The organism is uncultured Arcticibacterium sp., from assembly GCF_964021845.1.
GTDB lineage: Bacteria > Bacteroidota > Bacteroidia > Cytophagales > Spirosomataceae > Arcticibacterium.
The window spans coordinates 403,701-519,043 of record NZ_CAXHZC010000003.1; the positions used below are offsets into that span (position 1 = coordinate 403,701).

Annotated in this window: 96 protein-coding genes and 1 riboswitch (2 of these 97 cut by a window edge); of the genes, 42 read left to right on the forward strand and 54 right to left on the reverse strand. The window is 37.9% G+C overall.

Annotated features, from left to right (window positions below; translation table 11 throughout):
* Window positions 1–156 carry the end of a 30S ribosomal protein S6--L-glutamate ligase gene (rimK, locus tag AADJ06_RS11285; RefSeq protein WP_341226552.1) on the forward strand. 723 nt of this gene lie to the left of the window's left edge, so the window shows 156 of its 879 coding nt (coding positions 724–879); the start codon falls outside the window, past its left edge; it ends in the stop codon at window positions 154–156.
* Here rimK and AADJ06_RS11290 read toward each other — a convergent pair.
* The gene (locus AADJ06_RS11290; protein WP_341226553.1) at window positions 153–971 is read right to left on the reverse strand and encodes a ZIP family metal transporter; all 819 of its coding nucleotides are present in this window, start codon (window positions 969–971) and stop codon (window positions 153–155) included. The genes rimK and AADJ06_RS11290 overlap by 4 nt on opposite strands.
* Window positions 972–1,085: 114 nt before the next feature.
* Here AADJ06_RS11290 and AADJ06_RS11295 point away from each other — a divergent pair, with 114 nt between their 5' ends.
* A complete protein-coding gene (locus tag AADJ06_RS11295; protein ID WP_341226554.1) occupies window positions 1,086–1,844 on the forward strand; it encodes a hypothetical protein in 759 nt (252 codons plus the stop codon).
* A 171-nt stretch (window positions 1,845–2,015) separates the two neighbouring features.
* Window positions 2,016–2,963: an N-acetylornithine carbamoyltransferase gene (locus AADJ06_RS11300; RefSeq protein WP_341226555.1), complete on the forward strand. Its 948-nt coding sequence runs from the start codon at window positions 2,016–2,018 to the stop codon at window positions 2,961–2,963.
* A gap of 87 nt (window positions 2,964–3,050) precedes the next feature.
* On the opposite strand, the gene AADJ06_RS11305 is transcribed toward AADJ06_RS11300, so the two are convergent.
* From AADJ06_RS11305 to AADJ06_RS11325, 5 genes are all read right to left on the reverse strand, one after another.
* Window positions 3,051–4,589: a SulP family inorganic anion transporter gene (locus AADJ06_RS11305; RefSeq protein WP_341226556.1), complete on the reverse strand. Its 1,539-nt coding sequence runs from the start codon at window positions 4,587–4,589 to the stop codon at window positions 3,051–3,053.
* Window positions 4,590–4,718: 129 nt separating this feature from the next.
* Window positions 4,719–8,171, reverse strand: coding sequence for a pyruvate carboxylase (locus AADJ06_RS11310; RefSeq protein ID WP_341226557.1), 3,453 nt, complete (start codon window positions 8,169–8,171; stop codon window positions 4,719–4,721).
* A gap of 165 nt (window positions 8,172–8,336) precedes the next feature.
* Entirely contained in the window at window positions 8,337–8,972 is a 636-nt protein-coding gene (locus tag AADJ06_RS11315) for a NeuD/PglB/VioB family sugar acetyltransferase (RefSeq protein ID WP_341226558.1), read from the reverse strand.
* Window positions 8,973–8,979: 7 nt separating this feature from the next.
* Window positions 8,980–9,894: a hypothetical protein gene (locus tag AADJ06_RS11320; RefSeq protein WP_341226559.1), complete on the reverse strand. Its 915-nt coding sequence runs from the start codon at window positions 9,892–9,894 to the stop codon at window positions 8,980–8,982.
* On the reverse strand, window positions 9,891–10,751 hold the full coding sequence (locus tag AADJ06_RS11325) for a DUF58 domain-containing protein (protein WP_341226560.1): 861 nt from the start codon (window positions 10,749–10,751) through the stop codon (window positions 9,891–9,893). The genes AADJ06_RS11320 and AADJ06_RS11325 overlap by 4 nt, the downstream gene beginning before the upstream one ends.
* A 169-nt stretch (window positions 10,752–10,920) precedes the next feature.
* Here AADJ06_RS11325 and AADJ06_RS11330 point away from each other — a divergent pair, with 169 nt between their 5' ends.
* Together AADJ06_RS11330 and AADJ06_RS11335 are read left to right on the forward strand one after the other, a co-directional pair.
* Entirely contained in the window at window positions 10,921–11,298 is a 378-nt protein-coding gene (locus AADJ06_RS11330; protein WP_341226561.1) for a DUF4296 domain-containing protein, read from the forward strand.
* Between the two features lie 6 nt (window positions 11,299–11,304).
* Window positions 11,305–12,036 carry a polyprenol monophosphomannose synthase gene (locus AADJ06_RS11335; RefSeq protein WP_341226562.1) on the forward strand — a complete coding sequence of 244 codons (732 nt, stop codon included), beginning with the start codon at window positions 11,305–11,307 and terminating at the stop codon, window positions 12,034–12,036.
* On the opposite strand, the gene AADJ06_RS11340 is transcribed toward AADJ06_RS11335, so the two are convergent.
* From AADJ06_RS11340 to AADJ06_RS11360, 5 genes are all read right to left on the reverse strand, one after another.
* Window positions 12,033–13,025 (reverse strand): Gfo/Idh/MocA family oxidoreductase, encoded by a 993-nt coding sequence (locus AADJ06_RS11340; RefSeq protein WP_341226563.1) that lies wholly within the window; start codon window positions 13,023–13,025, stop codon window positions 12,033–12,035. The two genes, AADJ06_RS11335 and AADJ06_RS11340, sit on opposite strands and share 4 nt — an antisense overlap.
* A gap of 45 nt (window positions 13,026–13,070) precedes the next feature.
* Window positions 13,071–14,954 (reverse strand): T9SS type A sorting domain-containing protein, encoded by a 1,884-nt coding sequence (locus tag AADJ06_RS11345; protein ID WP_341226564.1) that lies wholly within the window; start codon window positions 14,952–14,954, stop codon window positions 13,071–13,073.
* A gap of 102 nt (window positions 14,955–15,056) precedes the next feature.
* Entirely contained in the window at window positions 15,057–17,273 is a 2,217-nt protein-coding gene (locus AADJ06_RS11350) for an NADP-dependent isocitrate dehydrogenase (RefSeq protein ID WP_341226565.1), read from the reverse strand.
* Between the two features lie 174 nt (window positions 17,274–17,447).
* Entirely contained in the window at window positions 17,448–20,573 is a 3,126-nt protein-coding gene (locus AADJ06_RS11355) for a carboxypeptidase-like regulatory domain-containing protein (protein WP_341226566.1), read from the reverse strand.
* Window positions 20,574–20,836: 263 nt separating this feature from the next.
* Window positions 20,837–21,700 carry an AraC family transcriptional regulator gene (locus tag AADJ06_RS11360; RefSeq protein ID WP_341226567.1) on the reverse strand — a complete coding sequence of 288 codons (864 nt, stop codon included), beginning with the start codon at window positions 21,698–21,700 and terminating at the stop codon, window positions 20,837–20,839.
* A gap of 104 nt (window positions 21,701–21,804) precedes the next feature.
* On the opposite strand from AADJ06_RS11360, the gene AADJ06_RS11365 reads away from it, so the two are divergent.
* Both AADJ06_RS11365 and AADJ06_RS11370 read left to right on the forward strand, forming a co-directional pair.
* Entirely contained in the window at window positions 21,805–23,172 is a 1,368-nt protein-coding gene (locus AADJ06_RS11365) for a DUF1080 domain-containing protein (protein ID WP_341226568.1), read from the forward strand.
* Window positions 23,173–23,194: 22 nt separating this feature from the next.
* On the forward strand, window positions 23,195–24,532 hold the full coding sequence (locus AADJ06_RS11370; RefSeq protein WP_341226569.1) for a Gfo/Idh/MocA family oxidoreductase: 1,338 nt from the start codon (window positions 23,195–23,197) through the stop codon (window positions 24,530–24,532).
* Here the strand turns inward: AADJ06_RS11370 and dinB are convergent.
* Both dinB and AADJ06_RS11380 read right to left on the reverse strand, forming a co-directional pair.
* On the reverse strand, window positions 24,522–25,604 hold the full coding sequence (dinB, locus tag AADJ06_RS11375) for a DNA polymerase IV (RefSeq protein ID WP_341226570.1): 1,083 nt from the start codon (window positions 25,602–25,604) through the stop codon (window positions 24,522–24,524). The genes AADJ06_RS11370 and dinB overlap by 11 nt on opposite strands.
* A gap of 5 nt (window positions 25,605–25,609) precedes the next feature.
* Complete coding sequence (locus AADJ06_RS11380; protein WP_341226571.1) at window positions 25,610–26,086, reverse strand: DinB family protein; 477 nt, start codon at window positions 26,084–26,086, stop codon at window positions 25,610–25,612.
* Window positions 26,087–26,220: 134 nt separating this feature from the next.
* On the opposite strand from AADJ06_RS11380, the gene AADJ06_RS11385 reads away from it, so the two are divergent.
* From AADJ06_RS11385 to AADJ06_RS11395, 3 genes are all read left to right on the forward strand, one after another.
* Entirely contained in the window at window positions 26,221–27,003 is a 783-nt protein-coding gene (locus AADJ06_RS11385; protein ID WP_341226572.1) for a 1-acyl-sn-glycerol-3-phosphate acyltransferase, read from the forward strand.
* A 17-nt stretch (window positions 27,004–27,020) separates the two neighbouring features.
* A complete protein-coding gene (aroB, locus tag AADJ06_RS11390) occupies window positions 27,021–28,049 on the forward strand; it encodes a 3-dehydroquinate synthase (RefSeq protein WP_341226573.1) in 1,029 nt (342 codons plus the stop codon).
* Window positions 28,050–28,164: 115 nt separating this feature from the next.
* Entirely contained in the window at window positions 28,165–28,722 is a 558-nt protein-coding gene (locus AADJ06_RS11395; protein WP_341226574.1) for a DUF4136 domain-containing protein, read from the forward strand.
* Window positions 28,723–28,747: 25 nt separating this feature from the next.
* Here the strand turns inward: AADJ06_RS11395 and AADJ06_RS11400 are convergent, their stop codons facing one another.
* The 5 genes from AADJ06_RS11400 to AADJ06_RS11420 form a co-directional block, all read right to left on the reverse strand.
* The gene (locus AADJ06_RS11400; RefSeq protein WP_341226575.1) at window positions 28,748–29,131 is read right to left on the reverse strand and encodes a DUF3037 domain-containing protein; all 384 of its coding nucleotides are present in this window, start codon (window positions 29,129–29,131) and stop codon (window positions 28,748–28,750) included.
* Window positions 29,121–29,879 carry a HipA family kinase gene (locus tag AADJ06_RS11405; RefSeq protein WP_341226576.1) on the reverse strand — a complete coding sequence of 253 codons (759 nt, stop codon included), beginning with the start codon at window positions 29,877–29,879 and terminating at the stop codon, window positions 29,121–29,123. Before AADJ06_RS11405 ends, AADJ06_RS11400 begins: the two co-directional genes overlap by 11 nt.
* A 2-nt stretch (window positions 29,880–29,881) precedes the next feature.
* The gene (locus AADJ06_RS11410; RefSeq protein WP_341226577.1) at window positions 29,882–30,592 is read right to left on the reverse strand and encodes an ATP-binding cassette domain-containing protein; all 711 of its coding nucleotides are present in this window, start codon (window positions 30,590–30,592) and stop codon (window positions 29,882–29,884) included.
* A gap of 235 nt (window positions 30,593–30,827) precedes the next feature.
* A complete protein-coding gene (locus tag AADJ06_RS11415; RefSeq protein ID WP_341226578.1) occupies window positions 30,828–32,624 on the reverse strand; it encodes an acyl-CoA dehydrogenase family protein in 1,797 nt (598 codons plus the stop codon).
* A 128-nt stretch (window positions 32,625–32,752) separates the two neighbouring features.
* Complete coding sequence (locus AADJ06_RS11420; protein ID WP_341226579.1) at window positions 32,753–34,645, reverse strand: 3-coathanger stack domain-containing protein; 1,893 nt, start codon at window positions 34,643–34,645, stop codon at window positions 32,753–32,755.
* A gap of 132 nt (window positions 34,646–34,777) precedes the next feature.
* Here AADJ06_RS11420 and AADJ06_RS11425 point away from each other — a divergent pair, with 132 nt between their 5' ends.
* Genes AADJ06_RS11425 through AADJ06_RS11435 form a run of 3 tightly spaced genes read left to right on the forward strand, consistent with a single transcriptional unit; the run spans window position 34,778 to window position 38,533 of the window.
* Window positions 34,778–35,647 carry a DMT family transporter gene (locus tag AADJ06_RS11425; RefSeq protein ID WP_341226580.1) on the forward strand — a complete coding sequence of 290 codons (870 nt, stop codon included), beginning with the start codon at window positions 34,778–34,780 and terminating at the stop codon, window positions 35,645–35,647.
* An 18-nt stretch (window positions 35,648–35,665) separates the two neighbouring features.
* Window positions 35,666–38,152, forward strand: a complete 2,487-nt coding sequence (gene priA / locus AADJ06_RS11430) for a primosomal protein N' (RefSeq protein ID WP_341226581.1) — start codon at window positions 35,666–35,668, stop codon at window positions 38,150–38,152.
* A 21-nt stretch (window positions 38,153–38,173) separates the two neighbouring features.
* Window positions 38,174–38,533, forward strand: coding sequence for a phage holin family protein (locus tag AADJ06_RS11435; protein ID WP_341226582.1), 360 nt, complete (start codon window positions 38,174–38,176; stop codon window positions 38,531–38,533).
* Between the two features lie 90 nt (window positions 38,534–38,623).
* On the opposite strand, the gene AADJ06_RS11440 is transcribed toward AADJ06_RS11435, so the two are convergent.
* The 5 genes from AADJ06_RS11440 to AADJ06_RS11460 all read right to left on the reverse strand — a co-directional run bounded on the left by AADJ06_RS11440 (window position 38,624) and on the right by AADJ06_RS11460 (window position 46,950).
* Window positions 38,624–39,553 (reverse strand): bile acid:sodium symporter family protein, encoded by a 930-nt coding sequence (locus AADJ06_RS11440; RefSeq protein ID WP_341226583.1) that lies wholly within the window; start codon window positions 39,551–39,553, stop codon window positions 38,624–38,626.
* A gap of 43 nt (window positions 39,554–39,596) precedes the next feature.
* Complete coding sequence (locus tag AADJ06_RS11445) at window positions 39,597–41,114, reverse strand: mandelate racemase/muconate lactonizing enzyme family protein (protein WP_341226584.1); 1,518 nt, start codon at window positions 41,112–41,114, stop codon at window positions 39,597–39,599.
* 51 nt (window positions 41,115–41,165) lie between these two features.
* A complete protein-coding gene (locus AADJ06_RS11450; RefSeq protein ID WP_341226585.1) occupies window positions 41,166–42,092 on the reverse strand; it encodes an RraA family protein in 927 nt (308 codons plus the stop codon).
* A gap of 187 nt (window positions 42,093–42,279) precedes the next feature.
* On the reverse strand, window positions 42,280–43,797 hold the full coding sequence (locus AADJ06_RS11455) for a SusD/RagB family nutrient-binding outer membrane lipoprotein (RefSeq protein ID WP_341226586.1): 1,518 nt from the start codon (window positions 43,795–43,797) through the stop codon (window positions 42,280–42,282).
* Window positions 43,798–43,809: 12 nt separating this feature from the next.
* The gene (locus AADJ06_RS11460) at window positions 43,810–46,950 is read right to left on the reverse strand and encodes a SusC/RagA family TonB-linked outer membrane protein (RefSeq protein ID WP_341226587.1); all 3,141 of its coding nucleotides are present in this window, start codon (window positions 46,948–46,950) and stop codon (window positions 43,810–43,812) included.
* Window positions 46,951–47,090: 140 nt separating this feature from the next.
* On the opposite strand from AADJ06_RS11460, the gene AADJ06_RS11465 reads away from it, so the two are divergent.
* Genes AADJ06_RS11465 through AADJ06_RS11475 form a run of 3 tightly spaced genes read left to right on the forward strand, consistent with a single transcriptional unit; the run spans window position 47,091 to window position 50,727 of the window.
* Complete coding sequence (locus AADJ06_RS11465; protein WP_341226588.1) at window positions 47,091–47,960, forward strand: AraC family transcriptional regulator; 870 nt, start codon at window positions 47,091–47,093, stop codon at window positions 47,958–47,960.
* Complete coding sequence (locus AADJ06_RS11470) at window positions 47,950–49,446, forward strand: gluconokinase (RefSeq protein WP_341226589.1); 1,497 nt, start codon at window positions 47,950–47,952, stop codon at window positions 49,444–49,446. The genes AADJ06_RS11465 and AADJ06_RS11470 overlap by 11 nt, the downstream gene beginning before the upstream one ends.
* 36 nt (window positions 49,447–49,482) lie before the next feature.
* The gene (locus AADJ06_RS11475; protein WP_341226590.1) at window positions 49,483–50,727 is read left to right on the forward strand and encodes a DUF5009 domain-containing protein; all 1,245 of its coding nucleotides are present in this window, start codon (window positions 49,483–49,485) and stop codon (window positions 50,725–50,727) included.
* Here the strand turns inward: AADJ06_RS11475 and AADJ06_RS11480 are convergent.
* The 3 genes from AADJ06_RS11480 to AADJ06_RS11490 form a co-directional block, all read right to left on the reverse strand.
* Window positions 50,724–50,924 (reverse strand): helix-turn-helix transcriptional regulator, encoded by a 201-nt coding sequence (locus AADJ06_RS11480; RefSeq protein WP_341226591.1) that lies wholly within the window; start codon window positions 50,922–50,924, stop codon window positions 50,724–50,726. The genes AADJ06_RS11475 and AADJ06_RS11480 overlap by 4 nt on opposite strands.
* 1 nt (window position 50,925) lies before the next feature.
* Window positions 50,926–51,321, reverse strand: a complete 396-nt coding sequence (locus tag AADJ06_RS11485; RefSeq protein ID WP_341226592.1) for a hypothetical protein — start codon at window positions 51,319–51,321, stop codon at window positions 50,926–50,928.
* A gap of 556 nt (window positions 51,322–51,877) precedes the next feature.
* Window positions 51,878–52,762, reverse strand: coding sequence for a sulfite exporter TauE/SafE family protein (locus AADJ06_RS11490; RefSeq protein ID WP_341226593.1), 885 nt, complete (start codon window positions 52,760–52,762; stop codon window positions 51,878–51,880).
* A 177-nt stretch (window positions 52,763–52,939) separates the two neighbouring features.
* Between AADJ06_RS11490 and AADJ06_RS11495 the strand changes: the two genes are divergently transcribed.
* Complete coding sequence (locus tag AADJ06_RS11495) at window positions 52,940–53,398, forward strand: GyrI-like domain-containing protein (protein ID WP_341226594.1); 459 nt, start codon at window positions 52,940–52,942, stop codon at window positions 53,396–53,398.
* Here the strand turns inward: AADJ06_RS11495 and AADJ06_RS11500 are convergent.
* From AADJ06_RS11500 to AADJ06_RS11520, 5 genes are all read right to left on the reverse strand, one after another.
* Window positions 53,395–55,029 (reverse strand): ribulokinase, encoded by a 1,635-nt coding sequence (locus tag AADJ06_RS11500; RefSeq protein WP_341226595.1) that lies wholly within the window; start codon window positions 55,027–55,029, stop codon window positions 53,395–53,397. The two genes, AADJ06_RS11495 and AADJ06_RS11500, sit on opposite strands and share 4 nt — an antisense overlap.
* 376 nt (window positions 55,030–55,405) lie before the next feature.
* Entirely contained in the window at window positions 55,406–55,984 is a 579-nt protein-coding gene (locus AADJ06_RS11505; RefSeq protein ID WP_341226596.1) for an LUD domain-containing protein, read from the reverse strand.
* Entirely contained in the window at window positions 55,981–57,345 is a 1,365-nt protein-coding gene (locus tag AADJ06_RS11510; RefSeq protein WP_341226597.1) for a lactate utilization protein B, read from the reverse strand. The genes AADJ06_RS11505 and AADJ06_RS11510 overlap by 4 nt, the downstream gene beginning before the upstream one ends.
* On the reverse strand, window positions 57,342–58,055 hold the full coding sequence (locus tag AADJ06_RS11515; protein WP_341226598.1) for a (Fe-S)-binding protein: 714 nt from the start codon (window positions 58,053–58,055) through the stop codon (window positions 57,342–57,344). Before AADJ06_RS11515 ends, AADJ06_RS11510 begins: the two co-directional genes overlap by 4 nt.
* A 66-nt stretch (window positions 58,056–58,121) precedes the next feature.
* Window positions 58,122–58,952, reverse strand: a complete 831-nt coding sequence (locus tag AADJ06_RS11520) for a winged helix-turn-helix domain-containing protein (RefSeq protein WP_341226599.1) — start codon at window positions 58,950–58,952, stop codon at window positions 58,122–58,124.
* Between the two features lie 130 nt (window positions 58,953–59,082).
* Between AADJ06_RS11520 and AADJ06_RS11525 the strand changes: the two genes are divergently transcribed.
* Window positions 59,083–59,559: a hypothetical protein gene (locus tag AADJ06_RS11525; protein ID WP_341226600.1), complete on the forward strand. Its 477-nt coding sequence runs from the start codon at window positions 59,083–59,085 to the stop codon at window positions 59,557–59,559.
* Between the two features lies 1 nt (window position 59,560).
* On the opposite strand, the gene AADJ06_RS11530 is transcribed toward AADJ06_RS11525, so the two are convergent.
* The 4 genes from AADJ06_RS11530 to AADJ06_RS11545 all read right to left on the reverse strand — a co-directional run bounded on the left by AADJ06_RS11530 (window position 59,561) and on the right by AADJ06_RS11545 (window position 65,273).
* Window positions 59,561–61,960 carry an FtsX-like permease family protein gene (locus tag AADJ06_RS11530; protein ID WP_341226601.1) on the reverse strand — a complete coding sequence of 800 codons (2,400 nt, stop codon included), beginning with the start codon at window positions 61,958–61,960 and terminating at the stop codon, window positions 59,561–59,563.
* A 58-nt stretch (window positions 61,961–62,018) separates the two neighbouring features.
* A complete protein-coding gene (locus AADJ06_RS11535; RefSeq protein WP_341226602.1) occupies window positions 62,019–63,194 on the reverse strand; it encodes a serine hydrolase domain-containing protein in 1,176 nt (391 codons plus the stop codon).
* A gap of 94 nt (window positions 63,195–63,288) precedes the next feature.
* Window positions 63,289–64,587: a TolC family protein gene (locus AADJ06_RS11540; protein WP_341226603.1), complete on the reverse strand. Its 1,299-nt coding sequence runs from the start codon at window positions 64,585–64,587 to the stop codon at window positions 63,289–63,291.
* Window positions 64,588–64,610: 23 nt separating this feature from the next.
* Window positions 64,611–65,273, reverse strand: coding sequence for an ABC transporter ATP-binding protein (locus AADJ06_RS11545; protein ID WP_341226604.1), 663 nt, complete (start codon window positions 65,271–65,273; stop codon window positions 64,611–64,613).
* 307 nt (window positions 65,274–65,580) lie between these two features.
* Here AADJ06_RS11545 and AADJ06_RS11550 point away from each other — a divergent pair, with 307 nt between their 5' ends.
* Window positions 65,581–66,543, forward strand: a complete 963-nt coding sequence (locus tag AADJ06_RS11550) for a nucleoside hydrolase (protein WP_341226605.1) — start codon at window positions 65,581–65,583, stop codon at window positions 66,541–66,543.
* A gap of 8 nt (window positions 66,544–66,551) precedes the next feature.
* Here AADJ06_RS11550 and AADJ06_RS11555 read toward each other — a convergent pair whose 3' ends face one another.
* The 5 genes from AADJ06_RS11555 to AADJ06_RS11575 form a co-directional block, all read right to left on the reverse strand.
* Complete coding sequence (locus tag AADJ06_RS11555; protein ID WP_341226606.1) at window positions 66,552–70,781, reverse strand: 3-coathanger stack domain-containing protein; 4,230 nt, start codon at window positions 70,779–70,781, stop codon at window positions 66,552–66,554.
* Between the two features lie 43 nt (window positions 70,782–70,824).
* Complete coding sequence (locus AADJ06_RS11560; RefSeq protein WP_341226607.1) at window positions 70,825–71,136, reverse strand: LytTR family DNA-binding domain-containing protein; 312 nt, start codon at window positions 71,134–71,136, stop codon at window positions 70,825–70,827.
* Between the two features lie 145 nt (window positions 71,137–71,281).
* Window positions 71,282–72,010: a response regulator gene (locus AADJ06_RS11565; RefSeq protein ID WP_341226608.1), complete on the reverse strand. Its 729-nt coding sequence runs from the start codon at window positions 72,008–72,010 to the stop codon at window positions 71,282–71,284.
* Window positions 72,011–72,016: 6 nt separating this feature from the next.
* Complete coding sequence (locus tag AADJ06_RS11570; protein WP_341226609.1) at window positions 72,017–73,945, reverse strand: histidine kinase dimerization/phosphoacceptor domain -containing protein; 1,929 nt, start codon at window positions 73,943–73,945, stop codon at window positions 72,017–72,019.
* Between the two features lie 252 nt (window positions 73,946–74,197).
* Entirely contained in the window at window positions 74,198–74,698 is a 501-nt protein-coding gene (locus AADJ06_RS11575; RefSeq protein ID WP_341226610.1) for a hypothetical protein, read from the reverse strand.
* A gap of 244 nt (window positions 74,699–74,942) precedes the next feature.
* On the opposite strand from AADJ06_RS11575, the gene AADJ06_RS11580 reads away from it, so the two are divergent.
* The gene (locus AADJ06_RS11580; protein WP_341226611.1) at window positions 74,943–76,010 is read left to right on the forward strand and encodes a mannose-1-phosphate guanylyltransferase; all 1,068 of its coding nucleotides are present in this window, start codon (window positions 74,943–74,945) and stop codon (window positions 76,008–76,010) included.
* Here the strand turns inward: AADJ06_RS11580 and AADJ06_RS11585 are convergent.
* Window positions 76,003–77,136, reverse strand: coding sequence for a serine hydrolase (locus tag AADJ06_RS11585; protein ID WP_341226612.1), 1,134 nt, complete (start codon window positions 77,134–77,136; stop codon window positions 76,003–76,005). The two genes, AADJ06_RS11580 and AADJ06_RS11585, sit on opposite strands and share 8 nt — an antisense overlap.
* Between AADJ06_RS11585 and AADJ06_RS11590 the strand changes: the two genes are divergently transcribed.
* The 4 genes from AADJ06_RS11590 (at window position 77,135) to AADJ06_RS11605 (ending at window position 81,626) form a co-directional block, all read left to right on the forward strand.
* The gene (locus tag AADJ06_RS11590; protein ID WP_341226613.1) at window positions 77,135–77,626 is read left to right on the forward strand and encodes a hypothetical protein; all 492 of its coding nucleotides are present in this window, start codon (window positions 77,135–77,137) and stop codon (window positions 77,624–77,626) included. The two genes, AADJ06_RS11585 and AADJ06_RS11590, sit on opposite strands and share 2 nt — an antisense overlap.
* Window positions 77,627–77,700: 74 nt before the next feature.
* Window positions 77,701–78,057: a hypothetical protein gene (locus AADJ06_RS11595; protein ID WP_341226614.1), complete on the forward strand. Its 357-nt coding sequence runs from the start codon at window positions 77,701–77,703 to the stop codon at window positions 78,055–78,057.
* Between the two features lie 132 nt (window positions 78,058–78,189).
* A complete protein-coding gene (gene secDF / locus AADJ06_RS11600; protein ID WP_341226615.1) occupies window positions 78,190–81,156 on the forward strand; it encodes a protein translocase subunit SecDF in 2,967 nt (988 codons plus the stop codon).
* A 131-nt stretch (window positions 81,157–81,287) separates the two neighbouring features.
* Window positions 81,288–81,626 (forward strand): zinc ribbon domain-containing protein YjdM, encoded by a 339-nt coding sequence (locus AADJ06_RS11605; RefSeq protein ID WP_341226616.1) that lies wholly within the window; start codon window positions 81,288–81,290, stop codon window positions 81,624–81,626.
* A gap of 69 nt (window positions 81,627–81,695) precedes the next feature.
* Here AADJ06_RS11605 and AADJ06_RS11610 read toward each other — a convergent pair whose 3' ends face one another.
* Window positions 81,696–83,288: a fibronectin type III domain-containing protein gene (locus AADJ06_RS11610; RefSeq protein ID WP_341226617.1), complete on the reverse strand. Its 1,593-nt coding sequence runs from the start codon at window positions 83,286–83,288 to the stop codon at window positions 81,696–81,698.
* 162 nt (window positions 83,289–83,450) lie between these two features.
* Window positions 83,451–84,053 (reverse strand): porin family protein, encoded by a 603-nt coding sequence (locus AADJ06_RS11615; protein WP_341226618.1) that lies wholly within the window; start codon window positions 84,051–84,053, stop codon window positions 83,451–83,453.
* 215 nt (window positions 84,054–84,268) lie between these two features.
* Here AADJ06_RS11615 and AADJ06_RS11620 point away from each other — a divergent pair, with 215 nt between their 5' ends.
* Complete coding sequence (locus AADJ06_RS11620; RefSeq protein WP_341226619.1) at window positions 84,269–85,498, forward strand: MFS transporter; 1,230 nt, start codon at window positions 84,269–84,271, stop codon at window positions 85,496–85,498.
* A gap of 75 nt (window positions 85,499–85,573) precedes the next feature.
* On the opposite strand, the gene AADJ06_RS11625 is transcribed toward AADJ06_RS11620, so the two are convergent.
* Window positions 85,574–86,863 carry an aminotransferase class V-fold PLP-dependent enzyme gene (locus tag AADJ06_RS11625; RefSeq protein WP_341226620.1) on the reverse strand — a complete coding sequence of 430 codons (1,290 nt, stop codon included), beginning with the start codon at window positions 86,861–86,863 and terminating at the stop codon, window positions 85,574–85,576.
* Between the two features lie 157 nt (window positions 86,864–87,020).
* The gene (locus AADJ06_RS11630) at window positions 87,021–88,085 is read right to left on the reverse strand and encodes a LacI family DNA-binding transcriptional regulator (RefSeq protein WP_341226621.1); all 1,065 of its coding nucleotides are present in this window, start codon (window positions 88,083–88,085) and stop codon (window positions 87,021–87,023) included.
* A gap of 156 nt (window positions 88,086–88,241) precedes the next feature.
* Here AADJ06_RS11630 and AADJ06_RS11635 point away from each other — a divergent pair, with 156 nt between their 5' ends.
* The 9 genes from AADJ06_RS11635 (at window position 88,242) to AADJ06_RS11675 (ending at window position 96,866) form a co-directional block, all read left to right on the forward strand.
* Window positions 88,242–89,102 carry a sugar phosphate isomerase/epimerase family protein gene (locus tag AADJ06_RS11635; RefSeq protein ID WP_341226622.1) on the forward strand — a complete coding sequence of 287 codons (861 nt, stop codon included), beginning with the start codon at window positions 88,242–88,244 and terminating at the stop codon, window positions 89,100–89,102.
* 6 nt (window positions 89,103–89,108) lie between these two features.
* A complete protein-coding gene (locus AADJ06_RS11640) occupies window positions 89,109–90,272 on the forward strand; it encodes a Gfo/Idh/MocA family oxidoreductase (RefSeq protein ID WP_341226623.1) in 1,164 nt (387 codons plus the stop codon).
* Window positions 90,273–90,291: 19 nt separating this feature from the next.
* Entirely contained in the window at window positions 90,292–91,182 is an 891-nt protein-coding gene (locus tag AADJ06_RS11645) for a phytanoyl-CoA dioxygenase family protein (protein ID WP_341226624.1), read from the forward strand.
* A gap of 195 nt (window positions 91,183–91,377) precedes the next feature.
* A complete protein-coding gene (locus AADJ06_RS11650) occupies window positions 91,378–91,728 on the forward strand; it encodes a hypothetical protein (protein ID WP_341226625.1) in 351 nt (116 codons plus the stop codon).
* Window positions 91,729–92,239: 511 nt separating this feature from the next.
* Window positions 92,240–93,031 carry a hypothetical protein gene (locus tag AADJ06_RS11655; RefSeq protein WP_341226626.1) on the forward strand — a complete coding sequence of 264 codons (792 nt, stop codon included), beginning with the start codon at window positions 92,240–92,242 and terminating at the stop codon, window positions 93,029–93,031.
* The gene (locus tag AADJ06_RS11660; protein WP_341226627.1) at window positions 93,031–94,668 is read left to right on the forward strand and encodes a hypothetical protein; all 1,638 of its coding nucleotides are present in this window, start codon (window positions 93,031–93,033) and stop codon (window positions 94,666–94,668) included. The genes AADJ06_RS11655 and AADJ06_RS11660 overlap by 1 nt, the downstream gene beginning before the upstream one ends.
* A gap of 4 nt (window positions 94,669–94,672) precedes the next feature.
* Window positions 94,673–95,149, forward strand: a complete 477-nt coding sequence (locus AADJ06_RS11665; protein WP_341226628.1) for a hypothetical protein — start codon at window positions 94,673–94,675, stop codon at window positions 95,147–95,149.
* Entirely contained in the window at window positions 95,146–96,018 is an 873-nt protein-coding gene (locus AADJ06_RS11670; RefSeq protein WP_341226629.1) for a DUF6175 family protein, read from the forward strand. Before AADJ06_RS11665 ends, AADJ06_RS11670 begins: the two co-directional genes overlap by 4 nt.
* Before the next feature lie 2 nt (window positions 96,019–96,020).
* Complete coding sequence (locus tag AADJ06_RS11675; RefSeq protein WP_341226630.1) at window positions 96,021–96,866, forward strand: hypothetical protein; 846 nt, start codon at window positions 96,021–96,023, stop codon at window positions 96,864–96,866.
* Window positions 96,867–96,868: 2 nt separating this feature from the next.
* On the opposite strand, the gene AADJ06_RS11680 is transcribed toward AADJ06_RS11675, so the two are convergent.
* The 5 genes from AADJ06_RS11680 to mutL all read right to left on the reverse strand — a co-directional run bounded on the left by AADJ06_RS11680 (window position 96,869) and on the right by mutL (window position 103,168).
* Window positions 96,869–97,663: an AAA family ATPase gene (locus AADJ06_RS11680; RefSeq protein ID WP_341226631.1), complete on the reverse strand. Its 795-nt coding sequence runs from the start codon at window positions 97,661–97,663 to the stop codon at window positions 96,869–96,871.
* A 6-nt stretch (window positions 97,664–97,669) separates the two neighbouring features.
* A complete protein-coding gene (gene dxs / locus AADJ06_RS11685; protein WP_341226632.1) occupies window positions 97,670–99,601 on the reverse strand; it encodes a 1-deoxy-D-xylulose-5-phosphate synthase in 1,932 nt (643 codons plus the stop codon).
* A 99-nt stretch (window positions 99,602–99,700) separates the two neighbouring features.
* Window positions 99,701–100,618 (reverse strand): rhomboid family intramembrane serine protease, encoded by a 918-nt coding sequence (locus AADJ06_RS11690; RefSeq protein ID WP_341226633.1) that lies wholly within the window; start codon window positions 100,616–100,618, stop codon window positions 99,701–99,703.
* 25 nt (window positions 100,619–100,643) lie between these two features.
* A complete protein-coding gene (locus AADJ06_RS11695) occupies window positions 100,644–101,315 on the reverse strand; it encodes a rhomboid family intramembrane serine protease (protein ID WP_341226634.1) in 672 nt (223 codons plus the stop codon).
* Window positions 101,316–101,329: 14 nt separating this feature from the next.
* The gene (gene mutL, locus AADJ06_RS11700; protein WP_341226635.1) at window positions 101,330–103,168 is read right to left on the reverse strand and encodes a DNA mismatch repair endonuclease MutL; all 1,839 of its coding nucleotides are present in this window, start codon (window positions 103,166–103,168) and stop codon (window positions 101,330–101,332) included.
* Between the two features lie 133 nt (window positions 103,169–103,301).
* Here mutL and AADJ06_RS11705 point away from each other — a divergent pair, with 133 nt between their 5' ends.
* The gene (locus AADJ06_RS11705; protein ID WP_341226636.1) at window positions 103,302–103,826 is read left to right on the forward strand and encodes a DUF2911 domain-containing protein; all 525 of its coding nucleotides are present in this window, start codon (window positions 103,302–103,304) and stop codon (window positions 103,824–103,826) included.
* A 57-nt stretch (window positions 103,827–103,883) separates the two neighbouring features.
* Here the strand turns inward: AADJ06_RS11705 and AADJ06_RS11710 are convergent, their stop codons facing one another.
* Genes AADJ06_RS11710 through AADJ06_RS11720 form a run of 3 tightly spaced genes read right to left on the reverse strand, consistent with a single transcriptional unit; the run spans window position 103,884 to window position 105,048 of the window.
* Entirely contained in the window at window positions 103,884–104,336 is a 453-nt protein-coding gene (locus tag AADJ06_RS11710) for a barstar family protein (protein WP_341226637.1), read from the reverse strand.
* A gap of 51 nt (window positions 104,337–104,387) precedes the next feature.
* Complete coding sequence (locus AADJ06_RS11715) at window positions 104,388–104,750, reverse strand: ribonuclease domain-containing protein (protein ID WP_341226638.1); 363 nt, start codon at window positions 104,748–104,750, stop codon at window positions 104,388–104,390.
* Window position 104,751: 1 nt separating this feature from the next.
* The gene (locus tag AADJ06_RS11720; RefSeq protein ID WP_341226639.1) at window positions 104,752–105,048 is read right to left on the reverse strand and encodes a hypothetical protein; all 297 of its coding nucleotides are present in this window, start codon (window positions 105,046–105,048) and stop codon (window positions 104,752–104,754) included.
* 116 nt (window positions 105,049–105,164) lie between these two features.
* Window positions 105,165–105,257, forward strand: a riboswitch (TPP riboswitch).
* A 100-nt stretch (window positions 105,258–105,357) separates the two neighbouring features.
* Here AADJ06_RS11720 and AADJ06_RS11725 point away from each other — a divergent pair.
* On the forward strand, window positions 105,358–107,586 hold the full coding sequence (locus AADJ06_RS11725) for a TonB-dependent receptor (protein ID WP_341226640.1): 2,229 nt from the start codon (window positions 105,358–105,360) through the stop codon (window positions 107,584–107,586).
* Between the two features lie 127 nt (window positions 107,587–107,713).
* Here the strand turns inward: AADJ06_RS11725 and AADJ06_RS11730 are convergent, their stop codons facing one another.
* Entirely contained in the window at window positions 107,714–108,076 is a 363-nt protein-coding gene (locus AADJ06_RS11730) for a CrcB family protein (RefSeq protein WP_341226641.1), read from the reverse strand.
* A gap of 45 nt (window positions 108,077–108,121) precedes the next feature.
* Here AADJ06_RS11730 and AADJ06_RS11735 point away from each other — a divergent pair, with 45 nt between their 5' ends.
* From AADJ06_RS11735 to AADJ06_RS11760, 6 genes are all read left to right on the forward strand, one after another.
* A complete protein-coding gene (locus AADJ06_RS11735; RefSeq protein ID WP_341226642.1) occupies window positions 108,122–109,459 on the forward strand; it encodes an amino acid permease in 1,338 nt (445 codons plus the stop codon).
* Window positions 109,460–110,431: a polyprenyl synthetase family protein gene (locus tag AADJ06_RS11740; RefSeq protein WP_341226643.1), complete on the forward strand. Its 972-nt coding sequence runs from the start codon at window positions 109,460–109,462 to the stop codon at window positions 110,429–110,431.
* Between the two features lie 5 nt (window positions 110,432–110,436).
* Window positions 110,437–111,075: a bifunctional 4-hydroxy-2-oxoglutarate aldolase/2-dehydro-3-deoxy-phosphogluconate aldolase gene (eda, locus tag AADJ06_RS11745; RefSeq protein ID WP_341226644.1), complete on the forward strand. Its 639-nt coding sequence runs from the start codon at window positions 110,437–110,439 to the stop codon at window positions 111,073–111,075.
* On the forward strand, window positions 111,068–111,997 hold the full coding sequence (locus AADJ06_RS11750; protein WP_341226645.1) for a 2-dehydro-3-deoxygalactonokinase: 930 nt from the start codon (window positions 111,068–111,070) through the stop codon (window positions 111,995–111,997). Before eda ends, AADJ06_RS11750 begins: the two co-directional genes overlap by 8 nt.
* 131 nt (window positions 111,998–112,128) lie before the next feature.
* Complete coding sequence (locus AADJ06_RS11755; RefSeq protein WP_341226646.1) at window positions 112,129–113,133, forward strand: LacI family DNA-binding transcriptional regulator; 1,005 nt, start codon at window positions 112,129–112,131, stop codon at window positions 113,131–113,133.
* 166 nt (window positions 113,134–113,299) lie between these two features.
* Window positions 113,300–115,343, forward strand: partial view of a TonB-dependent receptor gene (locus tag AADJ06_RS11760; protein ID WP_341226647.1) — the 5' portion only. 1,088 nt of this gene lie beyond the right edge of the window; 2,044 of the gene's 3,132 nt are visible here — the first part of the coding sequence; it begins with the start codon at window positions 113,300–113,302; its stop codon lies off the right edge, out of view.

The following is a 115,343-nucleotide window of genomic DNA, read 5'->3' on the forward strand; positions in this document are numbered from 1 at the left end:
TTGGGTGTAGCCGGAGTTGATATGCTTCGGTCAAACAGTGGACCAAAAATTATGGAAGTTAACTCTTCTCCTGGTTTAGAGGGAATAGAAAGGGCAACAGGGCAAGATATTGCCAAATCTATTATCAGATACATTGAAAGACACGCTGATAGCTAGCCTAAGGCCACATCTAAAAACATCATGACCGCAAAACCTATCATCGCACCGATGGTAGAAAGGTCTGTTTTGTCACCGCTTTGGGAAGTAGGAATTAGTTCTTCTACCACCACAAAAATCATGGCACCAGCGGCAAAAGCTAGGGCATAGGGTAATATAGGAGTTACGTATAATACTAAAAGTGCTCCTAAAACACCTGCTACGGGTTCTACCATTCCTGACATTTGACCATAATTAAAGGCTTTAAGCCTTGAAAAACCTTCACGTCTTAATGGGACAGAAACGGCTGCTCCTTCAGGGAAGTTTTGAATTCCAATACCTATGGCAAGAGCTATAGCTCCTGTGAGGATTCCCATGTCTGGATTGTTTGCCAATGCTCCAAAAGCCACACCTACTGCCAGGCCTTCTGGGATATTGTGAAGGGTTATTGCCAGTACTAGGAGAACACTTCTTTGCCATGAAGTTTTTATTCCTTCTGCTTTATCCATAGAGCGATTAAGATGAAGGTGAGGAAGGGTTTTGTCTATGCCATATAAAAAAGCTCCGCCAAGTAAAAAACCTACCACTGCAGGTACCCACCCTGTGGTACCATTTTCTTCGGCCATGTCAATAGCGGGAGCTAATAATGACCAAAAACTGGCCGCAATCATGACGCCAGCGGCAAAACCAAGCATTAAATTTAGTACCCTTTGATCAATTTTTTTAAAGAAAAAGACAAGGCCTGCCCCGAGTGCCGTAAGCCCCCAAGTGAAAAGTGTGGCGACGAGTGCTAAAAGAACGGGGTTATAATCTAGTAGGAAGGATAATTTCTCCATAATGTTTAGGCAAATCTAAAAAATTTGTTTTGAGGCTCGAATATACAAATTATTTGAATAATTTTCTTAAAAACAGCTTTATAACGATATTTGAGCAATATTTTAAAAGACATAATGACAAAAACAATAACACTAGTATCCCTCATCTTTTTAAGTTTTCAGCTTTCTGCTCAGCGTATTTTTCCGCACAACTGGTTCAATGCCAAGAATTTTTATTCTGACATTGAAGTTGGAACAGGGGGAAATGAAAAACTCCTGAGCATGACTGATATTAAGTCAAATGTAAAAGGCGACTATTTCTGGGAAGAAGGCTTTCAAAAAGGGAAGGTATATTTCTATCAGCAAAATATGACTACTGCTACTGGAGAAACCGTGGGTCTTGATAGTTTAGTAGGGGTAGAAACGAGGTTTGACCTTTGGAATAATAACGTAGAGTTTAAATATGGTGAGCAAATCAAGATTATAGAGACGTCAAAGGTTTCAAACATTTTGTGCTTGAATGAAGATAATTCAGTTTCACAGTTTATTAACCCTAAAGAGTTTGAAAGTAAAAACGTTAAAGGCTTTTTCGAATTATTAGGAGCTAGAGATGGTATTGCCTTCTTGCAATCAAAAGAAATAAGCGTTCAAAGGGGAGATTATAATGCCGTGTTAGACGTGGGAAGCAAGGAGCCAATAATTAACAAGAAAAACCATTACCATTTCTGGGATGGAGAAGAACTTGTTTCTATAGACTCCAAGAAAGAAGTTATGAACTTGGTAAACTCACTGGGTATAGATGCTAAGTATTACCTGAAAAGCTCTAAAAACAAATTAAGGCAAACAGAAGATTATAAGAAGCTAGCTCACTTCGTTTTTGAAACTGGGCGTTAATCGTAGTACAGTTTTATATTGAAGCCGTTTTCTATCAATTAAGAATAGAAAACGGCTTTTTTGGTATTATTAGCTTCGTTTTTCTAAGAAAATGAAAATTTGATTAGGAGTTCGTTCTGTCAAAAGTCGATTCTGTTAACTTTGTCGAACCATATTTATTAAAAGCATTCAATGAAACATTTTATTACCCCTTCTGATGTACCTAATATTCAAGATTTAATAGAAGAAGGATTGGCCCAAAAGGCTAACCCTTTGGCACATAAATCTTTAGGGAAAGACAAAACACTCGTTCTTTTGTTCTTTAACTCAAGCCTTAGAACTCGTCTGAGTACTCAGAAAGCGGGTTTAAATCTAGGAATGAACGTAATAGTGATGAATGTGGGCTCAGATAGCTGGCAATTGGAGTTTGGTGATGGTGTAAAAATGAATGGCAATAAAGCAGAGCATATTAAAGAAGCGGCAGCTGTTATTGGTCAATATGCAGATATTATAGGTGTAAGAGCTTTTGCAGGACTGACAGATGCGGAAGAAGATTATAAAGAGTTGGTTTTAGAAAGCTTTAGGTCCTTAGCTGGTGTGCCTATTGTTAATTTGGAGTCGGCCACACGTCACCCTTGTCAGTCATTGGCAGATTTAATAACTATTGAAGAATTAAAAACTAAAACAAGGCCTAAAGTAGTTTTGACTTGGGCTCCACATATTAAGCCTTTGCCTCAGGCGGTAGGAAACTCTTTTGCCGAATGGCTTAACCTTACGGACTATGATTTTGTGATAACAAATCCTGAAGGGTATGACTTACCAGAAGCGTACAGAGGAAATGCCACGGTAACTCATAATCAAGCAGAGGCTTTTGAAGGAGCAGACTTTATTTATGCTAAAAACTGGTCATCTTATACCGACTATGGAAAGGTGCTTCCAGGAAATGAAGATTGGATTATTTCGGAAGATAAAATGGCACTTACAGACAATGCCAAGTTTATGCACTGTTTGCCCGTCAGAAGAGGTTTGATAGTGGAAGATGAGGTTATTGACTCAGATAATTCTGTAGTTATTCAGCAAGCTGGAAACAGGGTTTGGTCTGTTCAAGCTGCCATGAAGAAAATTTTGGAGGGTTTGTAAAAGAGATTGTTTTCGGGTTCTCAAACAAAGAAAATCCCCTTTCTAATTATTTTAGAAAGGGGATTCTTTTATAAAAATAAATCTGTCTTAAAGGTCTACTGCTACTTTATAAGTAGGGTCTTCTATGATGTTTACATCAATGATTTTTTCCGCATTAGCTAACAGTTTTCGGCAATCTTCACTTAGGTGTTTCAGGTGTACCTCTTTACCCGCTTTTTGATAACGTTCCGTTATTTTATTCAAGGCTTCTATTCCAGACATATCATTGACACGACTTTCTTTAAAGTCAATAATTACTTTGTCGGGGTCTGTTTGTACCTCAAATTTATCGGCAAATGTTTGAGTAGATGCAAAGAAAAGAGGCCCGTAAATCTCATAATGCTTAACCCCTTCTTCATCTGTATATTTTCTTGCTCGAATTCTTTTAGCATTTTCCCAAGAGAAAACTAAAGCAGAAATTACAACTCCAATAAGTACGGCAAGAGCTAAATTATGGAGCAGCACGGTAATAGCGGCAACCAACATTCCTACTAATATATCGTGGTTTGGCATCTTGCCAATTACCTTAAAACTAGCCCACTCAAAAGTACCAATAGACACCATAAACATAAGTCCAACCAATGCCGCCATAGGCATTTGCTCAATGTACTGAGCACCAAACATCACAAAAACTAGGAGCATAACCGAGGCGACTATTCCCGATAGTCTTGCTCTGGCTCCAGATGAAATATTGATAAGGCTTTGCCCTATCATAGCACAGCCACCCATTCCCGAGAAAAAACCTGTTACCACATTGGCAAGACCTTGAGCTACTGCTTCTTTATTACTGCTACCTCTTGTCTCTGTAATCTCGTCAATAAGGTTAAGTGTCAATAAGCTCTCAATAAGTCCTACACCCGCCACTATCAAGGCAAAAGGAAAGATGATAGTCAAAGTTTCCAAAGTAAAAGGAACTTCTGGAATATGAAAAGGAGGAAAACCTCCATTGATAGAACTAATATCTCCTACGGTTTTAGTTTGTAAACCAAAGCCAATAACTATAGCCGTAATTACAAGAATAGCCGCCAAGCCTGAAGGAATCAACTTAGTCAACTTAGGAAGCCCCCAAATTATAAGCATGGTTAAAAGAACCAGACCTATCATAATGTAAAGCTGACTTCCCTGCATCCACTCCATGGAGCCATCTAAAGCAGGCACTTTAAATGAACTCAACTGAGCCATGAAAATCACAATGGCTAAACCATTTACAAAACCAAACATTACCGGATGAGGCACCAGTCTGATGAATTTACCTAACTTAAAGAAGCCAGCGGCCATCTGAATTAAACCAGCTAATACCACGGTGGCAAAGATATACTCCACTCCATGCATTTTAGCCAACCCTACTATAACCACAGCTATAGCTCCAGTGGCACCAGAAATCATTCCAGGCCTTCCTCCAAAGATGGAAGTTATAAGACCAATAGAAAAGGCCGCATACAGGCCCGTAAGTGGGTGCAAGCCAGCAATTAACGCAAAGGCAATAGCCTCTGGAATTAAGGCCAAAGCAACAGTCAAACCAGATAAAATCTCGTTCTTATAGTCTACTTTTTGTTTTAGGTCAAAAAGAGTAAAAATTTGACTCATAAATTATTATTATAAATTTTCAATATTGAACTTACTACAAACAGAAGGCAGTTTTTATGCCACAATCTTTAATCCACAAAGGACTAAAAATTGATTTATAAAAACTGCCAGAAAAATATTAATTTACTATTAGGCTTTTTCTATCTCCACCACCCAGTCGTCTTGTTCTACCACAGAACCTTGCTCTAACTGTACAGAGGCTACTATACCTTCAAAAGGAGATGCTACAATAGATTCCATTTTCATAGCTTCTATTACAAACAATGGCGTGTTTTTAGCCACTTCGTCACCTTTCTTAACTAGTACTCTAGAAATACGACCTTGAAGCGGAGCTCCTATATCGCCTTCCTTGCTTATTTTCTTATTAGTAGGTTTAGTCACTTTTAAAGCCGTGTCACGAACTTTGATTTTTCGTGTTTGACCATTCAGTTCAAAACTCACAGTTCTCTTACCTTCATCGTCAGATTCAGAAGTGTACAGGTACCTAACTAAGATAGTTTTACCAGCTTCTATCTGGATCATTATTTCTTGATTCTGATGTAGACCATACCAGAAAGCATGCGAAGGTATAAGGCTTACGTCACCATATTTCTCACGGTTGGCGTGGAAGTCTTCATAAACCTTGTCGTAAAGTTTATAGGCTAAGAAATCCAAGTAACCATCTGAGTTTGGGAAGTCTATTTGGAACTGGGCAAATTCCTTTTCAAGGTCAATTGGCTCCATATGAGCATTTGGCCTATCAGTAAAAGGCTTCACATCTTTTAAGATGATTTTTTGAAGCTCTTTAGGGAATCCTCCTGGAGGCTGACCTAGGTCGCCTCTAAAGAACCCTTTAACAGACTCAGGGAAAGAGAGCGTATCTCCTTTCTTGAAAATATCGTCAGCGTCTATGCTGTTTGATGTCATAAACAGAGCCATATCACCTACTACTTTAGAAGATGGCGTCACTTTGACAATATCTCCTAAAAGATTATTAACTATCGCATAGTTCTCTTTTAATAAATCAAATTTGTCTCCAAGTCCTAAAGAAATTGACTGAGACTTCAAGTTTGAATATTGACCGCCAGGCATTTGGTGCTCATAAACCTCAGCACTTCCAGACTTAAGCCCAGATTCAAATGGAGCGTACATAGCTCTTACGTCTTCCCAGTAGTTTGAGTACTGATTTAATTTATGTAAGTCCATTTCGCACTCTCTCTCGGTACCTTGTAGCATAGCTACCACCGAGTTAAAGTTTGGCTGCGATGTCAAACCTGACAAACCACCTAAAGCACAGTCAATAACATCAACCCCAGATTCAGTTGCTTTTAAATAGGTAGCTGGCTGAATAGATGATGTATCATGTGTATGCAAGTGAATTGGAAGGTCAATTGCCTTCTTCATTTCTCTTACTAAAACCTCTGCTGTATATGGTTTAAGCAAACCAGCCATATCTTTTATGGCAATAATGTGAGCACCTTCGTCTTCTAGCTGACGAGCCATGTCTAAGTAATACTGTAACGTATATTTCTTTTGATTTGGGTCAAGCATTTCGCCGGTATAGCAAATAGCAGCTTCTGCCAAAGAGTTGGTACGCTCTCTAACAGTTCTGATGCTTAACTTCATGGACTCAATCCAGTTAAGTGAATCAAAGATTCTGAAAACATCAATACCGTTTTCGGCAGACTTCTCAATAAAGCTTTCTACAAGGTTATCAGGATATGCTGTATAACCTACTGCATTTGAACCTCTAAGAAGCATCTGAAGAAGCATGTTTGGCATAGCCTCTCTAAACTCTTGTAGACGTCTCCAAGGGCTTTCATAAAGAAAACGCATGGCTACATCAAAAGTAGCACCACCCCACACTTCCATAGAAAACAGCTGAGGGAAGTTTTTGGCAAAGCCTTCAGCTACCTGCAGCATGTCTGTAGTTCTTACTCGAGTAGCAAGCAATGATTGGTGTCCGTCTCTAAAAGTAGTATCTGTATAAAGAATTGATTTTTGATCTTTTACCCACTGAGCAAACTTATCAGCTCCCATGCTGTCAAGCCTTTGCTTATTCCCGTCTGGGTAAGAGCTATATGGGTCAATGATTGGAACTTTAGGAAGCTCAAAATCAATTTTTTCTACTTTACCTAGGGTTGGATTTCCGTTAACTATAACGTCGGCTAAAAGTTTCATCGCTCTGGTAGAACGGTCTTTTGGTTTACGAAGTACCAATAGATCTGGACGGCTCTCAATGAATGAAACCCTAGCTTTTCCTTTTTGAAACTCTTTATCGTTAATTACATTACTTAGAAAAGGGATGTTCGTTTTTACCCCTCTAATTCTGAACTCAACCAATGCTCTTGATAATCGCTGAGCAGCACCTTTTAGGGTACGGCCTCTTGCGGTTACTTTAACAATCATTGAGTCAAAGTAAGGCGAAATTTTCATGCCGGGATAGGCACTTCCTTCGTCTAATCTTATACCAAAACCTGCCGCATTTCTGTAGGCAATGATAGTTCCAAAGTCGGGTTTGAAGCCGTTGGCAGGGTCTTCCGTAGTTATTCTACACTGAATCGCGAAGCCTTTTAAAGGCACTTCATCTTGATTATGAATATAAATTCCGTTGTCAGAAAGTTTATGACCCATTGCTATCAAAAGCTGGGTTCTAACTATATCAACACCGGTTATTTCTTCCGTTATAGTGTGCTCTACCTGAATACGTGGATTAACCTCAATGAAGTAAACGTTTTCTTCTTTATCAACTAAAAACTCTACCGTACCAGCATTTGAGTAATTTACAGCTTTACCCATTTTAATGGCGTAATCGTAAAGTTTTTGTCTGGTCTCCTGCTTTAAACCTACAGAAGGAGCTACCTCAACTACCTTTTGAAACCTACGCTGTACAGAGCAGTCTCTTTCATAAAGGTGAATAAGGTTACCGTGTTTATCTCCTAAAAGCTGTACCTCTAGGTGTTTTGGTTCCAAAACGAATTTTTCAAGAAAAACTACATCATTTCCAAAGGCAGTTTTGGCTTCGTTCTTTGCTTCAGAATACGCTTTAGGGAAATCTTCTGCATTATGCACCACTCGCATACCTCTACCACCGCCACCAGCTACAGCTTTCACCATCATCGGGAAACCTATTTCTTTGGCTCTTTCTAGGGCAAATTCCGGATTCGGAATATCTTCTCTAAAGTCAGGAATCAAAGGTACACCTGCTTTTTTAGCCATGTTTTTGGCGGCTACTTTATCGCCTAAAGCATCCATAGCTTCAGGCTCAGGACCTACAAAAATGATTCCTTCTGCTTGGCATCTTCTAACTAGCGTTACGTTTTCAGAAAGTAGACCATATCCAGGATGAATTCCATCAATTTTTTTGTCTTTGGCTAATTGAATGATGCCTTCAATATCTAAGTAAGGTTGAAGGGCCTCGTCATTTGTCCCTATTTGATAAGCTTCGTCTGCTTTGTATCTGTGAAGTGAGTATCTATCTTCAAAAGTATATAGAGCTACGGTAGTAATTCCCAGTTCAGATGCTGCTCGCATTATTCTGATGGCAATTTCTCCACGGTTAGCTATAAGTAATCTTTTTATTGGTTTTATGTAATCTTTCATCTAATCGGATTGGGGGTAAATGTCAGGTTCTCAATAGAGAATATAGCATAAGTAAACTCTAAAAACTAACGAATTTAGTGGTCGAGGCTAAGTAGATCAATTTTTGAGACTAGAATCTCAATCTAATCTTGGAATAGTTCAATTTAGGGGGTATTTTGTGTAAAACTATCCTATAGCCTTGGCTGGATTACCAAAAACGGTGGTGTTTTCCGCTACATTTTCAATAACTACAGAACCAGCTCCAACGCGAGCATTTTTACCAATAGTTATTCCTGAAACTACGGTAACGTTAGCTCCCAAAAATGCACCTTCTTCTATTTTGGCTTCACTTGAAATAACGGAACCACTTCCTATTTCTACATAGTCTCCAACCTCCGCCTCTGCGTCTATCACAACTGATGTGCCTAAAATATTCAGGTTACCAATTTTGGCAAAAGGACCTACAATTGTACTAGCTGCTATCAAATTTCCATGTCCAATTATAGCTTCTTCCGACAGTACTGCAGATTTATGAATGGCATTGATTGGCATGGTCTTGCGTTTTTTATTTAGCATTTCGGCAAGGCTCTTTCTGTCGGCTTGGTTTTTAACAGCTACAAAAGCTTCTGTTTTTTTACCAATGATTTTTAGAATTCTGGCGTCGTCCGTAGCTCCCATAATCATAACTGTTCCTATTTCAGTGTTATGAAGTTCCGCTTTATCATCTAATATGCCATAAATGAGTACACTGTTCTCGTTAAATATATCGAGAGCTATTTTTCCTAAGGTGCCAGCACCAAAAATTATAACGGGATTATCCATTTTGATTTTAATATAAATTTTTAAGCTGGTTTTTATATGCCAGTCTTCTTTCTCTAAAACGTTCTTTACTGTATGAATAAAGAATTTGCAAAGCTAGTGGGATTCTCTCAGAGTTTTGACCTCCAAAAAGACTAGTTTCAATTTCTCTAATAGCTAAACCTACTTTTTGTCCAGAAACCTTTTCAATTTCTACGGAAGATAGGGAGTCAAATGGTTTTTTTTCTATCCATTTCATTTGGTTTCGCCATAAGCCCAAAACCTGTTCTAGGTTTTCAGGGTTTAGCTCAGATTTCATTAGGTTCAGAAAATTCTTATTGTAAACATTTTGCTTTTCTTGAAACCGATAAAGAAGTATTTGTTTTTTGATTTGATTTTGAAAAATTAAAGCCAAAAGAGCAAGAAGGCTTAGTATGCCGAAAAAGATAAGTAGTCCAATGGAGAGCATCCTATTATCATTCTTCTTTATGAAATCTGCAGAAGAAACAAGTAGCCTTTCTTTTAGCAAGCTGTCTGAAACTAACTCTTGAAAGAATAGGCTGTCCGTGTTTGACCAGAAGGCAGTACTATCGTTTTCAGTAAATGTCCAAACGGGAAGTTTGAGGGTTTGAATTTTGTCAACATTAAATGTCCTAAGGGTATAAATAACACTATCTACACTTGTGGAGTCTTTAGTATATGTAGGAAAAAAAACGTAGGTTTTTAATTCGAATGGCTTAAAGTAGGCGGCTTTATTTGGGAAAAAGACATCGTTTTTAGCATTGTGCTTATAGGTTAATGAAACCTTTATGTCTTGACCTACATTGGCATTTTTTGAGATAAAGTTTAAGCTTGGATTTTGACCAAAAGCAGTGATGGAAAAAGCACTTATCAAAGTCCAAATTCTTAAAAAAGTAAGGGGGTATTTTAAGTTTGCTACTATCACTTTCTTACTCTAAATAATTCAACAAGCCTTGGTATAAAGTCTTCGGTAGACGAAATAGATAGGTACGAAGCGTTATACTGCCTACAAAGTTTTTCTAAAGTATTCTTACTGTCGCTAAATGACTGTTTCATTCCTTTTTGAAACTTTCTAGAAGAAGTATTTATCCATTTCAAGGTATTGTTTTCTGTGTCTTGAATCGGAATTAAACCCAATTGGGGTAAATTCACTTCTCTGTCGTCATATAAATGTAAAACCACAAGGTCATGTTTTTTTGCAAGTGCCTTGAGATTGTCTTGGTAGCCTTCATCCTGAAAATCGGAAATCATTATGATAACGCTTTTCCTTTTAAGAATATTTAAAGTAAAACGAATGGCTTCTGTAATATCTGTTTTGAATGATTTTGGAACAACTTGAAAGAGTTTCAAAATGAAGTTGTAGGCGTGTTTCATGCCGTTATCAGGCTTTAGGTAAAGCTCCTTTTGGTCTGAGAAACAGTATAAACCTACGTGACTAGACTCTTTGATGGCAGACAGTGCCATCACGCCACAAATCTCTTTCGCTCGGTCAATTTTTGCTTTTCCGTGTTCGCCTACCTGTTGCGAAGCACTCATATCAAGCAGAAAAAAGACAGTTTGTTCTTTCTCTTCCTTAAAAATTTTAACGTAAGCTCCGTGGCCTTTTGCGGTGGTAATCCAATCAATAGTTCTTACATCATCGCCATATTGATAGGTTCTTAAGTCGGCAAATTCCAAACCAGTTCCCTTAAAAATAGAGCTAAAATTACCGTGCATTTGCGAGTTGACGGCTTTTCTAATTCTAATTTCATATTTGTCCAGTCTGGAAAATATCTTTTTCACGGGGTATTAAGCTTTTTTATAATCTGCTTTATTATTAAGAATGCAGGCATTGATTACTTTTGTTGAGCAAAGTTAGTGGGTTTATCTGAAATTCGCTTTTAAGATAGGAGTGCTTAAATCTTAAATTCTTTGGAATCTTTAATATTTTGACTATCAATTAGTTATAATTATGGTGGGTTTGAAAACTATCAAGGTACTAGTTTTGGCATTATTTTTCATGAGTTGTGGTAATGAGGATGCTCCAGAAAACCTGATTTCGGAGGAGGTCATGGTTGATTTGATTTGCGAAACGCATATTTTAGAGTCAAAGGTGGGTAGGATGAACCTAAACAGTTATGATTCGTCTCATGTGGCATTTCAGTACCTTCAGAAGAAGCTTTGGGAAGAGAAAGGAGTGGATTCTCTACAGTATAATGAGAGTTATGAGTATTATGCCAAGTACCCAAAGCTTTTTACCGAGATTTATCAGAAGGTAGAAGACAACCTGGAGGCAATGGAAAATAAAGCTAAAGGAATAGAAACGGCAGAACCAATTTCGATAGAATAAAGTGTAATGAAAGAGAACTTAGTTATCATACCTACATATAATGAAAAGGAGAACATTGAAGCCATAATACTTAAGGTTTTCAGTCTACCTGTGTCTTTTCATGTGCTAATAGTGGATGATGGCTCTCCTGACGGAACTGCTGATATTGTAAAAAACTTGCAACAAAGGTATTCTGAAGAACTTCACTTAGAAGAGCGTGCAGGTAAGTTAGGTTTAGGTACGGCCTACATTCATGGATTTAAATGGGCTTTAGCGAGAAGCTATCAGTTTGTTTTTGAAATGGATGCCGACTTTTCTCATAATCCAGATGACTTAGTTCGACTTTATAATTCTTGTAAAATAGATGGGAATGATATGTCTATTGGCTCTAGATATATCTCCGGGGTAAATGTGGTAAACTGGCCTATAGGACGAGTTTTGATGTCTTATTTTGCTGGAGTATATGTTCGTTTTTTAACACGAATGCCTTTTATGGATCCTACTGGGGGTTTTGTTTGTTATACCAGAAAGGTTTTAGAAACTATTCCGTTAGATAAAATTACGTTTGTGGGTTACGCATTTCAGATAGAAATGAAGTTTAACGCCTACCTCTATAAGTTTAAAGTGCACGAAGTACCTATTATTTTTACAGACCGTACCAAAGGCACCTCAAAAATGTCATCAGGCATTTTTAAGGAAGCCATCTTTGGTGTGGTAATAATGAAAATATGGAGCTGGTTTAAAAAGTTCGAGCGTTAAACGGTTGTGTCTGTTTTATACTGAATACCTGCTTCTTTTCTGGTTTTATCTAATAACCTTATTAGTTTTAAGCTCTGAGAAAGAGGCCATAAGTCTGACTCTGTTTTTCTTTTTCTAAGGCAGTCGTTCACTTCTTCTATCTCATAATCGTAGCCCAAAGTTTCCCTTGGAAACTTGAAAACCTGTGATTCTCCTTCATTCGGAATAAACTCTATTTCCTTTGATTCATGAAACTTAGTTTTCATGACAATGCGTCCCTCCGTGCCGAAAATAGTCGCTTCGGTATTAGTGGGTGCACCAAAAGTACAACTCAATTTGGCAATGGCGTTACTATCATATTTATACAAAAATGCGGTAGTTTCATCTACACCTGTTGGGCCCTTAGTAGAAGTGGCTAAAATGGTAGAAGGATAATCCAGAATTAAAAGCGATAAAAAAGCAGGATAGAGACCAATGTCTAAGAATGCACCACCGCCATATTCAGGATTTAAAACCCTTCTTTCTGGCAAAAATGGTGGAATAAAACCAAAGTCTGCTTGAAGCAGTTTTATGTCACCCAGAGCCTTTGATGCTATAATTTCAAGGACTTTTTTAGTGCTAGGCATAAAACGAGTCCAAAGAGCTTCCATTAAGAAGGTTTCTTTCTCTTTTGCCAAATCAATCATCTCTTGCACCTCTTGCTCATTCATGGCAAACGGCTTTTCACAAAGAACCGCTATGCCTTTATTTAAGCAAAGTTTTGTGCATTCGGCATGACTGGTGTGAGGTGTTGCTATGTAAATAGCATCTAACTCTGGTGTATTAAATATTTCCTCATAAGAGCCATAGGCATATGTGGCGTCATATCTTCTGCCAAAATCTGTTGCTCTTTCGATAGAGCGTGAAGCTACGGCTATTAGTTTTGTGTCTTTGACGGTAGCTAAATCTGACGCAAATTTCTCTGCTATTCTACCTATTCCAATAATTCCCCAGTGAATTGTCTTGCTCATTAAATGTTCTTTTTTGAACATCTAATTTATAAGAAAAAGGTGAGATTATTTTTTTATGAATCGCTTTGTTAAGCTTTGCTCTTTGGTGATGACCTTAATAATGTAGGTCCCAGGGTTTAAGTTCTGAATGTTTAATTTCCAACCCTCTTCGTTTGAGTAGCTGTTTTCTGTTTTTTGTGAAATACCAGCAATATTAAAAACAGTAATAGAGGCCTGAGGATCAAAAACGGAAAGGATTGCCTTTTGAGTGGAAGGGTTAGGGTATAACGAAACAACTGTTTTTTCTGGAGCTAGTGCTAATGGGGTGTTTTGAATTAATAAACTAGGCCCTAAATATGTTTTACCGTTTGTGCCATAATACTTAAGGCGATAATAGTTTGCTCCCAATCTTAACTGAGGGTCTAAATAATTATAGTTTTTTCGGCTACTGCTATTTCCAGAAATGGAAAAGGTTTGAAGCGGGATAAATGAGGTGTTGTCCGCACTTTTTTCTACTACAATTGATTTGGCAGAAAACTCATAATTAGTTCTCCATGAAAGCTCTCCTTGATTATCTAGGTTTCTGAAGCCTCTAAAATCTGTAATTTCAATAGGAGTGGGCTCACCCAACATTAACAGCCAAAAGTCGTTTTCGCCATTGTTTTTTGATACGTCTTCAGAAGAACTACGGCTTATCCCGGCAATAGCCCATGTCTCCTCGCTTAGGGCAATTCCTCCTCGACCTACGTCTAAGTCTTCTCCTCCGTACTGTCCGGCATTTATAATTTGACCCGAAGAGCTTATCGTTAGTGTTAGTATATCAGTGAGTGGGCCTTTTGATGTTACACCTGCAAGCCTAGAGTCACTCGTTCCAAGTGCTAGATAATTGCTACTGCCACTGTAAACGATGTCATAAAGGTTGTCGTTACTTTCTCCACCATAAGGTGTTTTCCATCGAAGGTTTCCGTTTGTGTCTATCTCAAATAGGAAAGCGTCTTTATTTCCAAAATTTGAATTAATTGAACCTTGGTTAGAGCTGGTTTCGCCAACTAAAACAAAGCCTGTTTTTTGATGATTTTCAACAAGTCCGTGAAGTGCATCAATGTTATTTCCTCCCCAAGCTTTTTGCCAAAGGACATTGCCATTTTTATCTGTTCTGACAGCAAAAAAATCTAGGTTACCGTTTCCTGCACCAGCTATTTGGGTTGCGTTGGAGGTGGTGCTACCTACCATCTGGATATCTCCATTTGATGCTATTTCTAGGTTTGAGAACTGCTCGTCAAAATCACTCCCAAAGAACTTTTGCCAAAGAGTGTCTCCTGTTGGGGTTAGTTTTGTTAAGTAAAACTGCTTTGCTTTGTATGGTGAAGAGCCTATTTCATGTGTTCCTCCTATGTATATGAAACCGTCTTTTGAGACGGCCACCGCAGGTTTTGAAAAAGTGTCGGCGTAGTGATAGGTGTCTTCTGTAAATCTCCTTCCTCCAGGAATTATTCGTGTAGAAACTAAGCTGCCATCTTCTTTTATTCTAATCATTAAGATGCCACCATTGGTTCCGTTATAGTTTGCATCGCCATTTGTAGATTTAGTGGAGCCAACTATTACATATTCGCCATTTAATGTTTTTGCTATGCTGGTAGCTTCATCGTCTTCCGAACCGCCAAAGGTTTTAGACCATATTAGGCTTCCGCTTTGATTAAGCTTTACTACCCAAAAGTCGCTTCCACCATTTCCTCTGGCTCCATTAGATGCTCCTACATCAAAACTATTTTTAGAATGCGTAGAGCCCACCATGATGATGCCATTGTCAGAAGTTTTTATTAAGTCGTTTGCGGCATCATCTTCATCACCACCGAAAGAGTGCTGCGATGTAATGCTGTAAGTCTGAGAAAGTACGTTAGAGCTTATTGATAGAACAAGGGCTGTCAATAAGCATTTATAAGAAACCATTAAGCAAGAATATGTTTCCTAATTTTAACACAAAATCCATGCCTATATAAAAAGCCCTGACTGCTAAGCAATCAGGGCTAATATAAAGAGAATATTGTTATCTTATAAAGAAGCAATTATGCCGTTCAATGTGGCACTAGGTCTCATTGCGGCTGATGTTTTATCATCAGATGGATGGTAATACCCGCCCATGTCAATTTCCTTACCTTGAACTGTATTTAATTCTTCTACTATATTAGACTCATTGTCCTCAAGTTTTGACGAAATATCAGTGAAAAGAGCTTGAAGGTCTTTGTCGTTCGTTTGATTGGCCAATTCTTCTGCCCAGTACATGGCAAGGTAGAAATGACTTCCTCTATTGTCTAACTCTTTAACTTTTCTAGAAGGTGATTTTCTGTTTAAAAGTAATTTCTCTGTAGCGTTATCTAAAGTTTCACCTAAAATTCTAGCTTTTTGGTTATTGTCTTTTTCTCCTAAATGGTCTAAAGAAACCGCAAGTGCTAAAAACTCTCCAAGAGAATCCCATCTAAGGTGGTTTTCTTCAGCAAACTGTTGAACGTGTTTCGGAGCAGATCCACCAGCACCAGTTTCAAACAATCCGCCACCATTCATTAATGGAACTATTGAAAGCATTTTAGCAGAAGTACCCACTTCTAAAATAGGAAAAAGGTCTGTAAGATAATCTCTTAAGACGTTTCCTGTTACAGATATAGTGTCTTCACCTTTAATGATTCTCTCTAAAGAGAAAGTAGTAGCATCTTTCGGAGACTTGATTAAAATCTCAAGACCTGTAGTATCATGATTAGGAAGGTAATCATTTACTTTTTTAATCAGTTCTGCATCATGAGCTCTGTTTTTATCTAACCAAAAAACAGCAGGAACGCCTGTGGCCTTCGCTCTATTAACAGCTAATTTAACCCAGTCTTGAATAGGGGCATCTTTTACTTGGCAAGCTCTCCAAATATCTTGGGCTTCTACCTCGTGCTCCATAAGTGTAGTTCCTTTTGAGTCTACTATTCTTACCGTACCAGCAGTAGGTATTTCAAATGTTTTATCATGAGAACCGTACTCTTCTGCTTTTTGAGCCATTAAACCAACATTAGAAACGCTACCCATGGTAGTTGGGTCAAAAGCACCATTCTTTTTACAGAACTCGATAGTTTCTTGATAAACAGCAGCATAGCTACTATCTGGAATGACAGCCTTGGTATCTTGTTGTTTTCCAGCCGCATTCCACATTTGACCTGATGTTCTTATCATAGCAGGCATAGAAGCATCAATGATAACATCACTAGGTACGTTAAGGTTAGTAATTCCTTTGTCAGAATTAACCATGGCTAAAGCAGGGCCATTTTCATAGCAAGCCTGAATGTCAGCCTCAATTGCCGCCTTTTCAGCCGCAGGAAGTTCAGCGATTTTATTAAGTAAATCGCCAAAACCATTGTTCACATCAACACCAAGTTTTTCAATAGTATCAGCATATTTTTCAAATACTGGTTTGAAGAAAACTTTTACAGCGTGCCCAAAAATGATAGGGTCAGAAACCTTCATCATGGTAGCCTTCATATGAAGAGAGAAAAGTACATTTTTAGCTTTAGCATCAGCTATTTGTTCTGTTAAAAAGCTAATCAAAGCTTTTTTACTCATTACGGTGCTGTCTAATATTTCACCCGCTAAAAGAGCAACTTTGTCTTTTAAAACAGTAACAGAACCATCTTTGGCTATCAGTTCAATTTTAACATCAGTGTCTGCGGTAATGGTTACAGACTTTTCGTTTGAGCAGAAATCTCCTGAACCCATTGTGGCTACGTGTGTAGCTGAGTCTGCAGACCATGCACCCATACTGTGAGGGTTATTTTTAGCGTAAGTTTTAACAGCTTTTGGAGCTCTTCTGTCTGAGTTACCTTCACGAAGTACAGGATTTACGGCACTTCCTTTAAGTTTATTGTATTTTGCTAAAACAGCTTTTTCTTCGTCTGTTTTTGGCTCTTCAGGATAATCTGGTAGGGCATATCCCTGAGACTGTAATTCTTTTATTGCCGCTTCTAGTTGAGGAACTGAAGCCGAAACATTTGGCAATTTGATAATATTAGCTTCTGGCGATTTTGCTAATTCTCCCAATTCAGCTAGATCATCGCTTTGTCTTTGGTCTTCTTTTAAGTACTCAGGAAAAGCAGATAAAATTCTAGCAGCCAACGAAATGTCTCTAGTTTCTACAGCTACACCAGCCTTAGAAGTAAAAGCTTTTATAATTGGAAGTAAAGAGTAGGTCGCTAAAGCAGGTGCTTCGTCGGTTATGGTATAAATGATTTTTGACATGAATTGTTAGTTTTAAGTCTTTTATGGTCTTCGGCCATATGTAATAGAACAATGTTTGCTCTTGAAAAGAGCTGCAAAGATAAGAATTTTGACGCAAACTTTAGTCAAAAAAAGAGTTCTCGGAAACCGAGAACTCTTTATGCTTAATATTAAGTTTTGTCAATTAAATCTTAATTAGTTTAATAGCTCATCAAAGGTTAGTGAAACGTAATACATAGAGCCTACAGAAGGGCTTCCAAAAGCTTGAATGTAAGGTTTGCCACCTATGTTAGAACCGCCAATTTTAACAATAGACTTTATAGAAGAAAGCTTGTAGCTTACTTGTGCATCTATGTTATTAACTACAGGTACCTGCGTGTTTTGATATCTTGCTAAGCTAGAGTTAGTAGGTACACCAAAGCTTGACTCCCAAGTAAACTCATCCTGATGTCTAAAATTGATATTGAATCCAAAGTCATTTCCTGGAGCTATTCTTCTCCCAAAACTTAAGTTATAACGATATGCTGGAGTGTTAAAACCTGAGGATTGTAATTCATCAGAAGGAGTGAAACCTTGAAGCTGATTAAACGCAATGTTACCACCAATAGTGAACCTGTTTGGTAATGAATAATCTAACTGTGCGGCCCAACCTTGAACGGTGATTTCTTGAGAAGTATTAGCTGGTCTAGAGTATGCTAGCCTTGTACTTGCACTAGCCACACCAGACTCAATAGGAAGACCCGGGCCAGCAGCTGATATTGGAACTATTACAGAAGTTGTTCCTATGAAATTCGTGTACTTACTGTAATAGTAGTAAGCGTCAACCAGTAGTTTTTTGCCTATTATACCTTTATAACCGATTTCGTAAGAAACAATTTTTTCAGGTTGAAGTTGTTTGTATTGGTATTTTGGAAGAGCTTCTGCAGCGTAAGCAGCACTTACCTGATTAGCTACCTCCGTAACTTTTTCCGTAACTACAGCTTCAACACCACCTGCAATAGTTGCTGCAATTTCTGGACTATTCATTTGAGCCGTTACACCTGCAATGATTGCTGCTTGAGCATCTTCAGGGGCTATTTGACCGGCTTGAACAGCAGCTTGAACTTGAGCAGTTACGCCAGCAGTTACTTGCTCCTGTACGGCGGCTATAACACCTTGTTGGATTAAAGGAATGCTAGGAGTGACAGCCGCAATACCGTAGTTAGTCGCTTTCTCAGTAATAGATGCTAACTGTGCGTCTGAAAATTGGAACTGACCTGTAGCTAATGCGGTAAGGGTTACTAAAGAAACTCCATTACCTAAGTTATATCTGTCATTAAATTCTGGCAAACCACCTATCAAAGTTCCTGATGGAGTAGCTAAGTCAATATACTGATTTTGCGTAGTAGGGATTCTAAAACCTTGCTGCACAGAAAGGCGAATGTTAGAATTTCCAAAAGAAGTTACTGCAGAGAACCTAGGGCTAAACTGACCTTCAAAGTTTTCATTTTTATCATATCGCATAGAAGCAGTAAGTTTTAAGTGGTCGTTAAACACACTTTTTGCTACTTGAGCAAATGCTCCCCACTCATTAATCGGTATACTACCGGTTCTCCCATCTTTAGTATCGGCAAATAATGTCCCGTTCGATCTTAGTTGATACTGACGAACATTACCCCCAACAAGAAGGTCTACAAAAGATATTTCATTTTTAAAGTTATAAACACCATCAGCATGGAACATGTTGGTTTTCTCTGTAAAGCCACCGCCGCCATCTACAATAGCCGTAGTTCTATATTTGTCATAAAGAGCATTATATTCACTTGACCCAGAAACTGGCAAATTTCTATCTGCATAAGCCCTACCAGCAGCATGAGATACCGCATCAGAGCCTCCGCCTAGCTTGCCTGTAAGAAAACCCTGAAGATACTCACCAAACCAGTTTGCATGAGGGCTTACCTCATTTAACATTCCAACTGCTGCAAGTCCCGCAAAGTAAGAATCACCAGAACGTTCTTGTGTAGTATATCCACGCAGGGTAAAGTTGTCTCCTTTTAACTCTAGTTTATATTGAGACAACTTAAAATTTCTAAGAGAATATCTTCCAGTTCCTGTATAAACAGTAGTTCCTGAGCCAGTATTTACTTGACCAATTGCTTCAATTTTATCATTTATTCTGTAGTGAAGAGCTCCGTTAAATTTAAAACTATGGGTGTTATAGTCTACTAGGTCTCTTTCAATAAAGCCTGTTCTACTTACATTGGCATTTGGAACTAAGCCAGCATCTAGGGCACCTTGTAATTGACCTTTCAAGGCGTCAGGTACAGCAGGGCTAGCTAAAAGACCATTTGCAACGGTCGTCATATTTGCTTGAACCTCATCGCCATAAATATTTATTGCATCAGTTTCATACGGGTTGCCTGAGGCTGCATTTAAGTTTGTATAGTCTGTAGCTTGCCAGTCGTCTGCTGATAGGTAAGATAAGTTCACTTTAAATGCTAGTTTGTTATTGAAGGCCTTGGCGTATCTTATAGAAGCATCATAAAAAGGCGTTGTTTTTTTGTCTCTGTTGTCTGCTACCATTAGCCCTGTTTTCACATTTGCACTTAGGCCTTGGTATAAGAAAGGACTTTTTGAATTCATTAGAATAAGACCATTGATGGCATTTGGGCCATATAAAGCAGATGCCGCACCTGGTAGCACCTCAACACTTTCTAAGTCAAGTTCAGGAATACCAATGATATTATCCATAGGGAAGTTAAGTCCTGGAGCAGAATTATCCATTCCGTCAATCATCTGAACAGTTCTTGGATTACCTGTAGCTCCAAAACCTCTCATGTTGATAGATTTGAAAAGAAGACCTTGTGTGGTCATGTCAATTCCTTTCATGTTGGCTAAGCCTTCATAAAAACTAGCGGAAGCATTTTGCTGAATGGCTCTTATGTCCATTTTTTCTACGGTCACTGGCGACTTCATTACACTTTCTTCTACTCTTGAGGCGGCTACCACTACCTCTTGGCCTAGTAGTGATTGCTCATCAAGAGAAATCTGGAGCTTAGTGTTATCACTTGTGATTTGTATTTCCTGTGTTTGGAAACCAAGGTAACTCACTACAATCTCAAATGGAGTAGGGGTAGAGGTATTAAGCTCAAACTCCCCTTTGATATCTGTAATGGTTCCAATGATTTTTCCTTTAACCTGAACACTCACTCCTATAAGTGGCTCTTTTGTCTCGGCGTCGGTGATGATACCCGTAATGGTACTTTGGGCATTTGTAGTAAAAGCTGCCAGAAATAGCATAAAAGCTATTGGCATAAACTTTTGAAGGATAAGTTTAGACATATTTCAGTTTTTAATTTATTGATAAAGTAATTTTTTGCTGGCTAGAATACTACAAATCAAATAGTATTATTATTCAATTCAAACTAAAAATTATGATATTTTTTATTCAACGGGCAGTTTGAGGAGATTATTGGGGAATTATAAGCTATAGCCATCTAAAGTTTGGCTATAATCTGCTATTGAATAATACGTCTGAGTTAAAAGAAATGAGAGAGTCTCTACTTTGTATCAAGCAGATTATAAGTGATTTACTAGGGGTTGCCTTAAGATAGAAAACGAGAACGATAGTTTAGCGGAGTTGTGTTTTTGACACTCTTAAATTGTCTATTGAAATTGGAAAGATTATTAAAGCCACTTTCAAAAGAAACCTCCGAAACGCTGTGTTTATCTTTTTGAAGTAGTTTACAGGCGTGCTCAATTCTTATTTCGGTTAAAAAGGTACTGAAGGTTTTGCGGGTTCGTTTTTTAAAATATCTGCTAAAAGCTGATTCGCTCATGCTAGCTAATCCCGCAATTTCATGAAGCTTGATGTCTTGCTTGAAGTTTTGCATGACATATTCAAAGACCTTTTTTATTCTATCGGAGTCTACATGGTTGTTTAAATAAATGGGGTCAGAGGTCAAAAACTTAAAGTCTTTGGTTCTGCTCATTTTATTTAAAATAGAAAGTAGAGCAATGAGCCTGTCCATGTTTTCTTTTTCAGAAAGGCCTAATAATTCATCTTCTAATTCTTCTGCAAAGTGTTTTCCAAATTGTACTCCTCTTTTACAGTTATCTAATAGCTGTTTTAAGTGAAGGTTTTCTGGTGCTTCTAAAAATGAAGTACCAAGAAAGTCTTCATTGAAGTGAATAACCAAAGACTTTGCTCGTAGCCCAGAGTCCTCTTTATAATACTCAGGTGAGTTTTTATAATAGTGTGGTAAGTAAGAGCCAATCATGGCCAAATCACCAGGTTCAAAATCTGATATGCTGCTACCAATGTATTTTTCACCAACGCTTTTTTGCATAAACACTATTTCTACTTCTGGGTGATAATGCCATGGAGTAGGGAAATAGGAGGCTTCTTGATCAAAAATATTGAAAGAATAGTCAGAGGGAGTTGATATTTTTAATAATTGCGGCTTCACTTTTTAAGTATATTTTGTCCAAAAATACTACTAAATAGTAATAATAGTATTAGATTTCCCTTACTTTTGTTACATAATATCATATTAAATCAAATAATAGTTCAATGAAAGCATTTAGTACAAGCATGATTTACGTGCTTTTGAGTTGCCTTAGTTTTAGTTCTTTGGCCCAAAAAGCATCAAAAGATGGTTGGATAACCCTATTCAACGGAAAAAACTTAGACGGTTGGAATCAAAAAAATGGTGAAGCCAAATACACTGTAGAAAATGGTGAAATAGTAGGAACAACTGTGGCGAACACGCCAAACTCTTTTTTATGTACCAATAAAGAATACGGCGATTTCATTTTTGAAGTAGACTTAAAAGTAGCGGAAGAAATGAATTCTGGTGTTCAGTTTAGAAGCTTGTCTTCTCCAGATTACAATAATGGAAGAGTACATGGTTATCAAATGGAGGTAGACCCATCTGATAGAGCATGGTCTGGTGGAATTTATGACGAAGCTAGAAGAGGCTGGCTTTATATTCCAAACATGAATGAGCCAGCAAAGAAGGCTTTCAAACATAATGATTGGAATACATATAGAATAGAGGCTATTGGTTCTGTATTAAGAACTTGGGTAAATGGTGTGCCGGTTTCTCATCTTATAGATCAAGAAACAGCCGCTGGCTTTATTGCCCTTCAGGTGCATGGTATTGGCTCAAGCGACAGGGCAGGAAAGCAAATAAAATGGCGTAACATCAGAATAAAGACAGAGAATCTAGTTCCTAGTCCTTATGATGAAGTTCCTGTAGTAAACTTGATTGACAATAATCTTTCGGCACAAGAAGTAAATCAAGGCTATAAATTACTTTTTGATGGAAAAAGCTTTGACGGCTGGAGAGGTGTTAACAGAAAAGACATGACTGGTAAAAGATGGTCTGTTGATGATGGTAACATCATGATTAGTAAGTCTGATGGTTCTGAAACAGGGAATGATATTGTCACTACAGAAAACTATGGTGCTTTTGAATTAGTATTTGATTTTAAATTGACACCTGGTGCAAACTCCGGGGTGAAATATTTTGTGAATGAAGATTTTGATGCAGGCGGAAAGTCTGGAATTGGTCTTGAGTTTCAAGTATTAGATGATGTACTTCATCCAGATGCTAAAATGGGCGTAGTGGGTAATAGAACATTGGCCTCTTTATATGATTTGATTCCGTCTACTAAAGTGAGCAAGCGTTTTCAAAGAAAAATTGGTGAGTGGAACCAAGGGCGTTTGGTGGTAATGCCAGATAACACTGTTCAGCATTGGTTAAACGGCTATAAAGTGGTAGAGTACGAAAGAAAAAGCAATATTTTCAAGGCTTTAGTAGCTAGAAGTAAATATGCTAAGTATGAAAACTTTGGTACAGCAGATGAAGGTCCAATCTTGCTTCAAGACCATGGTGATGAGGTAAGGTTTAAAAATCTTAAAATTAGAAAACTGTAATTCTTATTTAATAAAACACCCTATGAATACAAATAGAAGAGAATTTATAAAGAAATCTGTTTTGGCAGGAATGGCCACAAGCATCTCAGCCAGCAGTTATGCTAAAATAATTGGCTCTAACGACCGTGTAAGAGTTGGCTGTGTTGGTTTTTCTGACCGTCACCGTTCTTCTCATGTAGCTTCTTTCAAAGCTCTACAAAAAGAGATGAACTTTGAAATGGTAGCCGTTTCAGATATTTGGAACAAAAGAAGAGCCGAAGGCCAGGCTTATTTGCAAAAGCAGCTTGGCAGTAAAGTAACCGCTTTCAATAATAATGATGAGCTATATGCATCAAACAGCGTAGACGCTGTGATGATAAGTACGGCTGATTTTCAGCATGCATTGCATACTATAGAAGCCGTTCAGGCAGGGTGTGATGTTTATGCAGAAAAGCCATTGGCAGAAACCATGGAAGATAACCGTGCGGTTTTAAAGGCGGTTAAGGATTCTGGAAAGATAGTTCAGATAGGTTCTCAAAGAAGAAGTGGCTCTAACTACCATGCAGCAGCAGATTATATCAAATCTGGTAAGTTTGGCGACATCAAGATGGTGGAACTTATGTGGAATGTAAATCAGCCAGGCAGATGGAGAAGACCTGATTTGGTAGCAAACCTGAAGGAGTCTGATGTAGATTGGAAGCGATTTTTGATGAATAGACCTTATGAGGAATTTGACCCTCGTAAATATTTAGAGTACAGACTTTTCTGGCCATATTCTTCTGGAATTCCTGGACAGTGGATGTCTCACCAGATTGACACAGTTCACTGGTTTAGTGGCCTAGCTCACCCAAGAAGTGTAGTAGCTAACGGAGGAATTTACCAATGGCAAGACGGTAGAAGTAATGCTGATACTTTAACGGTAGTTTTTGATTATGGTCCTTTGGATGATATGTCAAAAGGTTTCCAAGTACAGTTTACAAGTCGTTTTTCTAACTCTGCTGGAGGAACCAAAGAACTTTACTATTCTAATGGTGGAATGATTAATCTTGATACCAACGAGATTTCTCCTGAAGGTGGATTAACTGAAAGGTATGCCTCTGCTATGGATATGAAGCCAAACTTATTGACACCTTCTAAAATTAAGGGTCAAAGAGTAGAAACTTCTGCAAATACGGGTGGAGACAACCTTACGCTTAATCATGTTAAAAACTGGATGGAATGTGTGAGAAGTAGAAAAACACCTAATGCACCAATAGAAGCTGGATATCAGCATTCTATTGCTACTATGATGTCTAATGCGGCTTATAGAACGGGCTTAAAAGTTACGTTTGATGAGAAGTCGCAGGAGGTATTAGCAGGAGGAGTTCCTTTTAAATACTAAAAACCAAGGGTATTTGACGGCCTTCTAAATCTGTTTCAAATTCCAGATTAGAAACCGTCAAACCCATAAGTCTTATACCTTTAGGTGAAGGCAAAAGGGCATTTAGCATTTCGTAAGCTTGTTTAGAGATAAACTGCTCTTCCATAATTAAAAGTTGGGAAGTGCGACTTCGGGTAATAATCTCAAAGTCATCATATTTTATCTTTATCGAGAGCGTCTTGCCAAATGCCCTTGCTTTTTTTATTCTTTTCCAGAGCTGAGCCAAAATAATATCTAACTCTACATAAAGCTCATCTGGCGAGTTCAGGTCATTGCTGAAAGTGTTTTCTACACCTATCGACTTCCTAATTCTATCTGGGTTTACTTTTCTATTATCTTTTCCACGGCAAATATCAAAATAGTACCTGCCAGCTTTGCCAAAGTTATTGACCAAAAACTCAAGACTCTTACTTTTAAGGTCTTTGCCCGTGGCTATTCCCATCTTAATCATTTTCTCTTCTGTCACCTTTCCGATGCCGTAAAAACGCTTTATTGGAAGTGTTTCCACATATGCTTCTGCCTGATGTGGTTTTATCACAAACATGCCATCTGGCTTATTGACATCAGAGGCTGTTTTGGCCAAAAACTTATTAAAAGAGATTCCCGCCGAGGCGGTCAAAGAAGTTTTGGCCTTTATTTTTTCTCTGATTTGCTTCGCAATTTCTGTGGCGAGCGAAATGTTTTTATGATTCTCCGTTACATCGAGATAAGCCTCATCTAAAGATAGCGGCTCTATAAGCTCCGTATATTCCTGAAAAATTTCTCTGATTTGATTAGAGACCTCTTTGTATTGCTCAAATCTTGGTTTCACAAAAATGAGGTTTGGGCAAAGCCTTTTAGCTGTTTTAGAGGGCATAGCCGAGCGTACGCCAAACTTTCTGGCCTCATAGCTAGCCGCTGCCACCACACCTCTTTCTGCACTTCCTCCTACCGCCACAGGTTTCCCTTTCAGCTCCGGATTATCACGCTGCTCCACAGATGCAAAAAAGGCGTCCATGTCTATGTGAATAATTTTACGGAGGGGTGTTTTCATTAGTGTTAATAAACCATATTAAAGGCAGAGTCTAAACCCAAGTCTGGCAATATTTGATTCATGTGGTGCTTCAAATGCTCCACATAGTCTTTCATGATAAATTCAAGGGTGAATGGTCCCACACCTTCTACTTTTATCTCGTTTGATAAAGCCTCCCTAGGAACATTTTCAATGATATGAGCCATGTGATGATTAAACATTGCCCAGAAATCTATTAATTGATGCCAATCATAATTTTCGTATTTCTGAACATCCACCCACTCGTTCTGATGGTAGCCTGCCACATCAATATTTTTAAACTCCATGGCCTTTACAAACTTCATTTGATTGTTATTCGCAGAGTCTATCAAATGCCCAATAACTTCCTTTGGGCTCCATTTACCTTCGGCAGGTCTCTTTGATGCATATTTATCATCTATTTCTTTGAGAATGGGCACCATTTTATTGATAACATCCTTCAGGTTTTGGGCTACTTCTATCATTCAAATCGTTAATTTTGAATCAAATTTATAGATTTAGATTTTCTAAGACAGGTAAATACAAAACATTCGAAATTTTGATTCCTTTTATATATTTCTTTCTACGCTTTGAGGCGTATCTTGTTAACATATTTTTTATGAAAAGGCTAGATATTACTGGCCTAGAAAACATTGATAGAAGCAAGCCTATACTTTTTGCCTCAACTCACGCAAACTCCTTTTATGATGCCATCATATTACACTTGGTTTTTAAAAGATACGTGTATGCTTTGGCCAGAGGCGATGCTTTTAAGAAACCTATAGTAGCCAAAATCCTAAGCTGTATTCACATGCTACCTGTTTGGCGAATTACGGAAGGTAGAAGTAACATGGCAAAAAACGCTAAGACTTTTGACCACTGCAACGAGCTTTTTAAACAAAATAAACAGGTTTTGATATATCCAGAAGGGATTTGTAAAAATCAAACGTCGCTTTTACCTCTTAAGAAAAGGGGTACTGCCGCTATGGCTTTTAGGGCCTGGAATGAAGGCACGGATGTACAGGTGGTGCCAGTAGTGCTTACTTATGATTCCTTCAAAAAATTTGGGAAAAGAATCAATCTGAACTTTGGCAAACCGCTACAGAAAGAGTCTTTTGACCTTTCAGAAGAGATTAGTTTTTCAAAAGACTTTACAGCTACTTTAGCAGAAAAAATGAAGCCTCTTTTCTCTTTCGACTTTAAGCCAGTTGGTTTTTGGAGAAACGTTCTGCACTATTTTGGCTGGCTAATTAACTTTCCATTATACTTGGCTATTGACGCATTTGTCAAAAAGAAATTCGGTAAAACAATTTTCTCAGATTCCATCTGGTTTGGTGTTATGTACCTTACTTACCCTCTTTATTTACTTCTTTTGATTTTCGGCCTTACTCGATTATTCTAGCAAAAAACTTAATACTCATGTCAGTAAAAATAGGACCTATAGCAGAAACATTACCAACTTATTTGGCGGACAAAGACTACTCACAAGTAATAGTCTTGGTAGATAAAAACACTAACAAGCATTGCTATCCTTTAGTGAAAGATTTTTTACCAAGTCATATTTTGGTCAAAATAAAACCCGGAGAAGCTCATAAGACCTTAGCGACTTGCCAAGAAATTTGGCAAACTATGACTGATGCAAACATGGACAGGCACGCTTTAATGATAGATCTAGGCGGTGGTGTTATAGGTGACATGGGTGGTTTCTGTGCTGCCACTTATAAAAGAGGAATAGATTTTATCCAAATTCCAACCACGCTTCTGGCTCAGGTTGATGCCAGTGTAGGAGGTAAATTGGGAATAGATTTCAATGGCTTTAAAAACCATATCGGTGTTTTTCAGCTACCACAAACCGTACTGATAGACTCCGTTTTCTTGAAGACTTTGCCATTTGAAGAGTTGAGATCAGGCTTTGCAGAAATCACGAAACATTGTCTAATTCAGGATGCTAAAAAGTGGGAAGAGATAAGCAGTTTAGATTTTGATGAGCAAAAATTTGATGACCTTATAGCCCATTCTATTGAGATAAAAAAGAAAGTGGTTGCCGCAGACCCAACCGAAAAGGGCCTTCGTAAGATTTTAAACTTTGGACATACGCTAGGCCATGCCGTAGAAACTTACTTTCTAGAAAAAGGGCCAAAACATAGATTGCTTCATGGCGAGGCCATAGCGGTAGGTATGATTTGCGAAGCTTTCCTTTCGCTAGAAAGAGGCATGATAGATCAAAAGTTATTTGAAGAGATTGAGGAATTTATTTTTAGTGTGTATGGTAAAGTGAAGCTGAAGCCTGATTACATTCCTGCTATTTTGAAACATACCTTACAAGATAAAAAGAACAAAGGAGCGAAAGTGAGATTTTCCTTACTTGATGGTCGAGGCTCCTGTACATTTGATATAATCTGCAATAAAGCTGAAATGAAAAGTGCCTTACTTTATTATGTAGGGTAGGTCATTTTGAGTTAATTGTTTGGTTTTAATGGTTTTCCACTTTATTTTTATTAGCTGCTTGCATCCTTTTTGAAAGAATGTACGTAGATGTTGAAACCTTTAAAATCTATTTCGAATGAAAAAACTCTTACCCCTTTTTGTATTAATTGCTTTTAGTTTTGCTGGATGCAACTCGTTAAAGCTAATGGTTGACAACGATTATAGTTACGACACAGACTTTACAACCTATAAAAACTATAACTTTTTGGCTTGTGAAGTAGACACTTCTTTTATTTGTACTGAAATTCAAGATGCTATTAGAAGGCAGATGAGGGCTAGAGGCTACAAGCTCACTGAAGAAGGCCCAGGTTTGCTTGTGAGTTATAGTATTATCAAAGAAAGAGTTGAGTACAAGGGCTATTTTCAGCCTACACTAAACCGATGGGTTAATAAGTATGATTACGATGATACCTATAAAACGCAAAACTTCAATTTTGGTGGCGGTATGATTCTGGTTTCTTTATTAGATGCAGAGAGTAGCAAGCTAATTTGGAGAGGATATGCTTCAGGTGTTTTCAATAAGAAAATCAAAAAGCCTGTAAATTATTATAGGAGTGTAGTCAGAACTATTTTTGACCAATATCCGCTCTTCGCTGCAGGTGAAACACCGCGTAAGCTAACGAGCCTTTATTAAGCCATTCTTAGAAAGGTTAAGTTATTTACATCACCATTTTGGTATAAATCTTTTTAATAGCCTCTGAGGGTTCATGGCAGTAGCCAGGATGTACCTCAGATGCTTGGATGATGGTGCTGCGTCTTGCTGTAAGCCATCTAAACCTTGATGCTTGCTCTTGTTCACCTATTAGACCTGAATCAGGGGTTCCTTTACATATTTTTTCGAAAGACTGAAGGTGTTCCTGAAGCTCTCTGAGGCTAATGTTTTTGCTGAAAGCTTTTAAGCGGTCAGTGTCTAGATGGTACTTAAAATCTAGAAACCGTTTCGATTTGCAATATAAAACCACGCCAATATTGATAGACTCACCACGGTCTACACAGGGGATTAACTTCAATACGGCATATTCGTAAAGGTGTTTATCTGGCATCAATGGCGTGTTTTAAGAATACGTCGGAATGCTTTCTTCTGTTTAAAAGAAAGTCCAAGTAAAGTTCTCTACTAAGGTTTTCGTCTGATGCTAGCCAGTCTTCTGGGATAACACTAACTACCTCTTCTAAAAGTTCTGGGCTTATCTTTTCAAGCATGAAATCATTGACTTCTGCTAGCTTAGAGGCACTTTTTAAAAGAACGTGGTCTTTGATAAGTACAAAAGGTTTTTCGCTTTGTTCCTTCCAATTTTCTGGATTATGATGAAAGTATAATGATGCTCCGTGATCAATGAGCCAAAGCTCACTTTTCCACATCAGCATATTGGTGTTTCTTGCAGTACGATCAATATTCATCAAAAAGGCATCTAACCAAAGAATTTTAGAAGCTGTTTCTGGGTCTACGGTATTTACTACAGCATCAAAAGTTATAGAACCTTTTAAATAATGAACACCAAGATTTAAGCCTACACTCCATTTTAATAAGTCCTGAATTTCTTCATCTGCTTCGGTTCTGCCATAACCTTCTGGCAAGTCGCCAAAAACCATTTCGGGCATTCTTAAACCTGCGGCTCTAGCTATTTCTCCACCAATCAAGTCGGCAATGAGTGCTTTACAACCTTGACCCGCTCCACGAAACTTAAGTACATACATAAAGCCGTCGTCGGCATCTACTATGGCTGGCAAAGAGCCACCCTCTCTTAGGGGCGTCACATAGCGGTCAATATGAACATTCCTTATTTCAATCATCCTTAAGGTTGTGTAAGCTTTTGAAAAGTGGCCTCCATGCTTTCTCCCATACTTTTAAAAGTATCAATACTCTCGTCTGCCACTATTTTGCCTTGATTTAGCACTATCACGCGTTCGCATATGGATTCTACTTCCTGCATAATGTGGGTACTAAAAATTACGGTTTTATCTTTTCCTACCGTTTTAATCAAGTTTCTGATTTCACTTAACTGGTTTGGGTCTAGTCCGGTGGTAGGTTCATCTAAAATAAGTATTTCTGGGTCATGAATTAAGGCTTGTGCTAAACCTACACGCTGCCTGTATCCTTTTGATAGCTGTCCTATTTTTTTGTGCTTCTCTCGGTCAAGGCCTACCATGTCAATGAGCTCTGCTACTCTATTTTTTAAAGCTTTACCTCCCATTCCGTATAAAGAACCTGCAAACTCCAAAAACTCTCGGATATACATTTCTAAGTAAAGAGGATTATGCTCTGGTAAATAGCCTATGGAACTTTGTGCTAGTTTGGCTTGTGATTTTAGTGAATAATCATTGACAAATGCATCTCCCTCACTGGCATCAAGATAGCCCGTAAGTATTTTCATGGTAGTGCTTTTTCCTGCACCATTTGGCCCAAGGAAACCTACTATTTCACCTTTTTTGATATCAAAACTAATGCTATCAATGGCTTTTTGAGTACCGTAGGTTTTGCTTAGGTTTTTAATGGATATTGACATAAATACACTTTTTTAGAAAAACGAAATTAACATAAATTATTTCGTTGTAATCTGATAATTGGCTTAAAATTATAACGACGGGTTCCACCCATCGCTACCCATATCATGTCCCTACGGGACATCTACTCTTAGATTTAAGCTAACAAAGTAAAAACCGCCCTGCCAAATGGCGGGACGGTTTCTGGTTTTTTGTGTTTGTTGAAGTATTGTAAATATTATAAAAGGGGTAAATTTTTTAGAAGATGTACTTGTTCTCTTCAAGCATGGCATCAGCCACTCTTCTTCTTGCATCTTTCACATTAAATGGGTCAATTTTGGTAAACCTCTTCAGTCCCATTAACATAACTCTTAGTTCGTCCCCTTCGGCAAATGATTGGATGGCGTCTCTACCAGCAGCATTAGATTTATTCACTGCTTTATGTAGGTTAAGCATCATCATATCTTTTTCTAAGCTTACTGCGTCTTCTCCGGCAGTGCTCATTTTCTTTTCTACTCTAAGTATGGCCGACTCCGCAGCATAAACCTCGATAATCATATCGGCTACGTTCATTAAGATTTCTTGCTCATGAGAAAGCTTCATCATGAACTTCTGAACAGCTGCTCCAGCTATCATTAAAACAGCTTTCTTAAGGTTCTTAACCACTTTCTTTTCTTTGGCAAATTCACCGTCATCGTCTCCTCCAAAAGATGGAACCGACATAATTTCTTTAGCTACTTCTTGAGCCGGACCCATTAAGTCCATTTCACCTTTCATGGCACGCTTAAGGAGCATATCTACTGTTAGCAGACGGTTAATCTCGTTGGTTCCTTCAAAAATTCTGTTGATTCTAGAGTCTCTATAAGCTCTTTCTACGGGAGCATCAGCTGAGTAGCCCATTCCTCCAAAAATCTGAACGCCTTCGTCTGCTACGTAGTCTAAAACCTCAGAACCATGTACTTTCAAAATAGCACACTCAATAGCAAACTGCTCTAAAGCACTTAGTTTGGCTTCGGCGTCAGTTTTACCAGCTTCTTTAAAAGTGATAATTAAGTCATCAATGTTTTGACCCGCTCTATAACATGCAGTTTCGGAAACCCAAATCTGCGTAGCCATCTCACCTAATTTATGCTTTATGGCACCAAAACGACCAATAGAAATACCAAACTGCTTACGCTCATTGGCATAGTTTAAAGATTTGTTGATGATTCCTTTTGAACCTCCTACAGCAGCTATACCTAATTTGATACGACCAATATTAAGGATGTTTACTGCTATTTTAAAGCCGTTTTGTCTTGCAGAAAGCATGTTTTCTGCTGGCACCACACAGTCGTTAAAGAATACTTGACGCGTATCAGAGCCCTTAATACCTAGTTTTTTCTCAGGCTCGTTCATGGTAATGCCACCATGTGTCTTTTCAACAATAAAAGCCGTAAGGTTTTTGTCGTCTTCTATTTTGGCAAAAACAATAAACACATCTGCAAAACCACCATTGGTGATCCACATTTTTTGACCGTTTATTTTATAAGTTTTGCCATCGGCACTTAACTCCGCTTTAGTTTTTCCTGAATTAGCGTCCGAACCAGAATCTGGCTCAGTTAAACAATAGGCCGCTTTCCATACTCCGGTGGCTAAGTTTGGTAAATATTTTTTCTTTTGCTCCTCGCTTCCGTAATATAGAATTGGAAGTGTTCCAATACCCGTATGAGCTGACTGAGCTACGGAGAAAGAGTGGCCGTTTCCTAAAACCTCTGCTACTAGCATTGAAGTGTTAAAATCCATTCCGAAACCGTCATACTCTTCAGGAACAGCTGTTCCTAAAAGGCCAAGCTCTCCGGCTTTGTCCATAAGTGTAGACATTAATTCAGGAGATTTAGCCTCGTCTATTTCATCTAAAATTGGGTGTATTTCCGTTTTTAAGAAGTCCATACAAGTTTCAGCAATCATACGCTGTTCTTCGTTAAATTCTTCTGGAATGAACACATCTTGTGCAGATGTCTCTTTTATTAAAAACTCGCCACCTTTTAAAGACGCTTTTTCTGATACCGCTGTCATAGAATTATAGAATTGAAATGTTATCTGTCGAAATAATAGTATGCTTGCATACCATTGCAAATATAAAACAAATAAATAATAGTATGCAAGCATACTATATGAAAAATTAAATAATTCTTAGACTTAATTTAAGGGCAGTTTTCTATGGTAGCTTTAAAGACTGCACCAGATTTTGCTTCAAAACCTGGGTTTAGCAAAACAGATTCGTTGGCAGAGTAGTTGATTTTTCCAGATGGAGAGAGCTTTTGAATACTCTGGAGCGTTTGCTGTGTTTGATATGGATTTTGCGTGTTTACTACGCCACCAGTCAAACTTAATGGACTAGCAAAGCAAGAAGAAACCACAACGCTTTGTGCGGCGGTAGCTGCACTTAAACAGTGCAATGTTTTACAAGCTAGTGTATAATTTGCCGTGCTAGTTGGATATAAAGCAACTGGGTTTATTTCCGCACCAGTACTCCAAGTGTATATGCCATTGCAGTTACTTCCTGTAAGTGTCAAAGTATCACCTGACCTGATTTGGCTAGCTGAAGTCACAAAACTAGGATTAGTAGGCAGTGTGAAAGTATTTAAATCAACGATTGGGCTAAAAAGCACTTTTCCTGAGGTGGCCTTCCTGACATTTAAAGCATATTTCCCAGTACCAACCGTTATGCTGCTGGTGCTATCATATTGCCAGTTAAGGCGTTTGTAGCCTGATGGGGGTAATGCAGTATAATCTGCACCGTAGTCGCTTGTATTACCTAAAGCTTCATTATCTGTATTATCTCTATTTGACCAAGCATATTTATCATAACTTCCTGATGAGGTAAGCGTGATAGGTGTGGACGGGCTTCCTGGAGTACAGGTAAAATCTAATTCTATAAAGTCTGAGGCTAAAATGGGAGTTGAGCTAATTAAAAAGCCACTAGTTATATAGTTATACCATTCCGTTGCGTGTTCAGACAAGCCAGCTGGCAAGTCCATATGAACATTGTCGGACCGTTTACTTCCTCCTATAATATCATCTGTTTCTGGTCCAGCGTAGACGTTTCCATCATCGTTTATAACTGAATTTTGAGCAGCAATAACATTTCCATAAGCACTACCATTATAAGATGCTCGTGCTACCATCCATGATAAATTTGGGTACTCGCTTTGTTCTCTTGTTTTAGAGACAATCGTCTGAAGCCAGCCTTTATAATCATTGGTAGGAGTGCCACTATCCGATTCTCCCTGGTGCCAAAGAACGGCACGTATTCCTGTTAAACTTGTATACAACCTCATCACTGAAGCTAAAGCTCCATAAGGGTGCTGAAACTCTTCCTTTATGAAGAAATCAGGACTAGTTAGGGGTTGACCAAGTGCTGATTCCGCCCAGAGTTGTATTCGAGTACCTCCAAAACCTGCTCCATAGAAAAGAACAGGAACATTCAAAGCAGTTACTAAATCTTCAGAGACTTTTCCCCAGTGCCAAGGAGCATTATGAAAAGGTCCAATGTAGACAGAATCACTAGCTACACTATCGGCGTTCATGGGCGAATAACCAATAGGCAGTTTGTTGTATTCATTCGTTTTGTTCGAATAACGCATTACATTGGAGCGATCTTCATCCGAGTCTATTCCTACGCCTGAAGTTGAGGTTGTCCCTGTAGCATTTGACTGCCCAGCAATTACAAAAACCTCTCCTACGCCCACTCGGTTTCTTCCTACGGAGTCTATTTGAACTCCATTTTTGTAAGCTTTTACACCTAATTTATACCAGCCACCTTGAGCCAATATCTTACCATAGAAATATGGCTTTCCGTCTCTTTCGTCTACTTTTTGCCAGGCACTGGCTGTTCCTTGTCCTACTACACGAGGAAACACCTTAGCGGTAATGCTATCATATTCGGCGGAGAAGTTTCCACTTATTTGAATATAAGCTTGGTTTGAGTTGTTTCGTTGAAAAATTTGTCTTTCCACAGGAAACGTCAATGAGATTTGCCCAATAGATGAGGTAACACTCAGTAGACCAAAGCAAAAGAATAAGAGTTTTTTCATAATCAGTAGTACAAAAGTAAAAGATGTAAATTGTTTTCTCAGATATTTCGCATGAAATTGATTTTAAGGCAATAGAGAAGCGTACTTTTGCCCCACATGAACCAAGAGAATGTTAAACAGGGGGTCATTTTTATGCTCATTGCATCTTTTTGCTTTGCTTCCGTAGGAGCATGTACGCGAATTTTAAAAGATTCTATCAGTTCGGTGGAAATCGTTTTCTTCAGAAATCTTATTGGCGTAGTTTTCATAGGCTATTCTGTTTTAAAAAGACCTTTGGTGCAGGTAGGTGGAAAACCTGGCTTGCTCATTTTTAGAGGGTTAATTGGCACGGTAGCTCTTTATACTTTCTTTTATAGTATTACGCAAATTGGGCTAGCAGAAGCTATCACCTATCAGCAAACTTATCCTATTTTTATAGCCGTGTTTTCTGTTTTTATAGCGGGTGAAGGCCTCCGCAGAAACGAATGGCTAGCCGTTTTGCTCGGTTTTGGCGGAATATGCTTCATTTTTCTTCCTCAAATGTCAGGAGGAGTGGCAGATGCTCGCAGCCATATTATTGGTATTACTAATGCCGTTTTAACTGCCTTTGCCTACATGAGTATTAGAGGGCTAAGTGCCTATTATGATGCTAGGAGTATTGTCCTTTCTTTCATGCTTTCGGGTATTTTATTACCAATAGTTTCCATGTTGGTGGGTCAGTTTTATGAATTACCATCTTTAGATTTTCTGGTGGCGGCCTATGTTCAGCCACATGGTTCGGACTGGTTCTGGATTTTGATTTTGGGTATTACCGCCATGATTGGTCAAATTTATTTAACTAAAGCATTCAGTTTTGGCAAAGCAGGAACCATATCGGCGGTAGGTTATAGCAATATCGTTTTCTCTGTTATCTATGGCGTATTTTTAGGTGACCCCAAGCCCTCCACTTTAGCATTTTTAGGAATAGCCTTCGTTATTACTTCAGGGATAATTATCTCTTATCAGGCAAAAAAGGCGTCCTGATATTTTATCTTTGTTTCCATGTCTGAATTATTTCCAACCGAAACGCTCTTTGTGGATGTGCTGCTGCCCGTGCCCATTCCGCAGGCATTTACTTATAGAGTGCCGCGTCACTTTACGGAGTATGTCAAAAAGGGGAGTAGGGTCATAGTGCCTTTTGGCAGAAACCGTGTTTTGACAGGAATAATTTCTGAAGTGCACGGCACGCCACCAGAGAAATATAAGGCAAAGTACATTTCTGAATTAATGGACGAGCAGCCCATAGTAACCGACAATCAACTTTGGCTTTTTAAGTGGGTGGCAGACTATTATATGTGCCATGCCGGCGAAGTAATGAACATGGGCTTGCCCTCTGGGCTCAAAGTGAATAGTGAATCTCGAATTCAAATTAACCCAGACTTTGACCGTGAGGAAAGTCTGGACCCAATGGAGGTGGAGATATTGAAAATCATTGGTGAAAATGATTCTCTTTCTTATGCCGATTTGTCAAAGTTTATCAATGAGATAGACGTGACTAAACTTGTCAAAAAGCTTATTGACAAAAACGCCATTATTATTTATGAAGAGGTAAAAGAGCGTTATATCCCCAAAAAGATTAAAAAAATAAGGCTAAAACCTTCTTTAGCTACAAAAAGGGGAGTGCTTTCACTGATAGACCAGCTAGGTAAAAGTGAAAAGCAGCAAGCAGTGATTCTTACTTATGTTGGACATATTTCTATAGATGAAATAGAGTCAAAAAACCTCCACGGAATAGATAAAGTCTTTTTCAAGGAGGCAGAAAACTCTGCTTCTTCCTTAAAAACACTTATTGATAAGGGTATTTTAGAACAGTTTGAAATCACGGTTTCTCGTTTTGACAGCATAGACACTGACAGCCTGAAAGAAATCAGCTTAACGGAGCATCAAAATGGGGCATCTGATGCCATCATGGATGCCTTTGCAGAAAAACAGGTGGTTCTTTTTCATGGTATTACGGGTAGCGGAAAAACGGAAATATACATTGACCTTATTCAGAAGGTGCTGGATAGCGGTTCGCAAATTTTGATGCTTTTGCCTGAGATTGCTCTTACCACGCAGATAGTGAGCAGGCTTCAAAAGGTGTTTGGCGATAAAATGGGTGTGTATCACTCTAAATTTTCTGACAATGAACGTGTAGAGGTTTACATGGGTGTGTTGTCTGGCAGGTACCAATTTGTGGTAGGTGTGCGGTCGTCTATTTTCCTTCCATTTAAAAACTTGGGTTTAATCATTGTGGATGAGGAACATGAGATTTCTTATAAGCAGTTTGACCCAGCTCCGCGTTACCACGCCAGAGATGTAGCCATTATGCTGGCACATAAACAAAATGCGAAAGTTTTACTCGGCTCAGCCACGCCTTCTTTTGAATCTTATACACAAGCTTTAGATGAAAACTATGGCCTAGTAGAGCTAAATAAGCGATTTGGAGATGCCGTCTTGCCGTCCATAGAGCTAATTGATATGGTGGCGGAGCGTAAAAGCGATTCGGTTAGAAGCGATTTTAGTAAAGTTTTGCTGGAGGCCATACAAGCTAGAATTAAGAAAAGTGAACAAACCATAGTTTTTCAAAATAGAAGAGGCTACGCACCCTATTTAAACTGTGAAGAGTGTAACTGGATAGGCAAATGCCATCAATGTGCGGTTAGTTTGACACATCATTTGTATGAAAATACGCTGGTTTGTCATTACTGCGGACATACTGAAACCCTTCCTAAAACATGCCCCGTTTGTAACTCTTTAAAGATAAAATCAAAAGGCGTAGGTACGCAAAAAATAGAAGAAGACCTGCAAGAGATTTTTCCGGAAGCCGGTCTTTTAAGAATGGATTTTGATACCACAAGGGCGAAGAATGCATATCAAAAAATCATCAATGAGTTTAGTGAAGGTGAGGTAGATATCCTGGTAGGGACTCAGATGATTTCTAAGGGCCTTGATTTTGATAATGTGAGTTTGGTTGGTGTTTTTGATGCCGATAAAATGATTCACTTTCCAGACTTTAGGTCGGCCGAAAGAGCTTATCAAATGCTAACCCAAGTAAGTGGAAGGGCAGGAAGAAAAGAAAAGCCCGGACAGGTGCTTATTCAAACCGGAGACCCAGAGCATCCTGTTTTGAGTTATGTGGTGCAGGGAGATTATAAGGGTTTTTACTATGCCGAAATTAAGGAGCGGGAAGGTTTTAGATATCCTCCTTTTTCAAGAATCATAAGCGTATCTACCAAACATGTAGAAAGAACAGTCTCCCATAAAGCCGCAGGTTTGTTGGTGAAAATGCTACAAGAAAAGCTAGGTTCGCAGCGAGTTTTAGGACCAGAAAGAGGCATGGTGGAGCGTATCAGGAATCAATACATTTTTGATGTCTGGATAAAGCTTGAAAAAAATAAGCTAAACATGGCCGCCACCAAAAAATTTATAAGAGAGCAGATTACAGAACTCAATACACAGAAGGAGTTTAAAAGTGTTAGGTTTGTGGTGACCGTGGATGTGGTTTAATTTATAAATATTTATAAAATCATGAGTCTAAAAAGTAGCATAGGAGATTTGTTTAAACTTGGAGAGATTAAAGACAGTGTCATTAGTTTGATAGAGGCTAAGCTTGAACTGAAGAAAATTGAGATTCAAGAAAAGGCTGAACGAGGAGTAGCCGAATTAATTTTCGCGATTCTCTTAATGGTCTTAGGCTCTATGGTACTAGTCTTTGTGCTAATTATGGCGGCGTTTGGCCTAAATGTATGGCTAGGCGAACCCTTTGGATATCTCACCATTTTAGTACTGCTCCTAATTACACTCGCAGTGGTGTTCAATAAGAAAAAGGAGATTAAAGAAATGATTACCGAAACCATTCAGAAAGAAATGGATGCTATGGATAGCTGAAAAGCCCTACTTCGTGAATAAAGAAAAACCCCGATTTGGTGATTGAGCCAAACGGGGTTTTTGATTAATAAAGGGTTAAAATTTACATTCTTATAGGTCTTTTTGATTGGAGTCTCTTCCCCACCAGCTGGCGAGCATAGAACCTGTTACATTCATCAATGGTCCGAAAATAGTAGCCGCTAAACCTACGGTAGCTACTTTTCCCATTTCTAATGCTAATGCAGATGCCAGTCCGCCGTTTTGCATTCCTACTTCTAAAGAGATGGTTCTGGCGTCTCGCTTGTTTAATCCAAATAGCTTAGCCGCACCATAACCGAAAGCGTAGCCACCCAAATTATGAAGCACCACAGCTACAAATAATAAGGCACCTACAGCTGCTAAAGAAGCTTGACCTTTGGCAGTAACCACCGTGATTACATAGGCAATACCTGCCATGGAGAACAAAGGCAAAATTTTCTTAACAGCTTGTATTTGCTTTGGCAGAAACTTATTAAGTAGAAAACCTAGGGCCACAGGGAAAACCACGATTGTACACATGCTCCAAACCATACCCCAGAAGTCAATTTCTATAAACTGGCCTCCTAGCCACTGCATAAGAGTAGGTGTAAGAATAGGAGCTAGCATGGTAGCAAAAATGGTAAGCGTAATAGAAAGGGCTATGTTTGCTTTTGCTAAAAGTGACATAACATTAGAGGCCAAACCACTAGGGCTACTACCAATTAAAATCATTCCCGCCGCTATTTCAGGAGGAAAATTGAATACTTGAGTTAAACCAAAGCCCCAGAGCGGCATAATCATAAACTGTAAAAAGAGGCCAATTAAAACCAACTTTGGTGTTTTCAAGATACCTAAGAAATCATCAATAGTGATGGTGGTTCCCATCCCAAACATAATGATTTGCAAAACAGGAACTATCAAAACTGTTAGTTTGATACCGCCCACTTCTATCAGGTATTCGGGGAAGTTGTAAGCTATTATCACCAAAACAATGATGACGATGGTGTACAAATAATTTTTCATAAAAGAGTTTTAGGGCCTTATTAAAGTGAAAAGATATGAAAATTTAGCTCCAAGTTCTATCATGGCTATCTAGTTCATCCCATTCTGTAGTTGGGGCAAAATACATGGTGCCACTTTTTAGATGTTCTTTTACTACTTTTTCGTTAAGGTCTATACCTAAGCCAGGGGTTTCAGGAACTTTCACAAAACCATCTTTATAGATTGGCTTATCAATTCCACCTACTAAATCTTCCCACCATGGCACATCAAAGCTATGATGTTCTAGTGCTACAAAGTTCTCTGTAGCGGCAGCACAGTGGATATTTGCCATGAAAGAAACGGGTGTGCCCGCAAAGTGCATGGCCATCGGAATACCTCTTTCTTCGGCATAATCGCCAATTTTTTTGGTTTCAATCAAGCCTCCAGAACTCGCCAAATCAGGCTGTACTAAATCAACGGCTCTTGCGTCAATCAGCTTAATAAACTCTTCTTTAAGGAAAATGTCTTCTCCGGTAAGTGTAGGCGTATCTAAGGCGTCTGAAATTTGTTTCCACTGAGAAGTATAAAACCATGGAATCATGTCTTCTAACCAAGCTAGCTGATATTTTTCGATAGCTTTTCCTATTCTAATAGCAGTATTGACACCAAAATGACCAAAGTGATCGGCTGCTAAAGGAACTTCATAGCCTACCGCTTTTCTTACTTCATGTACATAGTTTGCCAATATTTCAATACCCTCATCGGTAATTTGAATTCCAGTGAAAGGGTGTTTAGTGTTGGCATAAGATCTGGCGTTTCCTTTCATTTTTGGAGGGTTTCCCCATTGACGAGAATAGTCAAAAGCATTTCCTCCTACCACCGTCCCAGGATGATTTTTTAAAAGCCCTACACCAAAATCCATTTTTAAGAAAGTAAGGCCTAATTCTTGACGCTCTTTCATTTTTTGAGCAAAAATGACTGGGTCCGCCACGGTTGGTGTGTCACCATATATTCTGATATAGTCGCGGTATTTTCCGCCCAACATTTGAAATGCAGGAACTCCGTAAGCCTTTCCAGCTAGATCCATCAATGCCATTTCTACCCCACAAACGCCGCCAGCAGCACGCCCGTGCCCACCAAACTGCTTTATTTCTTTAAAAAGCATTTCAGGATTACATGGGTTTTTACCAAGTAGCTTACTTTTAAGAAAGAGACCGTACTTAGCACTGGCACCATCTCTTATTTCACCGTATCCAGATATGCCCTGATTGGTGTCAATTCTGATGATTGGACAGGTCATTGGAGCTTTGTCAATGATGGCAATTCTCAAATCAGTAATTTTTAGATCAGAAGGACTGCTTGACCTTTTCACTTTTTGCGAAAGGAATTCTATTTCTTTATCTGGCTGACCATTAAACATCATGCCTAAGGAAAGTCCTCCTAAAGCAGATTTTCTAATGAAGTCTCTTCTGTTGTCGCCTTTGTTTGGCTCAGTGCCATTTTCAGAAGCTAATTTTTGAGCAGTTTGGTCGGCTTGATGTACCGTTGGCCCAGAAGGAATCTCTCCTTTGAATTTAAATCTGTCGAATAGATTATTTTTCATGTTATATAAGGGTTGAATTGTAATTTTATTTAAAAGTCACGGAGTAGTAAATCACCAGTTTCTTTCTTTCATGTATTCATCAAATTCCTTTGGTGTCATTTGAAGTTTTTGAGGGTTCGCTTTTATCCAGGCTAAGAAATCAGTTTTGATTTTTTCTGACCACCTCATGTCAATTTCCCCAGGTGTATAAGTGCCATCTTTTAGTCTTAAAACACCGAATTCATCTCTTAGAGCTGTAAATTCAGAATTTAGTATTAAGTCTTCGGCAAACTGTGCAGGTATAAAAACTACTCCTTCTTTTTTTCCTAAAACTAGGTCGCCAGGGAGTACTGTAGCTCTACCAATTCTGATAGGACAGTTTATGCAGGTCATCATCACACCTTGAATATAAGATGGGTCAAGACCTCTGACAAAACCCACAAAACCGTCAATTTTGCTGATGCCTTCTATATCTCTAGCACCTGCGTCAAATACAACACCATTGCCAGATTTGGCATAAATAGCATTAGCTAGGTTGTCACCAATTAGCGTTCCGTCAATAATTTTTCCGAAACCATCAGCCACATAAACGTCACCGTTTTGAAGTACATCAATAGGCCATGAATTTGGAGAACCTACGCGGTTTTCTTGTTTGCCTTTGGCTTTAATTTTTTCATCCATATCAGGACGGGAAGGCATATACTGGGTAGTAACCACGCGACCTACTAATGGCTTATCGCCAATAATGACCCAGCCTGCGTCAAACTGGTTATGATAACCTTTGTTTCTTAAAAAGCCCCAAGCTTCTTCGGTAGAGACATTGGCCAATCTTTTAATAAGAGCATCAGAGACGTGGGGTCTTCCATCTTTGGAGCGTTCACCTTGATAGTCGCCCGTAAAAGTTTTGATTTGCTCTGGTGTCCATTCTATTTGTTGGGCATTTACATTAAAAATAATAAGTGCACAAAATAGAGTGAGGCATAAGTTAATTTGCTTCATATTTTTATATAATTATTCAGGGTTGAAATTGTGTTTAATTTCGAAAAAATTATTCAAAAAACAGCCTTTTTACGCTGATTAGCTTATTTTAATCGACCAAAAGAACACATTGTTTAGTGTTGAGAAAGACTGTAAAAAATAAAGCCATGAGGTTAGACCCCATGACTTTTGAAAAGGGTAGAGAAAGTTATTTATCCCACCAAACTTTAGTGTCCAAATTGTCTGGACCTTGTCTAGTAATAGCTGCTTGGATATTGGTTCCGTTTACAGATATTTCAGAGTTTGGATAGGTTAATCTATTAATGAAGTCTCCTGAAATATCTTTTCTTGGGAAAGGGTTTGGTGCCAATGTAGGGTAACCCGTTCTTCTGAAATTGGCGAAAGCCTCAGGTCCGTTTAAGAAAGAAGCAATCCAGTATTGGGTTCCAATATCTTTCAAAGCATCAGTTCCTAGTGGGTTTGCTGAAATAAATGTGGCAATATCAGCAGGGTCTACTGCACTGTTGGCGTCATGATCACCGCATTGCATCATGTGAGCTTCTATTCCGTTTTTGTAATAAGTTTCGGCAGAGCCATTAACCCATCCCTTTACTGCAGCTTCGGCCAATAATAATTGAGTTTGAGCATAAGTTACTAGGTATCCTGGAGCTGTATTTTTTGCCATTCTGGTTCTATCTATTTGAGAATATGCATAGAAACTTGCTAAACCATCTGCAGCAGCTATTGGTAGAATACTAGAATTATCATGACCCATCGGAATCCCTATTTGATCAGCAGGGTTGATGGAAGCTTTATCTGAAGTTTGTCCATTACCAGATGCCGCCCCAATATATCGAACTGCAATACTTTTCAGTCTCGGGTCAGACGTGCTTTTTAACTGGTTAATAAATGCTGCAGGGATAAAAAAGTTACTAGACTCAGTAGAGCTTAACATACCCACGGTTGGGTTTTGATAGTTAGGGTCATGCTTTATGACACAGTTATCTGTATTGCTTTGCATTAGGCCACCAGCTACTGCAGCAGAAACTACAGATTGAGCTTTACTGGCATCTACATTACTGAGCCTCATTCCAGCTCTTAGAAGAAGAGAATATCCAAGTCTTTTCCACTTAGTTACATCTCCACCATACATCACTTCTGCACTTTCTACTTTTCCTGAACTACTTAATGCTGCCGATGCTTCGGTAAGTTCTTTTATGATGTCGGTATAAATAGCCTCTTGCGTATCATAAACAGGTAGTACCACTTGGTCTGTAAAACCTTTTCCCGCTTCAAAGTATGGGATATCACCATAAGTATCTGTCAAAACCATGAATGCGTAGGCTTTCCATATTCTAGCCATTTGAACTAGATTATTTCTATCGCCTTTTTCAGTTGCTTGTAATATTGCGTCTGTAGAGCTTCTTATTACGTTTTGATAATATTGAGGCCATAATGGAGCAAGGAGAGCTCTGTTATCTTGATTAAAATTAGCTCCTGTTAATACTCCAGAGTTCGGAGATATAATTTGCTGAACTACACCCATTTCATAAATAGCAGTGGAGCTGCTAAATGAAGTGTTAAGAATGGCGTCATTCAGAATAAATGCAGGGTCAATAGCGGTAGCTGCCGTGCTATTTATATTTAGTTCGTCAAAACCCTTATCGCAGGCTGTAAAGCTTAAGGCTAGCCAAGAAAGAATTATATATTTTGTTATCTTTTTCATCAAAATTGATTTTTAGAATTTAACGTTAAGGTTGAAGCCAAGACCTCTTGTGGTAGGAACACCTGTAGACTCTAAGCCTACAATGTTGTCAGAAGTATAACCGAAAGAGTCTGGGTCAATATTTGGTACCCATTTTTTGAGCATAAGTACATTATTAGCCACAATGCTTAGCTTGGCAGACTTGATAGGGAAATTGGCTGGAAGGAATTTAGTGAAGTCGTATCCAGCATTAATCTGACGAAGTTTCCAGAATCCAGCATTATAAATAATAGGCTCAATAAGTGCTTGAGAGCGAATAACCTCCCAATATTGCTGCGAATTAGCCGCCACAGTGTTTGGTTCGCCGGCTTCATTTACACCCTCACCTATTACTCCAGTGTCTCTTCCTGGCACCGTTTGCTGATGCAAGCCATGTCTGGTTAAGTTGAAATTAGTACCAGACATCATGTTTCCTCCCAGTTTGAAATCTATTAGGAAAGACAGATTTACACCTTTATAATTAAACGAGTTAGTGAAACCACCTACCCAATTATGTAATGCACTACCAAAAGAAACTAAATCAGGCGTTCTAATTGGAATTCCGTTTGCTCCAAAAATTTGTCTTCCTTGGTCGTCTCTTTTAAAGCCAAAACCGTAAAGTTGGCCTAGCTCTTCGCCTACCACTTGTCTTAGTTCACCGTTAAATACATGCGTACCTGTAGTGATTTTTTCGCCTGGCGTATCTGTTAATAGGCTAAGCACTTTGGTCTTATTAAAAGAACCGTTAAATGTGAAATCCCATCTGAAGTCGTTTGTTTTTAAAGGAGTAATTCCAAGTAACCATTCTACACCCCTGTTTCTACTCTTTCCACTATTGATAAGGGTGCTCACAAAACCAGAAGCATCAGAGATTTGGGCGGTGACTATTTGGTCTTTTGTGATTTTTTCATAGGCAGCCATATCTAAGCTTACTCTATTATTGAAAAGTTTCAATTCAAAGCCAACTTCAGCTTCCGACGTACGCATTGGGCGTAAACCTGAGTTTGGCACAGTGCTTCCTTGTGAGCTACCAACTGGCTGTCCTGTAAATAAATTGGAGTTTATGCCGTAAAATAATGAGTTGGAATATGGAGAGACGTCAGTATCGGAGCCTACTTCAGCATAAGCTGCTCTTAACTTACCAAAAGACAGCCAAGATGGAGCGGAGGCCATCGCTTGAGAAAACACGAAACTACCAGAAACAGAAGGATAGAAAATACTTCTATTTGCTTCAGCAAGAGTAGAGAACCAGTCGTTTCTGGCTGTACCGTTTATAAAAAGAACCCCTTTGTATGATACTTCAGCAGAACCATAAACAGAGTTTACCGCTCTTTCAGAAAGAGCATAAATTGGGTCTTTTACTCTACCATTCATTACAGTGTACAGGTCTCTTACTACAAAATCAGTCACCTGGGTACTGTTTAAGTCGGAACGGCGTGTCATTTGATTTCCACCTAGGTTTACATCCAGACCAAAGTCTCCAAACTCTTTAGTACCTGAGATTAAGATGTCTTTGTTGATTTCTCTGAACCTTCTAGCCTCTTGGGTATACATACCATTAACAAAACCCGCAGGTGCAGGTCCTCTAGATGCTTGACCTGTAGGGAAATTATTATAATCTTCGTCTCTTGACCAATAATCTTGACCTACTCTACCTTGAATAAATAACCAGTCGGCTAAATCATACTTTAAAGATAAATTCCCAAAAACTCTATCTCTTTGGATGTTATGAAATTGGTCGGCCAAGGTAAAATAAGGGTTTGTTCTATTTTTGAACCTTGAATACACGTACTCATTTCCATCGGCGTCATACTTTTTCTCGTCTAGTAAATCCCAAGGCATAGAGTTAGCCATGATAGCTACAGAAGTAGGTATTGAGTTATCTTGGTTTGCAATGTTAGGAGGGTTCGTATTATTCTCGTTTGAGTAGTTTATATTACTAGAAAAGCTGAGCTTTTTAGACAGCTTATATGACAAGCCTAAGTTTACTGTTTTACGGTTAAACTTGTTGTTAGGAATAATACCCTTGCTATCAAGATTAGAAAAGGAAATATTAAATCCACCATCAGCATCGCCACCAGCAAGTGAAATTGTGTTGGTAAAGTTTTGACCAGTTCTATAAAAGATGTCATATCTATCTCTAATAGGCTCGTAAGGTACGGTTACCCCGTCAAAAAGAACTTGGGTCATGCCAGGAGCAAATTTTTCTCCAAAAGACCACTGTCCAGAAGTCGGATTTTCAGAGGTAGGCCTTACACCGTTCTCCCCCTGTCCGTATTCATATTGATAATCTGTAAAATCAAGTGCTCTTTCTGTAGTAAAGTTGGTATTGTATGTAACACCGATTCCCTTACCATCACCATGCATTTTAGTTGTAATCATGATTACACCATCTTTTGCACGAGAGCCGTAAAGGGCAGCAGCTGTGGCACCTTTTAGTACCGTCATGCTTTCAATATCGTCTGGGTTAATGGAAGATAAACCATCTCCACCATCAGAGTATATTCCACCACCACTTCTTACACCAATAGAGTTATCAGAACCAGCGTTGTTTTGATTTGTACCAAAGTTGGTATTATCAATAGGTACACCGTTAACTACAATAAGTGGTGTATTTTGACCAGAAATAGAAGATTGACCACGAATTCGGATTTTGGAGGTACCTCCTGGACCTGTTCCCATCGCAGAAATATTTACACCAGACACTTTACCCTGTAAGGCATTCATAAAGTTGGGTTGTCTGTTTTCTGTTAGTGCTTCCTTTTTTACTGTAGAGGTAGCGTAACCTAGCTTTTTGGCATCTTTCTTAATACCAAGAGCGGTAACTACTACTTCATTTAAACTTTGAGAATCTTCAGTAAGATTAATATTTATAGTGGTTTGGTTTCCCACTAAAACTTCTTGAGAATTAAAGCCTACAAAACTAAAAACTAAAGTTGAATTTGCTCCAGCGGTGATTTGATAGGCTCCATTTACATCTGCCGTGGTTCCGTTTGTCGTTCCTTTAACAACGACCGATACACCTGGGAGGGCTGAATTGTCTACATTTGATCGTACGGTTCCCGTAATTTGTTGAGCAATGGTGCCGAAAGAGAGAAGCACCAAACTCAACAGAATGAGGTAATTGTTCTTCATATTAAATAATTAAGGTTTATAAGATTGAATAGGTGTCAAAAGTTCTTCTTTTATTTATATTAAACTTTCAAATTATTTCGGCGGTTGATTTTGTAAAAATTGTACAATTCGCAGATTTAATATGTTATTCAACCTATGATATGACACCAATAGCTTTATTACAAGGCCAGGCAGAGCTATTAGACCCTTTCAAACAGATTGGGAAGTTTGCGGTATATAAGAGTATACCACAGTTTGATGAGGGTTCTATGCTATTGGAAATTGAAAGTCTTACGTTCTTTTTTATACAAGAGGGTAAATTTGAGTGGTTTGTAAATGGTATCTCTTGTATTTTACTTCCTCATGATTTATTGGTTGTGCATCCTAAAGATTTATTAAGTTTTGGGGGAGGGATTTTGGAAACTGGGACTTATGTGGAATTATCTATCGATGAGCTTGAAGGTGTTTTGTTTAATAGAAGCTGGAGCGGGCTTAGTGTGCCAGATGGCCTACTTGTAAAGCAAGCATTGGAACAGAACTTCCCTTTAATAATTCAGGATTTAAAGGAAGTTTCGAAAATACTTCAAACCCTGGTACAAGAGTTGACAGGATGTAAATTAGGACATGTTACAAGAGTAAACGGGCTGATTGACGAGTTTTTCATTACAGTCACTAGAGCCTTAAGTGTTGAAAACAATCAGAGTCATGACTTTCCAAAAGTGTTTCTCAAATTGGATAAAATGTTGAGAGAAAACCTAGGGCACCCATGGACAGTTAATGAAATGGGAAGCATGGTAGGGCTGGGTACAACTGCCTTCACCGAAAAAATAAAATATTATACAGGGTTTGCTCCTTTGCAATATTTGATAAACTTGCGAGTAGCGGAGGCCATGCGTATGATTAAAAACACAGAGTTTTCTATGACAAGAATTGCCTTAGAACTTGGGTTTTACAGTTCGCAACACTTCTCTTCTACCTTTAAAAAATTAACGGGTTTCTCTCCTAAAAGTTATAGAAAAAATGGATTCTAAAAAGGCCTGTATTCTTACGATTAACATTGGTACATCTGCCACTAAAATAATTGGGTTTGATTATTTAGGAGTAGAAGTTATATTTAAAAAAGGGTCTTACCCCACGTTTCACCCACATCCAGATTGGAGTGAACAAGATCCTGAGCAAATATTTATTACCATCATGTTTTTGCTGAAAGGTATTTTAAATGATGCGTCGTTTTATGATAAATATTTTGTGCAAAGCATTGTTTTAAGTTCTTCTATGCACAGTGTTTTGGCTTTAGATAAAAGTGGAAATACACTTGGCAATGCAGTCATTTGGTCAGATAATCGAGCGTGTGAAATATCTACCTCTTTGAAAGGAACGGAGCTGGGTGATAGAATTTATAAAAACACCGGAACCCCTATTCACGCTATGTCTCCGCTGTCAAAAATCACATGGATAAGAGAGAATGAACCGGAGAAATTTGAAAAAATTAGCAGGTTTGTTTCTTTAAAAGAATATGTGATTTATCAACTGACCGGAGAGTTTTGTGTAGACTATAGCATAGCATCTGCCACAGGTCTGTTTAATTTAGACCAGCTTAATTGGGATGCGGATGCTATGAGATTTGCCAACTTAGATACTTCTTATTTTTCTAAACCGGCAAATATCTTTCATTCTGATTTGAAAATTAAAGCTCCTATTCTCAACTCATTAAGGTTAGATAAAAACACTAAATTGATAATGGGAAGTTCTGATGGTTGTATGGCCTCATTAAGTGCAGGTTCTATGAGAAGTGACCAGGCTGTGGTATCGGTAACTAGCTCTGGAGCGGTAAGAGTTTTTGGTCAAGAATGTTTAGTAGATGGCAAAGGGAGCTTCTTTAATTATATATTAGAAAAGGGAAAGTATATAAGTGGAGGGCCTACGAATAATGGAGGAGTGGCTTTTGAATGGGCAGCAAGAGGTTTAGGAAATAACTATCAAGACTTGCCCATGGAAGAGCTATTGGTAAAACTATATAATGAGACAGCAAAGGTTAAAGAAGGCTCAGAAGGGCTTATATTTTTACCCTACCTTCAGGGTGAAAGAGCACCTATTTGGAACTCAAGTGCACGTGGCGTTTATTTTGGATTAAATATCACTCATGAACCTAAGCACATTATAAGAGCTACGCTTGAAGGAATTTTATACGAAATTTACAGCATAGGGAGGTCTATTAAAAGCCATAGAGACTTCCAAACGATTCACTTAAATGGCTATAATGCTATGAATCCGCTGTGGTCTGAAATTATCTGCGATATGTATGGACTGCCGGCCTCTGTAAGCACATATAAGCATGGCCCTAATATGGGGGCAGCTATGGTGGGCTTAACGGCTATGGGAGTTTATGAAAGTTTAGAAGATTCACTGCAGATAGCTCCTGAAAAGATTATGAAAAACCCGAATAGAAAGAAAAACAAGGTTTATTCAAAGTATTACGCACTTTTTGAGCGACTTACACAAAAATTAGAATCTTAATTTGAAGAAATATCAAAACTACAAAACGACTATTAAATGAAGAAAAGGCTTCCTTCTATTGATGTTTTTAGAGGAATAACGGTCATGCTCATGACCTTAGTTAATAACCCAGGAGACTGGGGAAATGTAGTATCTCCTTTTCTTCATGCTCCTTGGCATGGCTGCACCCCTACAGATTTGGTGTTCCCTTTCTTTCTTTTTGTGGTTGGTATAACCACCGTTTTGGCTTCGCCAGAACCTTCATTTGACAAAACTACTTTCCTGAAAATTACGGTTAGAGCATTAAGAATTTTCTCACTTGGTCTCTTTCTAAATTTCTTTTCTAAAATTCACCTCTTTGGTCTTGAAGGCTACTCCCTTTTGATGGTGAGGTTGATTTTTGTGGCTTTGGTCTATTATCTATTATTGACCAAATATGATTTGAAAAGGCAGCTTTATGTAGTTCTCGGTTTTCTAGCGATTTTATTCACATTGGCTTTTTTACCTGTTTCAGGCTTTGAAAATGTCAGAATTCCTGGTGTGTTGCAGCGTATAGGTTTAGTGTATTTTGTGGTAGCTATTCTTTATAATAAATTTTCATTAAAGGTATTGGCGGGTATTTGTGTGGTTCTTCTTTTGGGGTATTGGGCGGCCATGGCTTTGGTTCCAATAGACGGAGTAACAAGTGTATTTGATAAAGATGTAAACGTAGCAGCGGCTTTTGACAGAATATTTCTTAGCGGACACATGTGGGCATCCTCTAAAACTTGGGACCCTGAAGGACTTTTCAGTACGCTTCCTGCCTTCGCGACAGGTTTAATAGGTGTATTTATAGGTACCCTTTTAACTAAGGAGAAATATGACAAGGAGCGAGTAAACTATTTGATTTATGTTGGCTTGGCCTTGGTAGTCGTAGGTTTTTTCTGGAACAAGGCTTTCCCTATTAATAAGGCTTTATGGACTTCTTCTTATGTTCTTTATACTGCTGGTTTGGCTACTTTACTTATGGCCTTGATTTACTTTGTGGTAGAAGAGCGTGACATTAAATTCTGGATAAAGCCATTCTTAATTTTTGGGGTAAACCCAATGCTAATTTTCTTTTTCTCTGGTATCATTCCAAGAGTACTTTCTACAGTCAAAATAGATGGTGTGGGCTTTCAGCAATATGTTTATTCCAATGGTTTGGTGCCAATTTTTGCTGACCCAAAATATGCTTCGCTTTCTTGGGCAATCCTTTATCTATTATTCTGGTTTGCTGTATTGGCCGTCTTTTATAGGAAGAAGATTTTTGTAAAGGTTTAGTCCGTTTCATCTAGTGTAAAGAGATAGTTAATATCAACTTTAAGTGCTTTTGCCAATTTAAAAGCCAGAATTACAGAGGGTGTAAACTTTCCTTTTTCAATAGCATAGATTGTTTGACGTGTAACCCCTATTATTTTGGCCAATTCAATTTGAGACATTTCCAACCTTGCCCTTTCCACACGTATTAGGTTTTTCATTTTAATCTGGCAGTGTGTTTTTCCTCACTTTATTTAATAAAAGATAAAAGACTATTTGATAGAAACATAATGTTGAAGCTTCCATTGACCAATTCTTGTCAATAATTAGTCGAATACCGATGTATACTAAAGTGCCAAAGAAAACAAGATAAATGCTTTCCATCCTTATCTTTTGAATATAATCATCAAAGATCTTGTCTTTTGCTAAAGCATAAATTATGATACTAATTAATGTAGTAAGGGTTAGTAAGAACTCAAATTCAGAATGCTGAAATGTTATGCCATTGGCTGTCCAGTGAGCCTCATTCCATCCGTTTATTATCGATATTACTCCAACAGGGATAAAGGATATTAAGGCGATATACTTAAAATAATGAGGTAAGAATTGATATTTCATGGAGTTTAAAAGCTAGACAAGGAAAAATGTTTTCGGCACTTGTTAATTATAAGAAAAAGGAGAATCTGAGTTTCGAAAAAATAAGAAGCATCTATTTGCCAGTCGATATTGAAAAGTAAACGTAGAAATATAAAAACTAGGCTAGCCAAAAAAGTAATATACATACTTTCAAGCCTCCTATAGATCATGAATTCGTCAATGATTTTATCCTTGGAAAACGCGTAAATGAAAATCCCAAAGTATTGGATTAAATCGAACTTCTCCGAAAAAAAAATAGGATGGATGCCAAGCGTTTTAATGTCTTCAGGGAGCCCATAAAAGCCATTAATAAACGCTTGCAATCCTGAGCCAAGGCCAAAAGAAAAATAAAGGATTAAGCCAATATATTTAAAGTAGTGGGGTAAAAATTGAAACTTCATGTCGTATGTTTATGTAAAGTAGACCGTTCAAATGTAAACTATAAATTACATAAAGACAAATATTAATTTCTTTCTTGAAGTCATCAAAACTCAGGTACTGCTAAAAAGAGAAAGATTATTTTAATTGAATGTTTCTATTAAATAAGCCGAATAAGCGTTCTAACACTTAAAATAATCAGAACGAAACCCACCAAAATAGTTGCTGGTTTTCTTGGAATTTTATTTAAAAAGTAGGCTCCAACCGGTGCGGCTATAATACCGCCTACTACTAATCCTGCAATCACTCGCCACCCACTAATGCCTTCAAAAAGCACAAAGGTGATGCCACTGGCAAAAGCAATGGCAAACTCTGCTGTATTTACAGAGCCAATGGTATATCTTGGGTCTCTTCCTCTGCCCATGAGTGTAGAGGTGACAATTGGCCCCCAACCACCACCGCCAATGGAGTCCATAAAACCACCAAAGCCGGCTAATAAACCTAGATTTTTACTTTTCTTCTTTTTGATGTTTTTCTTTAAACCCTTAATAATAATGGTTGCGGCCAGTATTATCATGTAGATGGCTATGAAGGGTTTTATGGCTTCCCCATCTATCACATCTGCCAATAAATACGCACCAATTATGGCACCTGCAATGCCCGGAACTATCAAGTTTAAAACCAGTTTTTTATTGATGTTTTTAAATCTATAATGCGATATGGCGGAAGCACCTGTGGTAAACATTTCTGCTACATGAACCGCCATGCTACTGGTAGCAGGATGCACACCAAAAGAAAGCAAGAAAGTGGTGGAGGTAGCTCCATAGCCCATGCCTAAGGTACCATCTACTAATTGGGCAAAAACGCCAATGGCCAAAAATATGAGGAACTCTTGATTAAATCCGTTTTTGACTTTTTCAATGGTAAAGCTCTCAGAATAGTTTATAAACAAGAAAACGGAAAGTCCTGTAAGCAGGACAGCAGGTATTATGTACCAAAGCTTATTAGCCTCGAGCATATTACTTGTTAGAGTTTTTGAATTCATTTGTTTTGAGAAAAGATTTATTTACGATTTCTAGAGCACTAAAAATTTTACAAATAAACTATACTCTAGTTAATCTATAAGGATAATAGACTAAATATATTTATCGAATACTTTATTGCTACTGACAAACGGTTGTCACCTCGGTCAATTTAGTTTGTATCAAAAGAAAACGAACAAATGGAAAAACAAGAATTAGCAGCAAAGAAAGTAATTGGAATTTGGGTAAGAACTACCAATCATGAAGAACAAGCATTAACCGATATTGTGGCTCTTTGGGGTAGATTTATGGCGGAAGATGTCATGTCAAAAATCCCTAATCTTATTGGCTCTGAAATATATTCTATCTACACAGAATATGAAGGAGATTTTACTAAACCTTATACCACGGTTTTGGCCTGTGAGGTCAGTAGTTTAGATGATATTCCAGAAGGAATGAAAGGTTTAGAAATAGGAGGCGGAACCTATGCCAAATTCATGGCAAAAGGAAACTTAGATGAAGGTGCCGTAGGAAACACCTGGATGGAAATATGGAAAAGCGGAGCCGATAGAAGGTACACCACAGACTTTGAGGTCTTCGGTGCAAAATCACAAGACCGTACTAATGCCGAGGTTGATATTTTTGTGGCGGTAAACTAGCCTTCCACAAATGCACCAAAGGCCGTATACTTCTCGTACAGCTTATTGTAAACAGCATTTTTTGATGGGTTTGGGTGATATTCTTTATCAAATCCCGAACCCATTGCTTTTTGAGCTTCTTCTAAATTGTCATAAATACCGGCAGCCGTAGCGGCAAACATCCCTGCTCCTAAAGCACAGGCTTGGTCAGAGGCTGCCACTTTGATGGGTATGTTGAGTACGTCTGCCAATGTCTGCATCACAAAAGACGATTTATTTGCAACACCACCAATACCTATCACCTGTTTTATTGGAACACCTTCTGATATAAATCTATCAACAATGGCTTTTGCACCAAAAGCGGTAGCTTCTACCAGTGCTTTAAAAACCACGGCGGCATCACTGCCTAAATTTAAACCTGCAATAGCCCCTTTTAGCGTATGGTTGGCGTCAGGTGTTCGTCTGCCATTAAACCAGTCTAGGGCTATGGCATCGTTTTCTGTTAGGGCTAGTTGAGAAGCCTTGTCTGCCAAATGAGGAATCAATTCGTCCGCCATTTTATCTTTAATGGCTTGGTCTGTGATAAGGTCGTTGACCGGCCCAAGAATCAATCTTTGAAACCATGCGTAAACATCACCAAAAGCAGATTGACCCGCCTCCATGCCTAGCATTCCTGGCAAAATAGAACCGTCTACTTGACCGCAAATTCCTTTGATTAATAAATGCCCTACCTCTGCTGTAGGAGCTACCAACATATCACAGGTAGATGTTCCCATTACTCGTACGAGGGAATAGGGTTCAATTTCTGCACCTACGCCGCCCATATGAGCGTCAAAGGCACCTACGCCTATAACCACGTTTTCTGGTACCCCTAGTTTGCTTGCCCATTTAGGTGAAATAAAGCCCATGGCCTCATCTGAGGTGAAAGTTTCTGAGTAGAGTCTATCTCTTAAACCAGAAAGTAAAGGGTCTAATTCAGTAAGAAATTCCTCAGAAGGAAGCCCTTCAAACTCCTCATGCCACATGGCTTTATGACCTGCCGCACATCGACTTCTTTTAAGTGTTAGTGGATTGGTGTTTCCTGTCAATTCCGCTGAAATCCAGTCGCAGTGCTCTACCCACGAAAAGGCTTTTGCTCTTACTTGCTCATCTACCCTAAGTGTTCTTAATATTTTAGCCCAAAACCATTCCGACGAATAAATACCTCCTACGTATTTAGTGTAATCTATGGAGCCATTATGAGCTAATTCGTTTATTTCTTCAGCTTCAGCATTACCTGTATGGTCTTTCCAAAGAATAAACATCCCATTAGGGTTTTCAGAAAACTCAGGTAAAAGAGCTAAGGGAGTTCCATTTCTGTCAACTGCCACTGGCGTTGAGCCCGTGGTGTCTACAGACATTCCAACAACGTTTTTTGCTATCTCCGAGCCAGCTTCTGCTAGAGCTCCTTTTACGGCAGACTCTAAACTTTCAATATAATCTAAGGGGTGCTGTCTAAATTGCGAAGCGGCAGGGTCACAGTATTTTCCTTCTTTCCATCTCGGATAATAGCATACAGCTGTACCTTGGCTTTCACCATTTTCTGCATTAACTATGAGGGCTCTGACGGAGTCTGAGCCAAAATCTATTCCAATGGTGTATTTAGAAGTCATTTCAGAGGGTTTATCGTTGTAGGCTTAAAGATAAAACTTATACATTCTTTTTAATTACGAGTGCCGACTAAATTTCGGAACACTTCAAAAACTATTTTTGCAATAGAGAAACGTCTTTTATCTCTATTTACGCAACAATCCTCATCATTTCCTTTGGCTGACTTTCCAGTCGGGACCTCATTTTTTTTCGAAAAAAAACGAGGCAAAAAAAACATCACCCTGTAAACTCACACAAACAAAATTCTCATAATATTGCCCTTATATTTTAACCTTTGGGGGTCAGAATTTCGGTTGTGCTCAAACAGCACAGGGCTTTATTATGAATTACTTTTTTTGTTTTTACTTCTCACAAAAAAATATAAATCAAATACTTTTCTTAAGTCAGAAAAACAAAAAGTTCTCTAGAGCCATGAGCTCCTACCACTAAAGATTGCTCTATGTCGGCCGTTTTGGATGGGCCTGAAATAAATGTACCAAAACCCGAAGCTCCACTATCTAGCTTTTCGTAGGCTTGCTGCATCAAAGGAACAATGCTCTCTTTTTTGACAATAATGCCTAAACGTTGACAAATAAAAGGGCCTACTCGCTGTCCCATTTGTTCATCGGCCATCCAGATGGCTCCGTTTTCTGCTACACCAAGCGTTCCTTCAAATAGGGCAAACTCTACATTTTCTAAGCTATGTGGGTCTTCACTTTGCCAAATATCACTGTATGGAAATCCATCAATTTTAACGTTGGAAATAATTCTTTTCCCCTCAAATTTCTCTGCTACAAAGCTGGCAACTTCCGTTAAAGAATTTACCTCAATAACCTCGGTATAAAGTTCTCCTAAAGTCGTTTTGAATTTTTCGACCGGGTCGCCAATGTATTCCACATCAAATTTTGGCAAAGCAACTTGCTCTTGATTTGCGGTTTGGCTCTTAAGTCTTTCTAATATGTCGGCTCTGCTGCTCATCTGTTTTTCTTATACCAATCTTTAAAACTTTCGGTGTCCATATCTGGCATTTCTCTGCTTTTATACCATGGGTTTAATGGATTATTGACCGCATAAGGCAATAGAGATACTGCTTTCTTACCTATTTTTCCGCCAATGTCGTACACCTTTGGGTTTGACAAAACGAAATTCATCACTTTCAATCCTATCTTCTTGCTTGACTCCACATGTCCAGCTTTTCCAATGACCTGTCGCCACTCATAAAGCTGCTCATGAATATTAATTTTGACTGGACAAACATTGCTGCAAGCTCCACATAAAGTAGAGGCAAATGGTAAGTCAGAGTATTCTTTGAGGTTAGTGTTTGGTGCCAAAATAGAACCAATAGGCCCTGGTACAGTCACATGATATGAGTGCCCGCCGCTTCTTCTGTAAACCGGACAAGTGTTCATACAGGCTGCACATCTAATGCACTTTAGGCCATTCTTAAACTTAGGCAACTGTATATGTCTGCTTCGGCCGTTATCTACCAGAACCAAGTGCATTTCTTGTCCTTTTCTTGGCTTTTTGAAATGACTAGAATATGCAGTAATGGGCTGCCCTGTGCTACTTCTAGCCAATAAGCGAAGCATTACACTCAAATGCTCTCTTTTAGGAATTATCTTCTCTAAACCCATACAGGAAATTTGAACAGGTGCTAAATGTGCCCCCATGTCTGCATTTCCTTCATTGGTGCATACCACGTATTCGCCTGTTTCGGCTATCGCAAAATTTACCCCTGTAAGAGCGGCGTCTGCCGTCAAAAAGTCCTGGCGTAAACTTTCTCTGGCTGCTCCGGCCAAATATTTTGGGTCAAAGTTTCCTTTTTCTGTACCCCAAGACTCGTGAAAAGTATCGCTAATCTCTTCTCTTTTCAGGTGAATGGCCGGCATTACAATATGACTAGGGTGCTCCTCTCTCAACTGGATAATCCTTTCGCCTAAGTCGGTATCTATAACCTCTATGCCGTTTTTTTCTAAATGTGGATTTAAGCCACATTCTTCCGTGAGCATAGATTTACTCTTGACTATTTTTTTGACATTATGCTTTGCCAAAATTCCATGAACTATGGCGTTGTGCTCTTGTGCATCAGCTGCCCAGTGAACTTGAATGCCGTTCTTGATGGCATTTTGCTCAAATTCTATCAGTAAATCATGAAGATTATCAAGCACATAGTCTTTGATATTTGAGCCAGTTTCTCTCAGTAATTCCCAGTCGGGAATTCCAAAGGCGGCTACATCTCGTTTTTTACGAACACCCCATATTGACTTATTATGCCAATCGGTTCTGTCGGTATCGTTGGTTAGTTTTTCTGCTAAATCAGCGTGCTTACCTTCACTCATGATGCTAAACCATTTAAAATTTCAGCAATGTGAATTACCTTAATATTTGATTTTTTTCTTTTCAAAATCCCATCAATGTGCATCAAACAAGACATATCCGCACTAGTGATATAATCTACCTCATCCGCTTCAAACTCGGCTGCTTTGTCCTGACCCATTTTAGCTGACACAGCTTCTTCACTCACACAGAACGTTCCTCCAAAACCGCAGCACTCGTCTATCTTTTCTGGATAGGAAAGCTCTAGGCCACCTACCATTTTTAATAGCGGCTCTAGTTTAGAAAAAGGCTCAGCCACGAGTTCTGAACTTTTTGCTAATTCTAATCCACGAAGGCCATGGCAGCTTTGATGCAAGCCAACCTTGTATGGGAAATTTGACGTAAGGTTTTCTACTTTTAATACATCTGTTAAAAACTCGCAGAGTTCGTAAACCTTCGTTTGTGTACCTAAAACATGTTCTTTTAAATGCAATGTGCAGCTTCCAGAAGGACAAACCACATAGTCGGCATCTCCAAAAAGGTTTTGATTAAGTCCGTCTAGCTTTTTGGTCAAATGCTGAAAACCCGAATTAGCCATTGGCTGACCACAACAAGTTTGACTTTGATGAAACTCCACCTCACAGCCAAACTTCTCTAGGAGGTTTAAGGTAGCTATTCCAGTTTTGGGATATAACTGGTCAATATAACAAGGTACAAAAAGAGATACTTTCAAGATTTCCTACTGGATTATTAACAAATGAATAGCATAGTTACATCATAGATGGATGCGGTGCAAGCCTTAAGAGGTTTTAACAGCAAGTTCGTAACCTATACTGTGCTTGTTGGAAATAGAAATATTTGGGTCTTTAGCCAGCTTTTTACGGAGTTTTGAAATGTACATATCCAAACTCCGGCCTACTATAACGCCTTCGTCTTCCCAAACTTCTTTTTGAATACGATTCCGCTCTATCAGTTGATTTGGGCTGTCTGCCAAAATGCTCAGAATTTGGGTTTCTTTGTAAGTAAGTTTGATTTTTTGCTCCTCTATTTGCAGGCATTGATTGGCCATGTCAAATTCATATTTGCCTATTTTTAATAAGTTATTCGAAGGTTTTAGTTTCCGTTTTTTGAAAATTAAGAAGAGCGTTAAGCAAGCGATAATGAATAATAGAACATAAGCAATGGTCCAATCCCTTTTCGCTTCTTGGTCAAAACTTATTTCAATGAAATAACAAGCTTTAGCAAGCTCCCTATCTTTACATGGAACCAGCTCTTTTTGGCCTTTCTGAAGAATGGCGTAGGAAAACAAGGTCTCCTGAATCAGGCACTCTTTGACACTAACTATGTATGACGTTTGCAATTCATTGTCATCCAGCTGTCTTTTTACAATGTTGACCAGAGAGTCAGGATTTAAAGAAATCGGGCCATTAAATCTTATTTGGTATTGCGTATCAGTAAGTTTTTTGACAGGTAAAACACGTGTGGTGCTGTCGGAGTTTTGTAGCAAAACCTGATAACCTATCATTCGCATGACCACTTCTGTTTTAGCCTCATCAAAGGATGCCTGCTGTGCAGAAGGTGTCATAGTAAATAGGCCTATAAAAAGAAGAACATAGAAGAGACGAATCATTGCTTAAAGGTAAACTTTTGCACGGCTAGAACATTTAGTAAAAGCCCTTTTTACACTTTTTTACATATCTTTTTACAGTGTCATTTATCTTTAGGGTGATTAGCTCAGGTACTTTTATCAAAAAAAGCGAATGAATAAATTTATGAAAGTAGGGGCTTCGATGTTGGTTTTTCTCTCAATTTCAATAGCCTCAAGTGCACAAGATTGGGACTCTATAATTAAAGGCGATAAGGCTTGGCTTATTGAAAGAGATAATGAAACAGAGCGGAATGAGCTAGGAAAGGACGAGCCATTTTACGCCGACCCAATAATTATAGATGGGAAGCCTTTTGATTATAATAATTTCAACCTTCGCACCACAGGTCAATTATCTGTGGTACGAGGGGACCCATATTCTAAGGAAAGAACCAAAATTCCTTTTGAGATTAGTCTAAGAAGAAATGGCGTAATAGTTTACCCTTCTCCCGTGCCTGTTTTTTACAAACAGTTTTATTCTATTGAGATTTCGGAGGTGTTTAAATATGCCCAAGTAAATGACCATCTGATTATAAGACCTGTCAAAAAGGAACATTATAAAGCCAAGAGAATATTGAATTTGATTCCCTGATTTATTCCTTCAAATGTTCTACTGGGTTTAGGCGTAAGGCTTTGCTGATTTGAAAAATGGCAAGTGTTATAATGATGCTCAAAAAACAAATCACCACAAAAACAAAACTCATCGTGGGCATTGAAATGCGGAAGGCATAGTTCTGAAGCCAGTCTCTTAAAACATAATATGTAAAAGGAAGAGCCAGCGATAATGCCACCAAAAGAATAAAGACAAACTCTTTTATTAGTAGCCAGTTGACAGAGACATAATTTGCTCCCAATACCCTTCTGAGGCTTAACTCTTTTAGTCTTTTTGAAACGTTCAAAGAGAGTGTGCCCAAAACTCCGAGACTAACTAAAATTAGAGCCAAAAGTGTGGCTAGTCGTGAAGCCTTTTTTAAGCGAATTTCTGAACCATAAAGATTGGCCAAATTCGTTTCTTGTGTTTGATAAATAAAGGGTGAGTTGGGGAAAACCTGTTGCCATTTGGCTTCAATACTTTTTTTAGCTTCGCCAAAATCAGATTCAGATAAACGTAAAGAAAGGTATCTGTAGATGTTGGAATTATTGATGTTCATAAACACCAACGGACCTATCTCTTGATGAAAACTAGCGAAGTGAAAATCAGAAAGTACGCCAATAATTTGAAAATCGCCTTGATAAGTCTCTAAATAAACGGTTTGATTAATAGCATCTTCTGGCGTAGTAAATCCTACGTTTTTAACCGCTGTTTCATTCAAAATGATTTGATTATTGGGTTCGCTTCCTGCTTTATGGAATCTACCGGCCAAAAGCTTTAAATTATAAGTATCTGCATAAGCTTCATCTGTTTGTAAAGATTCAGCAAATACTTGTGAGGATTGGTTGCTGTTAGTTTTCTTAATTGCGGTTCTCATACCAACCTTTCCGTCAGGAATTTCATAAGAAATGCTTCCTTTTTCCACCTCTGGTAAAGTTTCAAAGTCGGCTCTAATGGTTTTCATTTTAGAAATACCTTTTGGCGACCAATCTCTCGGAAGGGTTAAATAGACCATCTGCTGCTGGCTAAACCCGAGGTCTTTTTCAAAGAAGTAATTTATTTGCTTGTCAACCACCAAAGCTCCAAAACCTACAAAAAGTGCCATAGCAAACTGAACCCCGATAAGGAAACGCCTCAGATTTGTTTGTCCTGAAATACTCTGGAACCGGTTTTTGACAGCCAAAACCACATGTAGTTTAGAAATAATCAAAGCAGGAAAAAGAGTAGCCAACACACCAATGAGTAAACTAAAAAGAAAGGCTATTCCGAAAAAAGCAGCATTGATTTCAAATAGCGAAACCAAGGGTTTTCCTAATACCTCAGAATAATAGTTTTTCCCAGATTGATAAATAATTAGACCGATTATAAAAGCTATAAACGAGAGTAAACAACTTTCTAAAAGCAGCTGAAAGACCAATTGCTTTCTGTTGCTGCCTAGTGTTTTTCTGATGCCAATTTCCTTTAATCTGTTGGAAGATGCCCCTAGCGAAATGTTGATGAAATTTATGATTCCAATTAGTAGCATCACCAGAGCTATGGCGAGCAGAGTGTTAATGTTTTTCTGAACAAAACCATTTTTATCTGTCAGATACAGCGTTTTATAATCTGCTAGTTTGATGCTTAAATTCTCTGAAATATCAGCAGGCGTATTTGTGCTTAACAAGTCCTCTATTGGCTTTTCTAATTGTGCAGGAGAAATACCCTTGGCAAGTTCAATGTTATTGACAGCAAACAAGTTTTGCCATTGATTAATGCTTTCATATCTGCCAAAATAACGCAAACTTTCTTTTGACATTAAAACTGGAAGCTCATCATTTATCAACTGCAAAACCGAATTATATGGAGCTTTGGCCAAAACGCCGGAAATTCTAAAAGGTCTTCTTTCGCCACTGAAAGACTCAACTTCAAGTGTTTGGTTTAGCACCTCTGTTTTGCCAAAATACTTTAAAGCCATTTTCTCAGAAATCACCATGCTGTATGGGTTGTCAAGAGCTGTCTTAGCACTTCCTTGGCTTAATTTTAAGCCATACATTTCTAGAATGTTATCGCCTAATTGAACAGATTCTGTATAGACAATATCTTCGTTTTGAAAAGTAACGCCTATGCCATCATAAGTATAAGCATTGGCCACCAGATGTGGATATTGACTCTTCAATGCTTCCGCTAAGGGGGCAGGAGTTACAAAATCAGGCGACCTTCCCTCTTGCTTCCATTCACTCTTTAAAAGGAACTGGCGGTCAATGTTTTTTAAGTGTTGATTGACTTGCAATTCAGACCAAGCATAGCTGCCAATAATGAAAGAAAACGCCAAACCTACAGAAGGACCTGTAAGCATCATTAATGAAAAAGAGCGTTTTCTAATTAGGTTTCGCCAGGCTGTTTTAAGGTAGTTTTTGAGCATAATTAAAAGTAAAAAGCCAAGAGAATAATCCCTTGACTTTTAACGTTTTTAACTTTTCTTATAGAGCTGCCCTAAGGAGCCGCTTGACCATATCTAGGTATAAGTTTTTTGCCTTTAAGGTGCTATATGGTGGTGAATTAGTAAAAACAATGGCGGCTGTTTTTGTACTGGGATCAAAACTAATTACTGTGGCTACACCAGGGTCTCCGCCTGTATGCGAAGCTAGTCTTGGCATAAAGCGATAATAAATAAAACTTTCCATTTCGTCATAATTCCATGATATCGCCTGATGTTTATGAACTGCTGGGAATTGAACTTTCAAAAAGTCTTTTACGGTTTCTTGTTTAAGAAACTGCTGTCCATTTGCTATTCCTTCATTTAAAAAGATTTCAAGAAACTTCGCATAGTCAACCACCGTAGTTCTCAACTGACCGTCAGGAAAATCAGGGTAACCATAATGAGGATACATCTTAGTTTCAGATTTTTTTGATATTTCATGTGGTTTAGCAATATTATCATGAGGAATATCTCGTAGAAACCAATATGAATCATTCATCCCCAGTAAGGGAAAAAAATCTTCAGCCATATAGGTTTCAAAGGGTTTTTCGGTAATCTCTTGAATTAAAAAACCAATGATAACATAGCCCATATTGCAATAATCCCAATAACTGCCCGGTTTCTTTACATGAAAATTGGTTTCTCTGTTATAATATGTACCGTTCTCTAGAAAATATCCCGGCACAAAATCTTTCAATTCAATAGGTGAATCTCCACCATCTTCTAAGGTATAAAGGGGGTCTAACGTATCCCAATCGTCCTTTAAAGAAGAGGTATGAGTCAGTAGCATTCGAGCACTAATGGTTTCATTTGGAAAATTCGGGTTACGAATTTTGAAGGGTAAGTAATTATTAATGTCTGCATCTAAATCAATAAGTCCTAAATCGGCTAACCTCATTAGAGCTGTTGCCGTGACTGGCTTAGAGCTAGAAGCTATCATAAACAATGTTTTATCGTTTACCGCTTCATTGGTTTCTATGTTTTTTATACCGTAACTTTTGTTCCAAGCTAATTCTCCATTTTTCATGTATGCGGCTTGCATACCTATAATTTCGGAGGCGTGCATTTTTTTTTCAAGGTATTGGCTTAGAGCCTCGTCACCAGGTTTTGGATTTATTTTATTACAACCAGTGAAAAGGAAAAGTATAATAGCAGGAATGATAAATGGGTTTTTCATAAGTATGATGTTTTTAGTAAGACATCTTAATATGAAAAACCCACTATGCCATTGAGCAAATTATTTTAAAAGGTAGGAGTTTGTGTGCGGTTCTTTAAAAAGACCAGTCTCCATTTTCATAGAACTTCAAAATCTTTTCTTGCAGCAGAAAAGCATATTTGGCCTGCACCAAATTAGAATTTGCTCTATCAAAATTGGTCTTTGCCAAAATGAACTCAATAGAATTCACTGTTCCTGCATTTATTTGAGCCTGAATGGCGTCCATATTTTCTTGATTTATGGCTACCTGGGAGAGCGTATTATTATACCTTTCTGACGCTAGCTCATAGTTTTGAATGGCCGTTTGAACAGCCTGATTGACCTGAAGCTTGGTTGATGCCAAATTATTTTGAGCTATTCTTTTCTGAATAGAAGCAGACTGAACCCTTGGATTAGCTTGCAGCCTACCCAAAATTGGTATACTCAGAGCTAATGAGAAAGAAGCATTTCTAGAGCCGTTTATTTGTTCAAAAAACTCTTGTTCAGGGTTAGAAGAAGCAAAAAACGTGTTCCAATCTGCAAAGAAACTCAGACTCGGAAGTTTACTACTTTTAATTGCTCTTATTCTGCTATCAAAACTTCTGATTTGATAATCAGCCGCCTTTACTTCTGGGAGGTTTTCTATAGCGTTCTCGGCTAATTCGTTCCCATATCTTTTAGCGAATATCTCCGCATCTAAAGATTCAAATTGTGTGTTGTCCGGAAGCTGTGCATTTAACAATTGAAACAAGGCTAAGCGAGCAGCTCTTAAATTTCCAGAGGCGGTGATTTCTGAAAATTGGTCGTTAGCCACCTGCGTTTTGATTTGTAATTCCTCCGTTTTTCCTAGAACACCTGCATTTACTCGTTTGCTTATTTGGTCTAGTTGAGTTTCTGAAGTAAGCACTTGGTTTTGAGCAATTGTATAAAGCTCCTGACTTGCCAATACATTCAAATACGCCTGAATAATTCTGATAGTAAGCTGGTTTTGCGTAGACGCCAAATTTAGTTTTTCCGACTCTACCAATAATTGATTTTGCTGAATGGTACTCTGAATTCTGAAACCTTGAAAAATGGGTTGACTCAAACTTGCCTGAGCGTAAGTACTGTTGTAAACATCATTAATGTAGTTATTAGTAAACCTATCAATACTCCTACCGGTGTTGGTACTTTGATAAACGTCAATGCTCATAGACGGATAACGAAGGCTTTTGGCCTCGCCCAAGCTAGCAGTAGCCGCTTCGGCATTCAAAACTCCCGCCTGATAATCTGGATGGTTTTTTAAGCCTAGCTCAATGCACTCCTTTAAGGAAACACTTTGGGCATTTGCCAAACAAAGGGCAAAGGAGAAAAAGAGTGTTATATAAAATTTCATATTTCTAATCTGTGAACTGTTCATTAATCTACCCAGCCGTCTTTGAGCCTGATGATTCTATTACCGTATTCTGCGTTTTTTTCTGAGTGTGTTACTTGAATTATTGTGACGCCATCTTTTTCATTTAGCTCCTTAAAAACCTTCATGATGTCGTCGGCTTGCTCAGAGTGTAAGTTTCCAGTAGGCTCATCCGCAAAAATTACTTTTGGCTCTGTTACCAATGCTCTAGCTACACCCACTAACTGCTGCTGCCCACCCGATAACTGACTAGGAAAAAGGTCTTTTTTAGCTACAATATTAAAACGGTCTAGAATGTCTGCCACCTTGCTTTTACGCTCTGCACCAGAGATTCCTTTATAAAGTAATGGCGTTTCGATGTTCTCATAAACGGTTAGTTCGTCTATCAGATGGTATGCTTGAAAAACAAAGCCAATGGCGTTTCTGTGGAGTTCTGTTCTACGTTTTTCGTTCAATTTCTGAACGGGCGTATCCATAAAAAGGTATTCACCCTCTGAGGCTTCTTCTAAAAGACCTAAGATGTGAAGTAAGGTAGATTTCCCCGAACCTGATGGTCCCATAATGGAAACAAACTCACCTTCTTTTACGTCAATATTGATATTACGAAGCACGTATGTCTTACCAAAACCCGCTGGGTAATATTTAGATATGTTATTTAGTTTTATCATAAATTTTAAGCTCTGAGCCTTTGGCAATTAGCCGTGGGCTTATAGATGGATATTAATTATTCCTGAATATCCGAAATAAAAACAATGTTATACTTTTTCATAATTTGTGTTGGAGAATGACCGCAAGGCTTTTCTCTTGGCATACTAATCTTCTTAAATAATGCCAATATATATAATTCGCTTGTATTTAGATGATTGCCTTGATTTGGCTAAAAAAAACTGTCCGAAAGCGAACGCTCTCGTTCGATGATGGACAAGAGAACATGGAAAAAGCATTAATTTCGAATTTAACATCAAGAACTAACAAATGCCGCAAAAAATAATCATTGACACAGACCCAGGAGTAGACGACGCCATGGCTATACAGTTTGCCCTAAACTCACCAGAATTGGAGGTGCTTGGGCTAACTACCATCTACGGTAATGTGAGTTTGGAACTGACCACTGCCAATGCCTTAACGCTTTTAGAGGTAGCTGGCAGAACAGATATTCCAGTAGCCATTGGGGCAGCAAAACCTTTGAATAGGCCTTTTGGTGGTGGTGTGGCTTTTGTTCATGGTGATGACGGGCTTGGCAATACTTTTAGGCCAAAGAGTAGTTTGAAAGCCATTGATTTGTCGGCGATAGATTTCATAATTGAACAAGTCAAAAAATACCCGAATGAAATAACTTTAGTGCCTTTGGGGCCATTGACCAATATGGCCTTGGCTTTGCAAAAAGCTCCTGAAATAGCAGAACTGGTAAAAGAAGTGGTAATTATGGGCGGAAATGCCTTTGTGCCAGGAAATGCTTCTCCTTCTGGCGAAGCCAATATTCTGAATGACCCTGAAGCTGCAGATTTAGTTTTTGGAGCCAACTGGCCAATGACCATGATTGGATTGGATGTAACCGAGTCTACTTTATTAACTAGCAAGGACGCCAAAGAAGTGCGAGCAGCTTCTGATTCGGAATTGAACAAGCTGGTATGTGATGCCTACGTTTTCTATGAAAACTTTAATACCACCAATAACAAAATTGACGGCTCCTTTCTACATGACCCATCTGTTTTAGCCTATTTGGTAAACCCTACTATTTTCTCAGGTGGAAAATACCCGCTAAGAGTTGAAACTCAAGATGGGCTTAGCTTAGGCAAAACGTGGCCTTTTATAGGCGATGATGACGTTTTAACAAGGCCTGCCTCAGCACCATGGCGAGGGAGACCTGCTGTTAATGTTATGCTGGAAGTAGATAATGAGCGACTGGTAAAGCTTGTAATGAGTAGGTTGAGGTAAAATCTTTCTTAATTTTCACATTCAGAGCCAATATTGGCCTGAAATACTACGTCATTTTGAGTTTCAAAACCGGGTGTTAGAAGAACGGAATGCACCGCTTTGTACTCTACCTTTGATGGAGCGTTTATGAAACTTTCTCCTTCAATATACCTCGCCAACTTAGTAGTGCTCGCTGGTACCAAATCCTCTACAATCAAGGTTTTCTTGTCCTGATTTTCATAAGCTCCTATATCTGATTTGTCTGCTACCACGCGTTCCTGATTTGACAAGTCTAAACTTGTGGTGAACTCGTTTGTCCCTTTGTCAATCAATGCAGAACAGTATTTTAGTTGTAAGCCGTCATCGGCCGTACCAAAAATATTATCTGGGCCATCATAATCTGTACTTACAAAAGACGGGGCAACATCAACATTTGCTATTCCAGTTCGTCCTCCCTGAATATTCGAGTAATCTACTTCCATAGAACCTAGCATCTGGTAAATGCCAAAACCTTGATTATCATAGCATATTGAATTGGAGAACTGACCTCCATTACTATGAATAATAGCCCCGTTTATCGCTGCATAATTTTTAGTGATGGTTGAGTTGACATAATTAGGGTCACCCTGGTAATTATATATGGCTCCACCTTTAGTAGAGGCGTTTTCAATAAAGAGTGTATTATAAAGGGTGGTAGGAGTAAAGTTGGTATAAATACCACCGCCATAAGTAAGTGACCTGTTTCCATAAAAAACGCAATTATAAACCGTGGCATAACTGACTTCAATAGTTAAACCGCCCCCTTGAACACCTGAATAGTTTTTAACCATATTGACACCGTCAAGCGTAGGTACTCCCGCATGTAAATAAACACCTCCGCCGCTATTTGATGCGGAATTGTTCTCATAAGTCATGTTTCTACTTACCACACTAGAAGATGCTGAAATCAAACCTCCCCCATTTGATTGGTGTATGTCTTGCCCTTCTACTATGATTCTTCCGCTTCCGTTGGCATTTCCTCCTTTAACTTTTACACCATCTAAGGTGGTGAAAAAATCATCATTAACGGAGAGTACTACGTGGTAAGCATTCTCTTCGTTATTGTTCATTCGTAAGTTGTATAGCTCGCCAGTTACATTATCGTCATTGTTAAAATCACCACTTAAAATAGTTGGATGTAGATTCCAGTTTCTTGAAAAAATGTCGGTCTCGTTACCAGTAAAACCTCCAAATATTTTGAGACCATCATGTAGGTAGAAGGTTTTATCTCTTGGGTCTGTTGGGTTTTCTTCGCCATAAGGACTTTTGCTTGGGGTGTATGTACCTTCTGCTACCCATACATTTACAGGGCATCCTATTTCTAGGGCAGGTTGTAAATCTAGAAATGCGTTTTCCCAATCTCGCCCAGATGCGGTGCCAGGGGTAGCTGATTTATTTACATAGGCGGTGTCTTTCTTTGTGGTGACTAAGGCGTATAAGGCGTTGTCCTCATATTGTAAAACCACGTCTACACAAAAAGAATAAGGTATAGTGACGTTTGCAAACTCCCCTGTATGGCCATTGTATCCCATAATTAAATACTGTCCAGCAGCTGGAATTTCAGGAAACGAAAGATTCAATTTTGCATTTTCAATTTTTGCATTTCCGGTGGTCACTATTTGGTCGGCAAAAGCACCTATTCCACAGTTATAAGTAGCCAAACCCATTTCAAAAGGATAGTCATTTCCTGACCTGTATTTTTTGGTAGTGAAATTAAGACGACTCCCTAAGCTGGGTCCAGGAGCAATTTCGCTGTTTTCAAAATTCGAAAAGGCTCCTGATAGATTTCCACTTCCTCTTAAAGTGCCGTAATTATCTAATGTATTGCTGCTTAGTGTTCCGTAAACGTCGAGCGTCCCCCTATTAATTATCTTTTGAGCAGAGGTTAGTTCGCTTTCTCCATATAAAGTAAGTAGTCCGTCGACTTCGTTAGTAAGCAAGGACGAAGATAATTTTCCAACTACATTTATTATCCCATGATTAGTCAAATTTGAAGAATTAAGATAGCCATTAATGGTCAGTGTGACTCCTTCTGGAATAAGCCATGGAGTCTTAGAAACGAATGCGGGTTCATTGATGGCGATATAGCTGCCAGGTTCTAAATATGCAGAATCTGGCATCGCGGTAGTGCTACTAAACGCAATTAGGCTACCGCCACTTTTGATTTCACAAATACCATTGCCACTGGTTCCAAAGTTCAAATCTCCATAGTTACTAACGACAACTCCATCAGCAATGCTTAGTTTACTAATAATTCTGAGTTCGGCACTTACTGGTACATCAAGGCTTTTATGCAAGGCAAAAGGTTTCATGACCCAAAGTTTTGAGCCAGGAGCGTAAAGTACTGTTCCATTCTCAAAAACATCCGATGAGCCTAAGAGAAAGGTGTCGTAAAGGTTAATTTCGTTGGTATTATTAAAAATCCCACGGTCTTCAAAAGTGCCAAACATGCCTATTCTGCCTAGATTATTTAAGGTGCCTACATTTGTAAAAGCACTGAAGTCATAGAGGATTCCGGTATTATTAAAGATGTTATTGTTCCAAAAAGCAAGTCTATTGCTTAAGTCTCCTGCATTTTCTACTAAACCATCATTATTTGTAGTTCCTGTATTTTCAAAAGCTCCTCCTACCGCAATAGATAATGTGTCCGTTACTGGAATAGTCAATATCCCGTTATTAATAAAACTGGCTCCGTCAGGTATTTCTAGTTTGCTTTGTAAAACATAGTTGCTTCTAACTTCAGTTTCTACGGTACCTCCAGATTCTATTTTTAAATTTTGAATAAATGGTACAACACCAGGAGTGGTGTAAGAGTTGAATTCTGCATTTCCGCCATCGGCTACTCTAATTGAAGTATTATAAATACCTCCAGTAGATACACTTGGACTACTTAATTCAAAGTTGAGTAGCTTTCCTTTGACCACAAAATCGGTAGTTCCCAGTTCTATTTTACCATAGTTAGTCATACTAGCGTTAGCGGGAATCGTGTCATTGGCACCCAGATATAAGGCTGCACCTGGAGAAACAATAACGATACCCTCAGAAGACCAGTCGAAAATTCCATTTGGTAAACTGTGAGCAGGGCCGTTAAATGTAAGGCTACCTGTGCTGCTTAGATTGATTCTGCCTTTATTATCTAAGCCATTGGCATAGTTTAAGATGAGCTTTCTTCCTGCGGTTATGTTGAGAACTCCTGTTGGTGCAATCTCCAAAATAGCCCCAAGGGGCACATTTATCCCAGGCACCTTTACCACACTCGCTATTGTAATTATGGCATCACTTTCCCAGTTATAGTCTGTTGGGTCATATAAGAATGCCCCCTTGAAAATTAAATTTCCGTATGCGTTAATATTTACTTTGCCATGTGTGGCAGAAAAGCCTTCTGTAACTATTAATGCTGTGTTTTCAACAGTAAGCTTACCTCCTGAGTTGATGTTTAAGGTTCCGCCATCTAAATTTAAGAGGCCTCCAGCAGGTACTGAGAATTCTCTGCCTAGAGCTAAAGTTCTGCCTTCATAAACAGAGATGGTACCTCCTAACCAGTTAAAGGTATTTGCCGGAATTTGGCTTTGGTTTGAAAAATAGTTGAAGTTAGAAGTAGCTCTTAATGTGACCGTCCCCGTGCCTTGAATGTTTCCACTATATTGATTTTGAATAAGGCCACCTTCATTATTATTCAGTGTGCCTGCTACGCTAAATTCGTTGACATCATTGTATAGGTTTTTGTAATTATCAAAAAGCCCTGTATCTGCAATTGTGAATGTTTTGGCGTTAAAAACGTCTCCGTAGTTTGTCATCAAGCCTCTCAGAATAAGCCTTGATTGGTTATTAAGTACTCCTGTGGCACCAATGTTTAAAGAGCCGTATTCTTCCACAATTAATAGGGGAGAATTAATAGTTACACCTTCCACAATTGTGGGCGATTGTATCACCAGTCTTCCTTTAATTAATACGGAATTGGTGATTTTAAAACCTGTCTCATTAAGAAGAACCCTATCGCCTTCTTCAATGGTATTCCCCGGTGTGTATGGTAACCAGCATAAGGGATTAGACCATTCAAACTCTCCAATCATTACAGGAACTCCATCAGTTCCAGGGAAAAGAGGAGGGCGGGCAATAAAATCAGTAGCACAAACCTGTACTAAAGAAACCCATACCATAGCCAAGGTCAGTAAGGTCTTCTTTACATACCAAACCTTTATAATAGTTTTTGTAAGCATTTTTAATAGTGGTTAAAGGTTATTTACAGCAGGTCTAATTATTTCAGAAGGTCGCTTTTTTAACCGTTTGGAGCCTTCTTCTAGAAATTAGAACTTCACGCCCGTTTTTTAAAACGGCGTAAGAGGAACTTGTCTGTTTACGTATTCCTTTTACAAAATTCCTTTGAACCAGAAATGACCGGCTCAAACGAATGAAATCATTGTTGTGTAAATGTCTTTCGTAGTGTTTTAGTGTGTAGGCTGAAGTAAGCTTGTTTCCGTCTTCCAGATGGAAAACGGAATAATTCTGCTCTGCCTTAATATAAAGAATTGAATTCTCATCGGCAATCTCTTTAAGTATTTTAGGAGAATTCATGGCTATAAAGTTTGAGATATAAACTTAGCCGAAACCAAATGGGTCGTAAAAAAAAAGGGTTGAAATACCTTCCAGTTGGTCTGAAATGGGCTGGAGCAGTGATGAAATATAGCGGTGTGTTCAGGTAATTACTGTTCATAACCAACTACATAACCTCTATTCTCTTGACTAGCTCTTCTGCATAGGTTTTAGTAATTGGTATTTCAGAATCTAGAATGGTAACCGCGGTAGGTTCCAGTTTTGTCATGTAATCTAGATTGACGGCGTACGATTTATGCGTACGGAAGAAGTTTGGCCTATTTACTTTTTCTAGAAAATGACTCAGGCTCATTCTTATGAGCTCCTTTTTTTCTGCCAAATGGATTTCTATATAATTTCCATCCGCTTTAAGCCAGAGAATATCACCTACGGGAAGTTTTGTATATCTATATTTTTCTTTGACAAAAAGAGCATCTTTTATAACCAACCCTTCCGTTTCTGGTTTTTCGGATTCCAATTTCTTTTCGCCTGATATTTTTAAAAGAGCCAGTTCTATAGCCGTAAAAAGTTGTTCTTTCTTAAATGGTTTTACGAGGTAATTTGTGGGGTTTACTTCATTTGCTCTTTGAATGGTGGGGCCATCAGAGTAGGAAGTAGTAAAGATAAATGGAACGTTAAATTTTTCATTTATCACCTTGGCTAAGTCAATTCCATCTTTTTTACCTCCTAGGTTCACATCTAGCAGAATTAAGTCTGGAGTTTCTTCCTCTAGTCGTTCCAAGGCTTCATCATAATCCATGGCCGATTCCATTACATTATAGCCCATCGCTTCCAGCATGCCTTCCATGTCTGCCGCAATAATCCCCTCATCTTCTACCAGTAAAATTTTTATCATATCCGTTTAGCTCTGAGCTTGATAAGCTCTAATGTCTTTAAAAAACACGGTAAAATTAGCCCCATTATCACTACCTGAAGAAAACTTCCCTCGAAGCTGCTTGCTTAATATTTTCACCAATTTAAGACCTAAGGATTTACTCTTGGCTGGGTCAAAGTCCTTTGGTAAGCCTTCTCCGTCATCATTTACATTTAGTTCGTAGTCAACTTTATTAAGGGCTTTAATTCCAACTTTTATTTTACCACTATCTCTTTTATCAAAGGCATATTTATAAGCATTGGACACTAGTTCATTCACAATCAGACCTAAAGGAATAGCCGTATCAATGTCAAACTGAATATCGCTTGCACTTACTTCTATTTCAATTTTCTTATTACTTCCTGTAAACATATCTGAAAGATAGTTGACCAACTCTTTCAAGTAATTTTCAATATCCACATCATTAATATGTTCACTTTGATATAGGTTCTGATGAATCAAACTCATGGCTTGTACCCTGCTTTGACCTTCCTGAATAGACGAAAGTACAGAAGGGTCATCAATGTTACTAGACTGAATATTTAGCAAGCTTGAAATGATTTGAAGGTTATTTTTTACGCGGTGATGTATCTCTCTGAGTAAAGTTTCTTTTTCAGTTAAAGCGGCTTGAATAACGCTGTTTTTATTCTCAATTTCCGCATTCTTTATGCTCAACTCTTCTGAGGTTTTCTTTTTTAGCAAATACCTATTATAAAGCAAAAGGGCAAGGAAACTTAACAAGACTAAGCCACCAATAAAGACCCAAGTTCTAAATCGAGCCAAATCAGCTTTGCGGTTTAAACCTTCAATCTCAGCATCTTTTTTTACGGTTTCATATTTCGTTTGAAAGTCTGCTATTTGCTCTGTTTTAGAAAGATTGGTAAGCGAGTCATTAAGCTGCATCTTTTTTTCCTGATAATACAAGGCAGAGTCATAATTCATGGCCTCTTTGTTTATAGTGCTGAGATGTCCGTACGCATTCAAAACACGATGAGGCCTTTTAAGGTCATTACCTATTTGAAGCATTTTTAAGGCGTAGTCTTTCGCTTTTTTATAATCTTTTTTTGCTAGATAGAGGTTTGATAAATTAGCATAATTATAGGAAAGGTTGTTTTGGGAATTAGACTCTTGATTTATATTAACAGCCTTATCAAGCACTTCTTTAGCCTGATCATAATCATGTAGATGCTCTATATACACTTGGCTAATATTATTGTAAAGCTTTTGAAGGGTATTATTGTCATTTTTTAAACTTTCCAGCAATAATATAGCCTTTTGATACTTGGCGTGGGCCGAGTCCATCAATACTGGCTTATCTTGAATATAACGCAAGTCTCTTAAAATAATCCCTTGATTGTTAAGGCTTTCAATGGTAACAAATGTCAATTTTAATTCTTCAGCCTTTTGCTCAGCTTCGTTGGCTAAGTCAAGGCCCTTGATTAAATAATCGACCGTGCTTCGCTCCGCTCCAATATGTTTATAAATGGTAGAAAGTGTGACTTTCTGAAGTAATGACTCTTCTATCATACCCAGCTTTTCATATAAGTCTATCACTTCTAAACTATAAGAAACCGCATTTGCATAATCCGATTTGGCATGGAAGTAACCCGCCATTTTTTCTTTAGAGAGAGCAATTCCTTTCTCAAAATTGATAGCCTCTGCTATCGTCAAGGCCTTTTTGCTAAGAACAAAAACAGAGTCTCGGTTGCCTCTAATTGTTTTACTATGAGCTAAGATTTTTAAAACAGTATTGCTATCGTTTTTGGTGCTAGGGGGGTGTTGACCATATAACTGAGTAGCTAAAAAGAAGAAGCAAGTACAATACAGGTAAATGAAAGATTTCATACCCGTTGACGAGACAAAATCCTTCATGCACGGCAACAGCAGGTTATCTATTGCGGCTGATTTTCGAGACATTTTAGTGGCTTATATTTTGGGGTTGAGTAAAAACTCTGTTTCCAAGATATGTTATTTAAGTATATGAACAACCGTTCAATAAAAAAACTTTTAAATCAGACTCTTATATAGGTAGCCATTTATTGCCTTTGGTAAGTGTGTGAAAAAGGTGGGGCAGTTAAGAAAATCAAACTATTTAAAGGACTTGACTAAAATAAAAAAGCCGACTGAAGAACTCTCTTCAATCGGCTTTCTAATACTGTTATTTTATCCTTAAATTTTGCGAAGTAAATAGCCAGGAGCGTCAAAAGCGATACCGTTATCAATCATTAATTCGTCTTCACAAATTCTGATTGTTCCTGTGAAGAAATTAAATTCACTAGTTTCAATTCCAAACTCGTCAGTTGTAATTTCTATAGAACGAAAACCATTGTCAGAAATATTATCATTGATGCTGTAAGCATTGGTAAATACGTTTTCGCCTGCATTGGTGACAAAAACACCTCCATCTTCTTTGAATTCGACCTTTAAGTTCGGTACTTCTTCGGTAGGCATCATAGTAATCATTCCTTTTAATTGCCATGTTCCTACTATCATAGTTCTAGCATCTTCTATAGAAGGAAGGTTCTCTACTTGCTGACCTACACAATCAAACTCTTCTAAAGTTTCCGCTTCAATGAATTCAACATCATCAATTGCTTCGCTACTGGCTACATCTTCACTTTCGCAAGCCATAAAACTTAATACACTTAATACTAATAGGATTTTTTTCATTTTTAATAATTTACGTTTATACCCTTTATAATGCTTTAATCACGAAATTGGTTGTATTAGAATCTGAAATTTGATGGTTTTTAGTCCCAAATAGCATCAAAACACTTTAAAATTTAATTTTACAAGTAGCCATGTAATGGCATCCTTTTTTATCATTTAACTCTCTCGAATAAATTTTATTGGAAGAGCATAGCAGAAAGCTTAGTTTTGTAAACAGCTCAAACTATTCACCATAGATAATAACATGAAAAATAATTACTTAGTCATAATGGCTGGAGGCGTAGGAACAAGGTTCTGGCCTTTCAGTAGAACTACATTCCCAAAACAATTCCATGATGTTTTAGGAACCGGAAGAACGCTTATTCAACAGACAGCAGATAGATTTGAAGGCGTATGCCCGAAAGAAAACATTTATGTGGTTACTGGTGGAGAATACAAAGATTTAACGCTTGAGCAGCTTCCTTTTTTATCCGAAAACCAAGTGTTATGTGAGCCGGGACGTAGAAATACCGCTCCGTGTATAGGCTATGCATGTTATAAAATTCAGAAAAAAGATCCACACGCAAATATAGTGGTGGCTCCTGCGGATCATATTATTTTAAAAGAGGAGGAGTTTAAAAGAAGAATAAATGTAGCAATAGGTTTTGCCCAAGATAATGACGCCCTAGTGACATTAGGTATAGAACCTACACACCCAAATACAGGGTATGGCTATATTCAGTTCAATGATGCTGATGGCGATGTGAAAAAGGTTAAGGCTTTTACCGAAAAGCCTAATTTAGAATTTGCCAAAATGTTTTTAGAAAGTGGTGATTACACCTGGAATGCTGGGATTTTCGTTTGGTCGGCAGCTTCTATAACCTTGGCTTTTGCAAAGTATTTGCCTGAAATGGCAGAAGCTTTTAATGCAGCACAAAAAGACTTTTATACAGACAATGAAGTAGCATCTTTAGATTCGGCTTACTCTAGATGTAGAAGCATTTCTATTGATAATGCTATCATGGAAAAGGCTGATAACGTTTTTGTGGTGAAAAGTGATATTGGTTGGTCTGATTTAGGAACTTGGCGTTCGGTTTATGAAAACTCTGAATTAGATAATGAGTCAAACTCTATTGACGGTAATGTGTTGGTATACGACTCTAAAAGGTGTGTGGTTAAAACACCAAAAGATAAATTGGTAGTGGTAAGTGGTTTGGAAGGTTATATAGTTTCTGAGTTTGGTAATGTATTAATGATATGTAAACTGGAAGATGAGCAGAGAGTGAAACAGTTTGTGGCAGATGCCAAAGAGGTGGGTGAGGAGTTTATTTAGTAGAAGATTTTAGTAAATACCTGCCCAGTTCACCAAGGAAAGGAAGCCCTAAACTGTCGTACTCATAAGTATCATCGTTTAGGGTTTCGTTTTTATTTGCATAAATGACCGCAGACAAAATCATAGCATTGCTTGAGTTTTCATCCTTTATCAAAGCATTGTCAATTAAAAAACCATATGCACCACCTATCTTGTTATAAATTTTAATATTCTCAGGAATTCGACCCTTTTGGTCTCCAAAAACTAGAAACTTACCATAATTGTCTGGAAATTTTGTTTCATCATAATTAGCATTTCTTGGCATTCTACTCATATAGTCTTTCACAAAATTCAAGTCTGACGCTTTTATATTGAAATGTGCTTTTTGGTCTATGTTTTCAGGGTAAAATATTGAAATAAGCATTCTATGCTGATCTAGTAAATCAAACTTGTTTTTAGCAGCAAAATCCATCGGTTGGTTTATAAGTTTCTTTCCTGTTATATACTTTTTGCCCACTAAAATCTTTTCAGAACTTTGATAACTACGAAAAGATGTTTTTGGCTCCTCGTAATATGAACGTCCTAAAAATACTTTTGGAGTGGTTTGATTTTCCTCTTTGCTCAGGTTTATTGACAGGCGATGATTGATTTTAGTATTGGAAAACCCTTTTTGTTTTAGCTTGTCGTTGAAGTAATCCATCCCCAGAAAGTCATATAACCTATTAAATGCATCATTATCACTAACTAAGAGAATTTTTTTAATATAATTTGAGATACTTTCATTTGCTTCTGCCTCTACTGAGGAATAATTTTTGATTGTGGACTGGCTTGTGTATTTAAGGTCTTTATTTATTGATATTTCATTTAGTTTTTCTAGACTTAGCAAAACGGCGGGTAGCTTTACCGTACTCGCGGGGTAGAAGTATTGGTCAGGAGTATATTGAAAGTATTGCGTTTTACCTATCTTCTTTCCTTTGATGGGGGTGTATATAATTTGTATCTTGTAATTTTGCGAATCTTGTAAGAGGGGTCTTAGTTTATCGTTTTTAAATAAGCTTCTTTTAAAAGAAGGGGTAGTTTTTTGCCCCTTTAAATGAAAAGGAAAATATATAAGTAGCAACAGAACCGCTAAAGATTTTAAATTCATGGAAAACAATTTAGTTAAATTTCTAATGATTTTCTCCGTATGGTCTATGATTTCATGCAATAACATAGAGCGTTTAGATACCACGAAGATAAAAAGCCAGATGGATGCCTATAAAATTAAAAAGGTATCTGAATCAGATGTATTGGTGGTACTTAATGATAAAGGGAATGAGGTGGAAAGGTTGTTTTTGAAATTGGATTGTAATGCTCAGTTGGACTCTATAAATGAAGTGGGTGGCGTAAAAATTGAACAAGTTTTTCCTGATAGCTATGTAGCCTTAAACGAAAAGGAGCAAGGGGTTATAGAGGCTCTTGCCTATTCTTTAAAGCAAAAAGAGCAGTTTAATGCTACGCCACAGAAGCTCTCTGAAACGGCCTATGCGTATTATTTTTATAACGATAAGGCAAAGTGTGGTGATAGCACTAAGGTTGGTGACTTCTTTTGGCGGGTACTTTTTCAAAAGGAAATTTTGGTAAACGCAATCAATTAAAAAGTATTAAGTTCAATTATCTGGCACATTGTTTGAATTTTTTTAATAAAAGATTGTAGCTTTGCGGCTTAATTATGAAAGAAAACCGTCTTATTATTAGAGCCTTCGGCATTTTTATGAGCATTTTTATGCTCACTGCCGTGCTTTCTAAAAGCTTGCTTGGTACGCAAGTTTTGACGGATGTTTCTATTTCTACAGACCAAAATAGCGATGACTCCGATGAGGAAGAAACTTATTTTAGTGAGTTATCTTCAGAAGTAGTTATTCCTTCAAATGCCTTTAGTTTTAATAGCGACTTAGTCTTTTTACTTAGCCCTACCGTTAAGTTTCTGCCACTGAGTGACGTTGTTTCTAATTTTATAAAGCCAATATTTAAGCATTCTTATTTTGATAAGCTTTTTGAGCTTCACATAGCTATTAACGCACCCTGAGTGCTTTCAATGATTGTTTTCTCTAACAGTCATTCAATCCCAATTTTATTAAATCAAAACATTTGAGGTGTCTGAATACCCCACGGATTACCTATAACAAAAAAGTCTTTCAATAGGGGCAAAACTAAAAATATGAGAAATAGAGGTGGAATTTTAACGCTGGTAGCCATTTTCTTGGCAGTTAGTGTTTATTATTTGGTCAGAACTTACAAGGCCAATAGTATTAGAAATGATGCAGAGGTTGCGGCCATGACTGCAGATGGTAACGTAGATAGACAAGTAAAACAACGTTATTTAGATTCCCTTTGGAAACAACCTGTTTTCTTAGGAACTACATTAGAAGATTTAACTAAGCAGGAATTAGGTTTAGGTCTTGACCTTCAGGGTGGAATGCACGTGATTCTAGAGGTTTCTCCTAATGATATCGTTAAGTCTTTAGCGAGTGGCTCAAGAGACCCAAGAGTAGCTCAGGCTATTACAAGTGCTTCTGAAAAAGCAATAACAAGCTCTGATCACTTTGTAGACCTTTTTGTAGGAGACTTTAAGGCTTTGGCTCCAAATGTGCCATTAGCAAGAGTATTCTCTACGGCGTCTAACAGAGGAGAGCTAGGCTTAAACTCTTCAGATACTGAGGTTACCAATTATGTAAAAGACGAGGTAGACGGAGCTTTTGACCGTGCCTTTAACATTATTCAAACACGTGTAGATAAGTTTGGTGTTGCTAATGCTAACCTCCAAAGACTATCTGGAACAAATAGAATTCAGGTGGAGCTGCCGGGTATTGATAACCCACAGCGTGTAAGAAAATTACTTTCTGGTGCAGCGAAACTAGAGTTTTGTGAGGTTTACGAGCCACAAGAAATTGGAACATCTTTAGAAGCGTTTTCTGCTTATTTATCTCAGCTCGACTTAGAAGAGCAAACTAAAAACTTAGAGAACTTAGCTACTAGTGCTCCTGCAGTATCAAGTACAGATACATCTGCTGCTGCTGATGACTTAGCTTCTCAACTTACAGGAAGCACTGATAGTACAGGAGGTCTTAGAGCTGATTCATTATTATCAAACAATGCTTTCAGTAGCTTGTTTATTGGTGGTCAAGGCGGTTTAATGGTAAGAACAAAAGATTCTTCAAAAGTGAATGAAATCTTACACAGACCAGCGGTTCGTCAGTTGTTCCCAGCTAATCTTAGTTTTGTTTATGATGTTAAGGCGTTTATGAATGAAACAACTAACGAAGAGTTAGTTAGTTTATATATGGTGAAGGATTTGGGTCATGCCCCTTTAGAGGGAGATGTGATTTCAAATGCACGTCAAGATTATGACCCAACTACTGGTCAGCCTGATGTTAGTATGCAAATGAATGCTACTGGTTCTAGAAAGTGGAGAGACTTAACGGCAGCTAATGTGGGTCAAAGAGTAGCTATATTACTTGATAACTACGTTTATTCTGCTCCTAATGTAAACCAAGAGATTACGGGTGGTAACTCTAGCATCTCTGGAAACTTTACTTTAGAAGAAGCGAGTGACCTTGCAAACGTTCTTAAAGCAGGAAAGCTTCCTGCTCCAACACACATTATTGAAGAAGCCATAGTAGGAGCCTCAGTAGGTGAAAGTGCGGTAAGAGCTGGTGTGATTTCTTCACTAGTAGGTTTATTAGCGGTATTGATTTTTGTATTGGTTTATTATAATAAAGCAGGTTGGATTGCTAACCTTGCTCTTATTGTTAACCTTATTTTGCTTTTAGGTGTAATGGCGTCTTTTGGGGCTACATTAACTCTTCCTGGTATTGCAGGTATGGTACTTTCTGTAGGTATGGCGGTAGATGCCAACGTACTTATATACGAACGAATAAAAGAGGAATTAGATGAAGGGAAGCCTTTTGCGACTGCAGTAAGAAACGGTTTCAAATTTGCGATGCCGTCAATTATTGACTCTAACGTTACTACTTTAATTACCGGTATTATCTTATTTATCTTCGGTACTGGATTGGTTCTTGGGTTTGCAACTACTCTTTTGATAGGTATTTTCACCTCTCTTTTCTGTGCTATTTTCATTTCGCGTTTAGTGTTTGAGCACTATATCAAGAAAGGTAAAACAGTGACTTTCTTTACTGCTTGGACAGAGAAAATGTTTAAGGATACTAACATTGACTTCGTTAATAAGCGTAGAATCTTTTATATGATTTCTGGTGCTATTATCATAGCAGGTGCTGTTTCTATTGGTATTAGAGGATTTGGTCTTGGCGTTGATTTCAAAGGAGGTAGAACCTACGTTGCTAAGTTTGAGAATTCAGTGAAAACAGAAGACGTAAGACAAGCGATGGAAACTGCAGGTTTCACTGCTGAGGTAAAAACGTTTGGTGGTTTTGACCAAGTTAAAATTACAACGGCTTATGAAATTGATAACACTGACCCAAATGTAGAGTTACAAATTCAAGATCAAATAAATGGTGTAGTTGCTAGTCTAGATGGAAACAAAGGAGAAGTGGTTAGTTCTTCTAAAGTAGGACCTACCATTGCCAATGACACTATTTGGAACTCGCTAAAAGCAATCCTTTACTCCTTGATATTGACTTTCATTTACATATACGTAAGATTCCGTAGTGTAGCCTTTAGTTTTGGTGCTGTGGTAGCGGTATTCCATGATGTATTGGTGATACTTGGTATCTTCTCTATTTTCAATGGTATCTTGCCATTCTCTTTAGATGTTGACCAAGCTTTTGTGGGTGCGGTATTAACACTGATGGGTTATTCTATGAATGATACGGTGGTAGTTTTTGACCGTGTACGTGAGTACCTTAACGACAAGAGCAAAGCCAAAGAAGATATTGTTAAGGTTATTAATAATGCCTTGAACAGTACTTTGAGTAGAACAGCCGTAACGGGTATTGCTACTTTATTGGTATTACTTATTCTTTTGATATTCGGTGGTGAAACCATTCGTGGGTTTATCTTCGCTATGTTCTTAGGAGTTATAGTAGGAACTTATTCTTCACTTTATATTGCTGCTCCTATCGTAGTTGATGCTATGCAAAGACAGCTTTTGAAAGAGAAAGACGCTGGTCTTAAAGCTGCTGAAGTAGCTGTAGCTAAGAAATAAGTTTTAATACTTTTTTAGAAGGGCTGTGTTGATTCTATATCAATGCAGCCCTTTTGCTTTAGAGCTTATTATTTAGAATGAAATAAAGCTTTAAAATTGTACCTTTAGGCCAACCAAAAAACCGATTTGAAATGAGTGAATTTCCTCCATGCCCTAAATGTAAATGTGAATATACATACCCGATGGATAGTTTATTGGTATGCCCTGAGTGTTTCCATGAATGGAATCCTGAAGAAATGACGGAGGAAGAATTAGCGAGCCAAGTTTTAGATGCGAACGGAAATGTTCTTCAAGACGGAGATGATGTAGTGGTAGTGAAAGACTTGCCTGTTAAAGGTGCACCAAAGCCCGTCAAAGCAGGAACTAAGGTTAAAAATATAAGACTAACAGATGGTGATCATAATATAGCTTGCAAAATTAAAGACTTTGGATCTATGGGATTGAAGTCTGAATTTGTAAGGAAGGCTTAATAGTTTGCTATTATGTGAAAGCAGAGCCCCTTTTTGGGAGGCTCTGCTTTTTTATGGAGGAATGTCTGATTAGTATGCCTTTGTTTTAAAAGATTGTGTCTCCGACCAATCGCTCCAGTTTAGGTTTTGGTCTCTGTAACGAACTCGCCAAAAGTAGGTAGTGCTTGGCTTTAATCTTTTGGTAATTTCATCTGTCAAGTCATCATTTTTCTGACGGTTTTCCATATAGTACCAGTTTTCAGATTGTTTCCAGCTGTCTAGTGTTAGGCTTTCGAAGTTTTGGTTTTCGGCCAGTTGCCAGTTTGATGCTGTGTGAGCAGCGGAAGCAAAACTACTTTTAAAAGGGCCTGCCTTTAGCAATGTACCGTATTTGCCAGCCACGTCTTCTCCAGTAGGTGAAATTGCATTAGGAGTATTGGGCTTTCTTTCGTTTTTATAAACTGTTATTTGGTCGGTTTGTTGATTATCTCTTTCAATGTTTTCATTACCACGACTGAGCCTTTTAACGGTGAATTTTGGATTTTCTTTATTGGCATCCACTTCTACCATCACAAAACCGTATTCGTCTTGTGTGTTTGTAAATTCATCATAATCACGCCCTTCAAATTCACCCCAATTATCAATAGCCCCGCCTGCGGAAGCTACGTTAATCCATAAATGCTTGTGATTTTTAGACTGGCCGCGAGAGTAACCGTGGGTATGACCAAAGAAATGTATGCTTGGCTTTCCTGTCTTGGTAGAGAAATCTTCTAATAATTTAACCACTTTGCCACTAAACTCTTCTTCGCCAGGTATCCATAGTTCAGATTTAAATGGGTGATGAAGCTGTGCAAATACAAAATCAATGTCTTCGTTTTCTGCAGTCTTATCTAGCACCTTCTGTAGCCACTTGTATTGCTCTGGCGTGTCTCTGTAGCCATCGTTTGAGTTTAAGCCTATTATTCTAGTGTTTCCATAGTCTTTGTACCACCAGTGCTCTGCATAGCCTGCAGTGCCATTTTCTGGTAGGCTAAAATATTTGAAATAGAAGGTTGAGTTTTTTTCATGATTACCTAAAACTGGATATACAGGTACTTGCGAAAAGAGCTTTTCGGCTGGATTAAAAAACTCATTTTGCCATTGGTCGTAATCTGTACCTGTAGCTACTAAGTCTCCCGGAATTAGAACTAAAGCCAAGTTTTCTGGCACAGCACCACCAAACTCTTTTTCCATGTATTTTAAAATACCATCATTTACTACCTCCGAGAATTTTTCAGGATTGTTGTGGTCTCTTTGCATGTCGCTCATGGCTATCATGTTAAAAGACTGGCGGTCTGAAGCAAATGGGGGCGTTTTAAATTGATAAATATCTGAAAGTATTTTACCTGTTTTTACTCTATAATAATAGGTGGTTAGCCTTTTTAGGTCTTTTAGTTTTACTTCATGTACTCTGGACTCACTAAAATTGACATCATGGGCTGAGCCAATCTCTTTTTTACCAAGTTTAGGGCTTAGTCCATACTGAACAATACTTTCTTCACCGGTGGAGGTTTCCCATAAGATTTTTATGGAGTTGGGCTCAGCGTCTTGTAAATATGGCTGAACTAGAAATTTGTCAGTTGTTTGAGATTTTCCTAAAAATGGAAAGAGAAGAATGAGTAACAAAAAGCTTTTTATCTTCATGGCTGCACAAGGTCTTTTTAATTGTGAGCCTAATTTACAGCTTTCTGAGGTTTATTGGGGAGTTTTGAGTGGACTAGAATATTAAGTTTAAGTAAAGAAATTTGAGTTTAGAGTAAAAAATAAACCCAAATGCTTGAAGCACTTGGGTTTAAGTATCGATACTTATTTGACAGGAAAACTTAGACCAAGGTTTAATCCGACGTTTTGGTTTTTAATATTAATGATGTCTGTTTTGTAAATATTTGCGAAGCTGCCGCCAAAGTAAAACTCAGTATTTAACCACATTTTAGGATTAAGTTTCCAATTAAATCCGGCCGCCGCTTTACCACCGAAGTCTATGCTTTTAAAATTTTCTTCAGTGAAATTGTTTCCACTCGTATTTGAACCCGACGCCCCAGCAAGAAAACCTAAATAAGGCCCTAACATTATTTTTGGACGGAAGTCGTTTCCTTTATCATTCAAATACCAAACTCCGTATACGGGCACTTGAATATAATGCATCTCTATTTTGTCTTGAAATCCGTTAAAATTAGAACCCATTTGTGAGTAAAAAACCTCTACCTTAAGACCCAAATGCTCATGTTTTGAATGGTTTAGAAAAGCACCAAGGTTCACTCCAGTTTTATTCGAACTTAAGGGGAAATCAGGAATACTAGAACCATTCACACCAACCATGGGTCCCCATGAGGTGTCTTGAGCTTTAGCCAAATTAGTAACCGTTATAAGAGCGATAAGTACACCTGATATAGAAAGTAGTTTTTTCATTTCTTAATTGTTTTAGTTTCAAAGTTTTTACTAAATGTTTGTTCCCTGCTTAGCACACCGAAGAAATGTGGAAAAAAGTAAACAGGTGTAGCATTGGTTTAAAAATGACCTACCTTTGGCCTTTCTAAAATTGGGGGTGATTTTAAATAGTGTCTATCCTTTTACCCGTCAAGAGTTTTGAGGCAGATATACTACGCCTTGCATTAAAATTATTAATGAAGAAAGAAAGAGTTTTTACTCGCTATCAGGTATTCATGATTGCCATTTTGGCCTTTATTCAGTTTACCGTTATTTTAGATTTTATGGTACTTTCTCCACTGGGTGCCATACTTATACCAGAAATGAGCATTACTACTGCACAGTTTGGCTGGGTAGTGTCTGGTTACGCTTTTAGTGCTGGTATTTCCGGTATTTTAGCAGCAGGCTTTGCAGATAAATTTGACCGTAAAAAGTTGCTTCTCTTCTTTTATGTTGGTTTTTTGATTGGTACAGGTTTATGTGCCTCTGCCAATACCTATCCCATGCTTTTGGCGGCTCGTATTTTCACTGGTATTTTTGGTGGGGTGATTGGCTCCATAGGTTTCGCTATCATCACCGATATTTTTGAACTTAATGTACGTGGAAGAGTAATGGGTTTTACCCAAATGGCTTTTGCTGCTTCGCAAATTCTGGGCTTACCCATAGGGCTGTATTTAGCAAATAATTATGGCTGGCATTCTAGTTTTTGGATGATTGTGATAGTGGGAATACTAGTTGGGATAGTAATGGTTTGGAAGATAAGGCCAATAAACACGCACTTAGAAGCCAATAAAGGACAAAACCCAATTAAGCACTTGTTCAGCACCATTTCAAATCCAGATTATATTAAAGTGTTTTTGGCTACTACCTTGCTGGCAACAGGTGGATTTATGCTAATGCCTTTTGGCTCTACTTATGGAATTAATAACCTTGGAATCACACTGGAAGAACTGCCTTTGCTTTATGGAATAACAGGCGTTTTTACCATAGTTTTCGGGCCTATTCTGGGTAAGATGTCTGACAGTTACGGAAGGCTCAAAGTCTTTATATTTGGGACGGTTTTAGGCATCATTCTGGTGGGGGTTTACACTAATTTAGGCATGACACCTTTCTGGGTAATTTTAGTGTTAAATATTATCTTGTTTTTAGGAATTAATGCCCGTATGATTTCCTCTTCGTCATTAATTACTGCCATACCTGATTTAAAAGACAGGGGAGCATTCATGAGTATCAACTCTTCCGTTTCTCAAATTTCTGGTGGAATAGCCTCCGCTATAGCTGGTTTGATAGTGGTGCAGCGTACAGATGGTTTTGTAGAAAATTATCCTTTGTTGGGCGGCGTGGTGATAGCGTCCATGATAGCTTCGGGAGCTCTAATGTTTGGTATTAATAAGTTAGCTGAGAAAAGAACGAAGGAGCAGTCTTAGCTTACCGTTCCCTAAAATGACGCAATTTGTTCGTTTCTTGGCAAGTATCCTTTTTGTTTCACTCGGATTATTAATTTAGATTTTAGTTAGATATTTTATTCCAGTAAGTAGGCGGTCTAAATCATTAATACTGGTATAAACATGAGGTGTTACCCGTGAGCCATTGATGTCAATCTTTGTTCTTTGCGTGGTATGTATTTTATACTTGTCAAAGAGGGTTTTTGCTATTTCTCGACCCATTAGCCCTTCAATACCAACTACGGCTAAGGCACAGGAAAATTCTTTTGAAAGTGAAGTTTGGATGGAAACCCGGTCACTAATGGCTAAGGCATTTTTAGCCCAATAATCTCTCAAATACCTAAGCCTTGCTTCTTTTCTTTCATTGCCAAGGGCGTATTGAAAATTCAGAGCTTCGCCAATGGACTGCTCTATCATAAATGAGCGTGTCCCTAAGTTTTCAAACTTACGGATGTTGTCGGTTTTTGGGTCAGGATTTGGGAAAAGAGGATATACATCGGCTATTTTCTCTTTTTTCATCCACAGAAGACCGTTACCGATGGGTGCACCTAGCCATTTATGTAAACTTGTACCAAAATAATCACAGCCTAAATCTGGGATTTCAAAGTCAATATGAGCAAAAGTATGTGCCCCGTCGCAAACAACTTCAATGCCTTTTTTATGAGCTTCGTCCGAAATTTCTTTAACAGGCATTATTTGACCATTATAGTTTATCATGTGGGTAACATGAATGGCCTTGGTTCTCTTTGTAATAGCATCTAAGTAAGGTTGGGTCAAAGCTTTTTTGTTGTCAGAAGGTAATTTCAGGTCAATCCATTTCAAAACTATACCATCTCGCATTTCTCTTTGTCGCCATGCATTTAGCATGTTTGGGTAGTCATATTCACAGAGAATTACCTCATCGCCTTTTTCTAGAGGCATGCCTAAAATGATGGTATCCAAGGCTTCTGTGGTATTCCTGTTGAACGCTATTTCTTCAGGAGAAACCCCCGCAAATTTTGCGATATTTTCTCTGAGAGGTTCTCTTCCTTGGTCCATAATGCCCCACATATAATAGGATGGGCATTCATTCGCATAATGATTCAGTCTTTCAAGAGAATCCTGAACGGGTTTAGGAGAAGGACTTACTCCGCCGTTGTTTAGGTTGATTATTTGCGGAGATACGGTATAAGACTGTTTGATAAAGGACCAAAAATCTTCGTCTTCTGCTAGTTCAGTGGAAGACTTCTTTAAGGCTTCTTTATGAATTTCTTCAAGCTTTGGTTGGGTCAAATTAACAAAGGAACTAAGTGTAGGTATAGCACTTATGGCGGTAGCCTTTCTAATAAACGATCTTCTGGAATTCATGGCAATAGTTTCTTTTTGTGAAACAATTTACACGAACGTGTGAACTTATCAATGGCAAAATTAAAAGTTTACAGAATTATAATCTTAAAGTGCTAAGGTTTTTGGTGTTTTCTATGGTTAGGTGCTGGCCTCTTAATTTTAAGAACCTTGCATTGGGCTAGTCTATAAGGTCTGTATAATAATCTATATTTGATTTCATGACTATATCTATGGGTAGGTAATTGTTAACCTCAATAGACTTTTTCTTTATCAGGAAGTCATAAAAAAGCCGACTGCCTAGGTGGGCTTGGGTATAGGGTTTTTGAGAAATAAGAAAATCTATTAGGCCTTCTTTAAGGTAATTAACATTCTTTTCTATTAAATCGTAGCCTATTAAAGTTTGGTTTTTATTCTTCTGAAATAGAGGGGCTACCACATCTATTCCGTTGGTCACAAAGACACCTTGTAGAGAAGGGTTCTCTTTTTTAATTTCGGTCAGCTTGCGTGCTACGGTGTTGGAGTTTTGGTCAATACTTTCATACTTTAGAATTTTACTATCATCATCGAAAAAGCTCCGAAAACCTGCTTCTCTAAGGCTAAAGTGCCTATAATTATCGTGTTTTTTTGTTACAGATATAATAAGCACTAAGGCGTCTTTAGAGATGCATTTATTCATTAGTTCAGCTGCTAGATAACCACTGTCTTTTGAGTTTTGACCAATAAATGGCAGCTCGATTTGCTCGGGCAGTTGTGTATCGAAAAGAACTATTGGTATTTCTTTGTTCTTTAGGGTGGAGGTAAATTTTAAAGCTTCATTTTTAAAAACAGGAACCATTAAAACGCCATCGAACTCTTTTTTTAAGATTGTTTTAGTTTGTTCAATGAATGTGCTTTCTTCATTTTGGTCAAATTGGTATAAGTCCAAATTAAGGCCGAAGGGAGCCATTTCTTTGTTAGAATCCTTGAAGCCTCTTTCGTGGTCAAGCCAGAAAGGAATATCACTAGAACCTTGAGGGAAAAGTACAGCAATATTATATTCTTTTGCAGATTTAAGTCTGCTAGCTAGTATGTTAGGCGTATAGTTTAGTTCTTTTATTGCCTCTAAAATTCGCTTTGTGGTTGCTTTTGAAACACCACCACGATTGTTCAGAACCTTATCTACAGGCCCGGTAGAAACTCCAGCTAGCTTCGCTATATCTTTAATACCAACAGAGTTTTCTTTCATAAAATGTAGAATTGACATTTAAGATATAAAGCTATTCAAGTTTTTTTAAAAAAATATCGGAAAAATTGTGAAAGAAAATAAATACACATAATTTCACAAAACAATAAATAGTGAACGTTGACTATTTATTGTATGGTTTATATTTTATCCAATTGACCCTAATGATTTAAGAATATGAAAGTAGGTATAGATAGTTATTGCTATCATCGATTTTTTGGGGAGGTTTACCCAAACCAACAAGAACCCGAAAGAAATATTTCTTTTGATGAATTTCTGGAAAAGGCGATAGAACTTGGTGTTGACGGTTTGTCTCTAGAATCATGTTTTATTCCTCAGTTTGACGACAAATATTTGGCTGTTGTTAAAAAGAAGCTAGACAAAGCCAATCTTGATCGTGTATATGCATGGGGGCACCCTGATGGCTTAGAGGGAGGTAATAATTTAAGTGAGTTTAAGGAGATGCTAGTTCACATAGATTATGCTGAGAAAATAGGGGCTAATGTTATGAGAGTAGTAGGTAGTAGTCACCTTTTTAGGTTTGAAGAGCATAAACCTCAATTGGAAAAGTTGACATCTATGTTTAAGGAGGCGGTAGAAAAAGCGGAGAAAAAAGGAATTCATCTGGCCATAGAGAATCATATTGACTATGACTCTGACGAAATTTTGGCTTTGGTACAAGCCGTTGATTCTGAGTATTTTGGAGTCAATTTTGACACCGGAAACTTTCTTCGAGTATTAGACGACCCTATCCAAGCAATGGAGAAATTAGCTCCATACGTAAAGGCCACTCATATAAAGGATTTATTGCCAGTAAAAGGTATTGCTGCCAATGAGTGGAATTTCTTTTCATGTGTTCCAACTGGCCAGGGTATAATAGATAATTCTAAATTAATTCAACTTTTAAAAGAGGCCAACTATGAGGGATTTTTGGCTGTAGAGGTAGATAATATGCACCCTGATTATACAAATAAAGAAGAAGAAGTGGTGGTGGCTAGTATTAAAGAACTAAGGAGATTAGTGGCTGAAAATAGTTAATAGGATATGAAGAAAAATGTACTGAACATAGGCATAATTGGCTATAAATTTATGGGAAGGGCTCACAGTAACGCCTGGCAAAAAGTTGACAAATTTTTTGACTTGCCTGTAAAGCCGGTATTAAAAATTGCCTGCGGGCGAAACGAAAAGAACCTAGAAGAATTTGCAGATAAGTGGGGCTGGGAAGAAACAGAGACAGACTGGCGAAAGGTAATAGAAAGAGATGATATAGACATTATAGATATTGCATTGCCTCAGCACTTACATCATGAAATAGCGGTGGCAGCAGCAAAAAACGGAAAGCATATATTTTGCGAAAAGCCAATTGCTCTGGAAATAGACCAAGCTCAAGAGATGTATGAGGAGAGTGAGGCAAATGGAGTAGTCCACTATCTAAACCATAACTATAGAAGGGTTCCGGCTATTGCTTTAGCTAAAAAAATGATTAGTGATGAGCTAATCGGTGAAATACATCATTGGCGATGTGCCTACCAGCAAGATTGGATTACAGACCCTAATTTTCCTTTGACCTGGCAGCTTCAAAAAGAGTATGCAAAGGCAGGTCCTCATTGGGATTTGAATTCACATAGTGTGGATTTAGCTCATTATTTGGTGGGGGATATAGCTAACGTAATGGCAATGACTACAAACTTTGTAAAAGAAAGGCCCATAGCTAGTCCAGATGGGCAGGGGAATCTTAAAGCAGAGGCATTGAGTAACGAAAAGGCTGAAGTTACCGTAGAAGATGCATCACTAATGATGGTAAATTTTAAAAATGGGGCGATAGGTTCGTTTGAAGGAACCAGGTTTGCAAATGGAAGGAAAAACAAACTTTCTTTTGAGATATATGGCAGCAAAGGAAGCCTTTCTTTTAACCTAGAAAGAATGAATGAGCTAGAGTTTTATTCGCAAGAAGACACTACGAGTTTAAAAGGCTTTAGAACAATTTTAGCAACAGAAGATAGTCATCCATACATAAAGAATTGGTGGCCACCAGGACATATAATCGGTTATGAACATACTTTTATACACGCCGCAGCAGACTTTATCAAGGCCGTTCATACCAAGGGTAGAATTGAGCCCAACTTTAAAGACGGAGTTTCCATTCTAAAGGTTTTAGAGGCGGGCTTGCAATCTGCCGTAGAAAGAAGAACTATTGATTTACACTAAAAAAATTAAAATTAAGGCAATGGAAAGTAGTTTGAAAAGGCAATTTTTAGAGGAAGGTTATGTGATTATAGATGTTCTTTCAGAAAAAGAAATAAGCGATTTTAGGACTATAATGGATAAACTATTGAGTCCAAAAATTGTAGGAACAGATGAAACGCCCAAAAGCTCATCTTTTCAACATTTAGGAGACAACCTTCAAGATTTTGGGAAGGAGTCAAGACAATATTATTTTCATTTATTAACCAAAGAAGGTACAGAGCCCATACATCACGCCTTTAGTAATCCAAAAATATTAAAGGCGGTAGAAGAGATATTGGGACCAGATTTGATTGTGAATAATGCATCTATTTTGGCGGCAAATAAAGGAACATCTTATTCTTTAGGCTGGCATAGAGATATTATTCAGATACCAGAGGATGAAATAGAAGATTGGTTGTTTTCATCAGAGAGGTTTCACAATAGCGTGCAAATTAATCTTCCATTGGTTGATGAGAATTCCTTGTGGATTGTTCCTAAAAGCCATAATCGTCCTAATAATGAAGGTGAAAATGAGGCTTTTGGAGGTTCAAAACACTATGCTCCTATTGGGGCAGAAATGCCAGGGGGGGTACCGGTTAAGTTAAAAGCAGGACAGGCCGTTTTGTATAACAATAATTTAATTCATAGAGGGTATACAGAGACTATGAAGGTTCCGAGAAGAACACTGCATATGGGCTATCATAGTAATGCTTATGACCCAACATGGCATTTTTACTTGCTTGACAGCAATTTATTAACGGAAGATTATCTAAAAAAATTAAACCCTACCATGAGAGCTATGATGGAAGATTACGTGGCATGTAGAGCTAAATTTCCAAATATGGCAGATACTTGGAAAAGAGAAAATATGATTGAACTCTCAAAAATATAATAGAGGTTACCGATTTAAAGGAGTTGTGACTTACATGATTTTTTTAATGGTTTAAAATCATTTTGTCCGTGATTCTGGAATGCTAGATTTATAGCTTTTACTAGGCTAATCGTAAGTTTCATTCCAGAAAAACAACAACTTCCTTTTCATTCTTAAATCAATCTAATGGGCTAATGAAATGTATAGTATTCAATTATGTGTGAACTAAAATTAGCGGAATCTGAAATTCAAACTGGGGTTGTTTTAGAAAGTTTGCCTTTAGTTGTTGATAGAATATATTTGGATGAAACAGATCTGTTTTTTGTAAATGAAAAATGGAGGTTGAGAATTGCTTCATCATTTAAAATTTTGACTAAAAGTGGCAGGCTATTTAAAAATACTGATGAGGAGATTCAGAGCTTATTAAAAGCTATGATAGGGAGTTCCATAATCAAAATAGAATCTAAATCTGATGACCCCTTGTTTGATGCAGTTCTACATTTTAGCAATAGCAAGGTCTCTGAAGTATTTTGCCTGAATTCTTATGACTATAATTTTAATCAGTAAATTAATTCTTCACAACTCCCTCAAAAACACCTCAGGATTATCCAAAAATGACTTGGTCAAAGTGTATATTGTTCTGTCTCGCGGTAGGCAATTGGCTCTATTTTCCCATCTTTAAAATGTAATATTTCGGCTTCTGGGATTGGGGTTTTATATTGTTATGTAAGAGTGGCACATCTTTTGTTTTGAGGGATATTTGAAGAGTATATCATTTTTAGTTTGACTAACTTTCTAGCAATAATTAGGCGTTTAAGTAAACCAATGTTGTCTAAAAAAATTTATCGATTAACTTTGTGAAAAAGAAACACATAACAAATATCCACAAACCACTTTTAAGTAGAAAAATGAATCCTGGACAGCAATCGTTTAGATAGAGCACTCCCCGAAATTTCAATGAATCATTATTTCAACAAGAGATTACCCCATTTTGTTTTAAGGGTATATGGGATTGTTGGTGTGTTTCGTATAAAGCTTCTGTTAATATTTAGTATCCTTTTTAATAAAATAATAATAAATGAAATTCAGATTTTTAACTGTAATTGTTTTACTGACTGCTTTAACTTCCGTAAATGCTCAAAAGCGAATAGGCGTATTGAGAGTTCAAGGCTACTCTTCGTCACTCAAGATGTATAAAAACTTAGCGTTAGCTGGAATCTCAACGCAAGGAATGGTGTCTAAAATAGTAGACTTTTATTCCAGTAACCCTTCCTTTATAACCATCGATAGGCAAAATTTACAATTAATTAATGATGAAATGGAGCTTCAAAAAAGTGAAGACTTCATGGACGGTTATGTGGTGTCTCAGAGTAAAAAAGAAGGTCTCGATTTTATAGTAGAGAGCAAGTATGATATTGCAGAAAGTGAGTTAACTATTGGGATAATTGATGTTCAGGAGTCAAAAAATATCGGGTCAGTGTCAAGAAAACTTGATGCAAATTTTTGGGGAGTAAAAAATATGGATTTGCAACTTTTGATTCTCTTGTTAGACTTAAATGCAAAAAGCTTCGATGAGCACATTCCAGTACTTAGAGCTACAAAGTTCAAAAAAGATAAGGCCAAAGAGCTATTGGTGGCCGCAGGCAAAAACTTAAATGTGAGAGAAGGATACATGTTTGAGATATATGAAAATGTAGAAGAAAAAGTGGGTGGAAGAGTACTTCAAAGGCAAAACGTCATTGGCTTAGCTCAAGTGATAAGTGTTCAGGATGACAATTTTTGTACAATGGAGGTGGAAGAAGGAGAAGAATCTATAATGAAATCGTTGAATAATAAGACCGCTGTTTTTGGAAAACTAACAATAGACTAATGATGAAAAAAATTATACAAGCATCCCTACTTCTTTTTTTGATATGCTTTGCTTCCGTGGCTCAAAAGCAAGGTTTGGCCGTTTTAGTTTCGGCAAATGAAAATTCAGGTTTTAATTCCATTATTATAGATGATTTTAAAGCTTTTAAGCGTCTTAATTCTAATCAAGAAATGTTTTACTATGATTGGGAGGAAGGCAAGAAGCTTACGCCAGTGGGAAATGATGGAACTAACCCAGTAGACAAGTTAATGTTTGTTGAACTTTACTCTGAAGTAGAAAGCCGTCCAAGATTACAGTTGGTTACAGATTCAACAGGAAAAACCGTTTCAGCATTCTACCCTATAAGGCCTGAGCTTAACTTGAAACTTAAAATAGTTGATTTAAAATCAACCGAAATTCTGTTTTTAACACAGTTCTCTTTAAATACATCATCAGATGAACTTGTGGCTTCCAATAGAGGAAGTGGAAGGTTTGATGTTTCGATTAACTTTAAAGAGTCTTTTAGTGCAGACCCATCATTTATGCGTCTGAATAACAAGGGTTTTGAAGAGGCTGAGAGAAAAGCATATGAAAAATATAAGCAGAAAATTCATGAGAATAAGGTTGCTGCTTTTAAAGAGTTTTCTTCATACTGTGTAAGACGGTTTTATTATGCTCAGGAAGTTCTTATTGACAAATATTTCACTATTAAAAAGGATGGTATTGTTGAAGACAAAGTAAAATTCGTTAAGTCAGATTTAAGTTTAAAGGACGGCTATTCGACTAGTGATTATATCGACTTTTATGAGATACAAAAATTTGGAGAACATGTTTCTTATGATAAAGGATATACTTTTAAAGTTGAAAGCATTGATTCTACAGGTTCAGAACTTAAGTTGGCAATGTTTGGAAATCAAAAAAGACTTGCAGAACTAATATTGAACGACGCCCAAGTACTTATAACGAATAACGAGTCGGTCTTGAATAATAAAGTTAGGGAAATTGGAAACGAAGAAATTCAAACGGTTGCAGTAAAAAAGAACTGTATTAACTGCTTTATGAACCTAGAGTCAAATTTAGCAGCAGTACCTTCAATTAGAGTTTTAGAAAGAGCAGACTTTGAATTTCGTCATTTCAGAGAGCTGTTGAAGTCAGAAAAGAATATTGACAATTTCTCAAACGACGATTATTATAAAATGCTTGGAGTGCGGTATTTATTTTCAATTGAGGACGATAAGTTAACAAGCACAGATATTGAGACCGGAAGGATAATTGGGACAGAGTCTAAAGAGGGTAAAATATTAGGATTTAAATTTTCAGCATCGACTTCGCCGGTTGTGATAAAAACTATGTTTTTAAACACGTTTGATAAAGAGATGGAAATCTTTGAGTATACAAATGTGAAAAAGAAGACTGTAAAAGAAGTTCGAGTTTATAATCCTTTTGGTGTGATTCTAGGCGAAAGAGTCTTAATTTATAAACAGCAAGAAGAAACAGTGGGTGGGAAAAAATTGTCTAGAAATATTTTAATAGGAGAGGGCTATATTAGGTCAGTAGTGAATAAGCATTTAGCGAATCTTTATGTTCAAAAAGGGAATAAGGAGTTATTGGAAATGAAAAATTCAGGAGCTAAAGTGGTTCTAGAATATAAATTATAGAAGAATGAAAAAAGAAATAATCTCATTTTGGTTTGTACTCTTTTTGCTAAATATGTCCTGCTCGCAAAAAGTTACATCGCAGAAAAGTATTGAGTACAGCAGGAATGGGAAAGTAAGCTATGTGGCGTCTAAAGGATTGTTACAAAGTTTTAATAGCCAAAATTTTGGTTCTACTACACAAGACGCCGCTTACTTTGCAACAGTATCGGCGATTGAAAATTTGTTATATAGAGGAGTCGCAAATTCGCCATCAGAGAGTCCTTTGGTAAAAAACGAATTAGAGAGCAAACTTGCTTTTGAAAATAAGCTTAATGACCTAGCTTTCAATTTAGGGCCGGAGAGGTTTGTTACTAAGTCTTTAATTGTTGACGACGAAAGTAGTTCGGGAGGGCATTTAGTTACGGTCGAGGTAGAAGTTGATGTGAAAGCACTTAGAAAGTATTTAGAAGAGAACAAAATCATTAAAAAATTCGGATTATGAGGTTTAAAATATTGCTTGCTTTAGTTTTATGTGTGGCAAGTGTTGGGTTTGCTCAAGATGACAATCAAAGTAATTTACAACCAACCATAATGGTAATTCCCTTTACACCTAAGGGGTCAGATCTGAGGACAAATTATGAACATAATGAGTGGCTGCGAGTGGCCATTACCAAAGTAAAGGATGCTTTTGATCAACGAGGTGTAAATACCATAGATTTTAGAGCTAAATTAAAGCAATTGGGTAATGCAGAGGCATTACAGTCCGATCAGAAAACGTCTCTTAAAGATGATATAATTGCGATTTCTGGAGCAGATATTTACATAGAAGTAGAAGCAAACATAAACAGAAGTAATTCTGGAAATAGTGTAACCGTTTTGATGTCAGCTTTTAATGCTTTTTCTGGTGAATCCTATGCCAATAAAGTCTCAATTTCTCCCAAATTTTATACTGACAATTATGAAAAGCTTATTGTCAAAGCAGTAGATGAAGAGGTGCCAAATCTTTTAACTACTATTTCAGAGAAGTTTGAAGACATAAGAGAAAATGGACTTACTATTACTTTAAATGGAGGAGTGAGTGAAGAGTCGGACTTAAAAATGGACACAGAAGTGGATGATATGGGAAGTCTTTTAAGTGACCTGCTCGAGGAGTATATTGCTGATACTGCATATAAAGGAAACTATCATCTACAAGGCGTAAGTGACACAAGAATAACCTTTGATCAAATAAGAGTACCCTACAAAGACGATAATGGAAACTCTTTTCGCAGCACCAAGTTTGCTTTGGATTTGAGAAGGTTTTTGAGAACTAATGAAATTAAAGCCTCAACTACCGTTGTGGGAAATAGCATTACTTTAACAATACAATAATAATGACTAGACTTTTAACACTCTCTTTATTCTTATTGTTGTCAACAGCAAGTGCCCAGAAGACTATAGATTATGTAAAAATGGCAACGAATTCAGAGTTTTACGATGTGTATGTCAATACATTTTTAAACACCGAGATTGTCAAGGAATACAAGCTAGATGCGAAATCAACCGTTCAGATAAAACCCAAAATGGATTACTCGAAAGTTTATAGTATTGAAGGTATAAACTTGCTATATAAGGGAATGGTAAAAGTGTCCTTTGAAATTGCACTTCGCTCCTCGAAAAAGGACACAGTTGTTACTTATAAAATTCCTGTATCTGCTTCTAATAAGTATCAAATAGTAAAAAGTCTGATTTCAGAGATGTCAGAAATGGGTGTGGTAGATATGGCTTTAGAAGAGCTGACGATATTTAGTGAGAAATATTCAAGATTAAATTGTGATGCTATTCTCACTAGGTATCAAGATGAGGTAAGCATAGAAGGTATTATGAGGCTTCATGAAGCTATGGCTCAAACAAGTGATAAAAGTTGTAAGGTAAGGTTGGAGGTCGCAAAGGAGAAAGTCCTTGTTGAATATGGGAATAAGTACTGTGATGAAAATATTAATAAGTTAAAAGTAATGGCCGTTTCTGGTGTTGAATTTCAGATGATTAAGGCTGTGAATATTTTATCTAAAATACCTCCAAATTGCAAGTGTAGTGAGGAAGCAATAACGATATCGAAGGGTATTGGTGAATACTTTTTAAAGAGGTCCAATAAGGAACTTAATATAAAGGCTGAAAGAATTAATCACTTCTTACTCGAAGGAGATTACGATTCTTGGAGTCAACTGAATAGTTATTAATTTCACAACTCCCTCAAAAACAACTCAGGGTTATCTAGGAAACTCTTAGTCAGCTGATAATGCTCCGTCTCCTGATATGCAATAGGTACTATCTTCCCATCTTTAAAATGCAGAATTTCAGCTTCTGGGATAGACATGATGATGGGGGAATGCGTGGCAATTATAAACTGAGCATCCACATCTTTTACTTTTTGACGGATTAAGGAAATTAGCGAGAGTAAACGAGTAGGAGAAAGGGCAGCTTCGGGTTCGTCTATGAGGTAAACACCCTTGCCTGTTATTCTAGAAAGAAAGAACTTTAAGAAACCTTCGCCATGACTCATGGCATCTAAATCTTTACCGTATCGGGCTATTAAGGCATTTCTTTCGCCTTCTACCGCTCCAAGTGCTAAGGTGATGTCACCACCTGTCCATGTGTTTTTTATTTCCGCTATTTCGCTGTTGAGGTCGGCTATTTGTCTTTGAATATTCTTTACAAAGCCTATAAAGTCTTCTGCTCTTAAAAAGAAGCCACGCGATGATTTTGAAGCTTGTCTTATGCTAAGGTATTTGCCGAGTTTTCGGGCGTTTTCTAGCATGGGGTCTAGGTCAACGCTTGCAGTTCCGGCTACGGGTACATTAAGTTTGTAGGCTATAGCTTCTAAAATGGTAGATTTTCCCGCACCATTTTCACCAACAAAAAACGTGATGTTAGATTTGAAAATAATGGGTTCTAAGTCCTTAACTAAAGGAAGTGTAAAAGGAAATTCCTCTTCTTCTGGAAGGTTTCTTAAACTTACGGATTGTAAGTGAAGCATTTCAGGCTAGGCAAGAGTTTTGTCGGCTACCATTTCAAGACAAGCTTTTGTGATGCCTTCTTTGTCAAAACCACACTCTGCTTGTAATTCAGATTGCTCACCATGCTCTACTAATCTGTCAGGTATGCCTAGGCGTTTTACTTGAGCAGTATAGCCTTGGTCTATCATAAACTCTAGCACTGCTGAGCCCATGCCGCCTTGTAGGCAGCCGTCTTCCACGGTAATTACTTTTGAAAATTTCGAGAATACTTCATGAAGCATTTCTTCGTCTAAAGGTTTCACAAAACGCAAGTCATAATGTGCAACAGAAAGACCTTCCTTCTCTAATTCGTTAGCCGCTTTTAAAGCAGCATTGCCAATATGACCAATACTCAATATGGCAATGTCCTCACCATCTTTAAGTTTTCGGCCTTTTCCTACTTCTATTGCTTGCATAGGGAGCTTCCAATCTACCATCACACCCTTTCCTCTTGGGTATCTAATAGTGAAAGCATCTTTTCCAGATTGAATCTTATCCGACTGAGCTGTAAACATCAAGTTTCTTAGCTCTTCTTCGTTCATAGGAGCAGACACTATCATGTTTGGTATGCATCGCATATAGGCCAAATCATAAGCACCGTGGTGCGTTGGACCATCAGCTCCTGCAAAACCAGCTCTATCTAAACAGAAAATGACCGGTAAGCCTTGTAAACATACATCGTGAATGACTTGGTCATAAGCACGCTGCATAAATGTGGAGTATATATTACAAAAAACGGTCAAGCCTTTTGTTGCCATTCCGGCGGAGAAAGTTACCGCGTGCTGTTCTGCTATAGCTACATCAAATGCTCTATCTGGCATAGCATCCATCATAATATTTAATGAAGAGCCAGAAGGCATGGCAGGTGTTACTCCTACTATTTTGCTATTCTTTTCTGCTAATTCTACTATCGTTTTTCCAAAAACAACCTGATATTTTGGAGCCTGAGGAGTAGGAGAAGCTACTTGTTTTATTTCACCCGTTAGTTTGTCAAAAAGACCTGGAGCGTGCCATTTAGTTTGGTCTTTTTCGGCGGGCTCATAGCCTTTTCCTTTTTTGGTGATGCAGTGTAATATTTTTGGTCCAGGAATGTTTTTGAGGTCTTCCATCACATGCACCATGTGGTCAATATCATGACCATCCACAGGGCCAAAGTATCTTAAATTTAGTGCTTCAAAGAAATTGCTGTTTCCAAGAACAGCACCCTTCATAGCATTTTCTATTTTTTGAACTATTTCTCTAGCACTTTTGCCAAAATGGCTCATTTTGCCTAAAAGATTCCAAACATCCTCTTTCACCTTATTATAAGATTTCGAGGTAGTGATATCTGTTAAATACTCTCTGAGAGCCCCTACGTTAGGGTCAATAGACATACAGTTATCATTGAGAATAATAAGCACGTTAGCATCTTTTAAAGAACCTGCATGGTTCATACCTTCAAAGGCAAGACCAGCGGTTAATGCACCATCTCCTATTACGGCTATATGTTGAGCGTTTTTATCCCCATTATGATTAGAACCAACTGCCATGCCCAAGGCCGCTGAAATAGAAGTAGACGAATGCCCTACACCAAAAGCGTCATATTTACTTTCTGATATCTTAGGGAAGCCGGAAAGACCTCCATAAATACGGTTGGTGAAAAATTTATCTCTTCTTTCTGTTATGATCTTATGACCGTAGGCCTGATGACCCACATCCCAAACTAGTTTGTCATCTGGAGTATTGAAAACATAGTGTAAAGCAGCAGTGAGTTCTACCACACCAAGACTTGCACCAAAATGGCCGCCATTGATAGATACAGTGTCAATAATATATTGACGGAGTTCGTCACAAAACTGTGGTAATTGGTCTTTACTAAGCTTCCTGAGGTCTTCAGGGCTATTAACTTTGTTCAATAATTCGCCAGGCTCAATAAACATAAAGGGGCATTTTAAGCTAGTGGCTGAATTTTGAGCCACGTGTGAGTTGTGACAAATGTACGAAGAAACCAGAGGATAGGATGCAGCCTCGTAAAAAACCTAAAGTTTGTCGCTTTGCGAAGCTTTATAAAGTCGTTCTTTTTCTTCTAAAGTAAGGCTTTTATAGCCAGAAGTTCCAATCTTGTCAAGAAGGGCATCTACCTCTTCTTGCTCGCTAGCGTAGTCTGTGTCTTCGCTGTTATGATATGCCATAGACTGACCTACGGTAGAGTGGCTAAACTTTTTGGCTTTGAAGTTTTTACTAGACTCCTTAGGTTTAGTTAAGCCGCTTAACCATTCTTGGAAAGCTTCAAAAGGAGAACCTAAATCTACACCAGTTCTAAGTAATTTGATATAAAGGTAGCCAAGAAATGCACCACCCAAATTCATCAAACCAGCATCTGGTGTCATAAACGAGAATACCAAAAAGATAACAGCTAAGTATTTTATTTTTACACTGAACCTTCGGAAGAGGAATAGTTCGTAATCAGGGATAAGTGTAATAGTGGCAAACATAACCGCATAAACAGCCGCTGTGGCACCAGGAGCCAAAGCCGACATACTAATGGTGGCTTTTGACATACTTATAAGGTTATAAAAAAGGATGTAAGAAATTCCAGCAAAAATGTAACCTAATAGGTAGATATTCACCAGTTTTCTGTTTCCTATAAAATCTTGAATCAAAGAGCCAAACCAATACAGGGCAATACAATTAAAGAGGAAGGAGAAAAATGAAGCATTAACAAAACCAAAAGTGAAAAGGCTCCATGGGTGCAAAACGAGCTGTGGCAGTTCTGCGTTAAGGTAAATGTTTTGATTGATACCAGCCACTAGCTGACTAGTTTCTGGCGTCATAGATAGTATAAGTTTGACTAAAAAATAAGCCACAAACACAAAAGCATTAATGAGTATCAGCTGTACGCCAGTACCGTTTCCTCTGCTAAAAGCTTGCCTTATGTCATCTTTAATACTTCCCATTTTCTTTCATATAAAACAGTACGCTTTACCATCTACGAAGATTATGACCTTGACGCTCGTCGAACCCGAAAAATTTTAACAACACGAAGCCAGTTATTAAACCACCAATATGTGCAAAATGTGCTACGCCTTGCTGAAGTCCTGCTGTACCAGCATAAAGCTCATAGAGACCATATAAAATTACAAAATATTTTGCTTTTATAGGTACAGGAAAGAATAAAAGCATTAATTCCACATTGGGGAATAAAACTCCGAAGGCCACTAGTATTCCAAAAATAGCCCCTGATGCACCTACCATTGGCGTAACAGCCTGCCTCCAATAAGGTTCTGAGTTTGTTATCAGTTGAGACATTTCGTAGGTGTTTAGCATAGAGTTTAAAACTGCTGCTCCTACTCCCGTAATTATATAATAGGTCAAAAACTTCTTTGAACCCATGTATGTTTCAAGGGTAGAGCCAAAGATGAAAAGTCCAAACATATTGCTGAAAATATGCCCTACACCGCCATGCATAAACATGTAGGTTAATACCTGCCAAACCTTAAAGTTAGGATTGAAAAGTTGTTCGTTATTAGGTAAGATAGGGTTGAAGAATGCAAAATTTGAGTAAAAAAACTGTTCTGCAAGATTCGAAAGTATAAATACAACTACGTTGGCTATTAGGAGCTGTTTTACTACGGGTGTTATTCTGTCAAACATATATTTTTCTTTTGTTAAAAACCCGCTGAGCTCGAAATGAGTTCGCCAAGTTTTTCTAAGGTTACCACATTCATTACTTTGGCTCCGTCTGGCGTGTAAGAAGGCATACTGGTTTCAAAAAGACGGTTTACTAAGACATTTATTTCCTTTTTATTCATCTTTTTAAGGTTTTTACTGGCTGTCCTTTTAGCCAAAGTCTTGGCCAGTTTTTTCGTTTTGTCAAGTTTAACGTCAGTATCATGCTCTAAAGACTCCTTAATGAGGTCTTCTAATACCTGTGAACCTTCTTCGTCTGTAGTTTCAGTAGGAATTCCATTAATTATCAAGCTACTTTTACCGAACACCTCGAAGCCAAAACCTAAGGCGTGAATTTCGCTTTTTAAAGTTATTGCCAATTCAAACTCTTCTGGCCTTAGGTTTAGTGTTTTTTGAAACAGCAATTGCTGTGAAGCACCAGACTTGTTAGCTAAGTTTTTTTCGTACTTCTCAAAGAGTATTCTTTCCCAAGCTGCTTTTTGGTCAATGAGTAGCATGCCACTTTTGACCTGCAAGGCTATGTAGCGAAGATGTATTTGTACCGCATCTACCTCCTCAGAGTCGGGTTTCAGTGTGTTTTTAATGCCTTCATTAACTTTTGAGCCCATTGAAAGAGTCTCTTCGGGCTTTGTGAAATTGGCAGCACTTTCTAAACCCTCATATAATTTACGCCAGTCTTGGTTTTCGGGCGTTTTAGGTTTAGAATAATTCTCAAAATTAGAAACAGACGAACCCATTTTTTCAAATGCAGATGGAGCTTTTTCCGGCATGGGCCTGTTGGTCAGGTTTCCAAAGTTAATGTCCGATTCAAAATCGATAGTCGGTGTTAGATTATAAACACCTATCGCCTGCCTTACTGCCGAACGCAAAATACTATATACTGCCTTTTCGTCCTCAAACTTAATTTCGGTTTTCTGCGGGTGAATATTGATATCAACATGGGAAGGGTCAATAGCAATATTTAAAACATAGAACGGATAATGTTTCTCTGGAATAGTGCCCTCAAAAGCCATGGTAACTGCATGGTGCAGGTAAGGGCTTTTGATAAACCTATTGTTTATGAAGAAGTATTGGTCGCCACGCGTTTTCTTGGCAGATTCTGGTTTCCCTACAAAACCGCTGATGCTCACATAAGGCGTGTCTTCTTCACAAGCGGCTAATTGCTCTCTATAGCTTTTTCCAAAAAGATCTACAATTCGTTTGGATAGTTTTCCAGAAGGAAGCTTATAAATTTCAGTATCATTATGAAACATTTCAAAAGCCACCTCAGGGTTTGCCAGAGAAATTCGCTGAAACTCATCTAAAATGTGTTTCATTTCTACCGGGTTCGACTTTAAGAATTTTCGACGTGCAGGCACATTGAAGAAAAGGTTTTTGACCATAATGCTGGTCCCTTTTGCGGTTGAGATTGGCTCCTGGTTTTTGACCTCCGACCCCTCAATGACTAATAAGTTACCTAACTCATCTTCTTCTCTTTTGGTTTTAACCTCCACTTGGGCTACAGCAGCTATGGATGCTAAAGCTTCACCTCTAAACCCCATGGTTCTAATGGCAAAAAGGTCTTCTGATTTGTTGATTTTAGAAGTAGCATGCCGTTCAAAACTCATTCTGCAGTCTGTTACAGACATGCCCTTCCCATTATCTACCACCTGAACCAGTGTTTTTCCAGAGTCTTTGATAATAAGTTTGACCATAGAGGCACCTGCATCAATGGCGTTTTCCATAAGCTCTTTAACCACAGAGGCGGGGCGTTGTACTACCTCACCTGCCGCTATTTGGTTAGCAATGGTGTCAGAAAGAAGGTGTATAATGTCCATAGGAAAAGAATGATTTGTGTACAAAGGTGGCTAATCAATTATCCAATTCCGACCGAATCAGGTGCGAATTTTTTCAACACTAAATATGTTGATAAGCTGTTCATATCATAACACCTTTTAAAACCTTTTCATAATGAAGAAACTTATTAAAATTCTAGTTATTGTGGCCGCAGTATTGGCTGTCGGTTATTTTGTTCTAAAGAGCTGGACCAAAAGCCACAGCCCAGAAGATGTAGCCGAAATTACGGACGGAGAACTTAACATTAAAGTAGAATACTGCCAACCAGCTCTAAAAGGCAGAGTGATTTTTGGGGAATTAGTGCCTTTTGACCGAGTTTGGAGAACAGGAGCAAACGAAGCTACAATTATTAGTTTTAGTGAAGATGTAAAAATAGCTGGGGAAGATTTAGCTGCCGGAGAATACTCTCTTTGGACTATTCCTAGGGAAGGAGATTGGTCTATAATTTTTAATTCTCAAACGGGTCAGTGGGGAACTTCATATGATGAAGAAACAGATGTATTAAGAGTAGATGTGCCGGCCGTTCAGACAGAAGAGTCTACAGAATTACTTAAAATTAGTCTTGTAGACGTGGATTCTGCAGGAATTAGCATGAATCTTAAGTGGGATAAAACCTTAGTACACGTTCCGATAAACTAAAAAGGAACAGATATAAAATAGCCTGCCATTATCTTTTGGATAAGGCAGGCTATTTTTTTAATTAATCTCAGCTAAATAATCTTCCATGCGTTCGCTTGGAGAAAAACCTATCAAAAGTTCTTTTTTTGGAATAATATAGTCTTCTTCCTCCTCTTCTGTATTGGTAACCAGAGCCTCTTCTTCTGCTTCAGCGTCCATGTATTTCCAGTCTTCGCATGTAATATCAAAAAGGTCTAACAGTGATGTGACATTTTTTTCATTACGCTCATTTATCAAAAACTCGGAGGAGTTTTTGAAGTAAATTAACAGACGTTCGTCTTCTATCCAAGATAAGTCGTTAAGAACCTCATCAAGAGAGTCCATGTTCGGCTCAAAATATTCGGGAAAATGTAGCTTATCTTTTATAGCCTCATAAAATTGGGCAAGAGATTTACATAATTTACCATCAATTGTAATTAGAGAATAGTCCGCTAATTCTTCTGGACTTTCAGTGATAAAAAGATTGTTCATTAGTGAAACAAAAGAGATTTCATGTTTAGATTGTTTATAAAAATAAGAAAATTAAGGTTCTAATTTGACAAAGCTGGCGTAGTGGTCAGCGGTGTAATAGGCTTTTCCGTCAGAACTGGTGACCAATCTTTCAGCTCCACGGTTTTGCCCTTTTTTCTTTGGATGTATATCCCACTCTTTGTAACTCAGTTTTACATTGTTGGGAGCTGTTTTAGGTAACAACTGCTCATAGTTTCCAAATCTTTTGCCGCCTACATAACCTTTTCGTGGTTTGTTATATTTTTTGATGTAATCCCATGTTTCATAGGCCGCTGGCGGAACTATAGACTCTTGAGTATGAAGCTGACGATCAATGTATTTACAAGATGAAACTCCTGTAAGTAGAAAAAGAGAAAGGAGAAGTAAACGAAGCATTTTAATTTAAAGAGAATCCTGGAACGTGGATGGCTCCTGCGTGATTAAACATTAGTTCGGTAATAACATAAGGCATTTGGTCAATCAGCGGAAATTGATTGATAACATCTAAAACGCCAAAGTCGTTTTCGGCATTTATAACTGCCCAAAATCTTCCTCTATCTATAGAGAGTGCATAAGAAGATATTCTTCCATCGTCCATAAGTTCATCTATCGCCATCTTTTGCATAGGTATCTTCACCACAAAATTAGGTGGGAAAGGTGTTGGGAGATCAAACTCTACCATAAACTGGGCCATAGAATCTTACTTAAATTAAAAATTTTAAAAGAAAACTTCAATAAGAGTGCCGAATTGAATATTTCTTTCTACCAAATTAACGTAATCCAATAAGAATCCGTTTAACTTTGTCAAATAATTATCAAAAGGGGTGCCTTTTTAAGGCTGAGATTATACCCATAGAACCTGATGCGGTTAGTACCGACGAAGGGATTTGAGCCCAGTTCTTCTGTGTATCAACAGGAAGCAACGCCGTCTATGGACTTTTTTTTAAGAACCATTCAATGGTGATTTCACCCCTTATTTGCCTTTGTACAAATAAGTAAAAACTTGAAAAAATTAGTTCAACTTTCCATTTTAACTTTACTTTCTGTATTGAGCGGAGCTGCTTTTGCTCAGTCAGATACACTTGACCTTAATGAGGTTGTGGTAAAATCTACCAGAGCAAATGCAAAAACAGGAATGGCTTACAGTACCATTCGTGAAGGGGAAATTGCAAAGCAAAATGTAGGTCAAGACATTCCATTTTTATTAAATCAAATGCCGTCTGTAGTAGTAACTTCTGACGCAGGGGCGGGAATTGGTTACACGGGAATCAGAGTAAGAGGGTCTGATGCTACCAGAGTAAACGTGACGGTAAACGGAATTCCTTTTAACGATTCAGAGTCCCAAGGTGTTTTCTGGGTTAATATGCCAGATTTTAGTTCTTCGGTGAGCAGTATTCAGCTTCAGAGAGGGGTTGGTACTTCTACCAATGGTGCAGGAGCTTTTGGTGCTAGTATAAATGTGAGCACTTTGAAATATTCGGCAGAGCCATTTGCTGAAATTAATACTTCTGTAGGTTCTTTCAATTCTTTAAAAACCAATGTGATGGCTTCTACAGGCTTGATGGATAACAATTTTGTGTTGGATGCTCGTTTGTCTAGAATTGCTTCCGATGGTTTTGTAGATAGGGCTTCGTCAGACTTAAAGTCTTTTTATGTTTCAGGTGGTTATTATGGTAAAGACAACTTTGTCCGATTTAATGTTTTTTCAGGGAAAGAAAAAACGTATCAATCTTGGTATGGAATACCTCAAAGTTTAGCTACAGGCGATGCGGATGGTTTTCAGAATTTTATAGACAGAAACTATTACGATGAAAACTTCAAAAACGAACTTTTAGCTAGTGGAAGAACATATAACTGGTATCAATACGAAAACGAGGTTGATAATTATCAGCAAGACCACTATCAACTAATTACTTCTTTTAAAATAGGAGCTAACTGGAGATTTAATCCAACCTTACATTATACAAAAGGAAGAGGTTATTATGAGCAGTATAAAGACGGAAGGTCTTTCGCCGATTATGGTTTAGAAAACGTGGTGATAGGTGGTGAGGTGATTGATGAAACTGACTTGATTCAAAGAAAATGGTTAGATAATGATTTTTACGGAGCGGTTTGGTCTTTAGATTATGAAGGCCAAGGAAAACTGACGGGTTCTTTTGGTGGTGGTTTAAACAAGTACGATGGCGATCATTTTGGTGAAGTTATTTGGGCTCAATACGCTTCTAACGGAAATATCAGAGAAAGGTGGTATGATAACACTGGAGTCAAAACCGATTTCAATATATATGGTAAAGGATTTTATCAGTTTTCTGAAAAGTTGAATGCCTACCTAGACGTTCAGTTCAGAAACGTAGGTTTAGAAATAGATGGAACTACAGAAATTTTGGCTCCATTAAGTACGGATGATTCGTACAGCTTTTTTAATCCTAAATTGGGTTTAAATTTCGTAATTGATAAAGCAAATTCTGTTTATGGTTCTTATGCGGTAGGTAATAAGGAGCCTAGCCGTCAGGATATAGTAGATGCGGTTTTTTCTTCAGGAGTAAAGCCAAAAGCAGAGAACCTTCAAGACATAGAGTTAGGTTTTAGGCACTTGGCTCTAAACACGCAGTTTGAAGTGAATGGTTACTTTATGAACTATAAAGACCAATTGGTTTTAACAGGAGCTATTAATAATGTTGGCGAAGCTGTAAGGGTTAACGTGCCAAAAAGTTACAGAGCAGGTATAGAGCTTCAGGTAGCCCAAAAACTTGGTGAGAAAATGTTGCTTTCAGTCAATACCACATTGAGTAGTAATAAAATTGATGCTTTTACAGAGTTTATTCCAAGTTATGATGGCGAAACGCCAGATGCTGTCAATGCATTTAATGATACAGATATCGCATTTTCTCCAAACATTATAGCAGGTGGAAGTTTGACTTACAAACCGGCAAAAGGTCTAGAGTTAGCTCTTCTGCCAAAATATGTAGGAAAACAGTATCTAGATAATACCTCAAATGAAGAAAGAGCTTTAGACGCTTTCTTTGTGAATGACTTGAGAGTGAATTACAGCTTTAAGCCAAAAGGACTGAAAAATGTAACTTTGAGTCTTTTGGTAAATAACTTATTCAATGTGGAGTATGAATCAAATGGTTATACATACAGCTATTTGTACTATGGCTTAATTACGGAGAATTTTGTTTATCCACAGGCTGGAACCAACTTTTTAGCTGCTTTGAAATTGAGGTTATAATTTAGCCAACCTATGTTTGTTTGTCGTGTTTTTTCAAATTGAACCGAATTAATGACAAACGATTTAAGTGAAGTAGCATTTGGCCGCAGAAATCCAGTTGAGGAAACTCAGCTGGATTTTTTTGGTTTTACCTCCCCAACATCATCCCTAAACCTATTGCCAAAAGACAAAGAACTAGATTTAGGCCAATATGCATCAATACGAAACCGTATTCGGCATTTTGAAGGTGATTATATACTTCTAAACTAAAAGTAGAGTAGGTGCTAAAACCTCCACAGAAGCCTACGGCTATCATAGGTTTCCAAATTTGTTCTGACTCAAAAGTCTTTACAGCCACAAATCCAAGGATAAGACTTGCAAGAATATTGGCAAGTAAAGTGCCTACAGAATAGCCTGTTCCAAAAGTGTTAATACTAAATTTTGCAACAAGATAACGGGTAATACTTCCAAATCCGCCGCCCAAAAAGATGTAAAGGAGTGTTTTCGCCAATGTTTTTATACGATATTTGTTGTCAAAGATACATCATTCCAAATTTTGACAAATAAAGGCTCTAAACAAAACGAACTACTGAAAATCCTAGGGGTGGGTTTTGGTATTGCGGTTACACTGGGTGGAACCATCGGTACTGGAATTTTAAGAACACCAGGGACGATAGCAGCAGAACTAGGAAATCCTGTTTTGATAATGGGCGTATGGATAGCGGTGAGTTTGTACGCCTTTTTAGGAGTACTTTGTGCTATTGAGCTAGGTGTTTCTGTGCCCAAAGCGGGTTCTTGGTATGTATATGCTCAGCGTGCATTTGGAGACTATTTAGGTTTTCTTACGGGCATTACTAGTTGGCTTGGTACAGTTGCTTCTTTGGGTTTTGGTGCTTATACCATAGCCGAATATTTAGCTCTTATTTTTCCTTCGCTTAATGTATTCATTGTTCCAATAGCCATTGCCGTTTTAGTAATACTTACGGGTTTTCATTTGGCAGGAACGGCCATTGGAGGGCGTTCACAAGAAATAATGTCTGCCATAAAAGCGGTCGGTTTGCTTGCTTTTGTGCTAGTTTGCTTCTCTTATGGCAGCGAAAGTGTAGGTCATTTAAACACAGGAGGAATTAAAAGATTGACCGAAGGCTCTTTACTGATAGGTATCATTGCTGCGTTACAAGGCATATTTTACACTTTTGATGGTTGGCACACTGCGGCCTATTTTACCGAAGAAAACACCGATGCTACTAAGAATTTGCCAAAGGCTATGATTTCAGGTGTGCTTAGTATTATTGTGATATATCTCTTGGTAAATCTGGCTATTCTTTATGTGCTGCCGATGGAAGAGTTACAGGTTTCTAAATTAGCTGCCGCAGATGCTATGGCTCATGTTTTTGGAGAAGAGTCGGGTAAAATTATTACCATCTTCCTTTTGGTGTCAATCATAGGAATTATGAATACCCAGGTGATGATGACGCCGAGAACTTTATTTTCGATGTCCAGAGATGGGCTGTTTTTTAAGCGTGCTCAAATAGTCAATAAAGGAGGTTCGCCAGCATTTGCTCTGCTATTGACCTGCTCACTTTCTGTAATGTTGATATTTATTGGCAAAGAAACCTCAGGCAGATTGCTCGATATTGCAACCTTCTATTTTGTTTTCGCCTATGCCATGGGTTTTGCCTCTTTATTGATGCTACGCAAAAAAGAACCCAATTTGCTACGACCTTATAAAGTGCCTCTGTATCCATTTTTACCATGGTTCATGCTTGTTTTGTCAATGGCGTTTTTGGTAGGGGCGGTAATTAGCGATAGCCAAAATAGTTTTTACGCCGTAATTGTATTGTTGCTTACTTATCCAGTTTATCGTTTAATAAAAGTTAAGAATAAGTCCTAGATGCTAAATAAATTTCTCGCTCATATTCAGTCCGAAATAGCTCAATTATCTTACGGTGAAAAGCCTAAAGAGCTTTACGAACCCATTTCTTATTTAATGAAGTTGGGCGGCAAACGCCTACGACCTGCATTAACATTAATGGCTTATAACCTTTTCAAAGAGGATTGGGAAGCGGCTACCAAGCCTGCATTAGCGATTGAAGTTTTTCATAATTTCACCCTAATGCACGATGATATTATGGATGAAGCTCCATTAAGAAGAGGAAAGCCAACGGTGCATGAAAAATGGAATAGAGATGTGGCCATACTTTCTGGTGATGTGATGTTAGTAGCTGCCTATGAGTTACTTTCTGACGTACCAGATACTCGGTTTAAGCAAATATTGAAACGCTTTAATAGAACAGCGGCTGAAGTATGTGAAGGGCAGCAGTATGACATGAATTTTGCCACGCGAAACAATGTAACAGAGGCTGAGTATATTGAAATGATTCGTTTGAAAACCTCCGTTTTGCTGGGTTTTGCATTAGAATTGGGCGGTATGGTCGCCAATCAAGATGTGGTAGTGACTAGTCAATTGTTTGCAATAGGCGAAAATCTTGGGATAGGCTTTCAGCTCAAAGATGACATGTTGGACGTATACGGCGACCCAAAGAAGTTTGGCAAACAAGTAGGGGGAGATATCATAGAGAATAAGAAAACCTGGCTCATGCTGAAAGCTTTAGAAAAGAGCAAAGGTAAACCAGAAGAAAAGGAACTTAAGGAGTGGATAAATAAGAAAGTTTTCAACTCTGAAAAGAAGGTGTCTGCTGTTACAGACATCTATAATAGACTCGGAATTCACGAGTTGGCGGAAGCCGAAATGAATACCTACTTCCAAAAAGGTTTTGATGGAATAGATGGTTTTCCGGTAGCGGAAGAAAGGAAAACAACGCTTAGGGAGTTTGGTAAATATCTTTTAGAAAGAGACAGGTAAGACAAATGGAAGAAACATTTTTCAATAAATTATTAAAAGACAAAATCCTAGCGGCAGTCACTTTGGAGTCTAGTCAAGACGCACTTTTTGTGGCTGAGGCTTTACTTAAAGGAGGGCTTAATGTTATGGAAGTGCCTTTACGCACGGATGCCGCTTTGGAGGCTATTGCTCTTATTAAAAAAGAGTTTCCTGAGATGAAAATAGGAGCAGGTACAATTTTAAGGAAAGAGCAAATAGCTACTCTGGTAGATATTGGTGTAGATTTTGGCCTAAGTGCAGGCTTTAATGAAAACTTAGTAGAGGAAATAGCAAAGAGCAAATTACCCTACATTCCAGGGGTATTCAGTCCTTCGGAAATAGAGCGGGCTTATCAATTTGGGTTCAAAGTTCAAAAGGTATTTCCTATCGGTCAATTAGGCGGCACAAAGTATTTAAAAGCTATTTCTGGACCATATGGTCACCTTGATTTGAAGTTTATTCCTATGGGTGGCGTAAATCAAGAAAACTTTGCAGAGTATATTAAAGTAGGAAACGTAATAGCTGCTGGTGGAAGCTGGATGGTGAATAAAGAGCTTATTAAAAATAAGGAGTTTAAAGCCATAGAAGACGGTGTGAGAGCATTGATTAAGACGAGTCATGCCTGATATAAAAAACATTATTAGCTGCGACTGGGGAACAAGCTCTTTTAGATTAAGACTTGTTGACATAAATACAGAGCAGGTCCTTTCTAAAGTAAAAGACAGCGAAGGAATTAGTGTGGTCAATGCCAACTGGCTTTCACGGGACAAGCCTTCATCAGAACGAAAAGCATTTTTCCTTTCTGTTTTAAAAGAGAAAATTAAAAGCCTAGTTGGTCAAAACTTGGAGAAAACACCTGTTTTGATTTCTGGAATGGCTTCATCTTCCATCGGGATTGAAGAATTAAAATATTCCAATACACCTCTTTCAGTAAGTGATTTAGACTTAAGCTATTCAAAGTTTTATGACGACAGAGATATCTATATATTTTCAGGTTTAAGCTCTGAGCTTGATGTGATGCGTGGTGAAGAGACCATTATACTAGGCTGTGATTCTAGTGAAGAGGAATTGATAATTTTGCCAGGAACACATAGTAAGCACGTGGAGGTAAGAAACGGGTCAATTATAGATTTTAAAACCTTCATGACCGGAGAGTTTTTTAACATTTTAAGCACCAATAGTATTTTGGCAAACACTGTGTTAAAGCCAGAAGCTATGCGTTTAGATAATTCTTATTATCAAAAAGGATTAGAAGAAGGCTTTGTAGGTAACCTTTTAAACCTCACCTTTAATACTAGAACCTTGGGTTTGTTAAAGGCTGTGAGCAAAGAAGATTGCTATCACTATTTGAGTGGTTTGCTTATTGGTGCTGAGTTAAAAAGTATTCCCGAAAATACCGCTTGTGTTCATTTAGTAAGCGAAGGAAATTTGTTAGAGATTTACACTTCAGCATTGAAGGTTTTGAATACATCGGCCACCGTAAAGGCTACAGATTCCGGTAAGGCCTTTGTTAATGGTCATTTGAGGCTTTATAAAAGCCTTAGGTAAAAGAGACGCTGAACTAAATAATCAAACATTTTATATCTTTGTATCAAATAGTGTCGCAACACACTTACGGTTTGAGCGAGTATAAGAACTTTAGTTCAAAATCGTTATATCTCACTAAGTACCAATCTTAAATGGCTAAGAAAAAATCCATAGCTGACCTTTCAAGAGAGTTGAAAATTTCAACAACTACAATTTCTTATGTCTTAAATGGCAAAGGAAGAGAAAAGAGAATTAGTCAGAAGGTTATTGATCGCATTGAAAAGTATATCAAAGAAGTCGGCTATATTCCAGATTTTATTGGTAGGAGCTTAAGGACAGGGAAAAGCATGACCTTAGGTTTAGTGGTAGGTGAGTTAAGAAATCCCTTCTTCTCCGATATCTCTAGTGAAATAGAAAAACTGGCTGCAAAAGCAGGTTATTCTTTGATAGTAACCAGCTCTAATGACGAATTAGAGAAAGTTTTGAGGGCTATAAGGTTATTGGCAGATAGGAAAGTAGATGGTATAGCCGTAGCTTCTACAGAAGGCTTGGAGAATGAAATAAGGGCTTTATTAGAGAATAAGGTTCCTGTTATGTTATATGACAGATACTTAGAAGATTTGGCTTGCAGTAGTATTGTGGTCAATAACACGGAAAGCACTTTTGAAGCTACTAAGCATCTTTATGAGAATGGGTATAGAAACATTGGTTTTGTAACTTTTGAATCAAATCAGAGCAGCCGTCAGGATAGATTAAAAGGATATCAAGCTTTTGTTACTGAAAATAATTTGAAGCCAAGTGTTTTAAAAATACCTTATGATGTCGATTACACAGGAAATGCAAATAAAATTCTTGGGTTTATAAACAAGAATACAGAGATAGATGCAGTCATATTTTCAACAAATCTGCTTACACTTAGTGGCCTTGGTGCCATCAATAAGCTAGATAGAAAGATAGGTTTGATAAGTTTTGATGACCATTTGCTTTATGAAGTCTTCACACCAAGTATTACTGCCATTAGTCAACCCGTGAAAATAATGGCGGAAAAAATCATGGAGAATTTATTGAAAATGATAAACGGTAATCAGCCCTTTGTTTCTGACACAATAGTCTTACCAACAGTCTTAAAGGTAAGAGAATCTTCACAGCGTAAGTGATCGTTTTTTTTATATAAAAAGCCCCTTCCTGAGCTAGAATTGCTGTTTCTAAGCTAAAAACCAATACTTCTTTCTTAACCATAGCTTAATATTTAGCGAACAAAAAGGTAATAATTGAATCGTTGTTTTGCGGCTTGAACGAAATCAATTAATACACTTTATTTCTATGTTAAAAAATTACGTGGGAAAACTGAAATTCATTCTTGGATTCGCAGTTTTGAGTTGCTTATTTATAGAGCAACATGCTTTTGGAGGAGAATCGTTTGCATTTAATGTACGTGCATTAAAAGGAACGGTTAGTGATGAGACAGGTTCGGCAATGCCGGGTGTTTCTGTTGTGATTAAGGGAACTTCTATTGGTACTATAACAGACGGAGATGGTTCTTTTTCTTTAAATGTGGAGAATCAAAACACAGTCTTGGTTTTCTCTTTTGTGGGTTACCTTAGCCAAGAAGTGTTGGTAGGTAATCAGTCAAATATTAAGGTAGCTTTACTTCCAGATACGCAAGCTTTAGAAGAATTTGTGGTGGTAGGTTACGGTACAGAGAGCAGAAGAAACATTACTGCAGCTGTAGCTTCTATTGACCCAGACGATATTAAAGCTTTGCCAAAATCTAACGTGGTAGAAATGTTAGATGGTAGGCTTCCCGGTGTACAGGTGATGAGTGATAACATTCCTGGTGGCGGAGCTTCTTTAAGAGTAAGAGGTTTTAGTACCATTAATGATAACGACCCTTTGGTGATTGTGGATGGTATTCCTGTTTCTAATGGCATGAATAGCATTAATCCAAATGACATTGCTACTATGCAGGTCTTAAAAGATGCAGCTTCTGCTTCTGTTTATGGTTCTAGAGCGGCTAATGGTGTGGTAATTATTACTACCAAAACAGGTGGAACAAAAGATGCTTTCAAAGTGAACTTTGATGCTTATTCTGGCGTGCAAGCTCCATTTAATCAGCCAAGAATGCTTAATGCTCAGCAATACGGCGATGCTTTATGGCAAGCCACTAAGAACGATGGTCAGGTTCCGGCAAGTGATATTTATGGTAACGACCCAAACAATCCTACCATACCTGCTTTCTTAGATGCTGCACAAACTATTCCTAGTGCAGATGTGGACTGGGTAAAGGAAATAATGCAAACGGCTCCTATTCATTCTTATAATGTTACTCTTTTAAAAGGTGGAGAAAGAGCTCAAAACTCTTTAAGTTTAGGTTATTTCAATCAAGAAGGTATCATTAAGAATACTGGTTTTGAGCGTTATTCAGCTAGGTTTAATTCTACCTATAAATTGACCAACTTTTTAACCATTGGTGAGAATTTAGGTCTTTCTTACAGAGACCAAGTTTCTGTAAACACGAACAGTGCTTTGGGTAGTATTATTTACAATGCTTACAAGTTCCCATCTATAGTTCCTGTCAAAAATACAAATGGAGATTTTGCTGGTAACCCTATAAATGATATCGGAAACCCACTAGGTTCTTTGGATAGAGGAAAAGGAAATAACCAAAAAAGAATTCAGGCCTTAGGAAGTGCTTTTGCAAGCATCAATGTTGACAACTTTGTATTTAAGTCTGTCATCGGCCTTGATTTTCAGAACTATAACAGAAGAAGTTTTTCTCCAGTGTATGATGAGATTTTGGCTAGTAATAACACCAACTCTCTGAGCACCTCAAACAGCTTCAACTATCAGTCTACTTTTTCAAATACATTGACTTATAATAATGCTTTTGGAAAACATAATTTTGACGCCTTGCTAGGTCAAGAAGCCATCAAATATTACGGAGAGAGTTTTTCTGCTTCTAGAAGTACTTTTGCTTACGAAGACGATAGCTTCAAGTACCTTTCTTTTGGTTCTGAAAATCAGTTGAACTCAGGTTCTGCAAGTAGCTGGGCATTGAACTCTTACTTCGGAAGAGTTAACTATAACTATGATTTGAAATACCTTTTTAGTGCTACCGTAAGAAGAGACGGAACTTCAAGACTGGCAAATAATAAATATGGTACGTTCCCTGCATTCTCTGCTGGTTGGAGATTAGATAGAGAGGCTTTCTTTGACTTTGGTAACACGTTCACTTCTTTCTTATTGAGAGGTAGCTGGGGACAAACAGGAAATCAGAGCATCTCTTCTTATGCTACTGTGGATAGTTATACAAATAATAACGCCAACTCAGATTATGCTCTTGACGGTTCTCAGGGCTCTGTTTACT

Coding starts and splice junctions, on each gene's coding strand:
- AADJ06_RS11755 (WP_341226646.1), top strand. CDS start 112,129: ATGGCTAAGAAAAAATCCATAGCTGACCTTTCAAGAGAGTTGAAAATT.
- AADJ06_RS11335 (WP_341226562.1), top strand. CDS start 11,305: ATGAAAGAGAACTTAGTTATCATACCTACATATAATGAAAAGGAGAAC.
- AADJ06_RS11740 (WP_341226643.1), top strand. CDS start 109,460: ATGCTAAATAAATTTCTCGCTCATATTCAGTCCGAAATAGCTCAATTA.
- AADJ06_RS11420 (WP_341226579.1), bottom strand. CDS start 34,645: ATGAAAAAACTCTTATTCTTTTGCTTTGGTCTACTGAGTGTTACCTCA.
- AADJ06_RS11710 (WP_341226637.1), bottom strand. CDS start 104,336: ATGAACAATCTTTTTATCACTGAAAGTCCAGAAGAATTAGCGGACTAT.
- AADJ06_RS11435 (WP_341226582.1), top strand. CDS start 38,174: ATGAGTCTAAAAAGTAGCATAGGAGATTTGTTTAAACTTGGAGAGATT.
- AADJ06_RS11750 (WP_341226645.1), top strand. CDS start 111,068: ATGCCTGATATAAAAAACATTATTAGCTGCGACTGGGGAACAAGCTCT.
- priA (WP_341226581.1), top strand. CDS start 35,666: ATGTCTGAATTATTTCCAACCGAAACGCTCTTTGTGGATGTGCTGCTG.
- AADJ06_RS11355 (WP_341226566.1), bottom strand. CDS start 20,573: ATGTCTAAACTTATCCTTCAAAAGTTTATGCCAATAGCTTTTATGCTA.
- AADJ06_RS11695 (WP_341226634.1), bottom strand. CDS start 101,315: ATGTTTGACAGAATAACACCCGTAGTAAAACAGCTCCTAATAGCCAAC.
- AADJ06_RS11580 (WP_341226611.1), top strand. CDS start 74,943: ATGAAAAATAATTACTTAGTCATAATGGCTGGAGGCGTAGGAACAAGG.
- AADJ06_RS11540 (WP_341226603.1), bottom strand. CDS start 64,587: ATGAAATTTTATATAACACTCTTTTTCTCCTTTGCCCTTTGTTTGGCA.
- AADJ06_RS11550 (WP_341226605.1), top strand. CDS start 65,581: ATGCCGCAAAAAATAATCATTGACACAGACCCAGGAGTAGACGACGCC.
- AADJ06_RS11380 (WP_341226571.1), bottom strand. CDS start 26,086: ATGATAGAAGTAGCCCAAAACCTGAAGGATGTTATCAATAAAATGGTG.
- AADJ06_RS11520 (WP_341226599.1), bottom strand. CDS start 58,952: ATGATTCGTCTCTTCTATGTTCTTCTTTTTATAGGCCTATTTACTATG.
- AADJ06_RS11690 (WP_341226633.1), bottom strand. CDS start 100,618: ATGGGAAGTATTAAAGATGACATAAGGCAAGCTTTTAGCAGAGGAAAC.
- AADJ06_RS11635 (WP_341226622.1), top strand. CDS start 88,242: ATGAAAGTAGGTATAGATAGTTATTGCTATCATCGATTTTTTGGGGAG.
- AADJ06_RS11620 (WP_341226619.1), top strand. CDS start 84,269: ATGAAGAAAGAAAGAGTTTTTACTCGCTATCAGGTATTCATGATTGCC.
- AADJ06_RS11345 (WP_341226564.1), bottom strand. CDS start 14,954: ATGGTTTCTTATAAATGCTTATTGACAGCCCTTGTTCTATCAATAAGC.
- AADJ06_RS11330 (WP_341226561.1), top strand. CDS start 10,921: ATGGTGGGTTTGAAAACTATCAAGGTACTAGTTTTGGCATTATTTTTC.
- AADJ06_RS11630 (WP_341226621.1), bottom strand. CDS start 88,085: ATGTCAATTCTACATTTTATGAAAGAAAACTCTGTTGGTATTAAAGAT.
- mutL (WP_341226635.1), bottom strand. CDS start 103,168: ATGGACATTATACACCTTCTTTCTGACACCATTGCTAACCAAATAGCG.
- AADJ06_RS11305 (WP_341226556.1), bottom strand. CDS start 4,589: ATGAGTCAAATTTTTACTCTTTTTGACCTAAAACAAAAAGTAGACTAT.
- AADJ06_RS11565 (WP_341226608.1), bottom strand. CDS start 72,010: ATGATAAAAATTTTACTGGTAGAAGATGAGGGGATTATTGCGGCAGAC.
- dxs (WP_341226632.1), bottom strand. CDS start 99,601: ATGTTTATTGAGCCTGGCGAATTATTGAACAAAGTTAATAGCCCTGAA.
- AADJ06_RS11505 (WP_341226596.1), bottom strand. CDS start 55,984: ATGAGCAGCAGAGCCGACATATTAGAAAGACTTAAGAGCCAAACCGCA.
- AADJ06_RS11315 (WP_341226558.1), bottom strand. CDS start 8,972: ATGGATAATCCCGTTATAATTTTTGGTGCTGGCACCTTAGGAAAAATA.
- AADJ06_RS11575 (WP_341226610.1), bottom strand. CDS start 74,698: ATGAAAAAAATCCTATTAGTATTAAGTGTATTAAGTTTTATGGCTTGC.
- AADJ06_RS11470 (WP_341226589.1), top strand. CDS start 47,950: ATGGATTCTAAAAAGGCCTGTATTCTTACGATTAACATTGGTACATCT.
- AADJ06_RS11645 (WP_341226624.1), top strand. CDS start 90,292: ATGGAAAGTAGTTTGAAAAGGCAATTTTTAGAGGAAGGTTATGTGATT.
- eda (WP_341226644.1), top strand. CDS start 110,437: ATGGAAGAAACATTTTTCAATAAATTATTAAAAGACAAAATCCTAGCG.
- AADJ06_RS11415 (WP_341226578.1), bottom strand. CDS start 32,624: ATGACAGCGGTATCAGAAAAAGCGTCTTTAAAAGGTGGCGAGTTTTTA.
- AADJ06_RS11585 (WP_341226612.1), bottom strand. CDS start 77,136: ATGAATTTAAAATCTTTAGCGGTTCTGTTGCTACTTATATATTTTCCT.
- AADJ06_RS11570 (WP_341226609.1), bottom strand. CDS start 73,945: ATGTCTCGAAAATCAGCCGCAATAGATAACCTGCTGTTGCCGTGCATG.
- AADJ06_RS11370 (WP_341226569.1), top strand. CDS start 23,195: ATGAATACAAATAGAAGAGAATTTATAAAGAAATCTGTTTTGGCAGGA.
- AADJ06_RS11495 (WP_341226594.1), top strand. CDS start 52,940: ATGGAAAAACAAGAATTAGCAGCAAAGAAAGTAATTGGAATTTGGGTA.
- AADJ06_RS11660 (WP_341226627.1), top strand. CDS start 93,031: ATGATGAAAAAAATTATACAAGCATCCCTACTTCTTTTTTTGATATGC.
- AADJ06_RS11445 (WP_341226584.1), bottom strand. CDS start 41,114: ATGAAAAATAATCTATTCGACAGATTTAAATTCAAAGGAGAGATTCCT.
- AADJ06_RS11410 (WP_341226577.1), bottom strand. CDS start 30,592: ATGTCAATATCCATTAAAAACCTAAGCAAAACCTACGGTACTCAAAAA.
- AADJ06_RS11385 (WP_341226572.1), top strand. CDS start 26,221: ATGAAAAGGCTAGATATTACTGGCCTAGAAAACATTGATAGAAGCAAG.
- AADJ06_RS11440 (WP_341226583.1), bottom strand. CDS start 39,553: ATGAAAAATTATTTGTACACCATCGTCATCATTGTTTTGGTGATAATA.
- AADJ06_RS11295 (WP_341226554.1), top strand. CDS start 1,086: ATGACAAAAACAATAACACTAGTATCCCTCATCTTTTTAAGTTTTCAG.
- AADJ06_RS11465 (WP_341226588.1), top strand. CDS start 47,091: ATGACACCAATAGCTTTATTACAAGGCCAGGCAGAGCTATTAGACCCT.
- AADJ06_RS11310 (WP_341226557.1), bottom strand. CDS start 8,171: ATGAAAGATTACATAAAACCAATAAAAAGATTACTTATAGCTAACCGT.
- AADJ06_RS11365 (WP_341226568.1), top strand. CDS start 21,805: ATGAAAGCATTTAGTACAAGCATGATTTACGTGCTTTTGAGTTGCCTT.
- AADJ06_RS11705 (WP_341226636.1), top strand. CDS start 103,302: ATGAAGAAACTTATTAAAATTCTAGTTATTGTGGCCGCAGTATTGGCT.
- AADJ06_RS11650 (WP_341226625.1), top strand. CDS start 91,378: ATGTGTGAACTAAAATTAGCGGAATCTGAAATTCAAACTGGGGTTGTT.
- AADJ06_RS11610 (WP_341226617.1), bottom strand. CDS start 83,288: ATGAAGATAAAAAGCTTTTTGTTACTCATTCTTCTCTTTCCATTTTTA.
- AADJ06_RS11455 (WP_341226586.1), bottom strand. CDS start 43,797: ATGAAAAAGATAACAAAATATATAATTCTTTCTTGGCTAGCCTTAAGC.
- AADJ06_RS11720 (WP_341226639.1), bottom strand. CDS start 105,048: ATGGCCCAGTTTATGGTAGAGTTTGATCTCCCAACACCTTTCCCACCT.
- AADJ06_RS11680 (WP_341226631.1), bottom strand. CDS start 97,663: ATGCTTCACTTACAATCCGTAAGTTTAAGAAACCTTCCAGAAGAAGAG.
- AADJ06_RS11490 (WP_341226593.1), bottom strand. CDS start 52,762: ATGAATTCAAAAACTCTAACAAGTAATATGCTCGAGGCTAATAAGCTT.
- AADJ06_RS11665 (WP_341226628.1), top strand. CDS start 94,673: ATGAAAAAAGAAATAATCTCATTTTGGTTTGTACTCTTTTTGCTAAAT.
- AADJ06_RS11715 (WP_341226638.1), bottom strand. CDS start 104,750: ATGCTTCGTTTACTTCTCCTTTCTCTTTTTCTACTTACAGGAGTTTCA.
- AADJ06_RS11405 (WP_341226576.1), bottom strand. CDS start 29,879: ATGATTGAAATAAGGAATGTTCATATTGACCGCTATGTGACGCCCCTA.
- AADJ06_RS11640 (WP_341226623.1), top strand. CDS start 89,109: ATGAAGAAAAATGTACTGAACATAGGCATAATTGGCTATAAATTTATG.
- AADJ06_RS11290 (WP_341226553.1), bottom strand. CDS start 971: ATGGAGAAATTATCCTTCCTACTAGATTATAACCCCGTTCTTTTAGCA.
- AADJ06_RS11525 (WP_341226600.1), top strand. CDS start 59,083: ATGAATAAATTTATGAAAGTAGGGGCTTCGATGTTGGTTTTTCTCTCA.
- AADJ06_RS11555 (WP_341226606.1), bottom strand. CDS start 70,781: ATGCTTACAAAAACTATTATAAAGGTTTGGTATGTAAAGAAGACCTTA.
- AADJ06_RS11425 (WP_341226580.1), top strand. CDS start 34,778: ATGCTCATTGCATCTTTTTGCTTTGCTTCCGTAGGAGCATGTACGCGA.
- AADJ06_RS11545 (WP_341226604.1), bottom strand. CDS start 65,273: ATGATAAAACTAAATAACATATCTAAATATTACCCAGCGGGTTTTGGT.
- AADJ06_RS11530 (WP_341226601.1), bottom strand. CDS start 61,960: ATGCTCAAAAACTACCTTAAAACAGCCTGGCGAAACCTAATTAGAAAA.
- AADJ06_RS11560 (WP_341226607.1), bottom strand. CDS start 71,136: ATGAATTCTCCTAAAATACTTAAAGAGATTGCCGATGAGAATTCAATT.
- AADJ06_RS11485 (WP_341226592.1), bottom strand. CDS start 51,321: ATGAAATATCAATTCTTACCTCATTATTTTAAGTATATCGCCTTAATA.
- AADJ06_RS11400 (WP_341226575.1), bottom strand. CDS start 29,131: ATGCCAGATAAACACCTTTACGAATATGCCGTATTGAAGTTAATCCCC.
- AADJ06_RS11595 (WP_341226614.1), top strand. CDS start 77,701: ATGAAAGAAAACCGTCTTATTATTAGAGCCTTCGGCATTTTTATGAGC.
- AADJ06_RS11340 (WP_341226563.1), bottom strand. CDS start 13,025: ATGAGCAAGACAATTCACTGGGGAATTATTGGAATAGGTAGAATAGCA.
- AADJ06_RS11450 (WP_341226585.1), bottom strand. CDS start 42,092: ATGAAGCAAATTAACTTATGCCTCACTCTATTTTGTGCACTTATTATT.
- AADJ06_RS11395 (WP_341226574.1), top strand. CDS start 28,165: ATGAAAAAACTCTTACCCCTTTTTGTATTAATTGCTTTTAGTTTTGCT.
- AADJ06_RS11605 (WP_341226616.1), top strand. CDS start 81,288: ATGAGTGAATTTCCTCCATGCCCTAAATGTAAATGTGAATATACATAC.
- secDF (WP_341226615.1), top strand. CDS start 78,190: ATGAGAAATAGAGGTGGAATTTTAACGCTGGTAGCCATTTTCTTGGCA.
- AADJ06_RS11590 (WP_341226613.1), top strand. CDS start 77,135: ATGGAAAACAATTTAGTTAAATTTCTAATGATTTTCTCCGTATGGTCT.
- AADJ06_RS11500 (WP_341226595.1), bottom strand. CDS start 55,029: ATGACTTCTAAATACACCATTGGAATAGATTTTGGCTCAGACTCCGTC.
- AADJ06_RS11625 (WP_341226620.1), bottom strand. CDS start 86,863: ATGAATTCCAGAAGATCGTTTATTAGAAAGGCTACCGCCATAAGTGCT.
- AADJ06_RS11655 (WP_341226626.1), top strand. CDS start 92,240: ATGAAATTCAGATTTTTAACTGTAATTGTTTTACTGACTGCTTTAACT.
- AADJ06_RS11615 (WP_341226618.1), bottom strand. CDS start 84,053: ATGAAAAAACTACTTTCTATATCAGGTGTACTTATCGCTCTTATAACG.
- AADJ06_RS11300 (WP_341226555.1), top strand. CDS start 2,016: ATGAAACATTTTATTACCCCTTCTGATGTACCTAATATTCAAGATTTA.
- AADJ06_RS11480 (WP_341226591.1), bottom strand. CDS start 50,924: ATGAAAAACCTAATACGTGTGGAAAGGGCAAGGTTGGAAATGTCTCAA.
- AADJ06_RS11670 (WP_341226629.1), top strand. CDS start 95,146: ATGAGGTTTAAAATATTGCTTGCTTTAGTTTTATGTGTGGCAAGTGTT.
- AADJ06_RS11350 (WP_341226565.1), bottom strand. CDS start 17,273: ATGTCAAAAATCATTTATACCATAACCGACGAAGCACCTGCTTTAGCG.
- aroB (WP_341226573.1), top strand. CDS start 27,021: ATGTCAGTAAAAATAGGACCTATAGCAGAAACATTACCAACTTATTTG.
- AADJ06_RS11460 (WP_341226587.1), bottom strand. CDS start 46,950: ATGAAGAACAATTACCTCATTCTGTTGAGTTTGGTGCTTCTCTCTTTC.
- AADJ06_RS11535 (WP_341226602.1), bottom strand. CDS start 63,194: ATGAAAAACCCATTTATCATTCCTGCTATTATACTTTTCCTTTTCACT.
- AADJ06_RS11510 (WP_341226597.1), bottom strand. CDS start 57,345: ATGAGTGAAGGTAAGCACGCTGATTTAGCAGAAAAACTAACCAACGAT.
- AADJ06_RS11675 (WP_341226630.1), top strand. CDS start 96,021: ATGACTAGACTTTTAACACTCTCTTTATTCTTATTGTTGTCAACAGCA.
- AADJ06_RS11475 (WP_341226590.1), top strand. CDS start 49,483: ATGAAGAAAAGGCTTCCTTCTATTGATGTTTTTAGAGGAATAACGGTC.
- dinB (WP_341226570.1), bottom strand. CDS start 25,604: ATGAAAACACCCCTCCGTAAAATTATTCACATAGACATGGACGCCTTT.